The sequence below is a fragment of the Phycicoccus ginsengisoli genome (genome assembly GCF_054779295.1).
This window is the reverse complement of the sequence record NZ_BAAGYN010000006.1, coordinates 1-111,726: the sequence shown is the minus strand read 5'-3', so window position 1 is coordinate 111,726 and position 111,726 is coordinate 1. Positions and strand designations below refer to the sequence as shown.

The 111,726-nt window shown below is 72.3% G+C and carries 110 protein-coding genes and 1 tRNA gene (1 of these 111 only partly in view); 49 read left to right on the top strand and 62 right to left on the bottom strand.

Going from position 1 to position 111,726, the window contains the following annotated elements:
- The 6 genes in view from ACYVDO_RS11670 to ACYVDO_RS11645 are tightly spaced (at most 9 nt apart) and all read right to left on the bottom strand, a layout consistent with a single transcriptional unit that may run on beyond the window.
- Positions 1-203: the start of an HIT family protein gene (locus ACYVDO_RS11670; protein ID WP_460935999.1), read on the bottom strand. Its footprint begins 226 nt before the window's first position; the window shows 203 of its 429 coding nt (coding positions 1-203); the start codon lies at positions 201-203; the stop codon falls past the left edge of the window.
- A 9-nt stretch (positions 204-212) separates the two neighbouring features.
- The gene (locus ACYVDO_RS11665; RefSeq protein ID WP_460935997.1) at positions 213-1,091 is read right to left on the bottom strand and encodes a DUF1295 domain-containing protein; all 879 of its coding nucleotides are present in this window, start codon (positions 1,089-1,091) and stop codon (positions 213-215) included.
- A complete protein-coding gene (locus ACYVDO_RS11660; protein WP_460935995.1) occupies positions 1,088-2,422 on the bottom strand; it encodes a class I SAM-dependent methyltransferase in 1,335 nt (444 codons plus the stop codon). The genes ACYVDO_RS11665 and ACYVDO_RS11660 overlap by 4 nt, the downstream gene beginning before the upstream one ends.
- Complete coding sequence (locus tag ACYVDO_RS11655) at positions 2,419-3,753, bottom strand: class I SAM-dependent methyltransferase (RefSeq protein WP_460935993.1); 1,335 nt, start codon at positions 3,751-3,753, stop codon at positions 2,419-2,421. The genes ACYVDO_RS11660 and ACYVDO_RS11655 overlap by 4 nt, the downstream gene beginning before the upstream one ends.
- Positions 3,750-4,481, bottom strand: a complete 732-nt coding sequence (locus ACYVDO_RS11650) for a DUF1365 domain-containing protein (RefSeq protein WP_460935991.1) — start codon at positions 4,479-4,481, stop codon at positions 3,750-3,752. Before ACYVDO_RS11650 ends, ACYVDO_RS11655 begins: the two co-directional genes overlap by 4 nt.
- Entirely contained in the window at positions 4,478-5,830 is a 1,353-nt protein-coding gene (locus ACYVDO_RS11645; protein ID WP_460935989.1) for an NAD(P)/FAD-dependent oxidoreductase, read from the bottom strand. Before ACYVDO_RS11645 ends, ACYVDO_RS11650 begins: the two co-directional genes overlap by 4 nt.
- 459 nt (positions 5,831-6,289) lie before the next feature.
- Between ACYVDO_RS11645 and ACYVDO_RS11640 the strand changes: the two genes are divergently transcribed.
- The gene (locus ACYVDO_RS11640) at positions 6,290-7,207 is read left to right on the top strand and encodes a MerR family transcriptional regulator (protein WP_460935986.1); all 918 of its coding nucleotides are present in this window, start codon (positions 6,290-6,292) and stop codon (positions 7,205-7,207) included.
- 115 nt (positions 7,208-7,322) lie between these two features.
- Here the strand turns inward: ACYVDO_RS11640 and ACYVDO_RS11635 are convergent, their stop codons facing one another.
- Complete coding sequence (locus ACYVDO_RS11635; RefSeq protein WP_460935984.1) at positions 7,323-8,792, bottom strand: MFS transporter; 1,470 nt, start codon at positions 8,790-8,792, stop codon at positions 7,323-7,325.
- 169 nt (positions 8,793-8,961) lie between these two features.
- Here ACYVDO_RS11635 and ACYVDO_RS11630 point away from each other — a divergent pair, with 169 nt between their 5' ends.
- Complete coding sequence (locus ACYVDO_RS11630; protein ID WP_460935982.1) at positions 8,962-9,558, top strand: TetR/AcrR family transcriptional regulator; 597 nt, start codon at positions 8,962-8,964, stop codon at positions 9,556-9,558.
- Positions 9,559-9,569: 11 nt separating this feature from the next.
- Here the strand turns inward: ACYVDO_RS11630 and bla are convergent, their stop codons facing one another.
- Positions 9,570-10,403 (bottom strand): class A beta-lactamase, encoded by an 834-nt coding sequence (bla, locus tag ACYVDO_RS11625; protein WP_460935980.1) that lies wholly within the window; start codon positions 10,401-10,403, stop codon positions 9,570-9,572.
- Between the two features lie 109 nt (positions 10,404-10,512).
- Here bla and ACYVDO_RS11620 point away from each other — a divergent pair, with 109 nt between their 5' ends.
- From ACYVDO_RS11620 to ACYVDO_RS11610, 3 genes are read left to right on the top strand one after another with little or no spacing between them, the layout of a single operon-like run.
- Positions 10,513-10,971 carry a MarR family winged helix-turn-helix transcriptional regulator gene (locus tag ACYVDO_RS11620; RefSeq protein ID WP_460935978.1) on the top strand — a complete coding sequence of 153 codons (459 nt, stop codon included), beginning with the start codon at positions 10,513-10,515 and terminating at the stop codon, positions 10,969-10,971.
- Positions 10,972-10,997: 26 nt separating this feature from the next.
- Positions 10,998-12,401 (top strand): MFS transporter, encoded by a 1,404-nt coding sequence (locus ACYVDO_RS11615; RefSeq protein ID WP_460935976.1) that lies wholly within the window; start codon positions 10,998-11,000, stop codon positions 12,399-12,401.
- Positions 12,402-12,433: 32 nt separating this feature from the next.
- Positions 12,434-12,727, top strand: coding sequence for a DUF1330 domain-containing protein (locus ACYVDO_RS11610; protein WP_460935974.1), 294 nt, complete (start codon positions 12,434-12,436; stop codon positions 12,725-12,727).
- A 942-nt stretch (positions 12,728-13,669) separates the two neighbouring features.
- Here ACYVDO_RS11610 and ACYVDO_RS11605 read toward each other — a convergent pair.
- Positions 13,670-14,302, bottom strand: a complete 633-nt coding sequence (locus ACYVDO_RS11605; RefSeq protein ID WP_460935972.1) for a TetR/AcrR family transcriptional regulator — start codon at positions 14,300-14,302, stop codon at positions 13,670-13,672.
- Between the two features lie 271 nt (positions 14,303-14,573).
- Here ACYVDO_RS11605 and ACYVDO_RS11600 point away from each other — a divergent pair, with 271 nt between their 5' ends.
- From ACYVDO_RS11600 to msrA, 5 genes are all read left to right on the top strand, one after another.
- Positions 14,574-15,344, top strand: a complete 771-nt coding sequence (locus ACYVDO_RS11600; RefSeq protein WP_460935970.1) for an SDR family NAD(P)-dependent oxidoreductase — start codon at positions 14,574-14,576, stop codon at positions 15,342-15,344.
- Between the two features lie 166 nt (positions 15,345-15,510).
- Positions 15,511-16,644: a transaldolase gene (gene tal / locus ACYVDO_RS11595; protein ID WP_460935968.1), complete on the top strand. Its 1,134-nt coding sequence runs from the start codon at positions 15,511-15,513 to the stop codon at positions 16,642-16,644.
- Between the two features lie 79 nt (positions 16,645-16,723).
- Entirely contained in the window at positions 16,724-18,148 is a 1,425-nt protein-coding gene (locus ACYVDO_RS11590) for a dihydrolipoyl dehydrogenase family protein (protein ID WP_460935966.1), read from the top strand.
- A complete protein-coding gene (locus ACYVDO_RS11585) occupies positions 18,145-18,888 on the top strand; it encodes a hypothetical protein (protein WP_460935964.1) in 744 nt (247 codons plus the stop codon). Before ACYVDO_RS11590 ends, ACYVDO_RS11585 begins: the two co-directional genes overlap by 4 nt.
- 64 nt (positions 18,889-18,952) lie before the next feature.
- The gene (gene msrA, locus ACYVDO_RS11580) at positions 18,953-19,513 is read left to right on the top strand and encodes a peptide-methionine (S)-S-oxide reductase MsrA (RefSeq protein WP_460935962.1); all 561 of its coding nucleotides are present in this window, start codon (positions 18,953-18,955) and stop codon (positions 19,511-19,513) included.
- A 144-nt stretch (positions 19,514-19,657) separates the two neighbouring features.
- On the opposite strand, the gene ACYVDO_RS11575 is transcribed toward msrA, so the two are convergent.
- Both ACYVDO_RS11575 and ACYVDO_RS11570 read right to left on the bottom strand, forming a co-directional pair.
- Positions 19,658-20,158 (bottom strand): GTP cyclohydrolase I, encoded by a 501-nt coding sequence (locus tag ACYVDO_RS11575; protein ID WP_460935960.1) that lies wholly within the window; start codon positions 20,156-20,158, stop codon positions 19,658-19,660.
- A 324-nt stretch (positions 20,159-20,482) separates the two neighbouring features.
- Positions 20,483-20,863 (bottom strand): GNAT family N-acetyltransferase, encoded by a 381-nt coding sequence (locus ACYVDO_RS11570; protein WP_460935958.1) that lies wholly within the window; start codon positions 20,861-20,863, stop codon positions 20,483-20,485.
- 235 nt (positions 20,864-21,098) lie between these two features.
- Between ACYVDO_RS11570 and ACYVDO_RS11565 the strand changes: the two genes are divergently transcribed.
- From ACYVDO_RS11565 to ACYVDO_RS11545, 5 genes are all read left to right on the top strand, one after another.
- Positions 21,099-21,626 (top strand): Dps family protein, encoded by a 528-nt coding sequence (locus ACYVDO_RS11565; protein ID WP_460935956.1) that lies wholly within the window; start codon positions 21,099-21,101, stop codon positions 21,624-21,626.
- 20 nt (positions 21,627-21,646) lie between these two features.
- Positions 21,647-22,261 carry a sulfite oxidase-like oxidoreductase gene (locus ACYVDO_RS11560; RefSeq protein WP_460935954.1) on the top strand — a complete coding sequence of 205 codons (615 nt, stop codon included), beginning with the start codon at positions 21,647-21,649 and terminating at the stop codon, positions 22,259-22,261.
- 65 nt (positions 22,262-22,326) lie between these two features.
- Positions 22,327-22,983: an FAD-binding oxidoreductase gene (locus ACYVDO_RS11555; protein ID WP_460935952.1), complete on the top strand. Its 657-nt coding sequence runs from the start codon at positions 22,327-22,329 to the stop codon at positions 22,981-22,983.
- Positions 22,984-23,179: 196 nt separating this feature from the next.
- Entirely contained in the window at positions 23,180-24,061 is an 882-nt protein-coding gene (locus ACYVDO_RS11550) for an RNA polymerase sigma factor (protein ID WP_460935950.1), read from the top strand.
- 33 nt (positions 24,062-24,094) lie between these two features.
- Positions 24,095-24,475, top strand: coding sequence for a TraR/DksA family transcriptional regulator (locus tag ACYVDO_RS11545; RefSeq protein WP_460935948.1), 381 nt, complete (start codon positions 24,095-24,097; stop codon positions 24,473-24,475).
- Positions 24,476-24,694: 219 nt separating this feature from the next.
- Here the strand turns inward: ACYVDO_RS11545 and wrbA are convergent, their stop codons facing one another.
- Entirely contained in the window at positions 24,695-25,303 is a 609-nt protein-coding gene (wrbA, locus tag ACYVDO_RS11540; protein WP_460935946.1) for an NAD(P)H:quinone oxidoreductase, read from the bottom strand.
- Positions 25,304-25,611: 308 nt separating this feature from the next.
- Between wrbA and ACYVDO_RS11535 the strand changes: the two genes are divergently transcribed.
- Together ACYVDO_RS11535 and ACYVDO_RS11530 are read left to right on the top strand one after the other, a co-directional pair.
- Complete coding sequence (locus ACYVDO_RS11535) at positions 25,612-26,598, top strand: GNAT family N-acetyltransferase (protein ID WP_460935944.1); 987 nt, start codon at positions 25,612-25,614, stop codon at positions 26,596-26,598.
- Positions 26,599-26,699: 101 nt separating this feature from the next.
- A complete protein-coding gene (locus tag ACYVDO_RS11530) occupies positions 26,700-28,592 on the top strand; it encodes a Na+/H+ antiporter NhaA (protein WP_460935942.1) in 1,893 nt (630 codons plus the stop codon).
- Between the two features lie 52 nt (positions 28,593-28,644).
- Here ACYVDO_RS11530 and ACYVDO_RS11525 read toward each other — a convergent pair whose 3' ends face one another.
- Positions 28,645-28,983, bottom strand: coding sequence for a hypothetical protein (locus ACYVDO_RS11525; RefSeq protein WP_460935940.1), 339 nt, complete (start codon positions 28,981-28,983; stop codon positions 28,645-28,647).
- Positions 28,984-29,152: 169 nt separating this feature from the next.
- Here ACYVDO_RS11525 and ACYVDO_RS11520 point away from each other — a divergent pair, with 169 nt between their 5' ends.
- The 3 genes from ACYVDO_RS11520 (at position 29,153) to ACYVDO_RS11510 (ending at position 31,168) form a co-directional block, all read left to right on the top strand.
- On the top strand, positions 29,153-29,788 hold the full coding sequence (locus tag ACYVDO_RS11520; RefSeq protein WP_460935938.1) for a uracil-DNA glycosylase family protein: 636 nt from the start codon (positions 29,153-29,155) through the stop codon (positions 29,786-29,788).
- A gap of 301 nt (positions 29,789-30,089) precedes the next feature.
- Positions 30,090-30,482 carry a RidA family protein gene (locus ACYVDO_RS11515; protein ID WP_460935936.1) on the top strand — a complete coding sequence of 131 codons (393 nt, stop codon included), beginning with the start codon at positions 30,090-30,092 and terminating at the stop codon, positions 30,480-30,482.
- Positions 30,483-30,562: 80 nt separating this feature from the next.
- A complete protein-coding gene (locus ACYVDO_RS11510) occupies positions 30,563-31,168 on the top strand; it encodes a GNAT family N-acetyltransferase (RefSeq protein ID WP_460935934.1) in 606 nt (201 codons plus the stop codon).
- Between the two features lie 68 nt (positions 31,169-31,236).
- On the opposite strand, the gene ACYVDO_RS11505 is transcribed toward ACYVDO_RS11510, so the two are convergent.
- The 3 genes from ACYVDO_RS11505 to ACYVDO_RS11495 form a co-directional block, all read right to left on the bottom strand.
- Positions 31,237-32,046, bottom strand: coding sequence for an RNA polymerase sigma factor (locus ACYVDO_RS11505; RefSeq protein ID WP_460935932.1), 810 nt, complete (start codon positions 32,044-32,046; stop codon positions 31,237-31,239).
- A 157-nt stretch (positions 32,047-32,203) separates the two neighbouring features.
- On the bottom strand, positions 32,204-33,127 hold the full coding sequence (locus ACYVDO_RS11500; RefSeq protein WP_460935929.1) for a ketopantoate reductase family protein: 924 nt from the start codon (positions 33,125-33,127) through the stop codon (positions 32,204-32,206).
- 16 nt (positions 33,128-33,143) lie between these two features.
- Positions 33,144-33,452, bottom strand: coding sequence for a GNAT family N-acetyltransferase (locus ACYVDO_RS11495; protein WP_460935927.1), 309 nt, complete (start codon positions 33,450-33,452; stop codon positions 33,144-33,146).
- 351 nt (positions 33,453-33,803) lie between these two features.
- Here ACYVDO_RS11495 and ACYVDO_RS11490 point away from each other — a divergent pair, with 351 nt between their 5' ends.
- From ACYVDO_RS11490 to ACYVDO_RS11480, 3 genes are all read left to right on the top strand, one after another.
- Positions 33,804-34,289, top strand: a complete 486-nt coding sequence (locus tag ACYVDO_RS11490) for a peroxiredoxin family protein (protein WP_460935925.1) — start codon at positions 33,804-33,806, stop codon at positions 34,287-34,289.
- Between the two features lie 62 nt (positions 34,290-34,351).
- The gene (locus tag ACYVDO_RS11485) at positions 34,352-35,533 is read left to right on the top strand and encodes an MFS transporter (protein ID WP_460935923.1); all 1,182 of its coding nucleotides are present in this window, start codon (positions 34,352-34,354) and stop codon (positions 35,531-35,533) included.
- 149 nt (positions 35,534-35,682) lie between these two features.
- Positions 35,683-36,609 (top strand): NADP-dependent oxidoreductase, encoded by a 927-nt coding sequence (locus tag ACYVDO_RS11480; RefSeq protein WP_460935921.1) that lies wholly within the window; start codon positions 35,683-35,685, stop codon positions 36,607-36,609.
- Between the two features lie 115 nt (positions 36,610-36,724).
- Here ACYVDO_RS11480 and ACYVDO_RS11475 read toward each other — a convergent pair whose 3' ends face one another.
- Entirely contained in the window at positions 36,725-37,156 is a 432-nt protein-coding gene (locus tag ACYVDO_RS11475; protein ID WP_460935919.1) for a hypothetical protein, read from the bottom strand.
- A 161-nt stretch (positions 37,157-37,317) separates the two neighbouring features.
- Between ACYVDO_RS11475 and ACYVDO_RS11470 the strand changes: the two genes are divergently transcribed.
- Positions 37,318-38,076 carry an alpha/beta fold hydrolase gene (locus tag ACYVDO_RS11470; RefSeq protein ID WP_460935917.1) on the top strand — a complete coding sequence of 253 codons (759 nt, stop codon included), beginning with the start codon at positions 37,318-37,320 and terminating at the stop codon, positions 38,074-38,076.
- 120 nt (positions 38,077-38,196) lie between these two features.
- Positions 38,197-38,649, top strand: a complete 453-nt coding sequence (gene trxA, locus ACYVDO_RS11465) for a thioredoxin (protein WP_460935915.1) — start codon at positions 38,197-38,199, stop codon at positions 38,647-38,649.
- A gap of 244 nt (positions 38,650-38,893) precedes the next feature.
- Here trxA and ACYVDO_RS11460 read toward each other — a convergent pair whose 3' ends face one another.
- From ACYVDO_RS11460 to ctaD, 3 genes are all read right to left on the bottom strand, one after another.
- The gene (locus ACYVDO_RS11460; protein ID WP_460935913.1) at positions 38,894-39,454 is read right to left on the bottom strand and encodes a DinB family protein; all 561 of its coding nucleotides are present in this window, start codon (positions 39,452-39,454) and stop codon (positions 38,894-38,896) included.
- A gap of 358 nt (positions 39,455-39,812) precedes the next feature.
- Positions 39,813-40,127 (bottom strand): DF family (seleno)protein, encoded by a 315-nt coding sequence (locus ACYVDO_RS11455; RefSeq protein WP_460935911.1) that lies wholly within the window; start codon positions 40,125-40,127, stop codon positions 39,813-39,815.
- Between the two features lie 141 nt (positions 40,128-40,268).
- Positions 40,269-42,038 carry an aa3-type cytochrome oxidase subunit I gene (ctaD, locus tag ACYVDO_RS11450; RefSeq protein ID WP_460935909.1) on the bottom strand — a complete coding sequence of 590 codons (1,770 nt, stop codon included), beginning with the start codon at positions 42,036-42,038 and terminating at the stop codon, positions 40,269-40,271.
- Between the two features lie 594 nt (positions 42,039-42,632).
- On the opposite strand from ctaD, the gene ACYVDO_RS11445 reads away from it, so the two are divergent.
- From ACYVDO_RS11445 to ACYVDO_RS11435, 3 genes are read left to right on the top strand one after another with little or no spacing between them, the layout of a single operon-like run.
- Positions 42,633-43,442, top strand: a complete 810-nt coding sequence (locus ACYVDO_RS11445; RefSeq protein WP_460935907.1) for a MerR family transcriptional regulator — start codon at positions 42,633-42,635, stop codon at positions 43,440-43,442.
- Entirely contained in the window at positions 43,439-44,353 is a 915-nt protein-coding gene (locus ACYVDO_RS11440) for an ABC transporter ATP-binding protein (RefSeq protein WP_460935905.1), read from the top strand. Before ACYVDO_RS11445 ends, ACYVDO_RS11440 begins: the two co-directional genes overlap by 4 nt.
- On the top strand, positions 44,343-45,131 hold the full coding sequence (locus ACYVDO_RS11435) for an ABC transporter permease subunit (RefSeq protein WP_460935903.1): 789 nt from the start codon (positions 44,343-44,345) through the stop codon (positions 45,129-45,131). The genes ACYVDO_RS11440 and ACYVDO_RS11435 overlap by 11 nt, the downstream gene beginning before the upstream one ends.
- A 50-nt stretch (positions 45,132-45,181) precedes the next feature.
- On the opposite strand, the gene ACYVDO_RS11430 is transcribed toward ACYVDO_RS11435, so the two are convergent.
- The 4 genes from ACYVDO_RS11430 to ACYVDO_RS11415 all read right to left on the bottom strand — a co-directional run bounded on the left by ACYVDO_RS11430 (position 45,182) and on the right by ACYVDO_RS11415 (position 49,406).
- Positions 45,182-45,874, bottom strand: a complete 693-nt coding sequence (locus ACYVDO_RS11430; protein WP_460935901.1) for a DUF4396 domain-containing protein — start codon at positions 45,872-45,874, stop codon at positions 45,182-45,184.
- 60 nt (positions 45,875-45,934) lie between these two features.
- A complete protein-coding gene (locus ACYVDO_RS11425; protein WP_460935899.1) occupies positions 45,935-46,750 on the bottom strand; it encodes an SCO family protein in 816 nt (271 codons plus the stop codon).
- Positions 46,747-47,664 carry a cytochrome c oxidase assembly protein gene (locus ACYVDO_RS11420; RefSeq protein WP_460935897.1) on the bottom strand — a complete coding sequence of 306 codons (918 nt, stop codon included), beginning with the start codon at positions 47,662-47,664 and terminating at the stop codon, positions 46,747-46,749. The genes ACYVDO_RS11425 and ACYVDO_RS11420 overlap by 4 nt, the downstream gene beginning before the upstream one ends.
- A 65-nt stretch (positions 47,665-47,729) precedes the next feature.
- The gene (locus ACYVDO_RS11415) at positions 47,730-49,406 is read right to left on the bottom strand and encodes a chloride channel protein (RefSeq protein ID WP_460935895.1); all 1,677 of its coding nucleotides are present in this window, start codon (positions 49,404-49,406) and stop codon (positions 47,730-47,732) included.
- 462 nt (positions 49,407-49,868) lie between these two features.
- Here ACYVDO_RS11415 and ACYVDO_RS11410 point away from each other — a divergent pair, with 462 nt between their 5' ends.
- The gene (locus ACYVDO_RS11410) at positions 49,869-50,288 is read left to right on the top strand and encodes a MarR family winged helix-turn-helix transcriptional regulator (protein WP_460935893.1); all 420 of its coding nucleotides are present in this window, start codon (positions 49,869-49,871) and stop codon (positions 50,286-50,288) included.
- 315 nt (positions 50,289-50,603) lie between these two features.
- Here ACYVDO_RS11410 and ACYVDO_RS11405 read toward each other — a convergent pair.
- Both ACYVDO_RS11405 and ACYVDO_RS11400 read right to left on the bottom strand, forming a co-directional pair.
- Positions 50,604-50,677 (bottom strand) — tRNA-Met (locus tag ACYVDO_RS11405).
- 82 nt (positions 50,678-50,759) lie between these two features.
- Positions 50,760-53,690: a UPF0182 family membrane protein gene (locus ACYVDO_RS11400; RefSeq protein WP_460935890.1), complete on the bottom strand. Its 2,931-nt coding sequence runs from the start codon at positions 53,688-53,690 to the stop codon at positions 50,760-50,762.
- Positions 53,691-53,987: 297 nt separating this feature from the next.
- Here ACYVDO_RS11400 and ACYVDO_RS11395 point away from each other — a divergent pair, with 297 nt between their 5' ends.
- Positions 53,988-54,524, top strand: a complete 537-nt coding sequence (locus tag ACYVDO_RS11395; protein WP_460935888.1) for a PPA1309 family protein — start codon at positions 53,988-53,990, stop codon at positions 54,522-54,524.
- A gap of 14 nt (positions 54,525-54,538) precedes the next feature.
- On the opposite strand, the gene ACYVDO_RS11390 is transcribed toward ACYVDO_RS11395, so the two are convergent.
- Genes ACYVDO_RS11390 through ACYVDO_RS11380 form a run of 3 tightly spaced genes read right to left on the bottom strand, consistent with a single transcriptional unit; the run spans position 54,539 to position 57,365 of the window.
- Positions 54,539-55,720, bottom strand: coding sequence for a YlbL family protein (locus ACYVDO_RS11390; protein WP_460935886.1), 1,182 nt, complete (start codon positions 55,718-55,720; stop codon positions 54,539-54,541).
- On the bottom strand, positions 55,717-56,217 hold the full coding sequence (locus ACYVDO_RS11385) for a molybdenum cofactor biosynthesis protein MoaE (RefSeq protein ID WP_460935884.1): 501 nt from the start codon (positions 56,215-56,217) through the stop codon (positions 55,717-55,719). The genes ACYVDO_RS11390 and ACYVDO_RS11385 overlap by 4 nt, the downstream gene beginning before the upstream one ends.
- On the bottom strand, positions 56,214-57,365 hold the full coding sequence (locus tag ACYVDO_RS11380) for an NAD-dependent epimerase/dehydratase family protein (RefSeq protein ID WP_460935881.1): 1,152 nt from the start codon (positions 57,363-57,365) through the stop codon (positions 56,214-56,216). Before ACYVDO_RS11380 ends, ACYVDO_RS11385 begins: the two co-directional genes overlap by 4 nt.
- Positions 57,366-57,427: 62 nt before the next feature.
- On the opposite strand from ACYVDO_RS11380, the gene ACYVDO_RS11375 reads away from it, so the two are divergent.
- Positions 57,428-58,849 carry a zinc-dependent metalloprotease gene (locus ACYVDO_RS11375; protein ID WP_460935879.1) on the top strand — a complete coding sequence of 474 codons (1,422 nt, stop codon included), beginning with the start codon at positions 57,428-57,430 and terminating at the stop codon, positions 58,847-58,849.
- A complete protein-coding gene (locus ACYVDO_RS11370) occupies positions 58,846-59,451 on the top strand; it encodes an NUDIX hydrolase (protein WP_460935877.1) in 606 nt (201 codons plus the stop codon). The genes ACYVDO_RS11375 and ACYVDO_RS11370 overlap by 4 nt, the downstream gene beginning before the upstream one ends.
- Here ACYVDO_RS11370 and ACYVDO_RS11365 read toward each other — a convergent pair.
- A complete protein-coding gene (locus ACYVDO_RS11365) occupies positions 59,448-60,059 on the bottom strand; it encodes a M48 metallopeptidase family protein (RefSeq protein WP_460935875.1) in 612 nt (203 codons plus the stop codon). The genes ACYVDO_RS11370 and ACYVDO_RS11365 overlap by 4 nt on opposite strands.
- A 74-nt stretch (positions 60,060-60,133) precedes the next feature.
- Positions 60,134-60,958, bottom strand: coding sequence for an enoyl-CoA hydratase/isomerase family protein (locus ACYVDO_RS11360; protein ID WP_460935873.1), 825 nt, complete (start codon positions 60,956-60,958; stop codon positions 60,134-60,136).
- Between the two features lie 132 nt (positions 60,959-61,090).
- Between ACYVDO_RS11360 and ACYVDO_RS11355 the strand changes: the two genes are divergently transcribed.
- The 3 genes from ACYVDO_RS11355 to ACYVDO_RS11345 all read left to right on the top strand — a co-directional run bounded on the left by ACYVDO_RS11355 (position 61,091) and on the right by ACYVDO_RS11345 (position 63,902).
- On the top strand, positions 61,091-61,249 hold the full coding sequence (locus tag ACYVDO_RS11355) for a DUF5679 domain-containing protein (protein WP_091756008.1): 159 nt from the start codon (positions 61,091-61,093) through the stop codon (positions 61,247-61,249).
- Between the two features lie 212 nt (positions 61,250-61,461).
- Complete coding sequence (locus ACYVDO_RS11350) at positions 61,462-62,568, top strand: hypothetical protein (protein ID WP_460935871.1); 1,107 nt, start codon at positions 61,462-61,464, stop codon at positions 62,566-62,568.
- The gene (locus ACYVDO_RS11345; RefSeq protein WP_460935869.1) at positions 62,565-63,902 is read left to right on the top strand and encodes an ABC1 kinase family protein; all 1,338 of its coding nucleotides are present in this window, start codon (positions 62,565-62,567) and stop codon (positions 63,900-63,902) included. Before ACYVDO_RS11350 ends, ACYVDO_RS11345 begins: the two co-directional genes overlap by 4 nt.
- Positions 63,903-63,991: 89 nt before the next feature.
- Here ACYVDO_RS11345 and ACYVDO_RS11340 read toward each other — a convergent pair whose 3' ends face one another.
- From ACYVDO_RS11340 to ACYVDO_RS11300, 9 genes are all read right to left on the bottom strand, one after another.
- A complete protein-coding gene (locus ACYVDO_RS11340; protein ID WP_460935867.1) occupies positions 63,992-64,198 on the bottom strand; it encodes a hypothetical protein in 207 nt (68 codons plus the stop codon).
- Complete coding sequence (locus tag ACYVDO_RS11335) at positions 64,195-64,785, bottom strand: HhH-GPD-type base excision DNA repair protein (RefSeq protein WP_460935865.1); 591 nt, start codon at positions 64,783-64,785, stop codon at positions 64,195-64,197. The genes ACYVDO_RS11340 and ACYVDO_RS11335 overlap by 4 nt, the downstream gene beginning before the upstream one ends.
- Positions 64,786-64,794: 9 nt before the next feature.
- The gene (locus ACYVDO_RS11330; protein ID WP_460935863.1) at positions 64,795-65,052 is read right to left on the bottom strand and encodes a hypothetical protein; all 258 of its coding nucleotides are present in this window, start codon (positions 65,050-65,052) and stop codon (positions 64,795-64,797) included.
- A gap of 89 nt (positions 65,053-65,141) precedes the next feature.
- A complete protein-coding gene (locus tag ACYVDO_RS11325; RefSeq protein ID WP_460935861.1) occupies positions 65,142-66,701 on the bottom strand; it encodes an alkaline phosphatase family protein in 1,560 nt (519 codons plus the stop codon).
- 130 nt (positions 66,702-66,831) lie between these two features.
- Positions 66,832-67,686 (bottom strand): hypothetical protein, encoded by an 855-nt coding sequence (locus ACYVDO_RS11320; RefSeq protein ID WP_460935860.1) that lies wholly within the window; start codon positions 67,684-67,686, stop codon positions 66,832-66,834.
- 612 nt (positions 67,687-68,298) lie between these two features.
- Positions 68,299-68,430, bottom strand: coding sequence for a hypothetical protein (locus tag ACYVDO_RS11315; protein WP_460935858.1), 132 nt, complete (start codon positions 68,428-68,430; stop codon positions 68,299-68,301).
- A gap of 158 nt (positions 68,431-68,588) precedes the next feature.
- Positions 68,589-68,876, bottom strand: coding sequence for a WhiB family transcriptional regulator (locus ACYVDO_RS11310; protein ID WP_460935856.1), 288 nt, complete (start codon positions 68,874-68,876; stop codon positions 68,589-68,591).
- 249 nt (positions 68,877-69,125) lie between these two features.
- Positions 69,126-69,362, bottom strand: coding sequence for a hypothetical protein (locus ACYVDO_RS11305; protein WP_460935854.1), 237 nt, complete (start codon positions 69,360-69,362; stop codon positions 69,126-69,128).
- Positions 69,363-69,512: 150 nt separating this feature from the next.
- Positions 69,513-71,681, bottom strand: coding sequence for an ATP-dependent DNA helicase UvrD2 (locus ACYVDO_RS11300; RefSeq protein ID WP_460935852.1), 2,169 nt, complete (start codon positions 71,679-71,681; stop codon positions 69,513-69,515).
- 229 nt (positions 71,682-71,910) lie between these two features.
- Between ACYVDO_RS11300 and ACYVDO_RS11295 the strand changes: the two genes are divergently transcribed.
- Positions 71,911-72,174, top strand: a complete 264-nt coding sequence (locus ACYVDO_RS11295; RefSeq protein WP_460935850.1) for a mycoredoxin — start codon at positions 71,911-71,913, stop codon at positions 72,172-72,174.
- Positions 72,175-72,297: 123 nt separating this feature from the next.
- On the opposite strand, the gene nudC is transcribed toward ACYVDO_RS11295, so the two are convergent.
- Positions 72,298-73,317, bottom strand: a complete 1,020-nt coding sequence (gene nudC / locus ACYVDO_RS11290; protein ID WP_460935848.1) for an NAD(+) diphosphatase — start codon at positions 73,315-73,317, stop codon at positions 72,298-72,300.
- 41 nt (positions 73,318-73,358) lie between these two features.
- Here nudC and ACYVDO_RS11285 point away from each other — a divergent pair, with 41 nt between their 5' ends.
- On the top strand, positions 73,359-74,918 hold the full coding sequence (locus ACYVDO_RS11285; RefSeq protein ID WP_460935846.1) for a phosphotransferase: 1,560 nt from the start codon (positions 73,359-73,361) through the stop codon (positions 74,916-74,918).
- Positions 74,919-74,981: 63 nt separating this feature from the next.
- Here the strand turns inward: ACYVDO_RS11285 and ACYVDO_RS11280 are convergent, their stop codons facing one another.
- The 5 genes from ACYVDO_RS11280 to moeB form a co-directional block, all read right to left on the bottom strand.
- Complete coding sequence (locus ACYVDO_RS11280) at positions 74,982-75,446, bottom strand: hypothetical protein (RefSeq protein ID WP_460935844.1); 465 nt, start codon at positions 75,444-75,446, stop codon at positions 74,982-74,984.
- 218 nt (positions 75,447-75,664) lie between these two features.
- Positions 75,665-79,135, bottom strand: coding sequence for an ATP-dependent helicase (locus tag ACYVDO_RS11275; protein ID WP_460935842.1), 3,471 nt, complete (start codon positions 79,133-79,135; stop codon positions 75,665-75,667).
- Positions 79,132-82,269: an ATP-dependent helicase gene (locus ACYVDO_RS11270; protein ID WP_460935840.1), complete on the bottom strand. Its 3,138-nt coding sequence runs from the start codon at positions 82,267-82,269 to the stop codon at positions 79,132-79,134. The genes ACYVDO_RS11275 and ACYVDO_RS11270 overlap by 4 nt, the downstream gene beginning before the upstream one ends.
- A 172-nt stretch (positions 82,270-82,441) precedes the next feature.
- Entirely contained in the window at positions 82,442-82,774 is a 333-nt protein-coding gene (locus ACYVDO_RS11265) for an MGMT family protein (RefSeq protein WP_460935838.1), read from the bottom strand.
- Between the two features lie 68 nt (positions 82,775-82,842).
- A complete protein-coding gene (gene moeB / locus ACYVDO_RS11260; RefSeq protein ID WP_460935836.1) occupies positions 82,843-84,096 on the bottom strand; it encodes a molybdopterin-synthase adenylyltransferase MoeB in 1,254 nt (417 codons plus the stop codon).
- Positions 84,097-84,197: 101 nt separating this feature from the next.
- Here moeB and ACYVDO_RS11255 point away from each other — a divergent pair, with 101 nt between their 5' ends.
- The 3 genes from ACYVDO_RS11255 (at position 84,198) to ACYVDO_RS11245 (ending at position 85,687) form a co-directional block, all read left to right on the top strand.
- The gene (locus ACYVDO_RS11255) at positions 84,198-84,842 is read left to right on the top strand and encodes a TetR/AcrR family transcriptional regulator (protein WP_460935834.1); all 645 of its coding nucleotides are present in this window, start codon (positions 84,198-84,200) and stop codon (positions 84,840-84,842) included.
- Positions 84,843-85,020: 178 nt separating this feature from the next.
- Positions 85,021-85,245, top strand: a complete 225-nt coding sequence (locus ACYVDO_RS11250) for a DUF3107 domain-containing protein (protein WP_460935832.1) — start codon at positions 85,021-85,023, stop codon at positions 85,243-85,245.
- 178 nt (positions 85,246-85,423) lie between these two features.
- Positions 85,424-85,687 (top strand): GlsB/YeaQ/YmgE family stress response membrane protein, encoded by a 264-nt coding sequence (locus ACYVDO_RS11245; protein WP_460935830.1) that lies wholly within the window; start codon positions 85,424-85,426, stop codon positions 85,685-85,687.
- A 92-nt stretch (positions 85,688-85,779) separates the two neighbouring features.
- On the opposite strand, the gene ACYVDO_RS11240 is transcribed toward ACYVDO_RS11245, so the two are convergent.
- Positions 85,780-86,469, bottom strand: coding sequence for a ferritin-like fold-containing protein (locus tag ACYVDO_RS11240; protein ID WP_460935828.1), 690 nt, complete (start codon positions 86,467-86,469; stop codon positions 85,780-85,782).
- Positions 86,470-86,732: 263 nt separating this feature from the next.
- Here ACYVDO_RS11240 and ACYVDO_RS11235 point away from each other — a divergent pair, with 263 nt between their 5' ends.
- The gene (locus ACYVDO_RS11235) at positions 86,733-88,289 is read left to right on the top strand and encodes a DEAD/DEAH box helicase (protein WP_460935826.1); all 1,557 of its coding nucleotides are present in this window, start codon (positions 86,733-86,735) and stop codon (positions 88,287-88,289) included.
- 90 nt (positions 88,290-88,379) lie between these two features.
- On the opposite strand, the gene ACYVDO_RS11230 is transcribed toward ACYVDO_RS11235, so the two are convergent.
- The 6 genes from ACYVDO_RS11230 to ACYVDO_RS11205 all read right to left on the bottom strand — a co-directional run bounded on the left by ACYVDO_RS11230 (position 88,380) and on the right by ACYVDO_RS11205 (position 93,219).
- On the bottom strand, positions 88,380-89,435 hold the full coding sequence (locus ACYVDO_RS11230) for an NAD(P)-dependent alcohol dehydrogenase (protein WP_460935824.1): 1,056 nt from the start codon (positions 89,433-89,435) through the stop codon (positions 88,380-88,382).
- A gap of 140 nt (positions 89,436-89,575) precedes the next feature.
- Positions 89,576-90,355, bottom strand: coding sequence for a ParA family protein (locus ACYVDO_RS11225; protein WP_460935822.1), 780 nt, complete (start codon positions 90,353-90,355; stop codon positions 89,576-89,578).
- 52 nt (positions 90,356-90,407) lie between these two features.
- The gene (locus ACYVDO_RS11220) at positions 90,408-91,307 is read right to left on the bottom strand and encodes a RecB family exonuclease (RefSeq protein WP_460935820.1); all 900 of its coding nucleotides are present in this window, start codon (positions 91,305-91,307) and stop codon (positions 90,408-90,410) included.
- A gap of 10 nt (positions 91,308-91,317) precedes the next feature.
- Entirely contained in the window at positions 91,318-91,935 is a 618-nt protein-coding gene (locus ACYVDO_RS11215) for a MarC family protein (RefSeq protein ID WP_460935818.1), read from the bottom strand.
- Entirely contained in the window at positions 91,932-92,783 is an 852-nt protein-coding gene (locus ACYVDO_RS11210; protein ID WP_460935816.1) for a PHP domain-containing protein, read from the bottom strand. The genes ACYVDO_RS11215 and ACYVDO_RS11210 overlap by 4 nt, the downstream gene beginning before the upstream one ends.
- Before the next feature lie 61 nt (positions 92,784-92,844).
- Positions 92,845-93,219, bottom strand: coding sequence for a YciI family protein (locus ACYVDO_RS11205; protein ID WP_460935814.1), 375 nt, complete (start codon positions 93,217-93,219; stop codon positions 92,845-92,847).
- Between the two features lie 180 nt (positions 93,220-93,399).
- Here ACYVDO_RS11205 and ACYVDO_RS11200 point away from each other — a divergent pair, with 180 nt between their 5' ends.
- The 5 genes from ACYVDO_RS11200 to ACYVDO_RS11180 all read left to right on the top strand — a co-directional run bounded on the left by ACYVDO_RS11200 (position 93,400) and on the right by ACYVDO_RS11180 (position 99,932).
- Positions 93,400-93,918, top strand: coding sequence for a MaoC family dehydratase (locus ACYVDO_RS11200; protein ID WP_460935812.1), 519 nt, complete (start codon positions 93,400-93,402; stop codon positions 93,916-93,918).
- Positions 93,919-94,030: 112 nt separating this feature from the next.
- Entirely contained in the window at positions 94,031-95,569 is a 1,539-nt protein-coding gene (gene glpK, locus ACYVDO_RS11195; protein ID WP_460935810.1) for a glycerol kinase GlpK, read from the top strand.
- Between the two features lie 7 nt (positions 95,570-95,576).
- On the top strand, positions 95,577-97,280 hold the full coding sequence (locus ACYVDO_RS11190; RefSeq protein ID WP_460935808.1) for a glycerol-3-phosphate dehydrogenase/oxidase: 1,704 nt from the start codon (positions 95,577-95,579) through the stop codon (positions 97,278-97,280).
- Positions 97,281-97,325: 45 nt separating this feature from the next.
- Positions 97,326-98,327 carry a DNA topoisomerase IB gene (locus tag ACYVDO_RS11185; RefSeq protein WP_460935806.1) on the top strand — a complete coding sequence of 334 codons (1,002 nt, stop codon included), beginning with the start codon at positions 97,326-97,328 and terminating at the stop codon, positions 98,325-98,327.
- Positions 98,328-98,441: 114 nt separating this feature from the next.
- Positions 98,442-99,932, top strand: a complete 1,491-nt coding sequence (locus ACYVDO_RS11180; protein ID WP_460936416.1) for an aminopeptidase P family protein — start codon at positions 98,442-98,444, stop codon at positions 99,930-99,932.
- A gap of 25 nt (positions 99,933-99,957) precedes the next feature.
- Here ACYVDO_RS11180 and ACYVDO_RS11175 read toward each other — a convergent pair whose 3' ends face one another.
- Together ACYVDO_RS11175 and ACYVDO_RS11170 are read right to left on the bottom strand one after the other, a co-directional pair.
- Positions 99,958-100,710 carry a PIG-L deacetylase family protein gene (locus ACYVDO_RS11175; RefSeq protein WP_460935804.1) on the bottom strand — a complete coding sequence of 251 codons (753 nt, stop codon included), beginning with the start codon at positions 100,708-100,710 and terminating at the stop codon, positions 99,958-99,960.
- A 168-nt stretch (positions 100,711-100,878) separates the two neighbouring features.
- Positions 100,879-101,466, bottom strand: a complete 588-nt coding sequence (locus ACYVDO_RS11170) for a YflT domain-containing protein (RefSeq protein ID WP_460935802.1) — start codon at positions 101,464-101,466, stop codon at positions 100,879-100,881.
- A gap of 124 nt (positions 101,467-101,590) precedes the next feature.
- Here ACYVDO_RS11170 and ACYVDO_RS11165 point away from each other — a divergent pair, with 124 nt between their 5' ends.
- Positions 101,591-102,736, top strand: a complete 1,146-nt coding sequence (locus ACYVDO_RS11165) for a cation:proton antiporter (RefSeq protein ID WP_460935800.1) — start codon at positions 101,591-101,593, stop codon at positions 102,734-102,736.
- Positions 102,737-102,822: 86 nt separating this feature from the next.
- On the opposite strand, the gene ACYVDO_RS11160 is transcribed toward ACYVDO_RS11165, so the two are convergent.
- A complete protein-coding gene (locus ACYVDO_RS11160) occupies positions 102,823-104,034 on the bottom strand; it encodes an acyl-CoA dehydrogenase family protein (protein WP_460935798.1) in 1,212 nt (403 codons plus the stop codon).
- A 265-nt stretch (positions 104,035-104,299) separates the two neighbouring features.
- Here ACYVDO_RS11160 and ACYVDO_RS11155 point away from each other — a divergent pair, with 265 nt between their 5' ends.
- Positions 104,300-105,139 (top strand): serine protein kinase RIO, encoded by an 840-nt coding sequence (locus ACYVDO_RS11155; protein WP_460935796.1) that lies wholly within the window; start codon positions 104,300-104,302, stop codon positions 105,137-105,139.
- A 117-nt stretch (positions 105,140-105,256) separates the two neighbouring features.
- On the opposite strand, the gene ACYVDO_RS11150 is transcribed toward ACYVDO_RS11155, so the two are convergent.
- The 6 genes from ACYVDO_RS11150 to ACYVDO_RS11125 all read right to left on the bottom strand — a co-directional run bounded on the left by ACYVDO_RS11150 (position 105,257) and on the right by ACYVDO_RS11125 (position 111,012).
- A complete protein-coding gene (locus ACYVDO_RS11150) occupies positions 105,257-106,543 on the bottom strand; it encodes an RNA polymerase sigma factor (RefSeq protein ID WP_460935794.1) in 1,287 nt (428 codons plus the stop codon).
- Between the two features lie 63 nt (positions 106,544-106,606).
- Complete coding sequence (locus tag ACYVDO_RS11145; protein WP_460935792.1) at positions 106,607-106,984, bottom strand: YciI family protein; 378 nt, start codon at positions 106,982-106,984, stop codon at positions 106,607-106,609.
- Between the two features lie 106 nt (positions 106,985-107,090).
- On the bottom strand, positions 107,091-107,783 hold the full coding sequence (locus ACYVDO_RS11140) for a L,D-transpeptidase family protein (RefSeq protein WP_460935790.1): 693 nt from the start codon (positions 107,781-107,783) through the stop codon (positions 107,091-107,093).
- Between the two features lie 84 nt (positions 107,784-107,867).
- Positions 107,868-108,767, bottom strand: coding sequence for a L,D-transpeptidase family protein (locus ACYVDO_RS11135; RefSeq protein ID WP_460935788.1), 900 nt, complete (start codon positions 108,765-108,767; stop codon positions 107,868-107,870).
- 240 nt (positions 108,768-109,007) lie between these two features.
- A complete protein-coding gene (locus ACYVDO_RS11130) occupies positions 109,008-109,919 on the bottom strand; it encodes an HpcH/HpaI aldolase/citrate lyase family protein (protein WP_460935786.1) in 912 nt (303 codons plus the stop codon).
- Position 109,920: 1 nt separating this feature from the next.
- Positions 109,921-111,012 (bottom strand): HpcH/HpaI aldolase/citrate lyase family protein, encoded by a 1,092-nt coding sequence (locus tag ACYVDO_RS11125; RefSeq protein ID WP_460935784.1) that lies wholly within the window; start codon positions 111,010-111,012, stop codon positions 109,921-109,923.
- Positions 111,013-111,063: 51 nt separating this feature from the next.
- Between ACYVDO_RS11125 and ACYVDO_RS11120 the strand changes: the two genes are divergently transcribed.
- Positions 111,064-111,651 carry a hypothetical protein gene (locus ACYVDO_RS11120; RefSeq protein ID WP_460935782.1) on the top strand — a complete coding sequence of 196 codons (588 nt, stop codon included), beginning with the start codon at positions 111,064-111,066 and terminating at the stop codon, positions 111,649-111,651.
- Positions 111,652-111,726: the final 75 nt, after the last annotated feature.

The window sequence follows — 111,726 nt, the reverse complement described above, 5'->3', positions numbered from 1 at the left end:
CGCTGGACCGCCCCCATCAGCGTGGGCAGCAGCTCGCGAGGCAGGTCGGGCAGCGTGTCCACGTGGATCCGCGGCACGAGCAGGACGTGGCCCTTGAAGACCGGCCGCGTGTCGAGGAAGCCCAGCACCAGGGGCTCGTCGAGGACGGTGAACGACGGCACGGCGCCGTCGGCGATCCGGCAGAAGAGGCAGTCGTCGGGCACGGACGGACCCTATCCCCGCTCCGACCCCACGGCCCGGCGTGGCGGTCGAGGCAGGAAGTAGCTGGTCCGCTGCTGGTACTCCCGGTACCCCGGGCGCTCGGCCATGTGCCGCTCGAGGAGCCTGGCACCGGTGCCGTAGACGAGGAAGTAGGTCATGACGACGGGCGACAGCACGGTGAGCACACCCGGCCAGGCGCTGGCGGCGACGAGGAACAGGCCCCACCAGACGCTGGAGTCGCCGAAGTAGTTCGGGTGACGGGTCCACGACCACAGGCCGCGGTCCATGACCTTCCCCTTGTTCGACGCGTCGGCCTTGAACCGCGCGAGCTGGGCGTCGCCGACCGCCTCGAAGGTGACGCCGAGCAGCCAGAGCAGGGCCCCGACGACCGCGACCCACACCACCCCGTCGCCGGCTGCCGCGCTGACCTGCACCGGCAGGGAGACGAACCACAGGGCGGCACCCTGCACGGCGTAGACCTTGCGGATCGCCACGAGGGTCGGGTTGCCGCTCTCCTTCTCCAGCATCTCGACGTAGCGCGGGTCCTCCCCCTTGCCGGCGTTGCGGCGGGTGACGTGCCACGCCAGGCGCAGGCCCCACACGGCCACGAGCACCAGGACGAGCAGGCGGCGCCAGCCGGCGCCGTCACCGACGAGCGCGGACACCAGCGCGACGAGGACGAAGCCCAGGCCCCACGTGGTGTCGACGACGCTGACCCGCCCCTGGCGGTGGCCCACGACCGCCGTGACCGCCATGAGCAGGACGAGTGCGAGCAGCGACGCCCCGGTCACGGCCCAGAAGCTGCCGAGGTCGAACCCGGCGGTGGACGAGCCGGACGCGACGGTCGCGGTGGACAGGCCGGTCGCCACCAGGGCGACGGTCGCGCTCACGACCAGCCCACCGGCCGGACCGGCTCGACCGCCGACCGGCCACGGCCGTCCGGGCGGACGGACAGGATCTGGTCGACCCCCATGCGGCCGTCGCGGAAGGCCATCGAACCGCCCACGAGGTAGAGCCGCCAGACGCGCGCGACCTCCTCGCCGACGAGGTCGACGGCGCGGTCCCAGTTGGCCTCGAAGGTGTCGTGCCAGGCGTCGACCGTGCGCACGTAGTGCTCGCGCAGCGCGTGCACGTCCCGGACCTCCAGGCCCGAGCCCTCGATCAGGGCGACCGTGTCGCCGACCGGCCGCATGTGCATGTCGGGGGCGATGAACTGCTCGATGAAGGGGCCGCCACCGGGGTGCCGCCCACGCCGTGACATCTGCTGCACCAGCACCCGCCCGCCCGGGCGGACCGCGTCGTGCAGGACCTTGGCGTAGGTCGGGTAGTTGCGCTCGCCGACGTGCTCCCCCATCTCCAGCGACACGACCGCGTCGAAGCCGGTGTCGGGGACGGCGCGGTAGTCCTGCAGCCGGATCTCGACCCGGTCCTGCAGGCCCCGCTCACGGATGCGTTCGTCGATGAAGCGCTTCTGCTCGGCGGCGATGGTCACCCCGGTGACTCGCGCGCCGAAGTGCTCCGCGGCGTACAGGCTCATCGAGCCCCAGCCGCACCCGACGTCGAGCAGGCGCGATCCCTCACTCAGGCCGAGCTTGTGGCCGACCAGCTCGAACTTGTCGCGCTGGGCGTCCTCGACGGTGTAGCCGGGGTCGTCGGAGCGCCAGTAGCCGCACGAGTAGGCGAGGTGCGGGTCGAGGATGAGCTGGTAGAAGTCGTTCGACAGGTCGTAGTGGTGGGAGATCGCTGCCCGGTCGCGGCGCCGGCTGTGCAGGCGGCCCTTGACGACGGCCTGGCTGACGGGTGGGGGCAGCGGGCGGCCCAGCACGCCCGCGCTGCGCGCCAGGCGGACCACTCCCGCCACGACCGACGGCGTGGGGCGTATGCCGCTGAGCCCGCGCTGCCTCGCGACCGTCCACACGTGCGTGAGGGCGGCGTCGAGGTCGCCCTCGACGTCGAGCTCGCCCGTCACGTAGGCCTGCGCGGCTCCCAGCTCCCCCGGGTGCCGCAGCAGCCGTCGCAGCGCACGGGGCGAGCGCACGACGACGTGCGGGGCGTCGGCCGGGCCGGCGCTGCTGCCGTCCCAGAGCGTCAGCCGGACGGGGAGCTCGCCGCCGACGACGGGGGCGAGCGCCTCCGCGAGCTGGGGGGCCAGGCCAGGGCGTGCGGAACCCGTTGCGGCAGAGGCGGACTCGGACGCACGTGCGGTGTCGAGGGCGGTCATGCGGTCACCTCGCGGCGGAAGGCCAGCTGCTGGACGTCGAGGTAGCCGGAGCGGAAGCCGGCCTCGGAGTACTGCAGGTAGAAGTGCCACATCCGGTCGAAGACCTCGTCGAAGCCGAGCCGGTGGACCCGCTCGAGGGCGCCGAGGTAGCGCTCGTCCCACAGCCGCAGTGTCTCGGCGTAGTGGCGGCCGAACGACAGGCGCTCGGTGAGCCGGAGCCCGGTGTGCTCCCGGGTGACGTCGGCCAGGGCCTCGGTGGAGGGCAGGAACCCGCCGGGGAAGATGTACTTGTTGATCCACGTGTAGGTGTTGCGGGTCACCAGCATCCGGTCGTGCGGCATGGTGATCGCCTGGATCGCGACCGACCCGCCGGGGGCCAGGACCCGGTCGATCGTCTGGAAGTAGTCCTTCCAGTACTGGTGGCCGACCGCCTCGATCATCTCGACGGACACCACCGCGTCGAACTCACCCTGGACGGCGCGGTAGTCGAGCAGCTCGACGTCCACGCGGTCGGAGAAGCCGGCTGCCGCCACCCGCTCGCGGGCCAGCTCCTGCTGCTCGCTCGACAGGGTGACGGTCAGGACCGACGCGCCTCGCGCTGCCGCCCGGATGGCGAGCTCGCCCCAGCCGGAGCCGATCTCGAGCACCCGGGTGCCGTCGCCGACCCGGGCGGCGTCGAGGATGCGGTCGATCTTGCGCTCCTGGGCCACCCGGAGGTCCGGCCACGAGGGGGCGACCGGCGCCGGGCTGGTCAGGGCCGTCTCCCCCGAGACCGACGCGACCCGCTGCGCGGGGGCGTCGAACAGGGCGGAGGAGTACGACAGGGTGTCGTCGAGGAACGTCGCGAACAGGTCGTTGGACAGGTCGTAGTGCCGGGCGATGTTGCTGCGGGTGTTGCGGGTGGTGTTGCGCTCGGTGGACGGGTGCCGCGCGACGTAGAAGGCGCGCAGCCGCTGCAGCGGGGCCGGGATGAGGGTGGCCATCTGGGCGGCGAACACCTCGAGCAGGTCTGCCAGCTGCGGGGAGTCCCAGTCGCCGGCCATGTACGACTCGCCGAAGCCGATCAGCGCCTTGGAGCCGACCGCGGCATAGAACGCCTCGGGGCGCACGAGCCGCATGAGCGGAGCCGCAGGGTCGTTCGCGCCACCGCCGAACACCTCGCCGTCAGCCTCGACCCGCACGGCCAGACGCCGCACGGCGGAGCGGAAGAGCTGGCGGGCGATGGCCGACTCCACGCCGCGGCGCACGCGGTCCCGTGACGCCGCGAGGTCGGGCCAGCGGACCGGGTCGATCGTGGGACGGGACGCGAGAACGGGGTCAGCGGTGGTCACTGGACGGCCTCCTGGTGGTGCGGGGGTCGGGGTTGGACGGGCAGCCGGCGCAGCCAGAGCCAGATCCCGTGGACGCGGATCCGGGCCATGACCGCAAGCGGCTCGAGCGGTTGGGTGAGGGCGAGGCGCAGCACGCTGCGGGTGGTCACGGGCAGGGCCACGCCGGTCATGCCGGCGACGAAGGGCTCCTGGCCGTCGCGGTGGAGGACGACGCCCACGCGCAGCCGGTCGCCGGGCTCGGGCACCGTCAGGGTGTAGCGCCCGGAGACGTCGTTGAACGGGGACACGTAGAGCGCCTTGTCGACCTCGGCCCGACCCTTCTCGTCCGGCCGGACGAGGTAGGCGTGCCGGTCGCCGTAGGTGTTGTGCACCTCGACCACCGTGGCGACGAGACGGTCCTCGGCGTCGTGGCACCAGTGGACGCTGATCGGGTTGAACACCGCGCCCAGCACCCTGGGCATGGCGAGCATGAGGATGCGCCCGCCGCCCAGGTCGACACCCTGGGTGGCGAGGAACGCGTCGAGGTTCTGCCGGAGGGTCCGGGTGGGGTCGCCGAGGTGGTCCCGGGCGCAGAACCGGGCCAGCGGTGCGAGCGGGCCCAGGCGGGGCAGGTCGTCGAGGTCGACCAGCCACGTGTGGCTGCGGTGGGCGAACCGGTGCCGCAGCGGGGAGGTGCGGGCGTGGCGGATGCTCGTGCGGTAGATCCGGGTGCCCGAACCAGCCCTCACGAACCCACCGCCACCGGGACCGCATCGCCGTCGGGGTCGGCGTGGCGGTCGCGGCCGTCGAGGTCGGGGCGCGGCCCGGTGGCCCACTCGACCCCCAGCGCGCGGGCGGCCTGCACCCCCGAGCGGGCGCCGTCCTCGTGGAAGCCCCACCCGTGGTACGCGCCCGCGAAGGCGATGCGAGCGGAGTTGAGGAGAGGCAGCCTGCGTTGCGCCGCAACGGACTCCGGCGTGTAGAGGGGGTGCTCGTAGTGCATGGTGTCGATGACGAGCGCGGGGTCGACACGGTCCACGCCGTTCAGTGTGACGAGGAAGCGCCGGCCCGGCACGTCGATGCGCTGCAGCCGGGTGAGGTCGTACGTCACCAGCACGCCGGAGCCCTCCCCCGCAGGCCGGCGCCAGTAGTTCCACGAGGCCCGTGCCCCGGTCGTCCGCGGGAGCACCGACTCGTCGGTGTGGAGCTGGGCGACGTTGGAGGAGTAGTGGATGGCACCCAGGACCTCGCGCTGCAGGTCGGTCGCCTCGGGAAGCATCGACAGCGCCTGGTGCGGGTGGGTCGCGACGACCACCCGGTCGTACACCTCCCGGTCGCCGCGTGCGTCGTCGACGACGACGCCCTCCTCCCGCTCGACCACGGACACCACCGGCAGACCCACCCGGACGTCGTCGAGCCGTGCCGCGAGCGCCTCGACGTAGCGGGCGGAGCCGCCCACCACGGTGCGCCAGGTCGGCGAGCCGAACACCGAGAGCATCCCGTGGTGGTCGAGGAACTCGAAGAGGTACCGCGCCGGGTAGCGCAGGGACACGTCGGGGTCGCAGGACCACACCGCCGCGACGACGGGCTCGAGGAAGTGCCGCGCGAAGTAGTCGCTGAACCGCACCCGGGCGACGAACTGGCCCAGCGTCTCGTCGCGGTCGGCGTCGTCGTCGTCGCGGGCCAGCACCGCCCGGGCGGCGCGGTGGAACCGCTTCACCTCTCCCAGCATGCGCAGGTATGCCGGGTCGGCCAGGTTGCGGGGACGCGGGAACAGCCCGCGGGCGCCCTTGGCACCGGCGTACTCCAGCCCCGCCTCGTCGTCTCGGATGGACATGCTCATGTCCGAGTCCTGGGTCTGGACCCCGAGCTCGTCGAAGAGCCGCAGCAACGTCGGGTACGTGCGGTCGTTGTGCACGATGAAGCCGGTGTCGACACCGACGACGCGGTCCCCCACCGCGACCTCGTGCGTGTCCGCGTGACCGCCGAGCCGGCCGTCCGCCTCGTAGAGGGTCACCGGCCCGTCCTGTGCGAGGACGTGCGCGGCGGCCAGGCCGGCGATCCCGCTGCCGATCACCGCGCTGCGTGCTGCGGACATCACTGTGCCTCTCCTCGGGGACGTCGTGGGCCATTCGTCGTGCAGCGGCAGCCGGATTGGGCGCGCCCTCGGGGGGCAGCACTCGCCGTGCGGCCCCGGGCGGGTGTGGCTGTCCCCGGTGCGGCGGTGGTCACCGTGCGGCGGCGATCAGGCCGAGGCGTGTCCGGGGAGGAACGGACCACGCGGCCCGCGGCGGGCGACGGGGGCGCGGCCATGGGCGCCATCCTGTCAGCCGCGGGCCCCAACGGCAGGGCGACGGTGAAGGGCGACCGGGCGGCTACGGCCCGGCTCCAGGGACCCGTTGAGGGATGGACGGGACGGATCCCCGGAGCCGGACACGACCTTCGATGGTGCACGAACCCGGGCGTACAACCCCTGTCCGTGGTTCGCCTCTCGAGCATGCGCCTCCGATCGCTTGTTGTCCAGCCTTTGTCCAAGGATGAGGGGTAACCTCGCACCGTGCACACCATCGGCACCACAGCGGCCCTGACGGGGGTCCCCGTCGCGACCCTGCGCGCTTGGGAGCGCCGGTACGCCGTCGTGGCCCCGGCACGAACCGAGTCCGGGTACCGCCTCTACGACGACCGCGCGGTCCGGCTGCTGACCGCGATGGCGGCCCTGGTGGCCGCCGGGTGGTCGCCACGCGACGCCGCCGCGCACGTGGCGGAGAGCCACCCGGACGCCACCCCCGAGGAGCCGGAGCCCGCCGGCGCACCGGGCGCCGGGGGTCCTGCGACAGGGTCCGGGCTCGACCTGGGCGCGCTGTCCCGCGCGGCGGGGCGCCTGGACCCCCGGCTGGCCGAGGCGGCGCTCGACCAGGCCTTTGCGCTCACCGGGCCCGAGCAGGCCGTCGACGGGTGGCTCCTCCCGGCGCTGCGCGTGCTGGGGCGTGACTGGCGAGCGGGACGGGTCGACGTCGCGGGTGAGCACCTCGTGAGCAACGTGGTGCAGCGCCGGCTCGGGGCCGCCCTCGACGCCGCGGGCCCGGAGCCGAGCCACGGCCAGGTCCTGGTCGGCCTGCCGCGCGGGGTCCGGCACGAGCTGGGGGTCCTGGCCTTCGCCGTCCTGCTGCGGCGGGCGGGCACGGCCGTCGCCTACCTGGGTGCCGACGTACCTCCCGCCAGCTGGGCGGCCGCCGTGCGTGCCCACCTCCCGGCCGCGGTGGTCCTCGGCGTCCCGTCCCCCACCGACGTGGTCGCCACGCGGGAGGCCGTGGCCGTCCTGCGCACGAGCGCGTCGCCGCCGCGGGTCTACGTCGGCGGGTCCGCCCAGCACCAGGTCGGCCAGGGGACGACCGTCCTCGGACACCACCTGGGCACCGCCGTCGAGCGCCTGGTCCAGGACCTCCGGAAGCGCCACCCCGCCACGGGTGCCTGACCGGCAGCCGGCACGGCCGGGCCCACCCCTGCACGGCACGGCGGCCGCGGACGCGTGCGTGGCACGGCGGTGCCCCCACCGGCCGGTCGGCTGGTGGGGGCACCGTCACCGCGGGTCAGGCAGCCGGTTCGAGCACGACCTCCCGCACCGGTACCGCGACCGGCCGCGGGGTCCGGCCCCGACGACCGAGGACGAGCACCAGCACGACCGCGACGGCGACCAGGGCGGCTGCCACGGCGAACCCACGGTCGGCACCGAGGACGAAGAGCTCCTTGGCGGAGGCCGTGGCGTCCGGCCCGGACGCGGCGCCCCGCCCGGCGGACGCGAAGACCGTCACCAGCACCGCCAGCCCGACCGCGCCGCCGAGCTGCTGGGTGACGTTGACCAGGCCCGAGGCGACACCGGCCTCGTGCGGCGCGACGCGCACCATGCCGGCCTCGGTCAGCGGCACGAACGCCGTGCCGTTGCCGAGCGCGAAGACGACCATCGACACGACGAGCTGGGGGTAGGTGGTGTCGACGTCGACCCTGGTGAGCAGGACCAGGCCGAGGACCGACAGGGTCATGCCGACGAGCATGACGACGCGGGCGCCGTACCGCGGCACGAGGACCCGGGTGGCCAGCTGGGAGCTGACGAACACGGACACCGGGAACGGGACGAACGCCATACCCGTGCGCACGGCCGACCAGCCGAGGACCAGCTGGAAGTACTGGCTCAGGAAGAAGAACGCGCCCATGCTCCCCGCCACGAGCAGCAGCCGCGCCGTGTAGGCGGCGACGCGCTCGCGGTCGGCGAACAGGTGCAGGGGCACGATGGGCTGGGAGACCCGGCGCTCGACGACCACGAAGCCGCCGAGCAGCACGACCGAGGCGACGAACGAGGCGATCGCCGAGACACTGCCCCACCCGTCCGCGGCGGCAGAGATGAAGCCGTAGACCAACGCGGTCATGCCGGCCGTCGAGAGCAGGCTGCCCAGGACGTCGACGCGGCCGTGCCGGGCGCGGCTCGCCGGCAGTGCCCGGCGCGACAGCACGAGCACGACCAGGCCGATCGGCACGTTGACGAACATGACCCACCGCCAGGAGGCGAACGAGGTCAGGATGCCGCCGGCGATCAGGCCGATCGCCGCGCCGCTGGCCGAGACGATCGTGTAGTAGCCGATGGCGCGGGTGCGGTCGCGGGCCTGCGGGTACAGGCCCATGAGGATCGCTAGGGCGGACGGCGCGACCAGGGCGGCGCCGACGCCCTGCGCCGCCCGGGCGAGGAAGAGGTGGCTGCCGGCGCCGGCGAAGCCGCCGAGCAGGGAGGCTGCGGTGAACAGCGTCATGCCGACGGCGAAGACGGTGCGGCGGCCGAAGAGGTCACCGGCGCGGGCGCCGAGCAGCAGCAGGCCGCCGAAGGCCAGCGTGTAGGCGTTGACGACCCAGGACAGGTCCGCCGGGGCGATGTGCAGCGCCTGCTGCATGTCCGGCAGCGCGATGTTCACGATGGCCGAGTCCAGCACGATCATCATCTGGGTCGTCAGGACGACGGCGAGGGGTAGCCAGGTCCGGGTGGGCGTGGCCGGGGTGGAGGTGGAGCTCATGGGGTGGGAGGTCCTTCCCGACAGGGCGTATCATGGTGGTGAAGCGGAGGCCTCCTCCGCGTCGCTGCGAAGACGAGGTCGGTGGCGGAAGCGCCACGAAGCGGAGAGAACCTCCGCTTCCCAGAACTATACGGAGCCTTCCTCCGTTTATGCAAGGTGGGATTGCCTGATGGGTGCCGACGAGGCCAAGCCGCTGCGAGCCGACGCCGCCCGCAACCGCGCCCGGCTGCTCGACAGCGCGACCACCCTGTTCTCCGAGCGCGGCGTGGAGACCTCGCTCGACGACGTCGCCAAGGCAGCCGGCGTGGGCATCGGCACGCTCTACCGCCACTTCCCGACCCGGGACGACCTGGTGCTCGCCGTCTACGGCGCGCAGATCGACGGGCTCGACCAGCGGTCCCGCGAGCTGTCTACCGGCGAGGACCCGGGTGCGGCGCTGCGCGAGTGGATGCGGGGCTTCGTCGCCTTCTACGCGGTCAAGCAGGGCATGGTGACGCTGCTGCGCGCCATGATGAACGACGGGCGGTCCGAGCACTTCGAGCACACCCGCGAGACCCTCCGGCTGGCGGCCGAGCGGATGCTGGCCCCCGCGATCGAGGCCGGCGTCATCCGCGACGACGTGGCGGCGGCCGACCTGCTGCGGGCCCTGGGTGGCATCTGCCTGACCAGCGAGCCGCGCAGCGTCAGCCCGGAGTCGACGCTCGCCCTGGTCGACCTCGTGTACGACGGCCTGCGTTTCGGGGCCAAGGCTCCCGCCCCCGCCTGAGCGTCGGGCTCTCAGTCCTTGGGCACCAGGCCCGCGACCACGAGCTCAGCCGCCTCGGCGATCAACCCGTCGTCGTAGTCGGCCTCCTCCTCCTGGCGGCTGGAGAGCACCGCGAGCACGATCGGCGCTCGGCCCGGGGGCCGGATGACAGCGATGTCGTTGCGGGTGCCGTAGCCCCCGGAGCCGGTCTTGTCCCCGACGACCCAACCGTCCGGGACGCCGGCCCTGATCAGCTCGTCCCCCGTGGTGTTGTCGCGCAACCAGCCGTTGAGCAGGTCACGGTCGGCGGGATCGAGTGCGTCGTCGACGGCGTACGCGCGCAGGTCCTCGGCCAGGGCGCGAGGGGTGCTGGTGTCGCGGCTGTCCCCCGGTGTCGCCTGGTTCAACGAGGTCTCCCAGCGCGACGGCTCGGTGACCCGGTCGCCGAGCTCGCGGAGCTGCCCCTTGAGTCCCTGCGGTCCCCCCAGGCGGCGCAGCACCAGGTTGGCCGCGGAGTTGTCGCTGTACCGGACGGCCGCATCGCCTATCGCGCGCAGCGTCATCCCCTCGTCGACGTGCCGCTCGGTGATCGGGGAGTAGGTCACCAGGTCCTCTGCCGAGTACCGCACCACCTGGTCGAGCTCGGCGTCCGTGGTCTCGTCGAGCAGCGCTGCGGCAGCGAGCGCCTTGAACGTCGAGCAGTAGGCGAACCGCTCGTTCGCACGGTACGCCGCGGTCGCACCGGTTCCGGTGTCGACCGCGTAGACCCCGAGGCGGGCGTCGAACCTCTGCTCCAGCTGCCGGAACTTCTCCCGCTGGACTGTCGTGGCCGGCGCCGAGCTCGACGCGGTGGCCGGCGCCCACACCCCGCCGCGGCCACCAGCCCGGACGCCGCACTCCTCATGATCACTCCTTGTCGAGAGGTGACTCGGCAATTTCCATAAAGTATGAATATACAACTGTTATGCTTTCCCCATGCCAGCCCAGGACTCCGCACTCGACGCGTCCGCAGCCGTCGGTGCAGCCCTCTACGGGCTGGCCACCAGGGCCGCGAGACGCCTGCCCAGGGACCTGAGCCTGACGTCAGCCGCCACCCTCGCCACCTTGGACCGGACCGGCCCCCAGCGCATCACCGACCTGGCGGCGGTCGAGGGCGTCACCCAGCCCGCGATGACCACCCTGGTCCGGGTGCTGGCGGAGTCCGGGCTGGTCGAGCGGAGGGGCGACGCGTCCGACAAACGGATCACGCTGGTCTGCCTGACCCAGGCCGGGGCCTCCTACGTCCGGGCACGACGTCAGGCCGGCGTCCACGCGTTCGAGCGGTTGGTCGCCGAGCTCACCGATGGCGAGGTCGAGGCGCTGGTGGCGGCGCTTCCGGCGCTGCACCACCTGGCGGAGCTCGAGAGCCAGGACCGCGAACGGCCGAGGCAGTGACCCGGCTGCGGGTCCGTGGGGTCGCGGTGACTGCGTCCGCAGGGGCCGGTCCCGAGGCGCGGCTGTTGGTCCCCGCCCTGGTGTTCGTCGCCCTGGTCGTGGCCGCGGTCGCCAGCCTGGGGACGCCGCTCATCACCAGCGTGGCGACCGCGTTCCACGTCCCGCTCGGCAGCGCGCAGTGGACGCTGACCGTCGCGCTGCTCAGCGGTGCCGTCGCCACACCGGTCCTGGGTCGACTCGGAGCCGGCCCGCACCGGCGGGCCACGATCCTCACCACGCTGGCGGTCGTCGTCGCCGGCAGCGCGCTCACCGTGCTGCCGCTGCCGTTCGCGTGGCTGCTGGCCGGCAGGGCGGCCCAGGGCGTCGGGCTCGGGCTGACGGCGCTGATGATGGGGGTGGCGCGCGACCACCTCTCCGAGGAGCGCGGCGCGGCCGTGATCGCCCTGATCTCGGTGGTGTCGATCATCGGGGCCGGCGTCGGCTACCCGCTGGCCGCGCTGCTCGCCGAGCTCGGCGGGGTCCGGGCCGCGTACGGCCTCGGCCTCGTGGTCACCGCAGCCGCCCTCCTGACCGCCTGGCGCTCCGTGCCCGAAGCCCCCGAGGGCCGCTCCAGCCACGTGGACGTGACAGGAGCGTTCGTCCTCGCCGCCGCGCTGCTCCTGGTCCTGCTCCTCGCCGGCGAACGGACCCTCTGGAGCCAGCACCTCGCTGGGGCGTCGGCCCTCGCCGCCCTCGCGGTGGTGCTGCTCTGCGCCTGGGCCGTCATCGAGCTGCGCAGCACCACACCACTGGTCGACGTGCGGGCGGTACGGCACCCAGCCGTCGCCGGGGCGAACCTGGCGATGTTCGTCGGTGGGATCGGGATGTACCTCCTGCTCACGCTCATCACCCGGTACGCGCAGACGCCCCAGGGCGTCGGCTACGGCTTCGGGCTGACGACCTTCGTCGCGGGGCTGGTCCTCATCCCGTTCTCGGTGCTGGGCTTCGTGGCCGGCAAGCTCACGCCTCGGGTCCGGACGCGGCTCGCCGATCCCCTGCTCCTCGCCGGCAGCGCGGTCGTGGTCGGTGCCGGGTTCGCCCTGTTCGCCGCGGCCCGGTCGAACCTGGCCGAGCTGTTCGCAGCGATGGGCGTCCTCGGCTTCGGTGTCGGCGGCTTCTCGGCCGCGATGCCCGGCGTCATCCTGGCCGTCACCCCCAGGAGCGAGACGTCGAGCGCCATGAGCTTCAACTACGTCGTCCGCAGCGTGGGCTACTCCCTGGGCAGCGCCATCGGCGGCCTGGTCCTCGCCGCGGGCACCAGCCCCCACCACCTCTTCCCCGACGACGGCGCCTACACCACCGCGGCGCTCATCGGCGTCGGCGCCATGGCGATCACGACCCTGGCCAGCCTGGCCCTCGCCCGCCGACGCCCACCTCGGACCACCCCGTGAGAGATGCACCCACCCCGACAGTTGGAGGTTCCATGCCCAAGGGCTACTGGGTCAGCGCCTACCGCAGCATCTCGGACCCTGTGAAGCTGGCTGCCTACGACGAGCTGGCCCGTGCGGCCGTCTCGGCCGGAGGCGGTCGTGTCCTCTCCCGTGGCAGCCGCGTCGAGGCGCATGACGCCGGCATCGCCGAGCGCACCCTCCTCATCGAGTTCGACAGCTTCGAGCACGCCGTCGCGGCGCACCGGAGTGCGGCGTACCAGGAGGCGCTGGCCGCCCTCTCCGACACTGTCGAGCGCGACTTCCGCATCGTCGAGGGCGTCGACTGACCGAGGTCCGGCCGCAGCCGGGCGGCCGGAGCCGGGCGGCCGCGGACGTGTGGGCCGGGGCGTGTGGGCTCGGCGCCGGCCCGGTCGGCGTGGCGAGCGAAAGACGGGGCGGACGGCCCTGAGCCGGTCGGGGGATGCTGGAGGTCGGCGCGGTACGACGACGAAGGCCCGGACCGTGTGGTCCGGGCCTTCGTCTCGCCGATGCGTCCTCCAGCTACCGTCGCAGTGCCACAGGGTCACGCAGCTCCGTGAACGGGCTCTTCAGGGCCAGCGTGGTGATGCTGGAGAGGGTCGTCCCCCGCGGCGTCTGGCACATCGGCGAGGGCGTCGTCCAGTCAACGGAGGAGCTGCTCGAAGTTCGTTTCGGCGGGCGTCCATGAAGAACTCCAGGTGACGGCGTGGGTCGCCGGAGGGAGGCGCACGGAGGGTGCTGCTGTCGGGGCGGCCTTCGCCGCGGCGCCGTAGGAGTTCGGAGTGCAACAGGTGCTTGGCCCGGTCCGGTAGGCGTCCGGCGGCGGTGGTCACGGACCCAAGTTCGGGATGGCGCGCCCCCGGACCATGACTCGCCCCGCGTGGCCGTCGCCGTTCCTGGCAGAGCCGGGTTGTTACCTGAGTCGCCGCCGCACCGCGGCGCTCATCTGGTCGAGCGTGAACCCGAGGGGCTTCACCCGCCGGATGACCAAGATCTTCTCGACGTCAGTCTCGGTGTACTGACGGAACCCGATGTCCTGGTCGGTGGGTCGTGATGCGGGTGACCCGCCTGGCACGGAGATGCCGGCCAAGGTCACCTCGGGTGTGGCAGGACCCGCACTGGCCTGGTGGGTGGAGGTACCGAGCGATGCCGCTCCTCGCGTGAGCCTGTACCGAGCCTGCTGCGGCTCCTGCCCTGATTGCGCGAGAGAGGCGCGCGGCCGTACTGGCCGTGGATCCGACCTAGGCCCCTCAGGCGGCCTTCTCGGCGTAGGTGCTGATGTGTTCGAGCGCCATGTTCAGCGACGCCTCCATCGGTGCCGCACCGTGGGCGGCTTGGGAGAGCAGGTACCCGCCTTGCAGGGCGGCCATGAGCCCGGTGGCCAAGCGGTCGGTGTCTGCGTCCGGGCGAAGGGCGCCATTGGCTTGCATGCGGTCCAGGGCGCCCTTCATGAGCATCTCCCAGGTGTGGAAGTGCTCGGTCAAGGACGCCAACGCGCTCTCGTCCTGATCGGCGAGCTCGCTGAGTAGCGATCCGAGGGCGCACCCGTGTGCGCCGCGGCGCAGGTCGACACGGTTGACAGCCGCGTCTCGCCACCGTTGGAGGCCGCGCATCGAGTCGACCCGGCCCAGCAGGGCGGCCTCACGTTCGAGGATGCGCTCGGCACGTCGGGCGATGACCGCGGCGACGAGCGCTTCCTTGTCGGGGTAGTGGTGGTAGAGCTGGGACTTGCTGACGCCGGTGGCCGCCCTGACGTCGTCGAGGCGAGTGCGGTTGACCCCGTGAACGAGGATGAGCTCGTCGGCAGCCTGCAGGATTCGGGCGCGCGTAGCGGCTCCTCGAGCTGTCAGCCGTGGGGGTTGCTGACCCTGGTCACCGGGCACGGAAAAACCATATCTGTCGGACCGGACACCCGTATAGGGGCGGACCCGTTGGTCCACTAAACTTCGATCCTTTTGTGCCGCGACGTTGCTCATTCCTCCCCCGGCAGCGAGCGGGCCGCGACCTGCCATCAGGGGTGCCCGCCCGGCGGACAAATCCGGTCAGTGAGTAAGGAACAGCCCTGGCCTGGCACCTACCTCCACAGCTTCGCACCGACGGAGCGAGCCGCGTCCCGTTTTGGGGCGGCAACAATCGAACCTGGAGGTTCCCGCAATGTCAGATCGTTTCGCAGGCCGCAAGCTGGTCGTCACCGGAGGCAGCAGCGGCATGGGCCTGGCCACCGCCGCCACGGTCACCGCCGAGGGCGGCTTCGCCGTCCTACTCGGTCGCAACCAGTCCAAGCTGGACGAAGCGGTCCAGTACCTGGGTGGCAGCGCCCATGTCACGACGATCGCCGGTGACCTGAACGACCCGGAACAGGTCGCCACAATGGTCGACACCCTCGCACGCGACCACGCGGACGCCAGCATGCTCGTGAACTCCGCTGGGTTCTTCATCCCCAAGCCCTTCCTCGAGTACGAGGCCGCCGACTACGACTCCTACCTCGACATCAACCGCGGCACGTTCTTCCTCACCCAAGGGGTTGTCCGAGCGATGATCGCCCGCGGCGGCGGCTCCATCGTGAACATCGGCTCCATGTGGGCGCACCAGGCCCTCGCGGCCACCCCCTCGTCCGGGTACTCGATGGCCAAGGCCGGACTGCACGCGCTCACGCACAACCTTGCGATCGAGCTGGCCGGCGAGCACATCAGGGTGAACGCGGTCGCCCCTGCCGTGGTCGCCACCCCCTTGTACGAGGGGTTCCTGCCCAAGGAGGGACTCGAGGACACCCTCCACACGTTCGACGCCGTCCACCCCCTGGGACGCATTGGCACCGCGCAGGACATCGCCGCCGCCGTGGCCTACCTGCTGTCCGACGACGCGAGTTGGGTGACGGGAAGCATCGTCAACGTCGACGGCGGCATCATGGCCGGCCGCAACTGAGGCGACCGCGCCCACCGGGACCAGCGCACGGGCGAGGATCGACCCCCTTCCGCGTCTTCGACCCTTCGGCGCACTCATGGCAGCCCTACGGGAGTGACGTCCCACCTCCCGTAGGGCTGCCACCAAGCACCCACCCCACATGCACCCGAACCGGACGAGGACCGCGATGACCTGGACCGTGTACGACGACCTCACCCGTGCCGGGGTGTCGATCTGGCTCGACAACCTCAGCCGCGCCATCCTCGTCAACGGTGACCTTCGACGGCACGCCGAGCGCCGCAACGTCGTCGGGGTGACCAGCAACCCGACCATCTTCGAAGCGGCACTGGCCGACGGCAGCCACTACGACTCCCAGGTGGCGCAGCTGCGCGCCGCGGGCGTCGATGCCGCCGGTGCTGCGGAGGTCATCACGGTCCGCGACGTGCAGGAAGCATGCGACCAGCTCCTCGGTGTGTGGCGCGCCAGCACCGGCCGTGACGGGCGCGTCTCCCTGGAGGTGGACCCACGAGCGGCCGCCGACGCCGACGCCATGACGAGCCAGGCGATACGCCTGAGCCACCTGGTCGACCGGCCCAACCTCATGGTGAAGGTCCCCGCGACCGATGCGGGCCTGTCCGCGATCACCCGGGCCACCGGTGAAGGCATCAGCGTGAACGTCACGCTGATCTTCTCCGCCGACCGGTACGCCCAGGTGGCCCAGGCGTACATGGACGGTGTGGAGCTGGCCTTGGCGAACGGTCACCCCTCGGCGGGCATCCACTGCGTAGCGTCGTTCTTCGTCTCGCGCATCGACACCGAAGTCGACCGGCGCCTGGACGGGCTGCAGGCAGCGCCGGCGCACCTTCGCGGCAAGGCCGCCGTCGCCACGGCCATCACCGCCTACGAGCACTTCCAGAACAGTGTGCAGTCGCGTCGGTGGCTGCAGCTGCAGCGGCAGGGTGCGCAGGTGCAGCGACTGCTGTGGGCATCCACCGGCGTCAAGGACCCGGCCTACTCCACGACCAGGTACGTCACGCACCTGGTCGCCCCCCACACCGTGAGCACGATGCCGCCCGCCACGCTCGAGGCGGTATCCCAGATCGCCACCCCGATCGTCGACGCGGTCACACCCAACTTCGCGTGGGCGCGCTCCCTGCTGGACGAGGTCACCACGGCGGGGGTTGACCTGCGCGACGTGGCCGCCACGCTGGAACGCGAGGGCGTGGCCAAGTTCGTGACCGCCTGGGAGGCGCTCCTGGCCCGGCTGGAACGCCAGCTGCGCGACTGCAACCCAACCTCGTGTCCGGCCCAACGGCGGTAAGGCGGGGCCACCCGCGGGACACAAGCCCCTCACGGCGAGCACAACCGCGCTCGCCCCCATCGCAGTGGAAAGGCTGGCGGTGCAACGCAGCGAGTACGACGTGGTCGTCCTGGGGGCAGGCGCCGCCGGTGAGAATGCGGCGGAGGGTGTCGTCCGCGGCGGCCTGAGCGCCGTCCTGGTCGAGCAGGACCTCGTGGGCGGCGAGTGCTCGTACTGGGCCTGCATCCCATCGAAGGCGCTGCTGCGGCCAGGTTCGGCACTACATGCCGCCCGCGCCGTGGCCGGCTCCGCGCAGGCGGCGGCGGGCCAGCTGGACGTGGCCGCGGTTCTGCGGCGAAGGGACGAGTGGGTGAACCACTGGTCCGACAGCAGCCAGGTCGACTGGGCCAACGAGGCCGGCATCCCCGTGCTGCGCGGCACGGCGCGGCTCGCTGGTGCGAGGGAGGTTGTCGTCACGGGTACCGGCGGCGGGGATGAGGTCGTGCACGCCCGCCACGCAGTTGTGGTGGCGACCGGGTCGGAGGCGGCACTCCCCGCCATCGACGGGTTGCGTAGTGCCCGGCCCTGGACGTCGCGAGAAGCGACCAGCGTGCAGCGCGTTCCGGCGTCGTTGACCATCGTCGGTGGCGGCGTCGTCGCCGTGGAGATGGCCACCCTCTTCGCGTGCCTGGGCAGCACCGTCCACATGGTCGCCCGGTCGACGCTGTTGTCGTCGCTGGAGCCGTTCTGCGGCGACCTCATCGCCCGAGCCCTCGAGGAGCGTGGGGTCCGCGTTCACCTGCACACCGGCCTCACCGGCGTGATTCGCCGCGGCGAGCAGGTGGAGGTGACCACCACCGACGGTACGGTCCTGAGCAGCGACGAAGTGCTCATCGCGACCGGGCGCCAACCACGAACAGGTGACCTTGGCCTGGAGGCCGTCGGCCTCACCCCTGGGGCGTGGCTGGTCACGGACGACTCCATGCGCGTCGACGGCCACGACTGGCTGTACGCGGTCGGCGACGTCACCGGCCGCGCCCTGCTCACCCATCAGGGCAAGTACCAGGGCAGGGCCGCTGCTGCCGCCATCGTCGCCCGGGCCGGCAGCCGCGCAGCCCTGTTCACCGCATGGGGCGACGCGTCCGCAACGGCCGACGGGCGCGCCGTCCCCCAGGTCATCTTCACCGACCCCGAGATCGCGACCGTCGGCTTGACCACGCGGGACGCGGCCGAACGCGGCCTTCGCGTGGAGGTCGTCGACTACGACCTCGGCGCCGTCTCCGGTGCCGGGCTGCACGCGGACAACTACACCGGTCAAGCCCGGATGATCGTGAACCGGGACACCGGCGCAGTGCTCGGCGTCACGTTCGCCGGCCCCGACGTGGGCGAGCTCCTTCACGCCGCGACCGTCGCCATCGTCGGGCAGGTGCCGGTCGAACGGCTGTGGCACGCCGTTCCGGCATACCCGACCATCAGCGAGGTGTGGCTTCGGATGCTCGAGGCGCACCGGCGGCAAACCCGATGAGGCGCATTCCGGCACAGAACCGGGTGCTGCCCACCGGTCAGATCGTGTCCGTCCCGGCTCGCGGGGCGTGGATGGGCAACCGCGGCCAGCTCCACTACGACGACGGCATCCGGCAGGTGGCCCGCGCAAGCCATACCCGGACGTGGCTCATCTGCACACTGGACTTCAAGTCCCGGGTGTTGCCGCAGTGGGAGGCAGGCCACAACACCCAGCTCTTCTTCCATGACGAGGCCGTGGCCCTGGCAGCCGGGCACCGCCCGTGCGCCGAGTGCCGCCGGCCCCGGTTCAACCTGTACCGGGACCTGGCCTCACAAGCCCTCGCACGACAGCTGCGGGCGCCCGAGCTCGACCGCATCCTGCACACCCAGCGCCAGCCCGGCTCGCACGTCGACCCCGACCGGTACTGGTTCGCCCCGTGGGGTCTGCTTCCGACGGGGACCTTCGTCATCGGGGACGACGGCGCCCCCGAACTCGTGGTCGAGGGGAACCTCGTCACGTTCGATGCGGCGACCTACGCGTACGAGAACGCCCGCCCCCGTCCGAAAGCGGGAGCAGCGACCGTGCTCACGCCCGCGTTGACGGTGCAGGTGATGACCCTGGGCTACCGGCCGCACATCTCCGCCCAGGCCGCGTTCGCCAGGGCGAAACCGACCCCCTCAGTGTCGGGCGGCGAGCCGGACGCATCGACGACCTCGACACGGCGACCACTGCCGGATGACTCCGCAGGCGCCGACGACTGACAGATCCAACCACCCCGGCGCCCGAGCCTCGTGCGACGGCGCCGCCCAACGAAGGAGAAGATCCATGACCACCACGGACACGTCAGCTTCAGCCGGAGCAGCCCCCGAGGACTCGCACAGCGAGGTCGCCATCCTCGCCGGCGGCTGCTTCTGGGGCATGCAGGAGCTCATCCGCAAGCGGCCGGGAGTACTGCAGACGCGAGTCGGGTACACCGGGGGCGGCATCGCGAACCCGACGTACCGCAACCATGAAGGGCATGCGGAGGCGATCGAGATCCAGTTCGACCCGAGCGTGGTGTCGTTCCGGGAGCTGCTGGAGTTCTTCTTCCAGATCCACGACCCGTCCACGTTGAACCGGCAGGGCAACGACCGTGGCACCAGCTACCGGTCGGCCATCTTCTTCACCAGCCCCGCGCAGCAGGCGGAGGCGCTGGACACGATCGCGGACGTCGACGCGTCCGGGCTGTGGCCGGGCCCGGTCGTCACCGAGGTCACGCCCGCCTCCACGTTCTGGGAGGCCGAACCGGAGCACCAGGACTACCTGCAGCGGATCCCACACGGCTACACATGCCACTTCGCCCGACCCGGCTGGAAGCTTCCTCGGCGCATGCAGGCTCCCGCCTGACCCGACTGGCCGCCCCGGGTTCGCCTCGTCGGCGAGCTCTGCCTCACAACAACTGGCAGAGCTCGCCGATTTCGTGGCTCGGCACCGGCTGCTTGATGCCGGACACAGTCCAGAGCACCCTCGAGTGCGGCGCTCGGGGCCCGGTCAGCGGGTGCTGGTCAAGGACAGGAAGTGGGTACGCACCGAAGGCGTCTCCCGGAGCCGGCCCAGCAGAGTCGAGGACACGGTGACCCTCGGCTCGAACATGCCCAGGTCGCCATCGCAGGTGTGGTCAGCGTGGACGACAACACCGATGCCGCGCGGCTGCAGCTGACGGTCCAGCCAGTGCCCGACCTGGGACGCCAGCTGTTGCGGCGACTGCGGCTGGCGCGCGAAGTAGCTGACCACCCGGGTCGGCTCCGTCGCCGCCAGCAGGAAGTCGCCCGGGATGTACCCGATGTGGACCACACCCGACAGCGGCAGCATGTGCTCCTCGCACAGGGCGCGGAACCCGATGCTCTTGCTGACGATGAGCTCCTCGTAGTCAGCCCGGTTCGGGGAGACCTGGATGACGAGTTCCTGCCGGGTGACCATCTGCGTGAGCGCGTGGGCCATGTGCGTCGCCCTGGTCCCCAGCAGGTCGTCGATGTTCAGCGCAGTCAGCAAGGTCCTTGCGGCGGTCGTGACCTGCCCTGGGTCGATGCCAGATCTGGTGGCGGTTGGCGTTGCGGTATCAGTGCTGTCGTGAATCGGGGAGGGATTGCGCGGGCCTGCCGGTTCCGTGGCGCGCGGGCCCGGGTGGGTGCCGTCCGGTGGGGTGTTGCGACCGACCAGTGTCAGTCGCGGGCGACCGGGGTGAGTCTCTGTCACCGGTCCTGCCTTTCCGTGCCCTGCGCACTGCTTGGGGGTGCGTCGGACGAACCGACTACTGACCTGTTAGTGCGGCTGGCGGCGACGCCTTTACGCGCCAAGTCGTCGTCTGCCCTCAGGTCAGGTCCAGTTGCGGGTGTCGGCCAGGTCGGTCTTGCTGCGCCGCCACCGGCCTGGGTGGTCGGCGTCGATGACCGGCGCGTACTCGGGGTGGGCGTCCACGAACCGGCCGACGACCGGGCAGTAGTTCGTGACGGTGCCGCCGGCGGACCGGATGTCGTCCAGCGCGGTACGGACGAGCAGCGAGGCCAGGGACTGCCCTCGGTACTCCTCGTTGATGAACACGTGCGTGAGGACCCGGCGGCCTCCCTCCAGGCCGTAGACGAGCAGCCCGGCGGAGGCCCCGTCGACGAGGACCTCGTAGAACCCGCCGGCCTCGTCATGACGGACCGTGGCACGACCGGTGCCGGGCGTTGTCGGTGTGTTGGCTGGCTGGGTCATGGTGGGACTCCTTCAGGATCAGGGGGTGGTACCTGACGTGGGTGCCGCCCGGGGCTCGGATCTTCCATCGCCTTCCTTGGCTGCTGCGGCCCACGCGGGCGTCCGGAGCGACGCGACCTCTTCGAAGTGCACACCGGCGAGAGATCCGCCCGGATGGCGTCACTACCGATCAACCGCCACCGCGCCGCCGGCGCGCACGCCCATCCCAGACAACACCTGGACGTAGGCGGTCCCAATGAAGGAGAAGCCCGAGATGACCGCGCAGACCGCATCCTCCTCCTACAGCCCACCCGTGCCGGCCGGCGCCGAGGCTGCCGTGTGCCAGGCGCTGCAGGGCGCCGTCGTGCTGATGGTCGACCTGCAACTGCAGGGGAAGCAGGCCCACTGGAACGTCGTCGGGCGCAGCTTCCGCTCCCTGCACACCCACCTCGACGACATCGTCGACGTCGCCCGCGACGCGGCGGACACGTTCGCCGAGCGCATGCGAGCTCTCGGCGCCTACCCCGACGCCCGGCTCGGTGTGGTCGCGTCCACCTCCACCCTGCTCGCTGCCCCCGAAGGGCAGCGCTCCACCGAACAGGCCGCCCGCGCGGTCAGCACCCGGCTGCGCCTGGCCTCGGAGGCCCTGCGTCACGCACACTCCACCGTCGAGACGCTGGACCCTCCGACCGCGGACCTGATCAACCAGGTCGTGGTTGACGTGGAGAAGCACGCGTGGATGCTCGAGGCAGAGGTAGCCCCGCACGGCACGGACCCGTCCTGACCCACATCGACGAAAGGTAGGTGAGCAGCCCCATGGCCATCACCCGAGGTTTCACCCGGCGTGACCGCAGCGACCCCCGGCTCCCGCCCGGGCAGTACAACACCGGTGACGGCTGGCCCGTCCTGAGCTACGAACCCACCCCTCGGCTGGACACTGCCACGTGGACGTTCAGCATCGACGGCCTGGTCGAGCACCCGCAGACGTGGTCGTGGCCCGACCTGCACCACATGCCCCCCTCGACCTACGAGGGCGCCATCCACTGCGTGACCACGTGGTCGAAGTTCGACATGACCTGGGAAGGCGTGTCCGTCGACACCCTGCTCGACCTCGCCGGGCCACGACCGGACGCGGCGTTCGTCATGGCCCGCTCCCACACCGGGTACACCACCAATCTTCCGCTCAGAGACGTCACCGGCGGCAAGGCGTGGGTGGCTTGGACGGTCGACGGGAAACCGTTGCCGGTCGAGCACGGTGGACCGGCCCGCCTGCTCGTGCCGCACCTGTACTTCTGGAAGAGCGCGAAGTGGGTGTCCGGGCTGACCCTGATGGACCACGACGAGCCCGGACTGTGGGAACGCAGCGGCTACCACGATCGCGGCGACCCGTGGCTCGAGCAGCGCTACCAGGGCGACTGATGGACCGGCTCGTCACCACACCCGTCCCCCCGGTGCGGCCATGGCAAGCGGCGACGGTCGTTGGAGTGCGGCAGGAGACGCCGAACGCGAAGACGTTCCAGCTCCGGCTGGCCGGGCCGCACGACTTCGTCGCCGGGCAGCACTTCATCCTCCGGCTGACCGCCGACGACGGGTACCACGCCCAGCGCGCGTACTCGGCCGCGTCACCACCGGGCCAGGACCCGCTCGAAGTCACCGTCGAACGCCTCCCCGGCGGCGAGGTGTCATCGTTCCTGCACGACGGTGTCGACGTCGGCGACACACTGGACATCCGTGGCCCGATCGGCGGCCACTTCGTCTGGGACGTGACCGCCCCACTCCTCGGCGTCGCCGGCGGCAGCGGTATCGCCCCGCTGATGTCGATGCTGCGGGCCGCACGGGCAGCCGGCCGGCCCGAGTACATGACCCTCGTCGTGTCTGTGCGCTCCCCGCCCGACCTGTACTACGCCGACGAGCTCACCGGAGCTGGGGTGCGCGTCGTGTACACGCGGACGGCGCCCCCGGGTGATGCCCGAGGCGTGGGCCGGCTCACCGGCGACGACCTGCGCCCCGTGGTCACGGTCGGCCAGCCGGTGTTCGTCTGCGGCTCCCCAGCATTCTGCGACGCCGTCACCATGCTGCTGGACTCCCTCGGTGTGCCGGCCCACGACATCCGGGTGGAACGCTTCGGCCCCTCCGGGTGAGGCCGGGAATGGTGAGTGGCTTTCCGGGACCGGGAACGAGGAGGCCGGGCACGGGTCTTGCGAGCTCGTTGCGTGTGCGGCCACTGTCGGGCTCGTGCCGGCAAAGATCAACAGTGCCGTCGACACGAACCCTTGACGCGACCCACGGCCACGCCCACGGCCAGGTCAGACGATGAACTCATGGAGGAGTGGTCAGATGGACTGCGCACAGGTGGCCCCGTACGCGGGCCCGGCGACGAGTGGGTTCCTGCCCCCGGATGACCTGCAGGCGGTGGCGCGACATGTCCAGGACTGCCCGGAATGCGCCGAGCTCCTGTCCCAGACGGCAGCCTCGTCCGCGCTGATCGCACAACGGCTCAGGAACCCCACACCGTCGCTACAGCCCGTGGTCGACGCGCTGCCCGAACGGGACGGGGTGAGTGACGCGCACGGGGCGTTGACATCCCTGGCGCGCCAGCTCGACCCCGCCCACGCCGACGACCTCGTCCAGGACACCTGGGACCACTTCCTGGAGGGAGACCCGGGCCGGACGCCTCGACGCGAGGACCTGACCACATACCTGCTGCTGCACGCGGACCTGCATAGGCAGTCTGACGAAGGGAGCGAAGGCGAGTACGTCGAGACCGTCCTGGCGCATCACGTGCACTCGCCGGCGGACGCGGACGACCGCGACCTGCCAGCCGGGGTCGAGGCGTATGGGTCGCTGCGGGAACTGGCCGACCTGGACGCTCTGGACCCCGACGCCGACTCGGCCGAACTGCTCCTGCCTGAGCTGTACAGCGACGGCGACGACCGGGGCAGCTGGATCAGCCCACCCGCCGCGTGGCCGCACGCCACCCAGTTCCTCGGCCCAGCCGAAGACGTCCAGACCCAAGAGCTGTACACCGTCGTCGACACCGCCCTGGATGACCTGCCGCCAGCCGTGGCCAACGCCGTGTACCTCGTCGACGTCGAGGGCCTCTCCCTGCACGACGCAGCCACCACAATGGGAACAGATCTCAAGGAGCTGCAGCGTGCCCTGGCCCGCGGCCGCGAGCACGTGCGTGGCCGTGTCGACTCCTACGTGAAGAGCCAGTGACCCGCACAGGTGCGGACGACGAAGGGAAGAGCCATGGACCTGGACCGAGCCAAGCAGCTGCTGCTGGCCGAGCGCGAACGAATCAACGGCCTGCTGGCCTCCTCGGCCACAGCCCGGGCCGAGGACAACGACGCCGAGCGTGACGCTGGCGACGGCGACGCCGACGGTGCGCAGCCGTTGGAGCACGAGGCGCTCGACATCGCGATCTCGACCAGCCTGAAGGAACGGTTGGCCGCGGTGGACCGAGCAGAGGAGCGCCTGGCCAACGGGACGTACGGGCTCTCGGTCGAAAGCGGAGAACCCATCCCCGATGACCGCCTGGAGGCTGACCCGGCGGCAGAACTCACCGTCGCCGAGGCCGCAAAGCACCCGCACCGCCACCAGAAGCAGCCGCGCGGCGAGACCGGCTTCTGAGCCCCGCCTGCAGCCCGGTACGCACGGACAAACGCCCAGGCACGCGCGCAGTACTCGGCCCGCGGGTACCGCGAAGAACGTGCCTGGCTGTGCATAAGGTCGGGCGAGGGCATTCCCGGATGGTGACGGGGCAGTGTCGGACAGCGCTGTTGGCCGGGGCCCTTTCGAGCACCCGGCCAACAGCCGCGTCAGGGGGCGGCGCCCCCTTGGTGCCCGAGCTCAGGCACGGGCGAGCTTGCCGGCCGCGGTCACGACCCGGTGTGCAAGGTGGTCCAGTGCGGCGAAGTCGATGTCGGTGAACGGAGCGTCGTTGCCGGGCCCGGACACGTGCGACACCCCGTACGGGTTCCCGTCGACGAACTTGCTCGGGTCGGTGTATCCGGGGGCCACGACGATGCCGCCGAAGTGGTAGACGCTCTGGTACAGGGCCGTCAGCGTGGTCTCCTGGCCGCCGTGCAGCGTCTGGGACGACACGAACCCGGCGTACACCTTGTCAGCGAGGAGACCCTGCGCCCACTGCGGGCCGAGGGTGTCGAGGAACTGCTTGAGCTGGCTGGCTACGTTGCCGTACCGGGTGGGGGTGCCCAGCAGCACGGCGTCGGCCCACACGATGTCGTCGGCGGTTGCGCGCGGCTCGTCCTTGGTGTTGTCGAAGTGCTGGCTCCACGCCGCGTTGGAGGCGATGGCCTCCTGCGGCGCGAGCTCGGCGACCTGCCGCAGGCGCACCTCGGCTCCCATCGACTCGGCCTTCGTGGCCAACCGCTTCGCCATCGTGTGCAGCGCACCGGTGGCCGAGTAGTAGATCACCGACACCTTGGTTCCAGTCACTTCTGACTCCTTGTCTTGGGGTTGGCGCGCCACGCCCCCGGGCGCCCGGGCAGGCGGTGTGTGTCCGACACGGCGGCGGCACCAGAACGCGAAATGCGTTGGGACAGGTGGTGTCCCGTTCGCGGGCGGCCTTATCAGCCTGTTGTGGGCAACGGCTGGGATGTGGCGGCGCTAAGAGCGCCTCGGGTCGGGCCACTACCAGCCATGTGGGTGCATCGACACCACTGTCCCGACTGGAGGCATCGGACGCCTCGGCCGGTGCGTCGATGCTTCTACTGCGAAGCCCGGACCGCTCCAGGAGGCGACACATGTCGAGCGTGGCAACGTCCCACAACGACGACACCTCGAAGCTCGTGGTGATCGATAACCCCGTGAACCAGCAGTACGAAGCCGTGCGCGATGGCAAGGTCGTCGGGCTGCTCACGTACCAGTGGCCTTCCACCGGCCACGTCGCCCTGGACCACACCTACGTGGCACCCCGCGAACGCGGCCACCACGTCGGCGCCACCCTGGTCGAGCATGCTGTGGCTGTCGTGCGGGCGCAGGGTGCGACGCTGTCACCCGGGTGCTCCTTCGTCGCCGACCACATCGCGAACCACCCCGAGCACGCGAACCTGGTCGCACCGTCCCCGGCGCCGACGACACACCGCCGGCCTCACCGCCGCGGCCGGTTCGATGCCACCGCCCCAGAAGCATTCGTCCACGACCACCACGACGTGCAGCTGCAGCCGCTGGAGATCGTGACCTCCCGAGTGCTGCTGCGCCCGTGGGAGTCGGTCGACGTCGACGTCGCCTACGAGCTGTTCTCCCGCCCCGCGGTGACCACGTGGATGCGCCCGGTCGTCCCGCCCGTCCACGGGCGCGACGACGTCGCCAAGCTCCTCGACACGTGGGCGCACGAGTCCTACCAGGCGCCGGTCCCACAAGGCCGGTGGGCCATCGAGCGCCAGGACACCGGTGAGGTCATCGGCAGCATCTTCCTCACCACCCCAGCCCCCGGTTCGCCGCTACTCACGTTGTGGTGGATGGTGCGCCCGGACGCCACCGGGGAAGGGTTTGCGACCGAGGCGGCGCACGCGGCCGCGCACCACGCGTTCATCGTGGGTGGTGCCGAGCAGCTGTACGCGCTCGTCGAGCCCGCGAACGAGCGCGGCGCCGCTGTCGCCGGCCGGCTGGGCATGCGGTTGGAGGGCACGACGGACGAGTTCTTCGGTGCCACCCTGCGGCGGTACCGCCTGGACCGGGGGGACCTGGAGGAAGCTCAGGAACGACGCAGTCTGTCCCTGACGGACTAGCGGGTGCGTCCTGACCGAGACGGCCAGCCACTACTGTCGACTCCTGTGGAGACCGGGCGGACCCACGCAGTCCTTGGCCGGGCTGGGAACGAGTCGGCGCTGTGAAGAAGCGCGCTCGACGCGCCGCGCTGGGTGACGTCACCCAGTGGATGGCGCGCGAGGCCCTTCCCTCGGCGCGGGCCTACCTGCGCACCGAGTCCGGCAGCGCTGGCATCCTCGCCGCCGCCATCGTGGTCGCGGTCTGTTGGGCCAACCTCGGCGGAAGCTACGCGCGGGTGTGGGAGGCGCACCTGTCCGTTCAGCTGGCGCACCACGGCGTCGACCTGACCCTGCACGAATGGGTCAACAGCGGCCTGATGACCGCGTTCTTCGCCGTCGTCGGCCTGGAGACCCGCCGCGAGTTCGACCTGGGCGAGCTGCGCGACCGCAGCCGGCTCCTGCTCCCGGTGGCCGCCGGCACCGGCGGCGCGGCCGCGTCCGTGGGGCTCTACCTGCTGCTCAACCACGCCAGCGGCACCGCGCACGGTTGGGGTGTGGCCATGTCCACCGACACCGCCCTGGCGCTCGGCGTCCTCGCCGTGGCAGGCCGGTCAGCCCCGGAACGCACCCGCATCTTCCTGCTCACCCTGTTCGTCATCGACGACCTGCTGGCCCTGCTCGTCATCGCGGTCGTGTACAGCTCGAACGTGCGGCCGTGGCCGCTGGTCATCGCCGTGCTGGCGTACCTGGCGCTGCTCGGGGCAGTGAAGGCCGGCGCGAACGTCCTGGGCAGCTACCTGCTCTTCGGCACGGGCATGTGGCTGGCGACCTTGAGCAGTGGCATCGACCCACTGGTCACCGGCTTGGTGCTCGGTCTGACCGCCGCCGCGTACTCACCGGGCCGGTCCAGCCTGGAGGCGGCGTTCGGGTTGTTCCGCCGGTACCGGGAACAGCCGTCTTCGGACCTGGCCAAGGCCGCCGTCGCCGGTCTGGCGGCGACACTGTCGCCGAACGCGCGGCTGCAGAAGCTGCTGCACCCGTGGACCGGGTATGTCATCGTGCCGCTGTTCGCCCTCGCCAACGCCGGCGTGCAGCTGACCGGGCCGCAGGCCCGGACCGTGTTCACGTCCCCGTTCACGTGGAGCATCGTGGCGGCGTACCTGGTCGGCAAACCGGTCGGGGTCGTCCTGACCAGTGTCGCGGTCGCGGCGATCGGTCGAGCAAAGGTGACGGTGCCGGTCGGGTGGGCGTCCGTGACCGGCACCGGCACCGTTGCCGGGACCGCGTTCACCGTGTCGCTGCTCATCGCCAACCTCGCCTTCACCGGGGAACGGCTGGAGCAGGCGCGCGTCGCGGTTCTGCTCACCGTTCTCGGCTCGGCGCTGACCACGTTCATCGTGTTCTCGGCCACGCGCACCCTCGACCCCATGCGCCGAGCTCGGGCGTTGAACGGGGACGCGGAGATGCTGCTCGACCTGACCGCGCCCGTGGACCCGGGCAGAGACCACGTCCGAGGCCCGGACGACGCACTGGTCACCATCGTCGAGTACGGCGACTTCGAGTGCCCGAGCTGCGGCCGGGCGGAGAAGTCCTTGGCCGCCGGGCCGTTGGGCGGCGACGTGCGCCTGGTGTGGCGGCACCTGCCCATCCCAGAGGTGCACCCGCACGCCGCCCTGGCTGCGCAGGCAGCGGAGGCGGCCGCTGCGCAGGGCAAGTTCTGGGAGCTCCACGACGTCCTGCTCACCCACCAGGACCGGCTCCGCATCGAGGACCTGCGCCGGTACGCCCAGCAGCTCGGGATGGACCAGGTGCGGTTCCTGCGCGAGATCCGCACCGGCAAGTACGCGCACCGGGTCGCCCAGGACGTCGCCTCAGCGGACGCCAGCGACGTCTCCGGCACGCCGACGTTCTTCATCAACGGGCGACGCCACTACGGCCGGCACGACGCGAAGACCCTCACGGCGGCCGTGCAGGCGGCCGCGGTGCACGCCCGCATGACCGGCCAGGCCGGCTGAGGGTCGCCGCTCACTTCAGGGCGACGACCCCAGCCGACTTGGGACGGCCTGCTCACGCGCTGCCGTGGAACAGCCCGTCGAACCGGTCACCTGTTCGGGCGTCCTTGAAGCGCAGGCCAGTGACCTGACTGTCCGTGACGAGCCAAGTCACCTCGTACGTCGCCCGGTACGACGGTGGCCAGAACGAGGTGAAGCGGCCGTCGTCGTCGACCGACCACTGCCCCTCGGTGGGGTGCCCGTTCTCGAGGTATGTGGTCAGGCCCGAGGTGAGGAACCATTGCCGGGACCCGTCGGTGTACTGCAGCGGGGCGGCGGTCACCGCCGCGGGGAGGTCTTGGGCGGCGACAGGGTCCCCGTCCCGCACGTCGATTCCGGCTAGCGACTCCACCATGACACGCTTCCCTTCCTCGGATGTCTGCTGCGCTGTGAGTGTCTTCGCCGCCGGCTATCTGTCACGCCCGGACCAACGCAGTGGATTCGCCAGCCCTTCCGGCGTCAGATGAGTCTCGGAGTCGGCACAGACTGCAATGACCGACAGCAGTGCTCGAGAAGGGACGCCCATGCACGCGAGGACGCTGCGCAGTGTGCGGTCGGCCATCGCCCGCGACCCCGAGAATGCGTGGGCGACCGACCAGGGGTGGCAGCCGCTGTACGCGGCACATCCCGACGCCAGGCTGGTGATCGTCGGGCAGGCACCGGGCCGGCGTGCCCAGCTGTCCGGCATCCCGTGGGACGACCCGAGCGGCGTCACGCTTCGGCGGTGGCTTGGCCTGTCCACGGGGGCGTTCTACAACCCTCGCACCGTGGCTCTGCTGCCCATGGACTTCTACTACCCCGGCCGGGGCGACCACGGCGACCTCCCACCCCGGCACGGGTTTGCGTCCCGGTGGCACCCGCTGCTCCTTGAGCACATGCCCAAGGTCCAACTCACGATCCTGATCGGGCAGTACGCTCAACGGCACTACCTGGCGGGCCGGGTCAAGACCACGCTCACCGAAACCGTCCACGCCCACCGGGAGTACCTCCCGGGCCACTTCCCGCTCGTCCACCCCTCCCCGCTGAACTTCCGCTGGCAGGCGCGGAACCCGTGGTTCGAGCAGGAGGTGCTGCCCGAGCTGCGGCGCCGCGTTGAGGCGCTCACTGCTGTCGACCCGACTGCCCAGCCGGCGCCGCCGGAGACCCGGCCCGGACGCTAAGACGCCGACCCTCGCTGGCACCCACCTGAGCGCGGCCCTGGTGACACGACAGGTGGTGGGTGTGCCCAGGGCCGCGTCTCTCATGCCGTTCGCAGAAGGTAGTCCCAGCCGCAGTCGCTAAGACGTCCGCCGGTGCCGGCACAGACCACGAAAGCGGCCCCGACGCGCAACGTGCGGCGGCTGTTTCCGGGGCCGCGTGCGCCCGGCCATGTGCGGGACCTGACAGCGACCACGGAGGCAGCGAGTGAAGGGCAACGAACCGCCGGCACCGACCCAAGCTCGGGAGCTCACGCCGGCGAGCGTGCCGCAGGTGTTCTGCGTCGGTGCGTGCAACCGTGCCGGGGGCGGGGCCGACGCTGTGCGGCTGCCCGCCGGGACTGTGCAGGTCCTCACCTCAGGAATCGTTGGACTGACTCCCACGGGGGCGATTCCGGAGACGTTCGAGGCGGAGGCGCAGCAGGCGTGGGTCAACGTGCGCAAGGCCCTCCTGGCGGCCGGGGCGTGCCTGCGCGACGTCGTCAGCGTCCGGGCGTGGCTGACCGACCCGGCCGACATCCCCGCGTATGAGCGGGCGACCGCCTGGTTTCTCGAGCATGACGTTGCCACGTCGCTCGTGGTGGTGGCCCAGCTGCGCCGCCCTGGCCTGCGCGTGCAGGTCGATGTGGTCGCTGCCCCTCCCGCCGTCGATCCCTAAGCCCCGACCGGCGGCCACCGTGGTGGTCGCGGCCCGAGCACGGTTCGTCAGCGCACGAGTGAGGGAGTTGCGGGGATCCGATGATTGACTTCTGCCAGATCGAGGGTCGTGTCATTAGCACCAGCAGGGTGGTGCTTCGGCCGTGGACGCAAGCGGATGCGGCCGCTGCGCTGAGCATCTACGGCAGCCCGGCGGTGGCGCACTGGCTCGAGCCGGAGATGCCTCGGGTCCCGGACGCCGACTCCATGGCCCGGATTCTGCGGTCCTGGGTCGAGGACGACCAGCTGGCTCTGCCCCCGGTGGGACGGTGGGCGGTCACCCTGCCCTGTACGCCGCAGGGCCCGGAGGTCGTGGGCGGGGCGTCGCTGCTGCCGTTCGGGCCGGGCTGGGAGGACGTGCAGATGGCGTGGCAGCTCAAACCCACCCGGTGGGGCAGGGGGTTGGCGACCGAGGCCGGGCACGCGCTGGCCCACTACGCCTTCGCTCTCGGCGTCGCGGAGGTGTTCGCCGTGGTGCGACCGCGCAACCGTCGGGCGGCAGCGCTGGCGGAACGGGTTGGGATGGAGTGGGTCGGGGAGACCGACAAGTACTACGCGCGCGAGCTCCAGGTGTACCGGCTGCTGCGCGCTGACCTGGACGCCCCGCCCGGCGGGGTGCGCGTCAACCCCATTCCTGGGGCGAGCTGACGAAGGACTCCGGCTGCGTCAATCATCGGGGGCCGGGGTCGTCACGAGCCGGAACGGCCCCCGAGGTGCTACAGGCTGGGGAGCTCGTGAACGAACCCTCGCTCGGCAAGGTAGCCGCGAAGGTTGCGCCGCGCGTGGAACATCAGTTGGTAGACGGCGTTGCGGTTGGACCCAAGCTGGGTCGCGAGCTGCTCGATGCTGGCGCCGTGGACGACCACCCCGAGGAACACGAGCCGCTGCCGCTCGGTCAAAGAGGCGTCCATGGCTGCGAGAACCGCCTGCTTGAGCTCCCCGGCCTCCGCCTCGGCCTCCGGGGCGCTGCCGCGAGGCGCTGGCATCCGGTCCCATTCCTCGGCGGTGAGGCCGTGGGCGAGGCTGCGACGGTGGTGCTGGCGGATCTTCACCCGAACCTCGAACGTGACGAAGCTGCGTGCCCAGGTGGTGAACATGCTGTCGCCGCGGAAGTCGGGGATGCGCCTGATGATGGACACCAGCGCGTCGGCCGCCGCCTGGTGGGCCAGGTCGTCGCGCTCGGCCCCCGATAGGCGCGAGGTGTCCGAGCGGCGGCTGATCTCGCTGCGGGCGGCCCGCAACAGGTAGGTGTACAGGGCGTCGGCGGCGCGTTCCCGGACCGCCCCCGGTTGGGTGAGAGCTGCGGTCCAGCGCGCGTTCTCCTCATCCCGCTCGGGGTCGACGACTGTGCGTGGGCGGTCCTTCTGGGACGGGGCCGGCGCCGGTGCTGCCTGGTTGTCGGCTGGGCCGGACGGCGGTTTCGGCGCGGAGACAACTGGTCGATTCAGTCCACTCTTCGTGGGCGGGCCGCCTGCGTAGAAGCGCTCAACCAGACTGCTCGGTGGTGCCTCAGGAAAGGACTGCATGGTCCAAAAGTACAGCCGTTCCGTGCGGTGTCAACGCGCGGGTGTGCCTTTGTCGGCAGCTCGCCATGCAAGTGGCGCAGCCTGTCGGATTCCGACAGCTTTGGACCCGATGGTCCCGTGTGCGGGGGCGGCGGTAGGGCCGTTTGCGGTCCGCGGCCTACGAGGTCGGCCCGTTCACGAACGGGGACAGGGCCGCCGTGATCACGCGGTTCGCGGGTGCGGGGAGTTCGAACCGGTCGGACGTTGCGGCGACGTACCCGCTGAGCCAGTCCAGCTCGAGCCGGCGTCCGTGGGCCAGGTCGTTGGCCATGGAGGAGGTCATGTCGTAGGGCAGTGCGTCGCAGAACTGCAGCCGGTTGGCCGGCAGGTCGCCGTCCAGGCGGACGCCGAGGCGCTGGCCGAGGGTGGTCACCTCGGTCATGAGCTCCAGGAGGAGGGCGCGGGACAGCGGGTTGGTGCGCACCACACCGATCGGCGCGCGGGTGATGGAGGTGGTGGCCGACAGCCCGACGAGGAACGTGAACTTCTCCCACAGGACGACGTTGATGTCGTCTGCGACGAGGCTGTCGATGCCGGCCCGCCGCAGGGTGTCGTCCAGTTGGCGCACCCGGGGTGTGTGCGTGCGGTCGAACTCGCCGAAGACGATGCGTTGGAGCTCGCCGTGGTGGGTGATCGTGCCCGGCCCGGTGATGAAGGCGGAGATGTAGGCCGCTCCACCGAGCAGCTGCCTGTCTGGGATGTGGCGGCCCAGGACGTCGCGAGCCAGCACGCCGTTCTGCAACGACAGGACGGTGGTCTCCGGTGAGGCTGCCGAGCCGAGCCGGCGGGCGACGTCTTCGGTGTCCCAGGACTTCACGGTCACGAGCACCAGGTCGGGGTCGTGGAGGTCGGCGAAGTCGTCGGTGGCGGTCACGACCGGAAGGTGGTGGGTCTGCCCGTTGCTGATCAGGTTGAGCCCGTCGGCTTGGAGGGCGCGCAGGTGCGCGCCGCGAGCGATGAACTGCACCTCGTTGCCGGCCAGTTGCAGCTTGGCGCCGAAGTACCCGCCGACACCACCGGCGCCCACGACGGCGATCCGCATGCCGTAGACCCCGTGCTCAGTCGGTGACGTGGCTGGGGGCAGCCCCGTACACCAGGTCCCGGTAGTCGTGGTGCTTGCCCAGCCAGCTGCGCACGAACGGGCACACGGCCAGCACCTGGTGCTGGCCCTTGGCCCTGATGTCGTCGAGCATCCCCTGCACCAGTGCGCTGCCGACCCCCTGGCCCTCGTAGGCCGGGTCCACCTCGGTGTGCTCGATAACCATGATCGAGGCCGTGGCCTGGTACACGCTGTAGCCGGCCACGGTCGGGCCGGTGCGGGCCTCGTACCGCTTCTTCTCCTGGTTGTTCACTACCGTCAGATCCATTGGTCCTCCTTCGACCTGTCGACCATCATCGCCGTGAAGGCGCGGACTCGCGCAGCGGTCCGGCGCTCCCGGACCGCGCAGGTGGTCAGACGCAACGCACCTCAGCATCTTCGTGTTCGGCGGCGGGTTGGTCTTTCCTCGGGTGCGGCGCGTCTTCGCGCTCTGCTGCGGTGACCGGGCCCGGTAAGACGCCCGGCGTGCCGGGCACCAACCCGGGTCAGCCCAGACCCATTCACGACCGCGGCCCGACAGCGGAAGGACTCGCAGCTCGCAGGAGCGCTCGGCCAACCAGCACCGGCGGCTCGGTCACCCCATGGCGAACGGGACAGGACCCACCACTGGAGGAACCCGATGTTGCCCAACGGTTCGCCGTTCCCACACCTCTCACTACCCACCACCGGCGGCGAGGAGCTGGTGCTCCCGCAGGCGACGCAGGGACGCTACGGCGTCGTGCTGGTGTACCGCGGCGCCTGGTGCCCGTACTGCGTGGGCCAGCTGCGGTCCTTCGCCACCCGGCACGACCAGATGCAGGCCGAGGGCATCGTCACCGTTGCCCTGTCCGCGGACTCCCGGGCCACCGCAGGACAGACCGTCGCCGACCTGCACATCCCGTTCCCGGTGGGGTGCGAAGCCGACGTCGCCCAGGTCTCCAAGGCGCTGGAGTGCTACACCGACCCGGACTCGACGTTCTTCCAGTCCACCGGTTTCGTGCTCGACCCCGGCGGCAACGTCCTGCTCGCCCTGTACTCCTCGGGACCCATCGGCCGGCTGGGGCCTTCCGACGTGCTGGGCTTCGTCGGCCGGCACCGTGACAGGAACCCGGGCCGCGCATCATGAGCGTCGCCCAGTCCGACGGGACGGGACGGGTGCGCCTCTCGACACCGTCCGTTCCCGCACCCATGTCGAGGAAGGGTCGCCGGCTGGCGTTCGCGTCGGCGGTGGCGGCGTTGGTGTTCTCGTTCGCGGCCAACGCTGCCCCGGTGCCGCTGTACAACGTCTACCGCCGGCAGGACGGGCTGACGAACGCCGGGGTGTCCCTGGCGATCGTCGCGTACTCGTTCGGCACCATCGCCGCCCTGCTGCTGCTCGGGCGCCTGTCGAACCACTGGGGCAGGCGGCTCACTGCCACCGCGAGCCTGGCCCTGGTCGTGCTCGGTTGCCTGATGCTGCTGCACGTCCACAGCACGGGCACACTCGTGACGGCGCGCCTGCTGATGGGTGTCGGTTCCGGCATCGCCAGCAGCAGCCTCACCGCGTACATCGTCGACACCGCACCGGCCCGGCCGGGCTGGCTGGCGTCGGTCGCGTCCAGCCAGGGGCCAATGTTCGGCCTGGCGGTCGGTGCGGTCGGTTCGGGCGCACTGGTCGAGTTCGGTCCCTGGCCGCGGGAGCTGGTGTTCGTCGTCGCGGTGGTCCTGCTGGTCGGGACGGCCGCGGCTATCGCGGTCAGCCCCGAGACGATGCCGCCGCGGGGCGGCGCGTGGCGGTCGCTCCTGCCCCAGGTGAGCCTGCCCGCCCGGGTCAGGCACCGGGTCCCGGTCGCGGCGGCCGTGTTCCTGGCCACGTGGGCGACCGGGTCGTTCTACCAGGCGCTCGTGCCGGCCCTGGTGCAGGACCAGCTGCACAGCAAGAGCCCCCTGACGATCGGCCTGGTGTTCGCCGCGTACATGGCGTTCAGCGCGTTCGGGGCACCGATCGGCGGCCGGTTCACCCCCGCAACGGCCCAGCGCGTCGGCATGCTGGCATTCCTGACGGCGATGGCTGGCATCATCACCGCGGTCAGCTTCGGCAGCCTGCCGCTGTTCATGGCTGCGACCGTCCTGGCCGGCGCCAGCCAAGGTGTCGCGATCAGCGCCACCGTGCGCGGGCTGCTCTTCGGCTCCACGCTCGCGGACCGGGCGCCCATCTTCACCGTCATCTACCTGCTGTCCTACAGCGGCGCCGCGTTCCCCAGCCTGGTCGCCGGCGCGCTCACCGGCTCGGTGTCGCTGCCGACGATCGCCCTCGGGTACGGCGCCCTCACCCTGGCCGCGACCGCCTTCACGGTGCTCGCGGCGCGCGAGCCCAGCAACGCCGAGTAGCAGCCGTGCTCGCCCCGGTCGCCGGTCCGGGGCTGTGGACAGCCGGGCTGGCGCGAGGAGACTGACGAGAACCACCGCCTGGGTTCTCGTAAGGCGCCGACCTCCGGCCGGCACCAACCCATCAGCAACCAGACACCTACCCCAAGGAGATGAGTTCCATGAAGGCGATCGTGGTGAACGACCAGGCCGCCGGTCTGGCCGGCATGACCCTGTCGGACCGACCCGAGCCGTCACCGGCCATCAACGACGTCACCGTCCAGGTCCACGCGGCCGGGTTCGTCGGGACCGAGATGGAGTGGCCCTCCACCTGGGTCGACCGTGCCGAGCGCGACCGGGCACCGTCCATCCCCGGACACGAGATGGCCGGAGTGGTCACCGCCCTCGGGTACGGCACCACCGGGCTGACGGTGGGCCAGCGCGTGTTCGGCATCACCGACTGGCACCGCGACGGCACCCTCGCCGAGTACGTCACCGTCGAGTCCCGCAACCTGGCCCCCTTGCCCGGCGACATCGACTTCACCGTCGGCGCCAGCCTCCCCATCTCCGGGCTGACCGCGTGGCAGGGGCTGTTCGACCACGGGCACCTCCAGGCCGGACAGACCGTCCTGGCCCACGGGGCCGCCGGGGCCGTCGGCACGATGATCACCCAGCTCGCCCGCGAGTTCGGCGCCCACGTCATCGGCACCGGCCGCGCTGGAGACCGGGAGAAGGCCCTGGAGTACGGCGCGCACGAGTTCGTCGACCTGCAGAACGACAGCCTCGAGGACGTCGGCCCGGTTGACCTCGTCTTCGACACCATCGGTGGCGACGTGCAGAAGAAGTCCGCAGCTATCACCCGCCCCGGCGGGGCACTGGTATCGGTCATCGGGCCGGTCGAGTTCCGCCCGGCCGACGCGCGCGTCGTCGACTTCGTGGTCGAGTCCGTACCGGCCCAGCTGCGTGAGATCGCCCAGCGCGTCCGGGACGGGCGGATCCGCACGAACATCGGGCAGGTCGTGCCGCTGGCCGAGGCCGTGACGGCGCTGAACTCGACCGAACGCCGCAAGGGCAAGCCCGTCATCACCATCACCAGCTGACGCTCGAGCCGAACCCTGTCTACGGCTGCCCTGCAGCCGCGCTGGTCCGCCGCCCACCCTGGGCGGCGGACCAGTGCGTTGACAGGGGGACCCGGGCCCGATGGTCCACCGGTGGTCAGCTGCGCGTGACGCCCTCGATCTGTGACAGGGCCATGTCCATAGCTGCCCGCAACGGGCACGCATCGCCGGACGCCTGCCCCAGCAGCAGGCCCCCGTACAGCAGGGCAGCGAACGCCGACCCCAACGTGGTCGTGTCCGCCCCGCACGACAGCCCGCCGCCCGCTTGCAGGCGCGACAACGCCCGAGAGAGCGCCAGCTCCCACTCGCGCAGCCCAAACACACCATCACCGCCTGCCGCTGCCTGTCCCGGCCGGGCCGCAACGGCCGCGTCACGGTCGCCGCGTGGCTGCGCCGCCAGCACACCGGTCGCCCTTTCGATGACGGCATCAGCCCAGGCACGAAGATGCTCGGGCGTCCGTACCTGCTCAAGCGGCGGCTCTACCTGCACCAGGGTCTGACTCAGGCGGTCGATTGCGCGGGGTTCCAAGGCTGTCCCTTCCGTGTTGGGGTCCGTCCTCTTGGAGTGCGCTCTGGTTGCGGCATCTCACGTCACCGCGCTGGACAAACACGCCACACGGTTGGGAGTGCACACATCTGCGCGTAGTGGCTCCCCGCTAAGAGCCCGGTTGGATGCGGTCACGAACCTCCATGACCGTTCACGGCCTCGCGGCGTCACCAGTGGCCCGTGCCGAGTCCTGTAGCGGCTGCGTGGTGGGTCGGCTCGAGGCCACGGTGCACATCCACGAGCGCACCGTGTGGGGGCAGCGGATGCTGTACCGGGAGGCCGGCTCGCCCGGCAACCCAACGGTGCTCCTCCTGCACGGGATGACCATGACAGCGTGGAACATCACGCACCTGCTGCACGCGCTTGCCCCAAACTTCCACGTCATCGCACCTGACCACGTCGGAGCGGGCCTGCTCCCGGCGCCCGCACCCGGCACGGCCGAGAACGCCATCGCGACCATGAGCGCCCACCTGGACGCCCTCATTCGACTGCTCGGCATCACACGGATGGCGGTGGTCGCCCAGGACATCGCCGCCTGCATCGCCGGAGAGGTCCTCGCCGCCGGCCGTCCGCGGCGCGCGGTCTGGGCTGTGGCCTTGGAGGAGCTGCCGGCCGGAACGCAGGTGCAAGCCCCGGCTGACAGGTCACCCTTCACTCCCGCGGCCCATGCTGCGCTGGCCGCCGGCGGCCTTGCGGCCATGTCGGCCACGCCCGCCTTTCTCAACCACGGTCTGCCCCTCGCCACCTTTCAGGCGCGGCCAGCCGACGTTGAACGCGACGACGCGGTAGCGCATTCGTACCGGACTGACCGCGAGGGCGCGCCTGTGGGGCACGAGCTGTGCAGGCTCGGACGGTGGCTGAGGCACTTCCTCCTGCGGCACGCCCCCGACCCAGGGCTGTGAGAGTCGCACGGGCCGCCTGCCCGCGAGGAAAGTTTCGCCCTGCGCAGGGCACCAACATGACGACAGGGCGGCCGTGCGCACACCACGCCGGCTGCCGGCGCTCAAGCAAGGGAGACGTTCATGGCGACGCAGACACTCACCGCTGACACGTTCGAGCAGGTGGTGACCAGCAACGGCATGGTGCTGGTCGACTTCTGGGCCACGTGGTGCGGCCCGTGCCGCAGCTTCGGGCCCATTTTCGAGGCGGCGTCGGACAAGCATCCGGACATCGTGTTCGCCAAGGTCGACATCGACGAGAACTCGTCGTTGGCGGCTGGTGCCGGCATCAGCTCGGTGCCGACGCTCATGGCGTTCAAGGAGGGTGCCCTGGTGTACAGCCAGCCCGGCGCGCTGCCCAGCGCGGCGCTCGAGGACGTCATCAGCCAGCTTCGGGCACTGGACATGGAACACGTCCGCTCCCACCAGAAGCACGACGAGCACCAAGCGGAACCGACCCCGCACGGCGCCAACCATGAGGGCGAGTGGCACCACCACGACGGGGCGCCCGAGCCGCAGCACCAGAAGGGGCGCTGAGGCCCGGGCACCCGACGCCCGCAACGCCCCGCACCCTTTCCGCAAGGGGCCGCTTGGCTCTCAGTCTGGGTTCACGGTGCGCAAATGGCGCATCGAAGCGCGTCCTCGGTTGCTCGAGCCGGGGGCGCGCTTCTTCGCGCGAGCCGCCTGCGGACGGTCCCGGTCTGCCCTGCTGGGGCGCGTCGGGTTCGTGGCCGGACGCGCGCGGCGTGTCGGATTGCTCGCGTCGTGGGCCTTGGTGAGTTCAGGTTCCGAGGGTGAGCTGCTTACGGTGGTGTGCGTAGTGCAGTGCCGGGTAGGCGTACACGGCGGCCACAGTCATGTGCGGTTCGAAGTTGGGGTCCCAGCTGGTCGGGAAGGGCATCCCGCGACCCAACGCCTGCTCGGGGGTCCGCTGGAGGCTGGTGACGAGGTGGTCGATGGTGTGGTCGCACAGGCGTCCCATGCGGGCGTGGTTGAACACCAAGGCACCGCCGCAGGACCCGGTGTAGTTCACCCAGTGGAACGGGACCCGTCCTGCATCGAGCAGCCCGGCGAAGCTTCTACCGAGCCAGCTCGGCAGGGTGGACATGACCCTTACGAGTGGGAGCAGGCGGCGCACGATGAGGAACCCGAAGACCATGTGGAAGAGCAGCTGTTCGTTCGTCCATCTGGTGCCGTTGCTGGGTGCCCGCAGCTCAGGCGGCGTGGCCGCAGCCAACAGGGCGTGTAGGTCGTCGCGGCACTCGTTCAGGCTGGCGGCGATGGCGGCACGGTCGACCGGATGGGCGGTCTGGCGCTGCGGGCCCGCCCCGCTGTCTGGCATCAGGGCAGGTGCTTGTCTAGGCGGCGCAGCAGGGGCCCAAGGACGGGCCAGACCTGCAGCCCGGCTCGCATCACTCGCCCGCGCGCGGCGCCCATGGTTCGGCGCAGAACGGCCCCAGGTGTGCGGGCACCGGTGTCGGCGCGGGAGCGGGCTCGCCGGTGCAGCCAGTGCGCGCACCCGGCGCACACGCCGACTTCGGGGTGGGACCCGAGACGGGACAGGTCCCGCTCGTCGAACGAGTTCCCGCAGCACCAGCAGGTGGGGCGCTCCACCTGGCCGTGCTCAACTGCCGCAGCTGCCGCCATGTGCCCATCGTCACCCGGGACCACGCTGCTGACCAGAGACCGGACGTACCGGCTCACGCGGAGCGCCGGGTGAGGGCGTCGGCGAGCTGGTCGACGGTTGGCGAACCGGCCAAACCGTCTGCGGTGGCGTACACCCGGCAGGCCAGGGCGGGGATCTCGCTCGGCTGGGCGAACGGGTCGGTTCCGTCGAGCAGGATGGTGGGCGAGCCGGTGAACCCGAGGCGGTGCGCTTCCTCGGTGGACTCCACTGCCTGCGTGCTGACCTGAACGGCCACCCCAGTCAAAGCCGCGGCGGCGTGCACCCGCTCGATGACTGTCTGCCAGCTCGGGCAACCGCCGAAGTACAGCACCGTCACGTCCACGCTCACGACCCCATCATCGTCCCCGTCGGCGCGACGGCCGATAGGGACGGCCAGAACGCACCCAGACCAACACCGAAAGCCGGACGCCCGCAAGGGTGCAAGGCGTTGCCGTGTCAGCCGGGCTGGGCTCGGATAGCCCCGTGCTTGTCAGGTCTGGCCCGGACCGTCCTTGGACTGTTCCGTGGCCGTGTGAGGAGTCCCGTTCGGGGCGCCTGCGATGACGCTCGCCATTGCGCTGGGCGCGGGCGGCACGACGCGGGGGGCGGCTTCGGGGTGGTGCAGGTCGAACGCAGGACGCTCGGAACGGATCCTGGGGATGAAGTCGAAGTTGTGCCGCGGAGGCGGGCACGACGTCGCCCATTCCAAGGAAGCGCCGTACCCCCACGGGTCGTCGGCCCCGACCAGCGGTGCGGTGCGCCAGGTCTTCCACACGTTGTAAAGGAACGGCAGCGTCGAGGCGCCGAGGATGAACGACCCGACCGTCGACAGCTGGTTCATCCACAGGAACCCGTCTTCGGGCAGGTAGTCGGCGTACCGCCGCGGCATGCCTTCTGCGCCCAGGACGTGCTGGATGAGGAACGTGGTGTGGAACCCGACGAACAGCAGCCAGAAGTGCACCTTGCCGAGGGTTTCGTTGAGCATGCGACCGGTGAACTTGGGCCACCAGAAGTAGAACCCGGCGAACATCGCGAACACGACGGTGCCGAACACGACGTAGTGGATGTGCGCGACGACGAAGTAGCTGTCGGTGATCTGGAAGTCCAGGGCGGGGCTGGACATGATGATGCCGGTCAGGCCGCCGAACAGGAACGTCACTAGGAACCCGATCGACCACAGCATCGGGGTCTCGAACGACAGCTTCCCGCCCCACATGGTGCCGATCCAGTTGAAGAACTTCACCCCGGTCGGGACGGCGATGAGCATGGTCATGACGGAGAAGAACGGCAGCAGCACCTGCCCGGTCGCGTACATGTGGTGCGCCCACACGGTCACCGACAGGGCCGCGATGGCGATGGTGGCGAAGACGAGGGTCTTGTACCCGAAGATCGGCTTGCGGGAGAAGACCGGCAGGACCTCGCTGATGATGCCGAAGAACGGCAGCGCGATGATGTACACCTCCGGGTGCCCGAAGAACCAGAACAGGTGCTGCCACAAGATCGGGCCGCCGTTCTGCGGGTCGAAGATGTGCGCACCGAAGCGCCGGTCGGCGCCCAGGGCGAGGAACGCCGAGGCAATCACCGGGAACGCCATCAGGACCAGGATGCTGGTCACCAGCACCGTCCAGGTGAAGACCGGCATGCGGAACATCGTCATGCCCGGTGCGCGCAAGCACACGATCGTGGTGATGAAGTTGACCGCACCGAGGATGGTGCCGAACCCGCCCAGCGCCAGCCCGAAGACCCACAGGTCGCCTCCGACACCCGGGCTGTTCGCCGCGTCGGACAGTGGCGCGTAGCTCGTCCAGCCGGCAGCAGCTGGGCCGCCGGGGGTGAAGAACCCGCCGACGACGATGAGGGCGCCGAACACGTACAGCCAGTACGCGAACATGTTCAGCCGCGGGAACGCCACGTCAGGGGCGCCGATCTGCAGCGGCATGACCGCGTTGGCGAAGCCCGCGAACAAAGGTGTCGCGAACAGCAGCAGCATGATGGTGCCGTGCATGGTGAAAAGCTGGTTGAACTGCAGGGGGTTGTCCACCACCTGCAGTCCGGGCTTGAACAGCTCGGCGCGGATGAGCAGGGCCAGCACGCCGGCGAGGAGGAAGAAGCCGAACGAGGTGACCAGGTACAGGTTGCCGATGACCTTGTGGTCGGTGGAGGTCAACCAGTGCACGGCGCGCTGCCTCGGGCGGACCGGTTCGAAGTGTGGGTGCGGCACGGGTGGTGAGGTCAGCTCGTCCGTGGGGTGAGTCATCATGGTCTCCGGAGAGTGCGAAACGGTGTGGCGTGCTGGACGGGTTGTCCGCGGGCAGGGCCCCAGAAGGTTCCGCTCGTGCGCGTGTGGTCCATGGCGGGTGAGCACGCGTTGGAACCTTGAGGGCGCACCCCACCGCGCGAGCAACGGGTTCCCAAGCGCCTGCAGGTCACCCGCCCGGGCAGGCCCACCCGGTCGCCTCGGGGAGGGTTCCGGGTGGGCTCTGTGTCCACTGGTGTCGAGGACCGCGGATACGGTCGTGGCAGTTGGTGGACTGGTAGTGCGCCGTCTTATATGCGGGGGCCGGCCCGTTGCGGGCTCCTGCACGTGTGCGCTGCTCCGCGCTGTCACCCTCGGCTCGCTGCCGGTTCGGGGCGGCAGGACGCCTGAAGTGGGATGCGGCCGGGCGCGGAGGGCGCCGCGACGCGGCGCGCGTGGCGGTGCCTGCACTGCGACGCTCCATGGCTTTGCGGAGCTGAACACTCGGGGCCGGCAGGGCAGCGAGGTGGCCTCAAAGGTCACGGCGTTGGCGCCCGACGACAGCGGTGGCGAAGTCAGGGTTGACTGTGACGTTGCGTCGTACCTGACGATGAAGGCATGCAGGTCAAGGATCTCGCCGCGCTGGCCGGGACGAGCGTGCGCACCATCCGGTACTACCACCAGCTCGGGCTGCTAGCGGTGCCGGAGTCAGGGTCAACGTGGCGGTCCTACGGTTTCGCCCATCTGACTCGGCTCATGCGAATCCGGTGGCTGGTCGATGCGGGGGTGCCGCTGGCTGAGGTGCCTCACATGCTGCGGCCGCCGGACGGGGCGGATGAGCGAGCGGTCGTCATCGAGGACCTGAACGCGGTTCTCGCCTCGATCGACGCCAAGCGGCAAGTCCTGGACGCCCAGCACGCACGGGTCATGACCCTGCGGGACCGGGTTGTCGCCCAGGGACGACTCTCGCCGCTGCCTGAGGCGGTTGTCCGGTTGTATGCCGCGTTGTTGGAGCGCCAGCTGCCGCCGGGCATGCAGGAAGCGGTCCTGCGCGAACGAGAGTTGCTGGAGATGGCGTGCTACGCCGGTCCCATCCCGGCCGACGTGCTGATGTTGGTGGAGGCGTTGAGCGACTCCGACATCGACGAGGTGTGCCTGCTGTGGCGGCGGTGCCACGACCTCGACCAGGCGTCCGACAGCAAGGCCCTCACCGCGGACCAGATTGTTCTCGCCGACGACATCGTGCTCCAGATCGCTGCCTTGGCGGAGCGTGTTGCGCCGCAGGCCGCGCAACGACTTCTCGAGGGCGCCGCCACCCTGGACAGACCGCAGGTACGTGCAGCGGTGAACCTGGCCTACCCGTCGGCCACCTACCGGCAGGTGTTCGCCAGCCTCGTGCGGTACGCCAAGGACAGGAGCCAGCCGTGACTGAGACACCGGTGGTCGTCGAACGGCTCACCAAGACCTTCGCGGGGCGCCGCGCGGTCAGCGACGTCAGCTTCCAAGTTCACGTCGGGCAGATCTTTGGCTTCCTCGGACCGAATGGAGCGGGCAAGTCCACCACGATCCGATGCCTGCTCGGGCTGTACCGGCCCAGCAGCGGCCGGGCGCAGGTCCTGGGCCGCGACCCTGCGACCGGCGACGCGTCGTTCCTTGCCGAGGTCGGCTACCTGCCCGGTGAGCTGCACCTGCCCGACGGTCTCACCGGGGGTGAGCTGCTGGCCCGGTTCACCGCAGCGCGCCGGCTGTGGGACACGACTTTCAGGGACGAGCTCGTCGAGCGCCTGGGCGTTGAACTGGGGCGGCCCTTGCGGACCCTGTCCAAGGGCAACAAGCAGAAGCTCGGCATCGTGCTGGCCTTCATGCACCGTCCACGACTGCTCGTCCTGGACGAGCCCACGTCGGGACTGGACCCGCTCGTACAAGACGAGTTCGCGACCCTGCTGCGCGAGACCGCTGCGGACGGTCGCACCGTCCTGCTGTCCTCGCACGACCTGGACGAGGTGCAACGCCTCGTTCAACGCCTGGTCATCATCCGGGAAGGCCGCATCGTCATCGACGACACCGTCGACCGGCTCCGCGCCAGTGCACCCCGCACCGTCGACCTGACCTTCGACCATGACGTGGACCCTACGGTTGTGGCTGGGCTTGCTGGCGTCACGGTCACCGCCGCCACGAGCCGTCACGTTCGCCTGACCCACACCGGCCCGGCCACGCCGCTGCTCAAGGTCATCACACCCATGGCACCTGACACCATCACCTCCCGACCAGCCGATCTTGACGAGCTCTTCCTCCAGCTCTACGAAGATCCGGCCCAAGGAGCCACTCATGCGCACTGACCTGCTGCGCCTCGACGTGCGGCTTCGACGCAGGATGCTGACCGCGACCGGGCTCGCCGCAGCCGTCTATGTGCTCCTCGTCGTCGCGGCCTACCCTGCGTTCAAGCACGACTCCAGCCTCGACGCGATGGTGTCCGCGAACCCCGGCGCCGCAGCGGCGTTCGGCATCACCGGAAGCATCACCTCGACGGCGGGCTGGCTGAACGCGAACATGTACGCCAACGTGGCACCCTTGCTCGCCCTGCTCCTGAGCGTCGGGTACGGCGCGACTGCCATCGCCGGGCAGAACGCGGACGGCACGCTCGGACTACTCGCCACCCTGCCGCTGACCCGCACTCACGCCATGGCCCAGAAGGTGGCCGCGCTCTTGCTCGTCTCCGCCGTGGTCCCGGCCGCGGCCCTGCTCGCATGCCTGGCCGGTCCGCATTTCGACCTGACGCCGAACTGGGGCGACCTGATGGGTGTGAGCGTGGCCCTGACTCTCCTGGCCTTCGACATGGGGGCCGTCGCCGTGCTCGTGGGCGCCACCACCGACAGCCGCGGAGCGGCGCTCGGTGCCGCCAGCGCGGTGGCCGGCGCCGCGTACCTGCTCAACGCCCTCGCCCCCGTTGTGCGCGCCGTCCACGGCCTGCGGTGGCTGTCCCCGTTCTCGTGGGCACTGGGCACCGACAACCTTCAGACGGGGGTCCAGACCTCTGGCCTGGTCGCGCTGACAGCGCTGGGAGCTGTGCTGGGGCTGGCCGCCCTCGCGCGTTTCCGCCGCCTCGACATCCACTGAGCCTGACCCTTGCAGTGCGCCGGCACGGTCGCCCCTGGCGGGGCCACCGGCTACATGGCCTCCTTGATGCCGCGGCGGATGAGCCAGACGTTGGCCGGCCACGCAGTGAAGAACCCGATAACCATGCCGACCTGCATGAGGAACCAGTACGTGACCTGGTTTGGGTGAAGGTGCGGCCCGGGGAAGAACACGAACGCCATCAGGAGCATCCACCCGAACAGTCCGACTTCGAACGCGGTCAGACTCAGGATGTCCGCCTTGATTGCGGCCCTGAGTCCCTCGCGCAGCCCGAACCCGCGCATCGGTGCGATGGCGAAGTACTGGAAGGCCACTCCGAGCAGCACGGCCAGGATGTAGTCGCCGACCATCTCAGCGAAGACCGCGTGCGAGGCGATGGTGATGCCAGCGGCGAAGATGGTGAACTCGGCGACGATGTCGCCGAGGGTGCACCCGGCGCCGCAGTGGCTGACGCCGACAGCGGTCGTGGCCCACCCTGGGTTCTGGGGTGGGTTGTCCACGTCGTGCTCGACCTGCCACCGCTTCGACATCGGTCGGCCGAACCGGCGGTAGGCCCATGACGCGAGTGGGCCGAAGTACAGGGCGGTGACGGGCCAGACCGCCTCCATTACGGGCATTCGTTGGCGGTACCCGCGCACCCACAGGTCGACAGCAATGTCGATCGCGCAGAGCACGGCGACGACGATGGACACCCACGCGAGCGCGTGCAGCCATGGGGGAATCATGTTTGCCTCTCTGTTCGACCGCAGAGGTTGGCGCTGTGGCCGGTGACGGGGGTAAGGAGCTCATGGAAGAGTCAGCCCTGACACGTAGGTGACGGCTTGTTCTACGTCGTGGACGGTCCAACTCGGGTCTTGTGGGGCGGTGAGGTTGTGCTGGCCCTCGTTGTTGAGGAAGCGCAGCATGGGGCCGGCCGGTCGCTTGCCCAAGGTGTTCGGTGTGCCGTCGTCGAGCCAGCGGGCGTGACCGCGTGCGTCGATGACGTAGACGACGTCCTGGTGGTGCACGTCGTACGTGAGGGCGTTCCCCGTCCACCAGTCCCGCGGTGCGGGGGACACGTCCTCCCCGGCCTTCTGGTGGTACACGCCGAGATATGCCCACAGTGCGTCGAGGGGGCGTTGCCCACCCGTGGCCAGGGTCCAGTCCTGCTGCGCTCCGAAGAGCTTCTCGTATGCCGCGAGCCTGGCCGGGGTGTCCCTGTGCGGGTCGACGGTCGCTTCCACGACCTCGACCTCGTCGGACCGGCCGTCGCGATGGGCCGCCTTGGCGACGTCGCGGAGGTTGACGCTGGTCATGGGGCAGACCTCCTGGCACAGGGTCAGGAAGTCGCCGAGCACGACCGTCTTGCCGCGCAGGGAGGCGAGGGTGAAGTGCCGACCGTGCTGGTCGACCAGCGGGAGGTTCGCGATCCGGGCAGGTAGCGGTTCGTCGAGCACCGTTCCCGAGGTCGGCGTGGGTGGTGTCCGCTGTGGGACGGGGTCGCCGCGGCTGCAGCCTGCGAGCATCAGCGCGGCGGCCACGAGGCCCAGCGCCGGCGCGAGTCGGCCTCGCGCGCCGGTCCTCCGGCTGCCGCCACCACTGCCCGCCGTGCCCGTGGTCACCGCACTCCCCGTCCGCGTGGAGGGGTGCTGCCCTCTCGTGCCAGCCGGCCCAGCCAGGCGTTGTAGGCGTCCAGCGCGTCGTCGTGCCGGTCTGCCGCCCGGTCGGACCTCCGTGACTCGCGGTCACTGGCGCGGGCCCACTGCACGAAGAGCACCGCCACCACCAGCAGCGTGGGGATCTCGCTGAATGCCCACGCGATCCCTCCACCGAGCTGCTGGTCGCTCACGGGAACAACGCCCCATCCTGCCGGCGTTGTCCTGAAGGTCCGGACGAGGAGCGTCGTGCTGGTCATCACGATGACGCCGAAGAAGGCGTGGAACGGCATCGCCACGAACAGCTCGAGCATCCGCAGGACCGGACTCGTGGCCCGTGGGCTGGGGTCGATGGCCATGATCGGCCAGAACAGCAGCAGGCCGACGACCAGGAAGTGCACGAGCATCAGGTCGTGTCCCCACCAGGTCCGCATCGCGGCGTCGAACACCGGGGTGAAGTAGAGCCCGTAGAGGCTGACGATGAACAGCGGCAACGTGACCGCAGGCTTCGTGACCACTGACAGGACCCGGCTGTGCAGGCACCGGACGACGGCGCGCCTGAGGAACGAACCGGCGCCCCGAGACGGTGTTGCCCGCAGGCACAGCATGACCGGAGCGCCCATGAGCAGCAGGAGCGGTGAGACCATGCTCAGCACCATGTGCTGGACCATGTGGACGCTGAAGAGCCGCATGGCATACCCGTTGAGGGCGGTGCCCGTGACGGCGACGACGGTGACGAGGCCGCCGGTGAAGCTGATCCACCTGCCGACGGGCCAGGTGTGGCCGCGCCGGTGCAGGCGCAGGACGCCCCAGCTGTAGGCGATGAATGCCGCCAGGCACAGGGCCGGGAGCAGCGGAAGGGGCTGCGGGTGCCAAGCCACCAGGTTCCGCAGCACTGGTGGGTGCAATGGCATCCACATCAGGGCAGCGGTGGTGGGTCCCACGGTCACACCTGCTCTGGAGTGGCCGACTCGTTCGTCGTCGGTGACTCCGCGGCGGCGGTGCGTCGGGCGGTGAACAGGGCGCGGTAGTCGAGCCAGCCGATGACGGTGTCGTCGTCGTCGACGACGGGCAGGGCGCTGGTGTCGTCGCGCGACAGGGCCTCGGCGGCGGTGTCGAGGCTGTCGTTGCCCCGGATGACGGTGGGGACCTCGGTGGCCATCGACGCGGCTGCTGCGTCGTGTCGTCCGTCGGCGAGGGCGGCGGAGACGCCGCGGGCGGTGACCACCCCGAGGTAGTCGCCACTCGCGGCAAGGACGGGCAGGATGCCGAACCGGCTGCCGGCGAGGGCGGTCGCGACGTCGGCGAGGGTGGCGTCCTCGGAGACCGGCTGGGGTACCGAGGTCATGACCTCGCGCACCTGGACGGGTCCGTGGTGGACTGGCAGGGTCTCGGGGCGGGCCAGGGCGACTCCGCGGCGCCGCAGCTTCAACGTGTAGATGGTGTCCGGTGAGAGGCGGTGGCTGATGCCGGTGGCCAGCACGATCGCGGCCATGAGCGGGAGGATGATCGTGTACTCGCCGGTCAGCTCGAAGAGGATGATCACGGCTGTGATGGGTGCGCGCGCCGCACCCGCGAACACCGCGCCCATGCCGATGAGGCCGTAGGCGCCGACCGGCCCTGCGATGCCGGGCGCGAGCGTGTGGGCTGCTTCGCCGAACCCGGCGCCGAGCATGGCGCCGATGAACAGGCTGGGGGCGAAGACGCCGCCGGAGCCCCCGATGCCGATCGTGAGGCTGGTCGCCACCATCTTGCCGAGCAGGAGCAGCAGGAGGAAGGCGACCGTGTAGCGGCCGTCCACGGCGTTGCCCAGGACGGGGTAGCCGACGCCGTACATCTGGGGGAGCACGAGCAGGAGCAGCCCGAGCACGATGCCGCCGACTGCCGGGCGCAGCCACTCGGGGCCGCGCCACACGGTGTCGCACAGGTCCTCGATCGCGTAGAGCACCTTGGTGAACACCACGCCCACCCCGCCCGCGAGCAGGCCGAGCAGGGCGAAGAGGAGGTACTCGGAGGGGTGCTGGACCGTGAAGGAGGGCAGGCGCAGGAAGGGCGTGTCGCCCAGCACTGCGCGCCCGATGACGCTGGCGGCGACTGAGGAGAGCACGACCATGCCGAACGCCTGGGCGGTGAAGTCGGCGAGGATCAGCTCCATCGCGAAGAACACCCCGGCCAGGGGTGCGTTGAAGGTTGCCGCGATCCCCGCCGCTGCCCCACAGGCGACGAGGACGCGCAGCCGCACCTCAGGGACGCGCAGTGCGCGGCCGAGGGTGGAGCCCAGTGCGGAGCCGATCTGCACGATCGGGCCCTCGCGTCCCACGGACCCGCCGCCACCGATGCACAGTGCCGACGCCAGGGCCTTGACCGCTGCCACCTGGGGTGCGATCCGGCCGCCACGGTGGGAGACGGCATACATGACCTCCGGCACGCCGTGCCCGCGTGCCTCCCGGGCGAAGAAGTGCACCAGAGGGCCGTAGAGCAGGCCGGCCACGACCGGTGCGCCGATGACGAACCAGCGACCCAGGGCGGGTAGCGACGGGTGGGCGGCGCCGGCAGCGCCGGCATAGTCCGCGTGTCCCGAGAACAGCAGCGTGAACGTCCGGATCAGCCACCGGAAAAGCACCGCGAAAGCCGCGGCGGCACCCCCTACAGCGAGCGACAGCCCCAGCAGACCGGCATTCGAGGTCCGCGCCTCCGCGCGGAGTCGGCCACCCGCAGTCCCGGCGAGCCGGCGCCGGCCCCCCGCCGCAATGGTCACGGGTAGGGAAGCGGCAGAGGCGTCGGACATGAGTTGCATAGTGCAATACTTGTCCCGATCAACACAAGCTGAGGCGGGAGGGCGGACCCCTTCGGCCGCTGGGGCGGACCTCGGAACGTAGGAGCGCGGAGGGCGCCTCAGCAGGGCCCGACGGGCGGCAGGGCCCGGCTGGAGCTTCCCACCCAATGAGTTGCACTGTGCAAGAATCTTCTGTCCCGCACACGGATGCCTCGCGACCTGGCGAGGCCAACCACCTTCGGAGTGCCCATGCCCGCAGATGAGCGTGACGTCGACGACCTGGTGACGGCACTCCTGACAGCCTCACGCGTGCTCGTCGGGGTGTCTGCTCGCTCGCTGGCCCACTTGGACGGGTCCGTCACGGTCACCCAGTTCCGGGTGTTGGTCGTCCTGCGCGGACACGGGGAGACTCGGCTGAACCTGCTTGCTGAACGCTTGGGGGTGAGCCCGTCGACTGCCCTGCGTTCCGTTGACAGGCTCATCGCCGCCGACCTGGTCACTCGCCGGGAGAACGACCTCGATCGCCGTGAGGTCGTCATCGACCTGACCGCCAAGGGGCGGCAGGTGGTGGACGAGGTGACGGCGCTGCGACGGTCGGCGATACGCACGATCGCCGAGACCATGCCGCGAGTCGAGGCAAGGCAGCTCGTCCAGGCGTTGACCGCTTTCGCCGTCGCGGCGGACGAGCCCACGGCGGTCCTGGACGCGGCGACGGTGTGGGGCTGGTGACTCCCCCACGCACGGGCACAGTCACACCACGGGCACGCTCGGTTTGGTCGCCGTCCGTGAGGGCCTTCCCGGCCCCCCAGGGCGAGGAAGACCCTGAACCTGCTTGGTCAGCTGCCGGTCCCGCTGGCCCTGGGATCCGGGCAGTTGTGGGGACATCGCGGGTTCTCCGTGGTGCGGCGGCCCGGTTGGCCGCGTATGCACCGAACCGGTCAGAAGTCGCTACGGGAGAGGGCACATGGGTGCCCGAGAACGCGATCAGCCCCCCAGGCGGCCTGGGGGGCTGATCGTCAACACTTGGAGCGAAGTGTTGATTTGTAGCGGGGGCAGGATTTGAACCTGCGACCTCCGGGTTATGAGCCCGGCGAGCTACCGAGCTGCTCCACCCCGCGTCGGTAGTCCCCACCATACGGGACTCCCTGCGAGCGGACCAAATCGGGTGCCCGCACCGCCCTCCGCCACTCCCTCCCCGGCCTACTTCGACGTCGTCGCGCTGGGCGACGGCGTCGTGGCGGTGCCGGAGGGGGTCGGCGTCACCGTGGCGGTGCCGCCCTTGGGCGAGGCGGCCACCGCACGCTTGATCGCGTCGTCCAGCTTCTTCTGCGCCTCGCCGTAGGCCGCGAAGTCCCCCGCCTTGAGCGCCTTCTGGCCGTCGTCGTACGCCGCCTGGATGTCGGCGAGCGCCTGGGCCAGTGCGGCGTTCCCCGTCGAGGGCGTCGTCGGGGTGGTGGGGGTGGTCGGCGTCGAGCCCGAACCGGACCCGGTGCCGGTGCCGGTGCCGGAGTCGCCGGCCGTCGCCCCGGACCGGCCGCCGAACAGCCCGTCGAGGGCGCCGTCGAGGGTGTCCGACCACGCCAGCTTGTTGCCGAACGCCACGACCGTCGCCCGCGATAGCGGGAACGAGGACGTGCTGTTGGCGCTGACGTAGATCGGCTGCACGTAGAGCAGGCCACCACCGACAGGCAGGGTGAGCAGGTTGCCGAGCGTGACCCGGGAGCCCTGCTGGCGCGCGTTGTTGAGGAACTGGCTCAGCGTCAGGCTGAACGCCGGCGAGGTCTGGTTGGAGGAGTTGATGTCGTTCTGCACCTGACCGGGCCCGCGGACCTGGCTGTCCTTGGGCAGCTCGAGCAGCCGCAGCTTGCCGTAGTCGGCGCTCGGCTTGCCGCTGGTGGAGCCGGCGTCCGCGTCGACCGCGAGGAAGCCCGACAGCACCTGCCGGTCACCGACCGGCTTGAAGGTCGTCGTCAGGGAGAACTTCGCGCTGTCCTGGTCGGGCATCTTCAGGGTCAGGTAGTACGGCGGCTGGACGACGTTGCGCGCCTCCTGCGCCGGGTCCTCGGGGACCTCCCAGTAGTCCTGGCCGCCGTAGAACGAGGCGGCGTCGGTGACGTGGTAGCGGGTCAGCACCTGCCGCTGCACCTTGAACAGGTCCTCCGGGTAGCGCAGGTGCGCCATGAGGTCTCCGCTGATCTGCGACATCGGCAGCACGGTGCCGCCGAACGCGTTGCCCCAGGCCTTGAGCAGGGGGTCCTGCTCGTCCCACGAGTAGAGCTTGACCGCCCCGCTCTCGGCGTCGACCGTCGCCTTGACCGAGTTGCGGATGTAGTTGACCTGCCCGCTGCCGATCGGCCGCACCGCCGACGAGGTGGCGGTCGTGGAGTCGGACGTGGCGTTGTCGATCTCCTGCAGGCGCGAGTAGGGGTAGTCCGCCGTGGTGGTGTACCCGTCGACGATCCACTGCACGCGCCCGTCGACGACGGCGGGGTAGGGGTTGCCGTCGAGGGTCAGCCACGGGGCGACGCGCTCGACGCGCTCCAGCGGCGTGCGGTGGTCGAGGATGCGGCTCTGGTTCGTCACCGCGTCGGAGAGCAGGAAGTTGAGCTCGCGGTACTTCAGCGCGTAGGCCACCTTGCGGGGGAACGAGCTGAGCTTGACGCCTCCCCCGCCGTCGTACGTCGTGTTCTTCTGCCCGGCCGTGCTGTTGTCCGGGTAGTCGAACTCACGCGGAGCCGCGCCGGCCGGGCCTCCGACGATGGAGTAGTCGGGCGACTGCTCACCGAAGTAGATCCGCGGCTGGAAGTCGCCGAGGGGGCCGGTCTGCGGGATGTTCTGCTCGTAGAAGACGGGCTCCCCGTCGGCCGTGCGCTGGTTGCCGTACGCGGCGACGACCCCGAAGCCGTGGGTGTAGACCGTGTGGTCGTTGAGCCAGTTGCGCTGGTTCTGCGGGACGCCGCTGAGGTCGAGCTCGCGGACGGCCACGACGGTGTCGCGCACCTTGCCGTCGATCTTGTAGCGGTCGACGTCGAGGGCGTCGGGGAAGGCGTAGTAGGACTTGACCGACTGCAGCTGCTTGAACGTGGGCGAGACCACGATCGGGTCCACGAGCCGGATGCCCGGGATCGTCTCCGCGTCGTCGCGCAGCTGGTCCGGCTTGGCCTCCGTGGTGGCGGTGTACGGGGTGCTGTCCACCCCGTCGATCGAGAACGCCGCCCGGGTGGCATCGATGCTGCGCTGGATGTACTTCTGCTCCAGCGACTTCTCCGAGGGCTTGACCTGGAACCGTTGGACGAGGGCGGGGTAGATGCTGCCCACGACGATGGAGGTCACGACGAGGAGGCCGACCCCGACCGCCGGGAGCCGCCACGACCGGGTCCAGATGGACGCGATGAAGAGGGCGGCCGTCATGACGGCGGCCACCGCGAGGATGACCTTGGTCGGGAGGACGGCGTTGGCGTCGGTGTACCCGATGCCAGTCAGCAGCCGGTTCTCCTTGGTGGCCAGGCCGTACCGGTCGAACCAGTAGCTGGCCGCTCGCACGAGGACCAGCGCGGCGAGCAGGACGGCGAGGTGGGTGCGGGCCGCGCGCGTGGTCCGCTCCCCGCGGCCCTGGATCTGCAGGCCGCCGTAGACGTAGTGGGTGAAGGCGGCGGCCACGAGGGCCATGACGAGCGCCATCGTGAGGAAGCCCAGCAGGAACCGGATCCAGGGCAGGGTGAAGACGAAGAACGACAGGTCGAGGTGGAACTGCGCGTCCGTCCTCCCGAAGGAGACACGGTTGCGCCACAGCAGGTAGGTCTTCCACTGCCCGGCCGCACCCGTGCCGGCGAGCAGGCCGAGGACGCCCGGGATGACGACCATCGCGACCTTGCGCAGCGGCTCGATCGCCTCGCGGTACTGGTCGAGGTTCTGCTGCTGGGGAGTGACGGGGGCGTAGATGGGTCGCGTCCGCCAGCCGATGACCAGGCTGGACGCGACGAGGGCCGCGGTGAGCACGAAGCCGAGGACGAAGAGCACGACCTTGGTGCCGAGCTCGGTGACGAGGACCGAGCGGTAGCCGACGGAGTCGAACCAGAGCACCTCGGTCCACAGCGAGGCCGCGACCGAGACCACGATCCCGAGGGCCACGACGATCGCGATCGTCGGGCCGAGCGGTCCCCGGCGGCGGGAGAAGTTCAGGGTCGGCGGCCGCCTGCCGCCCGAACCACCGCGTGGACCGCCACCCGGTCGCCCGCCCTCGCCTGGGGACTCGCCCGGCCCGAACCACTCCGAAGAACTCACACCACGCCCGATCTGCCTCGCGAGCAGCCACCCCGGCCACCTGCTGGTAGTGGGACCAACTTACCGATCCCCCCTGGGGTTCCCGGGAGGCGGTGGGCCCGACCGCGCGCCGGGCGCCGCCGCGGCATACGGCACGATGAGCGGGTGAGCCACAGCAGCCGTCCCGTCGCGGACCCGTTGTCCATCGCCGCGCTCGACACCGAGCGCCACGTCGCCGCGTCCGGCTGGGACCAGAACCCGCGGCTGTTCGCCCTCGTCCCCACCGCCGACCTGCTCGAGCGCGAGCCGCACCTGCGGGCCGGCATGCACGGCTCGGACCTCGCCGAGGGCGCCCTCAGCGCGATCGAGCAGGAGGACCTGCCCCCCACCTCGAACCTCGAGTCGCTGCTCGGCGGCATCGCCTGGCCCGCGACCGTCGTGGGGGCGGCCCTGGCGGTCGAGCGGATCGTCGTGCCGCCGGAGGCCGAGCGGGACCTGCCGGTGGACGCCCAGTCCGCGGTCGACGCCCTCGCGGCGCACCCCTCCCGGCAGGACGTGCGGCTGCTCGTCGCCGTGACGCGGGACGGGCAGAGCCGCTGCCTGCTGCGCCAGCGGGCCCACGACAGCGACGACCAGGTCGCGCTCGGCGACGACATCGCCCCCGGGCTGGTCCACGCCCTGCGGGCCACGCTCCAGGGCTGAGGAGCCCGCGCCGGCTACTTCGTGCAGGTCGGCAGGGTGTCCCCGCGCTTGGCCGCGATCGCCTCGACCGCCGACCTCGCCTGGTCGAACGTGGCGATCCGGACCACCCGCAGCCCGTCCGGCACGTGCCCGACGACCTCTGAGCAGTTGTCGGCCGGGGCGAGGAACCACTGCGCCCCGCCGTCGTGGGCGCCGACGAGCTTCTGCCGGATGCCGCCGATCGGGCCGACGGCGCCGGTGTGGTCGATCGTGCCCGTCCCGGCGATCCTGGCTCCGCCGGTCAACGCCCCCGGCGTCAGGGTGTCGTAGAGGCCGAGGGCGAACATCGTGCCGGCGGAGGGACCGCCGACGTTGCCCGCGTCGATCTTCACCGAGAACGGGAAGTCGAAGCGCACCCCGAGGAACACCCCGATGGTCGTGCGCCCACCTGCGTCGCGCGTCTTCGCCTCGACCTCCACCTGCTTGCCGCCGCGCACCAGCCCCAGGCGCACCGGCTCCCCCACCTTGTGCCTGCCGATGGCGGTCCGGATGGCGTCGGAGCCGTCCACGGGCGCGCCGTCGACGCTCACGATCTCGTCACCCCGGCGCAGCACCGCCCGGTTCGGGCTGTCGGAGGTCACCTGCGCGATGACGACGTGCTGCACGACCTTCTGCCCCAGGGCCTTCAGGGCCACCGCGATCGCCTCCTGCTGCGAGTCCGCCATCTCGGCGGCGCCCTCCTCCTCGACCTGCTTGTCGGTGATGCCCTTGGGGAAGTAGGCCTCCTCGGGGTCGATCTCCTCGTCGGGGTTGAGGCCGGCCTCGACCAGGTCCCAGACCGTGACACGGAACCCTGGCCCGCCGGCCACCCGCACGGTGGTGAAGTCGAGGGCGCCCTCGGTCGGGTACGTCCTGGCCCCGGAGACCGTGATCAGGGGCGTCTTGCCGTCCGCGATGATGTTGGTGACCGGGCCCGGCTTGAGGATGACGTAGGGCAGCCCGATCATCGTCGACAGCGCCCCGAGGGCGATGACGAGGAAGCCGCCCACGAGGACGACCACTGACCGGCGGCCGAGCCGGTGGGGGTCCTGGCCGAGGCTGTCGGCGCCCTGCGGCCCCTGCGGGCCGGACGGACCGCTCGGCCCGGTCGGCCCGGTCGGCCCGGTCGGCCCGTCGGGCCCGGTCGGCGGGGGCGACGAGGTGGACGGGACCGTCACGGCAGGCCCACCCACTCGTCGGTGCCGTCGGCGAAGCGCTGGTGCTTCCAGATCGGGACGGTCGACTTGAGGGTGTCGATGAGGTCGCGGCAGGCCTCCATCGCCGCACCGCGGTGCGGGGCCGACACGGCGACGACGACGGCCAGGTCACCGACCTCGAGGTGGCCGGAGCGGTGGACGGCCGCCACCCGCGCGACACCGTGGCGTGCCGCGACCTGGGCACAGACCCGTTCCAGCTCGTCTGCGGCCGTCGGGTGGCTCGAGTAGTCGAGGGCGGCCACGGACTCACCGTGGTCGTGGTCGCGCACGACGCCCACGAACAGCGACACGGCCCCGCAGCGGGGGTGCCGCACGGCGTCGAGCACCTCGTCGACGCCGAGGGGCTCGTCGCGGACGAGGGCGAGGACGACCTCGGCGTCCTGCGTGGCCTCGCCGGTGGTCTCGGTGGTGGTCTCGCCCGTGGTCTCGGTGGTGGTCTCGGTGGTGCGGTCGGTCATGACCCGCCCTTCCTGCGGCGACGCCGCATGATGGCCGCGGTGCCCACGAGGGCGACCGCGGCGCTGGCCGCCCCCAGGGCGGCGTCCTTGCGGTCGAGGCGTCGTGCCGCGACCGCGTGCGAACCCCGGATGGCGTCGAGGAGCACGCCGAGGCAGGTCTCGTTGTCGTGGACCGGCACCCACCCGTGGTCCAGCAGACGCTGTGCCGACACCGCCCAGGGGAAGGCGACGAAGGCGAGATCACTGGCAGGTGCCGGCAAGACGCCAACGCGGTGCAGGCGGTCCGCGGTTCCCATGGCGGCCCCCAGGCTCAGCTCGACCGGACGCATACCCGTGAGCCGCTCGAGGTCGCGCTGGGCCAGGTGACCCGGTGCGCCGACCGAGACCGCGCCGTCGATCCCCTGCGCCACGACGAGCGCCACGGCCGAGCCGAGGTCGTCGACGTGGCAGAACTGCCAGGCGGGGTCGGTGCCCCGGACCGTCAGCAGCCGGGGCGCCTCGAAGTGCCGGGTGAGCACCGTGTCGACGCCGTCCCCGACGAGGGTCGCCGGGCGGACCGCGGTGATCCGCAGCCCCGGGTGCACGTCGCGAGCGACCCCGACGAGCTGCTCGACGTCCATGAGGTCGCCCACCTGGCCCTCGTCGCTCGGCGCCCGCAGCGGCGAGTCGTCCCCCAGCGGCACCGGGTTGTCGGGGTGGGCGCCGTAGACCTGGGCGCCGGTCACGACGACGAGGTGGCGCACGCCCGCCGCGGCGGCAGCCGTGATGACGGTCTGCGCGCGGCGCAGGTTCCGCTCACGCCGGACCCGGGTGCCCAGGGCCAGGTCGGCGTCGAGGTCGGTGCTCGTCGCGACGTAGGCCGCGGCCTGCACGCCACGCAGCGCCTCCGCGAGGGTGGGGTGGGCGGGGTCGCACTGCCGGAACTCGACGCCGCCCACCGGGGGGCGCTCCACGTCGACGGCCAGGACGGTCCCGATCCGCGCCTGCGGACCCCGGGCCCCGGCCACGGCGGTCCCACGGGCGGCCGTCGTCACCAGGGCGCGCAGCAGGGCCTGGCCGGCGGCGCCGGTGGTGCCGACGACCGCGACGTCGACGGCGCTACGCCTCGAGCGAACTGCACCCCCCTGGGCGCCCGCTGGGGAACTCACCGTGGCCTCCGCGTGGTTGTCTTGGACGAAGCCCATCCTCTCAGGACTCCCGAGGAGCCGTTGTGCCCGACCACCCCGACCTGCCCGACCGTCCGGGCGACGACGACTCCGGGCTGTCCCCCGAGCTCGAGCAGGTGCTGCGCCGGCTCACCGGCGGGGCCGCCCTCGACCCGCAGATGGTGCAGGCACTCAAGGACATGGGCGTCGACCGGGTCGACCCCGCCATGCTGGAGATGATGGCCGGGCAGGTCCAGGCGATGTTCAGCGGCGCGGGAGCCGGCACCGACGAGGCCTTCAACGTGAGCCTCGCGACCGACACGGCACGCGCCACCGTCTCGGCCGAGGGCGACACCGTCGTGTCGCAGGCCGCGCGCCGCCAGATCGACCAGGCCGTCCAGGTCGCCGAGCTGTGGCTCGACCAGGTGACGGCATTCGAGGCCCCCGGGATCAGCACGCACGCGTGGAGCAGGGCCGAGTGGGTCGAGGCCACGATGCCGACCTGGCGCGACCTCGTCGGCCCGGTGGCCGAGGGAGTCGGGCGCGCCGTGAGCGACGCCATGCGCGCGCAGATCGCCGAGATGGGCGAGCACGGCATCCCCGAGGGGATGCTGCCCGAGGGCCTGCTGCCGCCCGGTGTCGACCCGGCCGCGATGCTCGGGCAGATGGAGCCGGTGCTGTCCCGGATGAGCGGCTCGATGTTCGGGCTGCAGGTGGGGCAGGCTGTCGGCGCCCTCGCCTCCGAGACGGTCAGCGGCACCGAGGTCGGCCTGCCGCTGGTGCCGGACCGGTCGGTCGCGCTGCTGCCGGCCAACGTCGAGGCGTTCGCCGAGGGCCTCGAGGTCGACCTCGACCAGGTGCGCCTCTACCTCGCGGTCCGCGAGGCGGCCCGGGTCCGGCTGTTCGCCCAAGTCCCGTGGATCGGGCCCCAGCTGCTGGCCGCCGTCCGCGACTACGCCCGCGACATCACGATCGACACCGACCGGATCGAGTCGGCCCTGCAGTCGGTCGACCCGAGCGACGCCACCGCCCTGCAGTCGGCCCTGCAGGACCAGCTGTTCCGGCCCGAGCCCAGCGCCTCCCAGCGGGCCGCGCTGAGCCGTCTGGAGACCTACCTCGCGCTGGTCGAGGGGTGGGTCGACGTCGTCGCCGAGCGCGCCACCCGCGACCACCTCCCGCAGGCCGCCTCCCTCGCCGAGGCCATCCGCCGCAGGCGGGCCACGGGCGGTCCGGCGGAGAAGGTGTTCTCCGGGCTCGTCGGCCTCGAGCTGCGGCCCCGCCGTCTGCGCGACGCCGCGAACCTCTGGGCCGCGCTGGAGTCACGGCACGGGCAGGAGGGCCGGGACGCGGCCTGGGGTCACCCCGACGTGGCCCCGACCGCTGCCGACCTCGACGACCCGCTCGGCTACGTGGACCGGGTCGGCACCAGCCAGGACAGCGACCTCGACTCGGCCCTGGACCAGATCCTGCGCGAGGGCGAGCAGTGACCGGACGCGACGCGGGCACCGCCACCGACGTGCCCGCGGCATACCTCGCCCTGCGCGACGACGCCGTCGCGGCGCTGGAGGCGTGGCAGGCACCGGACGCCGGCCAGGAGCAGTGGCGCCGGGAGTTCCTCGAGCTGTGCGCGGCCCACCCCGACGCGCTGTGGAAGCAGGGGCCGCCGCAGCACCTGACGACGGGTGCGATCGTGCTCAACCCCTCCCTCGACCGGGTGCTGCTCACCCACCACCGCAAGGCCGGGATGTGGCTGCAGTTCGGCGGCCACTTCGAGCCGCAGGACGCCTCCGTGCACGCGGCCGCCACCCGCGAGGCGCGCGAGGAGAGCGGGCTGCCCGACCTCGTGCTCGACCCGCGGATCGTCGAGCTGCACCGGCACGAGCTCGTCGCCGCAGCGTTCGGCCGGTGCGCCGAGCACCTCGACATCAGGTATGCCGGGGTGGTGCCGGACGACGCCGGGTACGCCGTGAGCGAGGAGTCCCTCGACGTGCGCTGGTGGTCGGCCGACGAGCTGCCGGCCGAGAGCGCGCACGAGATCGGCCCGATGGTGCAGGCCGCGCGCCGGCTGCTCGGCCAGTCCCCCGGCTAGTCCTCGGTCGGGGCGAACTCCAGGGCCGCCTGCCCCGGAGCCCCGTCGGGCTCGTCGACGTCGTCGAGCTCGTCGACCAGCGGCTCGGCGGCTGCGTCGCCGTCGGACAGCTCCAGGCCGGCAGCGGCCGCGACGCCCTCGAGGTACCCCCGCGCGCGCTCGAGCCGGGGATAGCCCGACAGCAGCGCCCAGAACTCGGGTCCGTGGCCGGGGGCGAGCAGGTGCGCGAGCTCGTGCAGCACGACGTAGTCGAGGACGTAGCCCGGCATGCCCTTGACCCGCGAGGAGATGCGGATCGTGCCGTCGGAGGGGGTGCACGACCCCCACCGGGACTGCTGGTTGCCGACCCAGCGGATCGAGGTGGGCTTGGCCAGGCCGCCGAGGTAGCGGGTGGACAGCTCGGCCGCCCGCGCGCGCAGCTGGGCGTCGCTCGGCCGACGCCGGCGGTCACCCCGCTCGAGCCGCTCCACCATCGTGGCCACCCACTGGCGCTCCTCGGCCTTGGTGAACCGGGCGGGGATGAGCACGATCGTGCGGCCGCCCTCGCGGTAGGCGCTGACGGTACGGCGCCGCCGCCGGCTGCGCCTGACCTCGATGTCGGTGCTCACGCTCCCACGATAGGCGAGGGGTGGGACATTTCCCCTGTTCCGGCACGCCCGGGCACCCCCGGCGGTCGCTCCCGTCAGCGGCCGTGGAACTCCGGCCGGCGCCGTGCGGCTGCTGCGGCGATGCCCTCGTGGACGTCCTCCGTGGCCAAAGTGGTCGCCTGGGCGAGCGCCTCCCACTGCAGGGCGGTGCCGAACGAGTCGTGCCCTCCCCCGCGCAGCGCCTCGAGCGTGAGCCGGGTGGCGACGGGGGCGGCTGCGGCGACCCGGTCGGCCGCCGCCAGCGCCTGCTCAAGGACCTCCCCGGCGCCGAAAGCCGCGGAGACGAGGCCGAGCCCGACCGCCTCGCTGCCCGTGACCACGCGCCCGGTGAGCAGCAGGTCCCGGGCCACGGCCGTCCCCGCCACGTCGGGCAGCGTCCACGTGGTCGCCATCCCGGGGTGCAGCCCCAGGGACGTGAACGGCACCCCTAGCCTGGCGTCCGCGGCGGCATACCGGATGTCGCAGGCGAGGGCGAGCGCGAACCCCGCGCCGATCGCGGCCCCGTTCACCGCCGCGATGGTCGGCACCGGCAGGTCCCGCACGGTCAGCCACGAGCGGTAGAAGGCGAGCATCCGCGAACGCAGGTCGGGCACGGAGGCCTCCGGCTCGGAGACGATCCACGACAGGTCGCCACCCGCGCAGAACGCCGGAGCGGCGCCGGTGACCACCACCGCCGCGAGCTGCTCGTCGGCCGCCAGCCGCCCCATCAGCTCCACCCAGGAGCGGGTCATCGCCGCCGACATCGAGTTGCGGCGCTTGGGCAGGTCGAGGGTGATCACGGCCACCCGGCGCCCGGAGGCCTCGCGGAGGTGGACCGACAGGTCCTCCAGGTCGGTCTCCCACCAGGTCAGGGCGCTCATGGGGGCGAAGACTAGGGGGTCCGCTGAGCACGACGCCACCGCCCCCCTTGCGGGATTTTGTGCTCAGCATGGTCTAGGTTGGCCGAAGTCCGACACCGCACCGTGCGGTGTGATCGACAAGGAGACATCGCGATGGCAGACGAGACCTACAAGGGCGAGTTCTACTGTGTCAAGTGCAAGGAGAAGCGCGAGGCCGAGGGGAAGGTCGTCGAGACGAACGGCCGCCGCATGGCCAAGGGTGTGTGCCCGGTCTGCGGCACCAACCTCAACCGCATTCTCGGCAAGGCCTGATACAGGGCTTTCCCATCGCGAGGGGCGGACCCGACCAGCCGGTCGGGTCCGCCCCTCGCTGCGTCCCCGTCGCCTCGGCGCCGTCCCCGGTGAGGCTGTGGCTGATGGGCAGTGCCTGAGGGGTTATGGCTGAGGGGCTGTGGCTGAGGGCAGTGCCTGATGGGCTGTGGATGACCCCCGCACCCCGCGGACGCTGTGCCAGATTGGCTGGCATGACCGACCGCCAGCTCCCCAAGCTCCTCGGGCCGCTGCTGCACCGGGGCCCGGGACAGGTGCAGGTCGGCGTCGACCCGGCTCGTGCGGTGGTGCTGGACGGCCTGCTCGAGGACGAGGTGGGGGCGCTGCAGGCGCTCGACGGCACGCACCCGGTCCCGGGTCCGCTGGCCACCCCCGACGGCGCGCGCGTGCTCGCCCTGCTGGCGGACTGCGGGCTGCTCGTCGACGCGTCCGGGCCACGCTCGCTGCCGCCGGCCGAGCGCGCGCTGCTCGACGACGACGTGCAGGCGCTGCTGCGTCTCACCACCCCCTCCCAGGACGGGTATGCCGTGGCCGGCGCCAGGCGCGCCTCCTGCGTCCTCGTGGCGGGGCGGGGATCCGTCCCCGATGCGGTCTCTGGCACCCTGCGCCGCGCCGGGGTGGGCACCGTGCACACCGGCCGGGTGGCCGCCGACGCGTGGGAGCAGGACGACCTCGACCGGGCCCGCGAGCCCGGTCGGCCCGCGTCCGGTCCACCCGCGTCCGGTCCACCCGCGTCCGGTCCGCCGGCGTCCGGTCGGGCCGCCCCCGGTGCCGGGCTGCCGGCCCCCGGCCTCGTCGTGCTCACCGCCAGCCACGCCCTCGACCCCCGGGCGGCGCAGCCCTGGCTCAGGCGGGACGTCCCGGTGCTGCCCGTCGTGGTGGGGGCGACCGAGGCGGTGGTGGGTCCCGTCGTCGACCCGCGCGTGCCGGACGGGCCGTGCCTCGCCTGCCTCGACCTGTCGCGCACCGACCTCGACCCCGCCTGGCCGCGGCTGCTCGAGCAGCTGACGCGCCCGACCGTGGGCGCCGACCCCGAGATCGGCGGCGAGGCGAGCCTGGTGGCCATGGCGGCCGCGATGACGGCGATGGTGGGGCTCGGCGTCCTCGACGGCCGGACCCTGCCGACGGGCCGCTCGCTCGAGGTCGGGCTGCCCTGGCCGGGCGTGCGCCAGCGGTACTGGTCGGCCCACCCGAGGTGCACCGGGGCGCACGGTCCGGCCGTCTCCCGACAGGCCGCTGACGACACGGTGGCGAGCCCTGCCGACGGTCAGGATGCTCCACAGGTGAGAATGGCCGGGTGAACGAGCTACCCCGGCGCGCGGTCAGCCGCACGGCCCGACTGGCCAGCCTGCCCCTCGGCTTCGCGGGACGCACCGCGGTGGGACTGGGCAAGCGGGTCGGCGGGAAGCCCGCAGAGCTCGTCGCCGCGGAGCTGCAGGCCCGCACGGCCGAGCAGCTGTTCCGCGTGCTCGGTGAGCTCAAGGGAGGTGCGCTGAAGTTCGGGCAGGCCATGTCCATCATGGAGGCGGCCATGCCCGAGGAGCTCGCCGGCCCGTACCGGAGCACGCTGACCAGGCTCCAGGAAGCGGCGCCTCCGCTGCCTGCCTCCACCGTGCACAAGGTGCTCGCCGAGGAGCTCGGCCCGCGCTGGCGGACCTCCAAGTTCGCCTCGTTCGACGACACCCCGGCCGCGGCCGCCTCGATCGGCCAGGTCCACCGCGCCGTGTGGCGCGACGGGCGGCCGGTGGCGGTCAAGATCCAGTACCCGGGGGCCGGGCCGGCCCTGCTCTCCGACCTCAACCAGCTCGCGCGCGTGGCCCGCCTCGCCGGCGGCTGGATCCCCGGGATGGACATCAAGCCCATCACCGACGAGCTCAAGTCCCGGATGACGGAGGAGCTCGACTACAACCTCGAGGCGGGCAACCAGCGCAAGTTCGCCCGCACGTTCCGGGACGACCCGCACTTCGCCGTCCCCGACGTGCTCGTCAACAGCGAGCACGTCATCGTCTCGGAGTGGATGGACGGCACGCCGCTGTCACGGATCGTCGACTCCGGCACGAAGGAGGAGCGCGACGCCGCGAGCGCGAGGTACATGGAGTTCCTCCTCGTCGGCCCCGCCCGGGCGGGACTGCTGCACGCCGACCCGCACCCGGGCAACTTCCGCCTCCTGCCCGACGGCCGGCTGGGTGTCATCGACTACGGCGCGGTCAACCGCCTCCCCCAGGGCCTCCCGCAGGAGATGGGCCGACTGGTCTCCGCGGCCCTGTCGGGCCAGGCCGACCAGCTCGAGGCCGGCCTTCGCTCCGAGGGCTTCATCAAGCCCTCGATGAGCATCGACGCCGAGGCCCTGCTGGAGTACCTCGACCCCTTCATCGAGCCGCTGCGGCACGAGACCTTCACGTTCAGCCGGCCGTGGCTGCGCTCGGTCGCGGCCCACGTCAACGACGTCCGGAGGCCGGAGTTCCTCGTCGGCATGAAGCTCAACCTGCCGCCGTCCTACCTCCTCATCCACCGCGTCTGGCTGGGTGGCATCGGGGTCCTGTGCCAGCTCGGGGGGACGGTGCCGGCGCGCCAGATCGTCATCGACCACATGCCGGGTATGCGGCTGCGGCACCTGCCGCCGCCCGTCGACTGACCCGCGGCGTCACCTCACGCCGGGCCGGCTCCACGGCCCTGCAGTCCTGCGTCCTGCGGCACGTCGGCCGGCCGGGCGGGCGCCGCTCCTCACCACCAGGCGGAGTCGAGCTTGCCCTCGATGCTGCGCAGGTGGCGGCGGCTGCACCGGTCGCAGGTCCAGACGTCGCGGCCGTTCTCGGTCCCGCGCGACCAGGTGAGACGGGCGAGTCCGTCGTCCTGCGCCGCCGTCCCGCAGGTGGCGCACACGACCGGGTCGCCGTCGGCGGGCCCGGGTCCGCCCGGTGACGTGGTCACGACCCCGCCGCCGCCTTCGCCGCCTTGGCCTCGGCCTTGGCGGCCTGCTTGAACTCACGCACCTTCTGCAGCGACTGCGCGTCGACGACGTCCGCCACCGAGCGGTAGGAGCCGTCCTCGGCATACGGCCCGATGGCCTCCTGCCAGCCCGCGGGACGCACGCCGAGCTGCTTGCCGACCAGCGCCGCGAAGATCCGCGCCTTCTGGTCGCCGAAGCCGGGCAGCGCCCGCAGTCGCGCGAGCAGGTCCTCGGCGTCGGCCGCCTCGGCCCAGATCCGGCGGGCGTCGCCGCCGTACTCGTCGCGGACGACGGCCGCCAGCTGCTGGACACGCCCGGCCATGGAGCGGCCGTAGCGGTGGATGGCGGGCGGGGTCGAGCAGAGGTCGGCGAACGCCTCCGGCTCGGCCGCCGCGATGGCCGCGGGGTCGAGCGTGCCGAAGCGGCTGCTGATCTTCCACGGTCCCCGGAACGCGTGCTCCATCGGGTACTGCTGGTCCAGCAGCATGCCGACGAGCAGGGCGAACGGGTCCTCGCTCAGCACCTGGTCGGCGGCGTCGTCCTGGGCGATGCGGATCTGGGTGGCCATGCGGGCAGACTAGCCACCCGCGGGACCGCCACGGTAGGCGTCGTACGGCGGCCTCGCGGTCGCCCGACGGCGACGTCTGCGGCGGTACGCGAATCCAGTCAGGCTCAAGGCCATCCACAGCGGCACCCACCACAGCATGAACCCCGCCTCGTTCTCGGGGAACCAGCCCAGCCATCCCCAGAGCGCCAGCATCACGCAGGTGGTCACCACGGTCTCGAGCACCGCGCCACGCCAGGTCGAGGGCTCCCAGCCGGTGATGGCCCACACGCGTCGCAGCCACGTCCGGACCCCTGGCTCCCCCCGTCATGGAGGAAGCATGCCGTGGCCGCGATCCACGTGCCAGAGCCGGCCGCGGGTCAGAGCAGGTAGACGAAGCCCGGGCCCTCGTCGCGGTACGGGATCCCGAGCGCGTCGAGGGCCGGGCGCCACGACCCGGTGACGGACGGGTCGGAGGCCTCGAAGCCGTGGTCGGCCGTGAGCAGGAAGGCCACCTCGTCGAGGACGCCGAGGCCCTCGAGGTGGTCGAGGAACGTCACGAGCCGGGCGTCGGACTGCTCGAGGGCGTGACGGGCCATGTCCGACCTCGGCCCGCCGCCGTGGTGGCCGGCATCGGTGACGGTGTTGGCCCACCAGGTGAGGGTGGGGGCGCTGTCGGCGTCGCCCCAGAGCTCCATGACCTGCTGCAGGCCGAGGTCGTCGACCTGCACCGCCCATCGGAAGTAGTCGTCGGCGAGGTGCGAGGGGTCGCGCAGGTAGGCCGACTCGGCCGGCTCGGGCAGCGCGCCCTCGCCGGCCCTCGTGGCCGCCTCGAACCCCCCGACGGCGCGCAGCAGGGCCATGGTGCCGTAGTCGGCGCCGCGGTCGATCGCCTCGTCGACGCTCGCCGTACGCGGCGAGTCTCCCTGGGGCCCATGGTCGTTCACCATCTCGAAGACCGTCCTGACACCCGGTCGGAGCCACTCGGCCGAACGGTGCCAGGTCTCCGGGTCGTTCGGCACGACCTGCTGCCCGGTGGCCCGGTCGTAGTAGACGTTGCCCAGCACCCCGTGCCGCCCGGGCCCGACGCCGGTGAGGATAGAGGTGTGGTTGGTCAGCGTCACGCTCGGGAACTCCGCCACGGCACCACCGCGCAGGGCGAGCCCCCGCTCGACGAGCCGGGCCACGCCCGGCAGCCGACCGGCCTCCGCCATCGCCAGCAGCTCGCCGCAGTGGGCCCCGTCCCAGAGGATGCCCACGACCCGGCGCCGCCGGGCGCTCCCCTCGCCGCGACGGGGGCGGACCGGCTCCGCGCCGGGGCCGACCGGCTCCGCGCCGGGGCCGACCGGCTCCGCGCCTGCGAGGGGCTCGAGGTGCTCCAGCAGTGGCCGGCCGTCGAGAGGCTTCCCGTCGGCATCGCGCAGGTCCTCCTCCGGCACGCCGGCCAGGACGGCGAGGGTCGGCGCCACGTCGACGAGCCGGGCGTGGTCGTCGACGTACCCGAGCCGCCGGACGCCCGCCCCCGACAGCACCAGGGGAGCACGGGACTGCACGACGTCGAGCGACCCGTGCTCGCCGACGTGCCCACCCTCGTCCGGGAAGAAGTGCCTGGGCGTGTGCAGGACGGCGACGTCGGGCGAGCGCTCCGCGTCGGCGAACAGCGACCGGATCCGCTGCGCGGCATACGGGTAGGAGTTGTCCGTGGAGACGGCGGGACTGGGGCAGCGCAGCTCGCGCTCGTAGGGCAGGAAGGCCATCGGGTCCTCGCTGGCCACCGGGTCGGTTCCGCGCACGACCTCGTGGCGGCCGTCCTCGTGCAGGCGGACGGCGCCGACGGCGTTGGCGGCGTGGGCCACCCCGTCCTCGACCCAGAGCACCAGGTCGACCACCGTGGCCAGCTCGGGCACGCACAGGGCTCGGACGACGGCGTCACGCGACATGTCGCGACCCTAGGACAGTCGAGGAGTCAGGACATGCCGAGCGGCGGCCACCGGCCTCGGCATGTCCTGACTCCTCGACACGCCAGCAGGCGACCCAGAGCGTCTCGGTAGGAATCCGGGCTGGTCTCGGTCAGCCCCGGGGACCGCGGGCGAGACCGGGACTCTGCGGGCCCGGGAGGCTCTGCGCGTAGAAGCGGAGCACGTCATCAGGGGCCGGCACGGGCCCGAAGCTCAGCCCGTCCCACGTGACGTGGTCGCCGAAGTCCCAGATGGCAGTGCCGAGGTAGCGCGGGTCGGTCTGGGCGCCGCTCGCGGCGACCGCGTTCGTCGCGGCCTTGGCGTACTCGAGCATCGGGTAGCCGGTGGCACCCGTCGCGTCCGGGACGCACGACCCGGGTGCGGTGGCCGATTCCGCGCAGGTCGTGAACTCGTGGGCCGACGCCGAGGCGGGGAGGCCGAACCCGTACCGGAGGTGCAGCCGGTTGGCCCAGCGCTTGGTGTCCGCCGCCTCGCGGACGGCTGCCTGCCGGTAGGCCTCGATGCCGTTGAGGGTGCCGGCGGGTGCGCTGCTCAGGTCGTAGAGCGAGTCCATGAAGTAGCCGTTGCCGTAGCCGTTCAGGATGTCCTGCACGTTGGCGGCCGACTCCGTGCCGGGCCGGATCGAGGCCGCGAAGGTGAACACCGAGAAGAACCGGCCGCGCGGGTGGGCTGCATCGACGCAACCGAACGGGTCGGCCGCCTCCCCCACCCCGTGCCGGCCGGCGAAGTCCTTCGCGATCTGCAGGTAGAAGTGGTACTGCCCGTTGCGGCTGGTCACGTCGAAGGGCTCGAGGTCGAACTGGATGCCGTCCGCATAGGGGTCGGCGCAGACCTGGGCGGCCACCTTGTCGGCGTAACCCGTGGCCAGCTCGGGGCTGAGCTCGTTGAACCCCTGGAGGTACCCCGCGGCGTCGGTGCGACCGTCGATGATCGGGGAGACCACCACAGACGAGCGCCCACCGGAGCTGAAGGCGTCGTGGTAGGCCTTCGTGCGGGCCCGGCCCTCGCCCCCGGCGCGTAGAAGGCGTAGAGGTCTCCCGCCGTGCACTTCCTGCCGTCGTTGTCCGGGCAGTACATCTCGAGGTCGGTGCCGTAGCTGTAGACCTCGTTGAGCTGCCGACCCGGCAGTGCCTCGCTGTTGTAGGCCTTGATCGCGTCGGCCCACTGTCCGAGGGCGGTGGCGTCGTACACCCACGCCGAGTTCGCCTTGGGCGGGAAGGCAGCCGCCGCCTGCCCGCTCGCGTCCGGTGCAGCACCGCTGCCGGCGGACCCGGCCCCGAGGCCACCGGCCGTGGCAGCCGGGGCCGCCACGAGCGCGGCCGCCAGGGAGAGTGCCGCCAGCCCGACGGCGGCCCGAGCCCGCGGCCGGCCTCTGCGGCGCTCCCCGCGAGCCCGGAGCTCGCCATGGTCACGGCTGGGGGTGCCGACGGTCAGGAAGGGGTGCGCCCGGTTCATCCGACTTGTCTAGACCACTTGGCCCAGGCGGTCAATGGGTAGGGCGGCTCTGACGTGCGACAGCCCCGGAGGACTGGTCCTCCGGGGCTGTCGGATCGGGGGGTCACCGGGCCAGCATCCGAGGCAGCGCGAGCAGCATCTCCTGCTGCGCGCGGGCCTCGAGCCGGCGCTGGTACTCCCGCTCCCGGCGCGTGCGATGAGCACGAGCGAGGTCGGCGTACAAGGCCTGGAACATGGCTGTTCTCCTGTGTTCGACAAACGGGTGGTGGTGGTGCGGGGAGCCTGACGGCTGCCCCGCGGGGTCGGCGCCCCCCGGCACCGACCCCGCGGGCGCCCCCTCCGGCACCCCCGCGTACGGGGTCACGTCGACCTGACGGTGCTGCTGGACGAGCGTCATGCGGCGACCGGGTTCTTCCTCGGGCGACCGCGCGGACGCTTGCGGGCGACGACGGCTCCCTGGACGAAGAGCTCACCGCCCCACACGCCCCACGGCTCGGACCGGTCGAGCGCGCCGGCGAGGCACGCGGTGACCGCCGGGCACGTCCGGCACAGCGACTTGGCGAACTCGACGTCGGCCGGGCTCTCGGCGAACCACATCTCGGCGTCGTTCTCTCGACACGGGATGCCGGAGCCGGTCGTCGCGGCCTGCTCGTTCAGGTCGTGAAGTGCGCTCAGATGCATCGGGTGTCACCTCCCCTTCTCGTCCCCGCCACGGTGGTGGCGGCATCTTCGGTGATCGTCCTGGCCGGCTGGTCCCCGGTGGAGGGCCGACCCGTTCTGTTCGGAGTCATGGTCTTCGCTGTCGTGCAGTTCAACTGGTGGTACTTCTTCCTGACTGGTCGAGCGGAAGAAATCTGTCGGGCAAACAGAAAGGCCGCGGATCCCGGGTTCGGGTTCCGCGGCCTTGGAAGAGACCTGGTGGCGATATGCCTAGACAGGTGGCTCTCCGAAGGGGCGGAACACGAAGTCCTTGCGGGCGATGCCGGCACCGAGACCGTCGACGTAGAACGTCGGGGCCGGGGCATCCGTGAGCACGACGGACGCGGACACAGCAGTCCCCTGGACCCAGCCCTGGGCGCCTGCGAGGACGACTCGGCCGGCCTCGGGGCACACGGAACGGACGCGGGACATGTCGGTCGCGTCGATCGTCATCGTGGTGTTCTCCATGGGGCCTGCCCTCCTTCGTCCGTTCCGTCGGTCCCCAGCCCGTCGGGTGCGACGGCTGGGCTGTGCGTCCCACAAGAGTAGGGGACTGCTCCGGAGAGCGGCAACGCATTTTCCGGGATTTCCGGAACTTTCCTGCAAGTTTTCCGAATGTTAGTCGGATTCCGTTGCGGCAGAACGCATTTCGAGCACGGCGTCGACGTCTGCGCCGCCCATGAGGGCGAGGACCTGCGCGCCGTACATCCCGAGCTTGCGGGCACCCACGCCGGAGATCTGCGCCAGCTCCCCCTCGGAGCCGGGCTCGCGCTCGGCGATCGCGGTGAGCGTCGCGTCGGTGAAGACGACGTAGGCCGGCACGCTCGCCTCCTTGGCGACCGCCAGGCGCCAGGCGCGCAGCTTCTCGAAGGTGCCCTCCGCATAGGTGGGCGGGCAGTCGTCGCATCGCCCCGTGGTGCGCTGGGCAGCGGTGGTGAGCTCGGTCCCGCACGAGCGGCAGTGCACCGGCAGCGCGGGCCGGGACGGCTTGCCCGACCGGCGACCGCCGACGGAGGCCTTCGACTTCGGCTGCGAGCGCGCACCCTCGCCGAGGACCGCCGCCGCCCCGTCGAGGAACCGGGAGGGGCGCCGGCTGGCCCGGGCGCCGGGGGTGCGGGCACCGGACCAGGAGATGCGCAGCTCGCGCCGGGCACGAGTGACGCCGACGTAGAGCAGCCGGCGCTCCTCCTCGATCGCCTCGGGCGTCTCGGCCATCGTGATGGGCAGGTAGCCGTCGGAGCACCCGACGAGGAACACGACGTCCCACTCCAGGCCCTTGGCCGCGTGCAGCGACGCGAGCGTCACGCCCTGCACGGCGGGTGCGTGCTGGGCGGCGGCCCGCTCGTCGAGCTCGCGGACGAAGTCGGGCAGCCGGGCCTCGGCCGTCACGGCGACGAGGTCGTCGGCGAGCGTCGCCAGGGCGGCCAGCGACTCCCACCGCTCGCGCTGGGCACCTCCCGAGGTGGGGGCCTCCCGGGTCCACCCGGCGCCCAGGAGGACGTCGCGGACGAGGTCGGGCAGCGGGATCGAGCCGTCGTCCGAGCGCGCCGCCCCCCGCATGAGCAGCACCGCGTCGCGCACCTCGCGGCGGGCGAAGAACCGCTCGCCGCCCCGGACGAGGTAGGGGACGCCCTGCTCGGCCAGCGCGGACTCGAAGGCCTCGGACTGGCCGTTGGTGCGGAAGAGGACGGCGATCTGCGACGCCGGCACGCCCGCCCCGATGCGCTGCGCGATCTCGGCGGCGACGGCGGCGGCCTCGGCGGGGTCGTCGGGGTGGGCGGTGAGTGACGGCGGGGGACCTGCCGGCGACTGGGCCTGGAGCGTGACTGCGTTGCTGCGCATGGCACCGGACGGGCCCCGCACGACGAGGTTCGCGAGCTCGACCACCTGGGGGGTGGAGCGGTAGTTGCGCACCAGCCGCACGACGGTCGCCTGGGGGTGCGTCACCGGGAACCCGAGCAGGTGGCGCGGGCTGGCGCCGGTGAAGGAGTAGATGGTCTGGGCCGGGTCGCCGACCACGCACAGGTCCGTGCGCTCCCCCACCCACAGGTCGAGCAGCCGCTGCTGGAGGGCGTTGACGTCCTGGTACTCGTCGACGACGAAGTGGCGGTACTGCTGGCGCACCGTGCGCGCGATGTCGTCGCGCTCGTCGAGGATGCCGACCGTGAGGAGCAGAACGTCCTCGAAGTCGATCACGCCGCGCGCGGTCTTGACCTGCTCGTACGCCTCGAGCACGCGCGCCATCGCCGTCGCGTCCAGGCCGGGTGGCTCGCGACGGGCGGCCCGCGCCCCCGCGGCATACGTCTCCGGGGTCAGCATCGACACCTTGGCCCACTCGATCTCGGCGGCGAGGTCGCGCACGGCGGTGCGGTCGCGCGCGAGGTCGAGGCGCAGCGAGGCGGCCGCCTGCGCCACCGCCGCGGCCTTCTGGCTCATCACCTCGGGGGCGGCGCCGCCGATGGCCTGCGGCCAGAAGTAGTGCAGCTGGCGCAGGGCCGCCGCGTGGAAGGTACGGGCCTGCACCCCGCCCACCCCGAGGTCGCGCAGCCGCGTGCGCATCTCCCCGGCAGCGCGGGCGGTGAAGGTGACGGCCAGGACGCGCTGGGGCTGGTAGGCACCCGAGTGCGCGCCGTAGGCGATGCGGTGGGTGATGGCGCGGGTCTTGCCCGTGCCCGCACCGGCCAGGACACACATCGGCCCCAGGGGGTTCGCGGCCACCTCGCGCTGCTCGGGGTCGAGCGCGGCGAGCACCTCGTCAGGGGTCGGGGGTGTCAGCGGGCTGGGCATCGGCCCGATCCTAGGGGCGGCCTCCGACCGCCCGGTCAGCCGTCCCCACGCGAGGCGCGCCGGGGTCGCCGGGCCAGCCGCGTCGCAGCGAGACCCGGGTCGCCGACGTCACACCTCGTGACGGAACAACCTGCCGGCTCGTTGGGTTGGCAGACGTGGAGTCTCTCCGCGAGACGTGCAGCCCCCTGCCAGACGTGAAGCCCCCCGCACCGAAGGAAACGACACGACGATGAGCACCCCCAAGGCCCCGGCCGCAGGTTCCGTGACCATGTTCAGCACCTCCTGGTGCGGCTACTGCAACCGCCTCAAGGCGCAGATGGGCCGCGAGGGCATCCCGTTCACCGAGGTGAACATCGAGGAGGAGCCCGAGGCGGTCGCGTTCGTCATGGACGTCAACAACGGGAACCAGACGGTCCCGACGCTGCTGTTCCCGGACGGTTCGGCGGCGACCAACCCGAGCATCAACGAGGTCAAGAAGCGCCTCGCCTCCTGAGGCTCGAGCGCTGCGGCACGACGGCCGGTCCCTCCCCGGGGCCGGCCGTCGTCGCGCTCGGGCGGCCGGGTCCGGCTCGGCGGGTCAGCGGCCCGGCGGGTCAGCGGCAAGCTGGCCAGCGGCTCAGCGGACGCCGACGATCTCGTGCCCGAGCCAGTGCTCGACCAGCCGGCGCGCGATCGACAGCCGGGCGGAGACCCCGAGGGTGCCGGCCGCCACCCCGGCGCGCACCTCCTCCCGGGTGAACCAGCGGGCGTCGGCGATCTCGCTCTCCTGCAGCCGTAGCGCACCGCTGTCGGCCCGGGCGGTGAAGCCCACCATGAGCGAGGTGGGGAACGGCCAGGGCTGGTCGCCGAGGTACTGCACGTCGAACACCTCGATCCCCACCTCCTCGCGCACCTCGCGGGCCACGGCCTGGGCCAGGCTCTCCCCCGGCTCCAGGAAGCCCGCGAGGACGGAGTAGCGCCCGGTCCCCCAGCCGTTCCCCTGCGCCATGAGCAGGCGGTCCTGCTCGTCGACGACCGACATGATGACGGCGACGTCCGTGCGTGGGTAGTGCTCGCTGCCCTCGACCGTGCAGCGCCGCACCCACCCGGACTGCTGCGGTTCGGTGGGGGCCCCGCACCGGGCGCAGAACCCGTGCGCGCGGTGCCAGTTCGCCAGGGCCAGGACGGTGGCGAACATGCCCGCCTCGACGTCCTCGAGGTCGGCCGCGACGTGGCGCAGGGTGACGAGCCCCTCGGGATCGGCGGGCGCGTCCCCGCCCCCGCCCCTGCCCGGGTCGGGGGCGTGCGCCACGGGGTCGCCCACGACGCCCACGTACAGGCGCTCCTTCGCGTCGGCACCGAGGAAGACGGCCAGCCGGTCGTGGTCGGTCGCGACCGGGGACCGGAACCGCAGTCGCGCACCCGCTCCCCCGGCAGCCCGGTCCCCCGCCCCGGTGCCCGCTCCTGCGGGCGCCCGGTCGCCCGCAGCCCCGTCCTCGTCCACCGCGACCCGGTCACCGCGCAGCTCCAGGACCCGGGTGCCGGGGTCGGACAGCAGCCTGGTCAGCAGGCCGCGGTCGCTGCGCAGCTCGGCCCGCCGGTCGAGGCCGGAACCGGCAAGGGTGAGATCGGCAAGAGTTTCAGCAGGTCGGCCCACGCCTCCACCCTAGGCGTGCCACCACGGCATACGGTGACGGTGTGGACCGCAGCCCCCTGTTCCTCGCTGCGCTCGCCAGCGCGGCCGTGCCCGGCCTCGACCCCGCCAGCGTCGAGGCCGTGCCCGGTGTGCCCGACCAGCAGTACGACGTCGCGTTCGTCCAGGACACCCAGCACCGGCGCTGGGTCGTGCGGGTCCCGCGCAGCCAGGCGGCCGCGGCGCAGATGGAGTCCACGTTCGGGCTGCTCGCGCTGCTCGCGCGCCGACTGCCGTTCGGGGTGCCGACGCCGAAGGGCTTCGCCGCCCTCAAGGAGGGCGGTCGCGCCGCCATCTACCCCTACCTGCCGGGACGGCCCGTCGACTTCGCGTCGCTGCCACCCGGCCCGGGGCTCACCGCCGACCTGGGCCGGTCGATCGCGGCCCTGCACAACGCCGACCACGAGCTCTTCGAGGAGGCCGGGCTGCCGGCGTACGACGCCGACACCTACCGCACCCGCCGGCTCAGCGAGCTCGACCGGGCCGCGGGCACCGGGCACGTGCCGACGGCGCTGCTCTCGCGCTGGGAACGGCAGCTCGAGGACGTCGCATGGTGGCGATTCGCACCGACGCCCACCCACGGGGACCTCACCGGAGACCAGGTCCTCGTGGTGTTCGACGACGAGGACGACGCCGCCAGCGGCCGGGTGAAGGCGTTCACCGGTTGGGAGGACGCCAAGGTCGCCGATCCCGCGGACGACTTCGCCGCCCTCGTCACGACGGCGAGCCCCGCGGCGCTGGACTCGCTGCTGGAGGCGTACGCGCACGCCCGGGTGGAGCGCCCGGACCCCCACCTCGTGGAGCGGGCGCGCCTCTCGGGCGAGATGCGGGTGCTGAGCGACCTCATGGCGGCGGTCTCCGCCGGAGACCGCCTGCTCGTCGAGCGGTATGCCGCGTCGCTGCGCCGGCTCGAGGACCGCCTGCGCGCCGAGGATGAGGCGGCCAACGACTACCGCCGTTCCGGCCTCCGGCCGGCCCACTCGACCCGCCCCGTGCTCGTGCCACCGACGGTCCCCGACGCGGACGACGAGGACCTCGAGGACGACGTCGAGACCATGTTCGGAGACCGCGCGCCCGCCGGCGCGGTCCACGCGGAGCAGGACGAGGACGTCGAGACCATGCTCGGCGAACCCGGGGAACCCGGCGAGCCCCAGGCCGTCCACCGCGAGCAGGACGACGACGTCGAGACCATGCTCGGTGAACCTGCCGAGCCCGAGGCGGTCCACCGCGAGCAGGACGAGGACATCGAGGCGATGCTCGGCGAAGGGCCCGAGGCCGACGAGCAGCTCCGGCGGCAGGGCGACGACACAAGCCGGACGCCGGGCGGGGCCTTCCCCGCGCCCGGTGCGACGCGGGCGGACGAGTTCGGGATCGAGGACGAGCCCGAGCCGGAGCCCGAGCCCGAGCCCGAGCCCGAGCCAGCCGGGGCCGAGGTCCCGCCCCAGGGCTCCGGCGGGGCCGAGGAGACGGCCGAGATCGACGTCAGCCCGCTGCGGCGGCCGCAGCCCATCGAGGGCGACGACCCGGGACCGGACTTCGAGCCCGGCTACGACCCGCGCGTCTGAGCGCAGCCGTCGACCGCCCGGTCCAGCCGTGGACGCCGACCACCAGCCAGGCCGGGACCGGCTTCAGCGACGGCGCAGCGGACCGTCCGGCGACTCGATCCGCGTCGCCAGCCGCTCGAACCCGCGCCGGATCATCACGGCGTAGGGGTCCTCGCCGAGCGTGTCGAGCACCGACGTGCCGGCCTCGAGGTGGTGGCGAGCGCGGTCTACGTCGCCGCGGCGCAGGTGCCCGTCCCCGAGGTTGAGGTGCAGCGAGGGGGCGAAGCCGGCCGCCGAGGCCAGCCCGAGGCCGGCGACGTCGTCGTCCCGCACGTGCGGCAGCGCCTCGAGCGCCCGCTCGTCCCAGCGGATCTCGTCGTCGAGGTCGTCCTGCAGGTCGGCGAGGTAGTGCGCGACGACACACCGGACGGCGTGGTCGTCACCCGCCCCGTCCCAGCAGCGCTGCAGGGCGGCACGGGCACCCTCGGCGTCGCCGCGCTGCGCGGCTTCGACCGCCTCCGTCACCGGGGCCCAGTCGGGCACTGCCACCACATCCTCGTCGTCGAGAGACCCTTGCGGGGGGCGACGCTAGCGCTCCGGCGCCGCCACCAGGTGCAGGCGGGGACGGCGAGTCATGCCCCTCGGACGGCGGGGTTCCGCCAACTGGGCGGCGGGTTCCGGAGGCTGGGCGCCGGGTCCGCCGGCTGGGACGGCGAGTCCCCGCCGCCGGAGCGGCGAGTCCCCGCTGCCGGAGCGGTGAGTCTGACCTAGTCAGGGACCGACGCGAGCAGCGCGAGGAGCTCGGCCTCGTCGGGCAGCTCGGGCCACACCGTCTCGCCCGTCCCGGCGTAGTAGAAGGCCGCGTCGACGTCGTCCACGTCGAGTCCGCGCAGCCGCGCGTAGGCGACGCGGTAGGCCGCGAGCTGCAGCGCCCGGATGCGCGCCACCTCACCGGAGGGCTTGCGCCCGGTCTTCCAGTCCACGACCGTGAACCCGCCACCGGGGCGGGGGAAGACGGCGTCGATCCGACCGCGGACGGCGATCCCGTCGAGCACCGTCTCGACCGCGATCTCGATCTCGACCGGGGCGCGCTGTGCCCACTCGCTGGCGAGGAAGCGTTCCTTCATGGCCGGCAGCTCCGCGTCGTCGGCCGGGTCCTCGTCGGCGCTCCCGGGCAGCTCGAGCAGGTCGACCATCGCCGCCCTGGCGTAGTGCTGCTCGATCCAGGCGTGGAACGCCGTCCCGCGCCGGGCCGCGAGCGCCGGCGCCTCGGGCATCGGGCGGCGCAGCGACGCGGCGAACCGCTCGGGGTCGGTGGCCAGCGCGACCACGGCCGAGGCCGACAGGTGGCGCGGCAGCAGGACCGTGATGTCACGACGTTCGGACAGCCGACGCCGCTCGGCGAGCAGGAGGTCGACCTCCTCCAGCACGGGGACGCGCTCACCGGGCAACGGCAGCACCCGCTGGGCCGGCGCCTCCGGGTCCGGTGGCGTGCCATCGGCATACGCCTCGATGGCCTCGCGCACCGCCCCGGCCGCCCGCTCCACCGCCGCCCGGCGCTCCGCGAGCAGGTCGGCCGGCCACTGCACGACCCGCTGCTCGGCCTCGAGCGGGTTGACCACGGCGGCGGGGTCGTCGGTGGGCGGCAGAGCCACCCACGCGAGCCGCCGCACCTCGGGGAGGTCCTCGCCGTCCGGGCCGTCGACCACGTCGAGCAGGAAGCGGGACGTGACCCGTGGAGACTTGGGCTCGCCCCAGACGTGCGCGCTGAGCAGCATCGCCCGCTTGGCGCGGGTGAACGCGACGTACGCGAGCCGCCGCTCCTCGCCCATGGCGTGCTCGCCGCCGCGCAGGACGAACTGCTCGATCCGCGTCTCCAGGTCCTTGGTGTCGGTGGCGCCGGCCCAGTCCAGCACCGGCAGGCCGGCGCTGTCGCCGCGCAGCGCGTACGGGATGCCGCCACCGGACAGGCCGCCCGTCCAGCCCCTGTTCTTGGGGGTGCTGCAGGCCCACTCGCCGTTCTTCACCGAGCTCACGGTGTACGACAGGTCCGGGAAGGTGCCCTCCACCAGGCCCGGGACGGCCACGGCGTCCCACTCCAGCCCCTTGGCCGCGTGGACGGTGAGCACCTGGACGGCGCCCTCCTTCGGCTCGACGTAGCCCTTGTCCAGGCCGCGCTCCTCGTCGAGCGCTGCCCTCAGCCACGCCAGGAACCCACCAAGGTTGGGCCGGTCGGCGCTGACCGAGAAGGTGGCCGCCACGTCGGCGAACGCGTCGAGGTGGGCGCGCGCGACGCTGGGGGTGTACCCGGGCCGGGCGAGCACCTCGATGTCGAGGCCGAGGGCGCGCTCGGCCTCGCCGACGAGGTCGGCGAGCGGCAGGGCGGTGAGCCCGCGCATCCGGCGGATCGTCTGCTGCAGCCCGTGGAGCCGGGCGAGCGCCGTGTCGCTGATCCGCCTGCCGTCCCAGCTCTGCCAGCCCGGGCGGGGCAGGTCGTCGACGGCCTCGACGATGCTCGCCGTGTCGGAGCTGTCGGGCGACTGGTCGCGCACCCCGCTCGACCCCACCACCTCCGCGTCCCCGTCACCGAGCTCGGGGGCCTCGCCGCCCGCGGCGTCGGCGTCGGCCGCCTCCTGCTCGGGCCGGCCGTGGCCGAGCCGGACCTCCTGCTGGTGGCGGGCCCAGGCCATGAGCCCGTCGAGGTCGGCCGCCCCGAGCCGGCACAGCGGGCCGGTGAGCAGCCGCACCAGCTGGTCGCCCCGGGTCGGGTCGTGGACGACGTGCAGCAGGGCGGTGATGTCCTCGACCTCGGGGGTCAGCAGCAGGCCGCCGAGACCCACCACCTCGTACGGCAGCTCGGCCCGCTCCAGAGCGTCGATGACCGGTGCGAAGAGCGACCGCTTGCGGCACAGGACGGCGAAGGACTTCGCCCCCGTGCGGCGCTGCTCGCCGAGCCACTGGGCGACGAGGGCCGCCTCGTCCCGGACGGTCTCCACGCGGGCCACGTCGACCCGCCCGGGCCCGGCGCCGGGGCGCGCGTCCAGCGCCTCGACCTGCACGCTCGAGGTGTCGCGCAGCGGGCCCGCCACGCGGTTGGCGACGTCGAGCACGAGCCGGTCGTTGCGCCAGCTGGTGGTGAGCGGCACCCTCGGCACCGGCTCGCCCCCGGTGCTGAACGCCTGGCGGAACGCCGACAGGGTGGTCGCGCTGGCCCCGCGCCAGCCGTAGATCGACTGGTTGGGGTCGCCCACCGCCGTGACGCGCACAGGCTCGCCGGGCGCCGCGAACAGCGCCCGCAGGAGCTGGAGCTGGGCGTCGGAGGTGTCCTGGAACTCGTCGAGCAGCACCACCCGGAACCGCTGCCGCTCGATCGCGCCGATGTCGTCGAACGTGCGGGCCAGCGTGGCCGCGAGCGCCATCTGGTCGGCGAAGTCCATGGCGTCGCGCGACTTCTTCAGCGCGAGGTACCGCTCGACGATGGGCAGCACGCCGGCGCGGGCGCGCAGGTTGGCCACCAGGTCCCGACCGTGCTTCAGCAGGCCCGGGGACCGGCTCGACCCCGAGGGCAGGGCGGCGAGGGCCTCCTCGATGCGCGCGATGTATGCCGCGACCTCACCGGGGGTGCGCAGGTGCTCGGCGAGCTCGCCGGCCAGGTCGACGACGGCGCCCACGACCGTGGCCTCCGCACCGGTGACGTCGTCCATGGGACCGTCGTAGGCGGCGACGACCTCGGCGGCGTACTGCCAGGCGGCCGCCTCGGACAGCAGCCGGGACTCGCTCTCGTACCCCAGCCGCAGCGCGTGCTCGCGCACGAGCCGGCCGGCGTAGGAGTGGTAGGTGGAGACGGTCGGGGTGCCGCCGAGCACCTCGGCGCCGGTCTCGTCGTCGGTGTCGGCGGGGGTCCAGACGCCCTTGGCCTCGAGCTGGCGCAGCCGCAGGCCGATCCGCTCGGCGAGCTCGGTCGCCGCCTTGCGGGTGAAGGTGAGCCCGAGGACCTGGTCGGGGTCGACGTACCCGTTGGCCACGAGGTAGACGACGCGGCTCGTCATCGTCTCGGTCTTGCCCGAGCCGGCACCGGCGACCACGAGCAGGGGCTGGTCGGGGTCGGCCTCGATCACAGCGGCCTGCTGGCGGGTCGGCCGGGGCAGCTCCAGCGCGTCGGCCAGCGACACCGCGGTGTGCCGGGGCGTGCGGTCCGCCGGGGAGACGTCGCCCGCGAGCGTCACCTGCTCGGTCACAGCACCCTCCCCTCGGGCTGGGCGGGGCACGACGCCTTGACCGCGCAGAGCTTGCAGTGGTCGCCGACCTGCGCCAGGAAGCCCGCGCCGGACATGCCCTCGGCCGTCTCGGCCACCAGCCGGCCGGCCCAGTCCGGGTCGTCCGCCTCCGCGAGCGCGCCCTGCGGCTGCACCTGGTGCTTCTTGCCCGCGGCCTTGCCGATCTGGAGGAGCGCGGCACCGGCCGAGCGCTCGCCCTCGCCGAACGCGCCCCGCTCCACGGCCAGCTGGTAGACCCCGAGCTGCGGGTGGGTGTCGAGGTCGTCGGCCTTCGGCTTGCTGCTGCCGGTCTTGTAGTCGACCACCCGGAGCCCCTCGGCTCCGCGCTCGAGCCGGTCCACGCGGCCGCTCACGACGGCCCGGCCGAGGGTGACCTTCATCGCCACCTCGGCGCCGACCTTGGTCCAGCCCTTGCCCTGCGCCTCGGCGAAGTAGCCCCCGAGCCGCGTGACCATCTCGTGCGCCTCGGCGCGCTTGCGGTCCGACACCCAGCCCTGCGGCATCCCCAGCCGGGCCCAGCGGGCATCCACCTCGGCGGCCATCGTCGCGGCGTCGACGTCGCCGAGGTCGGCGGCGATGTCGTGGACGAGGGTGCCGATGTCGGCCGCGCCCACCCGGGGGCCGTCGCCGCCCACCGAGCTGAGCAGCCAGCGCAGGCCGCACTGACCGAAGGACTCGACCTTGCTCGGCGAGACCCGGACCTCCTGGTCCGCCTCCCTCAGCGGGCGGTCGTCGCTGAGCGACCGCAGGACCCACCACTGCGACGGGTCTGCACCCGGGACGCGCGCGTCGGCGAGCCGGGCCAGCGCCGCCACGGCGGTGGCGCGCTCGGGGGCTCGCCCGTCGACGAGCTGGCGCCGGAGCTCGCCGACGAGGGTGGGCAGCGTCATCGTGCGCGAGACGTCGGTGAAGGGGCGGTCGCCGAGGCGCTCGACCGTGCCCGGGTCGACGACGTCGAGGTAGACCGAGGGCTGGTCCTCCTCGCTGCGCACGGCCGTCACGACGACCCGCTCACTGGCCCGGGTGAGCGCCACGAGGAACAGCCGGGTCTCGTCGTACCGGACGGCCGCCTGGGCCGCCCGGAACCCCGGGTCGCGGCCCGACACGACGTCGACGAGCTGCTCGGAGCCCAGCAGCGACCCCCGCAGGCGCAGGTCGGGCCAGACCCCTTCCTGCACCCCGGCGACGACGACGAGGCGCCACTCGTTGCCGGCCGCTGCCTGCGGGGTGGTCACGACGACGGACTCGTCGGCGGGCGACCTCGCCACGAGGGTGTCCCCGGGGATGTCCTGGCTCTCGACGTGGGTGAGGAACTCGCCCGGGCCGGACAGGGGCAGCCGGTCGGTGAACCGGGCGGCGGCGTCGAAGAGACCCACGACGGCATCGAGGTCGCGGTCGGCGCGGGCCGCGCCCGGCCCGTTGCCGAGCGCCGCGGCCCGCCACTCCTGGCCGAGGCGCACGGAGGACCACATGCTCCAGAGGACGGTCTCGGCGGTGACCCCCTGCTCCCAGCGCCGGCCCGGCTCGGCACTCGGCCTGGCCGCCTCGAGCCCCGCGCGCAGCATCGTCGCGACCCGGCGGGCCGGGTTGGCCTCGACGCCGAGCTCCTGCATCGACCCCGGCGTCACGAGGGCCTGGGCGAGCAGCTCGTCGCTCGTCCGGCTGCCGCCGGCGGCGAGCTCCTCGCGGCGCAGGGCGCGCCGCAGGCGGCGCAGGCTCACGGCGTCGGCGCCGCCGAGCGGGGACGTGAGCAGGTCGACGGCCACCTGCGGCGACACGACGTCAGCCTCGCCCTGGGCCAGCTCGAGGACCACGCGCAGCAGGGCGAGCAGGGGACGCACCGCCACCTCGTCCCGCACCGGCAGGTCGGTGGCGCTGCCCGCCACGGGCACGCCGGCCGCCATCAGCACCCGGCGCAACGTGGCCGTGCGGCCCTGGCCGCGCACGACCACCGCCATCTGCGACCACGGCACCCCGTCGCGCAGGTGGGCCTGCCGCAGCTCGCCCGCCACGAGACTCGCCTCCTGGCTCACCGCCCGCACCAGGTGGACGTCGACGGCGCCGCCGGGGCGCCCGGGCCGCGTCTGGCGCTGGGCGCCACCCCCCAGGGCCCCGATCTTGGGGGCCACCCGGGCCGCAGCGGCGTGCACGGCCGCCGGGAGGCGGTGTGCCGTGGGCAGCACGAGCGTGGGCCCGTCGCCCAGCCCGTGCCAGCGGTCGGCGAGGAAGCGCGGGTCCGCCCCCCGGAAGGTCTGCACCGCCGTGTCGGTGTCGCCGAGCAGGACGAGGTCGATGCCGGGGGCGAGGACCGTGCGCAGCAGCCGGACGGCCGCAGCGGTCAGCTCCTGGGCGTCGTCGACGACGACGAGCCGCAGCCCGTCGCGGACGCGGGCCATCGCCTCGGGGTCCTCCTCGAGCAGGTCGGCGGCCGAGCCGAGGATCCAGGCCGGGTCGTAGGCACCCGGGGCGGACAGGGCCGTCACCTCGTCGTACTCCGCGAGCACGTCGGCGGCGGCGACCCACTCGGGCCGGTCGTGCTGCTCCCCCAGCCGGCGCAGGTCCGCGGGCTCCAGGTCGTGCTCCACCGCCCGCATGAGCAGGTCGCGCAGCTCGCCGCGGAAACCCTTGGTGGACAGGGCCTCCCGCACCCGCTCGGGCCACCTCGGTCCCCGGGTCTCGCCCGAGGCGTGGCCGGCGAGGAGCTCACGCAGGGTGACGTCCTGCTCGGGACCGCTGAGCAGCCGCGGCGCGGGGTCACCGCGCAACGCCGCGGCCTGGCGCAGGATGCCGAACCCGAACGCCTGGTGGGTCCGGGCCAGCGGCTCCGTCGACGTGCGGCCGAGGCGGGCCGTGACGCGCTGGCGCAGGTCGCCGGCGGCCACGCGCGAGGACGTGAGCAGCAGGCACTGGTCGGGCGCGAGGCCGTCGCGCTCGACCCGGTCGACGACGACCTCCACGGCCGTCGTCGTCTTGCCGGTGCCCGGGCCGCCGAGCACGCGCAGCACGCTGCCCCGGTGGTCGACGACCGCCTGCTGCACCTCGTCGAGGGCAGGCGGGTCGACCACGAGCCCGGGGGCGCGTCGCAGCGTCAGCACACCCTCATCCCACCATCTCGCGCCGACACCGCCCGCACCCGACGCGCCTCGCCCCTCGTGACGCTCGTCTGTGCGCAGACGAGCGTCGCGCCGCGCACGGATCTGCTCTGCGCGCAGTGGGACGCAGGTGTGTGAGCAGACGTGCGTGCTCCGGGCTCGGGTCCCGCGCCGGTCACGACCCCGGGCCCTCCCAGCGGCCGCGCGCCATGTCCACCCTCCGGCCGAGCGGGCCGCCGACCAGCGGGGTCGACTCCTCGCGCCACCGGGCGACCGCCTCGTCCTCCAGCCCCTGCGGCGGGTACCCGCCGGACCGGATCACACGCCACCACGGCACGTCCGAGCCGTACCGCGCCATCACCGACCCGACCCCACGGGCACCCCCGCGACCCAGGATCTCGGCCAGGTCGCCGTACGTCGCGACCTTGCCCTCGGGGATCCGGTCGACGAGGTCGAGCACGTCGTCGGCGAACTCGCTCGGCAGCCCGAAGTCCCTCTCCTGCGTCACCACGGCGTCTCCCGTGTCACCACGGCGTCTCCCGTGTCACCACGGCGTCTCCTGCGTCCCCACGGCGGTCAGTAGACCGGCAGGCTCGGGTCGACGTCATGCACCCACGCCAGGACCCCGCCGCTGAGGTTGGCGACGTCGCCACGGCCGGTCGCAGCGAGCAGCCCGGCCGCCTCGGCCGACCGCACACCGGACTTGCACATCACGACCACCGGCACGCCCTCGGGCAGCTCACCGGCCGCCTCCCCGTCGCGGAACCGGTCCAGGTGCAGTGCCCTGGCGCCCGGGATCGCCACGACCTCGCGCTCGCCCGGCTCGCGCACGTCGACGAGCTCGAACTCCCGTTCACCCCGCCCGCGCTCCTCCAGCATCCGGGCCAGGTCGGTCGCCGAGACCTCCTCGTATGCCGCGGGGGCGGCCTCCGAGCCCGCGTCGCCGCCGGCCGCAGCGCCGGCGGGCCCGGCGCCCCCGGCATACGCACCGGCACCGGGGCCACGCACCGCGCAGAACTGCTCGTAGTCCACGAGCGCCGTCACCGTGGGGTCCTCGCCGCAGACGGGGCAGCGCGGGTCGGGCCGCACCGTCAGGGTGTCCCAGGTCTGGCGCAGGGAGTCGTGCACGAGCAGGCGTCCCACGAGCGGCTCACCCTCGCCGGTGATCAGCTTGACCGCCTCGGCGACCTGGACCGACCCGATCGACGCGCACAGCACCCCCAGGACCCCGCCCGTCGCGCACGAGGGCACGGCGTCGGGCGGCGGCGGGTCGGGGAAGACGCAGCGGTAGCACGGCCCCACCCCGGCGAACCACACCGACACCTGGCCGTCGAACCGGTAGATCGAGCCCCACACGTGGGGCAGCCCGAGCAGGACGCAGGCGTCGTTGACGAGGTAGCGCGTCGGGAAGTTGTCGGCGCCGTCGAGCACGACGTCATAGTCGGCGAGGATCTCCAGCGCGTTGGAGGAGTCGAGCCGCACGTCGTGGCGCACGACCTCGACGAGCGGGTTCACCGACGCCACGGTCTCGGCCGCCGACTCGGTCTTGGGCCGGCCCACGTCGGCGACGCCGTGCACCACCTGGCGCTGGAGGTTCGAGGCGTCCACCACGTCGTCGTCGACGACGCCGATCGTCCCGACCCCGGCCGCCGCGAGGTAGAGCAGGGCCGGAGAGCCGAGCCCCCCGGCGCCGACCACGAGCACGCGGGCGTTCGCGAGCCGGCGCTGGCCCTCGAGACCGATCTGCGGGAGCAGGATGTGCCGGGCGTACCGGGCCTTCTGCTCCGCGGTCAGCTCCGGGCCCGGCGACACGAGCGGGGGGATGCCCATGCCTCGCACAGTACCCGCGCCCGGCGACGGTGCGGTTACCCGTGCGTACGATGTGCACGACCCCGCAGCCCGGCTGCGACACCTCGATCGGAGACACCCGAATGTCGCTCAGCGCAGAGCAGCGCACCGGCACCCGCCAGCCCGGCCAGCGCATGCCCCGTTCCGCCCGTCGCGCACAGCTGCTCGAGGCCGCGCAGGCGGCGTTCGTCGAGTCCGGCTACCACGCGGCGGCCATGGACGACATCGCCGAGCGCGCCGGTGTCTCCAAGCCGGTCCTCTACCAGCACTTCCCCGGCAAGCTCGAGCTCTACCTCGCCCTGCTCGACAAGCACTCCGAGGCCCTCGAGCAGCTCGTGCGACAGGCGCTGGCGTCGACCCACGACAACAAGGAGCGGGTCTACGCCTCGATCGCGGCCTACTTCGACTTCGTGTCGCGCGACGGAGCAGCCTTCCGGCTCATCTTCGAGTCCGACCTGACCAACGAGTCCGCCGTCCGCAACCGGCTCGACGCCGTCGGCCTGGTCTGCGCCGAGGCCGTCGCCGAGGTCATCGCCGAGGACACCGGGCTGAACGAGGAGGACGCCTCCCTGCTCGGCATGGCGCTCACCGGCCTGGCCCAGGTGTCCGCCCGCCACTGGCTCGCCCAGGGCAACGACGTCCCCAAGGACGAGGCCGCCCGCCTGGTCGGCTCGCTCGCGTGGCGCGGCCTCGGCTCGTTCCCGAAGGTCGACGCCGAGACGACCTGAGCCGGGCGCACGGCCCACCGCTCAGCCACCGCTCCGCCCATCGCGACGCCCTGAGCGAACACGAGCGCCCCGGCGCCCGGCCGGGGAAGGTTCGGCCCGTGGCGGCCGTTAGGTTGGGCAGCAGCACGCACGCGCGCAGGTATGCCGGGTGCCCCCGTTTCGAGAGAGAGGACCTCACGTGGAGGTCAAGATCGGCGTCCAGAACGTCGCCCGCGAGATCACCTTCGAGACCGACGCCAGCCCCGACGAGGTGGTCAAGGCCGTCACCGCCGCCATCGAGAACGGCTCGCCCCTCACCCTCACCGGTGAGAAGGGCCGCCAGGTCCTGGTTCCGGCCGGCGTCCTCGGCTACGTCCAGATCGGCGAGTCCGAGCGGCGCGGAGTCGGCTTCGGCAACATCTGAGGTCGTCCGCACGCGTCCGGCCCCTGACCGCCTCGACCGCGCTGACCTGCAGCTTTCCTCCCTCATCGTCACCACTGCGTGACGCCGCCACCGGGCGCGGTGGCGTGCGAACCCGGCCCATCCGTGGTCGAGTAGGGGCGGACGGGCCTCAGCGGCCCCTGGAGAGAGGAACAGTGGGATGGAGATCATCGGTCTGATCATCGCGGGAGCCATCATCGGGGCTCTGGCGCGGCTGTTCATGCCAGGCCGTCAGCCGGTCGGCGTGCTCATCACGGTCATCCTCGGCATCGTCGGGGTCCTGATCGGCTACTGGCTGGCAGGGTTGCTCGGGGTCGAGTCGACCAGCGGCATCGACTGGTTGCGCTGGATCATCAGCATCATCGTCGCGGCGGTGCTCATCGCCATCTACGTCGCCATGACCGGGCGGCGCAGGACGGTCTGACCCGAGACGCACACGAAGGGCCCGGTCCGCGTGGACCGGGCCCTTCGTCATGTCCAGGGGTCCGGGACGCGCGAGGCCCGCTCCGGGGGACGTCAGGCGGCGAGGCCGAGGCGTCCCATCCGGCGGGTGTGCTCGTCGGTGAGCCGCGCGAACATGCGGCCCAGCTCGGCGAGGTCGGCGCTGGGTCGGTCGGACCCCACGCCGCCGACGAGCAGCGACGCCAGCGCGTCCCGCTCGACTGCGACCTGCTGGGCCTGCGACAGTGCCTCGCCGACGAGCCTGCGGCCCCACAGCGCGAGCCGGCCCGCCACCTTCGGGTCGTCCTTGATCGCCTCGCGGACCACCTTGACCACGAAGTCCGCCTGCCCGACGTCCGCCATGGCGGAGTGCACCAGCTCCTGCGTGGACGGGTCCACGTACGCGGCGATCTCCCGGTAGAAGTCGGTCGCGATCCCGTCCCCGACGTACGCCTTGACCAGGCCCTCGAGCCACGTGCTCGGCCGCGTGCGCTCGTGGAAGGCGTCGATCGGCGCGATGAACGGCGCCATCGACTGCTCCGAGTCGATGCCCATGTCGGCCATCCGGGAGACGAGCATCTCGTAGTGACGGAACTCCGCCACCGCCAGCGAGGCCACCGAGGCCTTGAGCGGCTGTGTCGGGGACATCTCCGCGTCCCCGGCGAGCCGCACGAACGCGGTGAGCTCGCCGTACGCCAGGACACCGAGCAGGTCGGCCACGGCGTCGCGGTAGAGCGGGTCGGCGAGCCAGTCCTGCTGCGTCATGGCGCTCACCCTACAAGCGGGTCGGCCCGTCACCGGCGCCCTTCCCCCCTGCGGTCGTTCGGGCCCCCCTGCTGCAGCCCCCACGTCCCCCGGTGCGGCCCGGCGATTGGGGTGCCGCACCCTGCCCCGGTACAGTGAAGGGGTCAAACGGTGCCCGGTCGGCACGAATCTGCCGCGGATCGACGTCCGCGCCCCCACTGAAGACCTCCGATCGGCCCACAGCGCGCGCCACCGACGCGGCGGCGCCCGATCGAGAGAACTCCATGACCGAGACCCCCACGAGCACCCCTGTGCCCGCCGAGCTCAGCTTCGCCGACTTCGACGTGCACCCCGACATCGTCGCCTCGCTCGCCGACGCGGGCATCATGAGCCCGTTCCCCATCCAGGCGATGACCCTGCCGGTCGCCCTGGCGGGCCACGACATCATCGGCCAGGCCAAGACCGGCACCGGCAAGACGCTCGGCTTCGGCGTCCCGATGCTGAACCGCACCATCGCCCGCGGCGACGCCGGCTGGGACGACTACGCGTACGCCGGCAAGCCCCAGGCCCTGGCCGTGGCGCCGACCCGCGAGCTCGCCGTGCAGGTGGCGGGCGACCTGGAGAAGGCCGGCAGGCGCCGCGGCATCCGGGTCCTCACCGTCTACGGCGGCCGCGCCTACGAGCCGCAGATCGACGCCCTGACCAAGGGCGTCGAGATCGTCGTCGGCACCCCCGGGCGGCTCATCGACCTGGCCAAGCAGGGCCACCTCGACCTGTCGCACGTGAAGTCCGTCGTCCTCGACGAGGCCGACGAGATGCTCGACCTGGGCTTCCTGCCCGACGTCGAGAAGCTGCTCGCGATGACCCCCGGGTCGCGCCAGACCATGTTGTTCTCGGCCACCATGCCGGGTGCCGTCGTGGCCCTGGCCCGGCGCTACATGAGCCAGCCGACGCACATCCGCGCCATGGGTGACGACCAGGAGAACGCCCACACGGTCAAGGCCGTCGAGCAGTTCGTCTACCGCGCCCACGCCATGGACAAGGTCGAGATGCTCGCCCGCATGCTCCAGGCCGAGGGCCGCGGGCTCACGATCATCTTCAGCCGCACCAAGCGCACGGCGGCCAAGGTCGCCGACGAGCTGGTCGACCGCGGGTTCGCCGCCGCCGCCATCCACGGCGACCTCGGGCAGGGCGCCCGCGAGCAGGCGCTGCGCGCCTTCCGCAACGGCAAGGTCGACATCCTCGTCGCCACCGACGTCGCCGCCCGCGGCATCGACGTCGACAACGTCACGCACGTCATCAACTACCAGTGCCCCGAGGACGAGAAGACCTACCTGCACCGGATCGGCCGCACCGCGCGGGCCGGCAACACCGGCATCGCGGTCACCTTCGTCGACTGGGACGACATGCCCCGTTGGGGACTCATCAACAAGACCCTCGACCTCGGCATCCCCGAGCCCGAGGAGACGTACTCGTCCTCGGACCACCTCTTCGAGCAGCTCAACATCCCGCGCGGGGCCAAGGGCAGGCTGCCCCGGGCCCAGCAGACCCGGGCCGGGCTCGGGGCCGAGGTCCTCGAGGACCTCGGTGAGACCGGCAAGTCCGGCGGCCGGCGGCCGCAGGGCGGCGGCCGTGACGGAGGCCGCCCGCAGGGCGGCAGCCGCGACGGAGCTCGCGGTCGTGGTCAGGCCGGGGGTCGGGACGGCGGCCGCGACGGCGGTCGTGGCGGCTCCGAGCAGCGCGCCGAGGGCGACGACGCGGCCTCGGCTCGTCCGCGCCGCAACCGCAACCGCCGGCGCACCCAGGGCGGCAAGCCCGCGGGCGAGACCACCCAGGGCTGAGGGGTCCCCATCGGGTGCACCACCCGGGTACAGCAAGGAGGGCCGGCGTCGACGACGCCGGCCCTCCTTGCTGTCTGCGCTGCCCCGGGGTCAGGCCCCGATGGTCGCGGTGTCGATGACGAAGCGGTACCGCACGTCGGACTTCACGACCCGGTCGTAGGCCTCGTCGACCTGGTCCGCACCGATCGTCTCGATCTCGGCGGCGATGCCGTGCTCGGCGCAGAAGTCGAGCATCTCCTGGGTGAGCGCGATGCCGCCGATGTTCGAGCCGGCGACGGTCTTGTCACCGTTGATCAGCGCGCCGAAGGGCAGCTGCTGCGGGCTCGGCGGCAGGCCGACGGTGACGAACGTGCCGAACGGCTTGAGCAGCGAGAGGTACTGCGGCAGGTCGAGGTCGGCGCTGATCGTCGAGATGATCACGTCGAACGCCCCCGCGAGGTCCTCGAAGGTCTTGGCGTCGCTCGTCGCGCGGTAGTCGCGGGCACCGAAGCGCCGGCCGTCCTCCTGCTTGGACAGGCCCTGGCTCAGCACGGTGACGTCGGCCCCCATCGCGGAGGCGATCTTGACGCCCATGTGGCCGAGGCCGCCCATGCCCACGATCGCGACCTTGGCGTCGGGGCCGGCGTGGTCGAGCCAGCGCTTGAGCGGGGTGTAGAGGGTGATGCCCGCGCACAGCAGCGGGGCGGCCTTGTCGAGGTCGAGGCCGTCGGGGATGCGCACGACGAAGCGCTCGGTCACCACGACCTGCTGGCTGTAGCCGCCCTGGGTCGTGGTGCCGTCGACGTCGGTGTCGCCGTAGGTGAAGACGGTCTTCTTCGCGCAGAAGTTCTCGTGGCCGGCCTTGCACTGGGCGCACTCGCCGCACGAGTCGACCATGCAGCCGACGCCGACGCGGTCGCCGACCTTGAAGCTGGTCACCTCGGGCCCGACCTCGCTCACGACACCGGCGATCTCGTGGCCGGGGGTGAGCGGGTAGGTCGTGTCGCCCCACTCGCCGCGGACGGTGTGGATGTCGCTGTGGCAGATACCGGCGAACTTGATGTCGATGCGGACGTCGTCGGCACGCAGGTCACGCCGCTCCACCGTCGTCGTCTCGAACCGGCCGTCGGCGGACGGCATGGCCAGGGCAGGGGTGGTGGTCGTCATGTCACTCCTCGGGTCGGGAAGGTGCCCGGTCGGGGGAAGGGGCACCATCTGGTGACAAGGACGCGACAGGTGCCGCTATTCCGCAACCGCGGCCGCCGTGGCCGGCGCCACAGCGCGGTCACGGCTGGGTGACCGCCGGGTCAGAGCTGCTTCGCGAGGGCTGCGGCGACCTCGCGGTAGGCGTTCGCGCCCTTGGAGGTACGGGACGTCGCGAGGATCGAGCGGCCGACCGCGGGCGCCTCGGCGAACCGCACGGTCTTCGGGATCGGCGGGTCGAGCACGGGCAGGTCGTAGCGCTCCCCCACGTCGGCGAGCACCTCGCGGGCGTGGTTGCTCCGGCCGTCGAAGAGCGTGGGCAGGATCCCGAGCACGCGCAGGTCCTTGTTGAGGATCTTCTGCACGTCGGCGACGGTGTCGAGCAGCTGACCGACACCGCGGTGGCTCAGCATCTCGCACGGCATCGGGATGACGAGGCCCTGGGAGGCCGTCAGGGCGTTGAGCGTGAGTACGCCGAGGCTCGGCGAGCAGTCGAGCAGGATCACGTCGTACTCGGCGCGGACGTCCTCGAGCACGCCGCGCAGGATGTACTCGCGCCCCGGGCGGGGCAGCAGCTGCGCCTCCGCCCCCGCGAGGTCGATGACGCTCGGCACGAGGTCGACGCCGTCCTCGCACGCGATCCGCACGTCGGCGATCCCCGCCGTGCCGAGCAGGACCTCGTTGACCGACCCCTCCACCTCGTCGGGGTCGACCCCGAGGCTGAAGGTGAGGCAGGCCTGGGCGTCGAGGTCCACGAGCAGCACCCGCTTGCCCTGTTCCGCGAACGCCGCGCCCAACGAGGCGACCGAGGTCGTCTTGGCGACCCCGCCCTTCTGGTTGGCCACGGAGACGACCGTGGCCGGCCTGGTGCGCTTGCTCGCCACGTGCTGGCCTTTCGTGCGGGACGGTCGGTATGCCGGCTCGCGGCCCAGTCTGTCAGGTCGCGGGGACCGGGTCCTCCAGGGCCGCCCAGTCGGACTTCTCCGGGCCGAAAGCCTGGCCGGCCGGGCAGTGCCGCCGGAAGTCGCACCACTGGCACAGCGGCCCGACCCGCGCCGGGAACCGCCCGGAGTCGACGCCGAACTGGGCGTAGTCGTCCTCGGCGCGGCGGGCGTCGGCCGCGATCGACTCGGCCTCGGCGAGCTTGCGCTGGAGGGACTCGGGCGTGTGCTCGTGGCTCGCGACGGTGCCCGAGGGCACGTGGTGCAGCTCGACCCGGACGCAGCGACGGCGGAACATCTTCCAGGCCGCGGCGGCGTAGAGGGCGAGCGGCAGGGAGGTGCGGGCGTCGTCGTCGGTCGGGGCGACCCGGCTCGTCTTGTAGTCGACGACCGCCAGCCCGTCGCCGCGGTCGTCGAGCCGGTCGATGCGACCGGACAGGGCAAGCTGCTCCGTCTTGAACGAGACGGTGCGCTCGATGCCCAGCGGCTGGGTGGCGGGGTCGACGTCGCCGAGGTAGTCGGTCACGTGGCCCTGCGAGCGCTCGCGCCACTGCCGGGAGTGGTCGGCGTCGCGGAAGCCCATGTCGATCCACGACGTGCCGACCAGCTCGGCACCGGCGGCCGGCGTGCGTCGCTCGCCGGGCAGGTCCCACCAGTCGCGCAGGGCGTTGTGCACGGCGACGCCCAGCGAGGTGTGGGCGCGCTGCGGCCGGGGCGGCGGGGCGGGGCGGTCGAGGTACTGCATGCGGTACCGGCGGGGGCAGTCCACCCACGCCAGCAGCTTGCTGGGGCTGGCGCGGAAGAGGCGCCGCGGCATACCGGCGAGCTCGCCCTGCTCGAACGCGCCGGTCACGACTGGTGCACCGGCTGCCCTGCCGGCCCCTGCTGCTCCCACGCCGCCCAACCTAGGACGTACCGCTGACAAAGGCGCGGATGCTGTCGGCCACCATCTGCACCGCGATGGCCGACAGGAGCAGACCGGCGATGCGGGTCAGCAGCACGGTGCCGCTGTCCTTGAGCACCCGGTGGATCTGGCCGGCGAAGCGCAGGAACAGCCACACGACGACGAGCACGGCGACCAGCGCGGCGCCCACCGCGATGTACTCCCCCGGCCGGGTGGAGCCCTGCACGGCGAGCATGGTCGCGACGATGGCCCCCGGTCCGGCGAGCAGCGGGGTGCCCAGCGGGACGAGGGCGACGTTGACCCCGGCGTCGGCGTGCTGCTCCTGCTCGGAGCCGGTCAGCAGCTGCAGCGCGACGAGCAGCAGCAGGAGCCCGCCCGCGCCCTGCAGCGCGGGCAGCGAGATGTGCAGGTAGTTGAGGATCTGCTGGCCGAACACCGCGAACGCTGCGATGACGCCGAGCGCGACCAGGCTGGCGCGCCGCGCCGCGGCCACCTTCTGGCGCTGGGTCAGGGAGCCGGTGAGGGCCAGGAAGATCGGCAGCGCGCCGGGCGGGTCCATGATGACCAGCAGGGTCACGAACACCGAGCCGAACACCTGGGGGTCGAGCAGGGTGCTCACGCCCGCACCACCGCCACGCCGCTCGTGGCCTGTCGCTCGATCTCGGCGAGCACCTCCTGGCTGGTGGTGTTCTCGCCGAGCCGGTTGCGCTTGCCCGCGCCGTGGTAGTCGCTGGCGCCGGTGGTGAACAGCCCCAGCTCCACCGCAAGCGCCCGGGCGTGGTCGCGCTGCGCGTCGGTGTGGTCGCGGTGCTCCGCCTCGAGCCCGGCCAGGCCGGCGTGCGCCATCGCGGCGATGACGTCGTCGTCGACGGTCCAGCCTCGCGCGGAGGCGAACGGGTGCGCCATGACGGGCACGCCACCGGCCGCTCGGACGAGCTCCACCGCGAGCACCGGGCTGGGCGCGTAGTGCGAGACGTAGTAGGGGCTGCCGTTGCGCAGGACGTCGGTGAAGGCCGCGTCGCGGGTGGGCACGTAGCCGACCGCGACGAGCGCGTCGGCGATGTGTGGCCGCCCGAGCGTGGTGCCCTCCTGCGCCTGGGCCCGGACCGCCTCCATCGTGACCGGTATGCCGTCGGCGGCCATCCGCGCCACCATCCGCTCCGCGCGCCGCACCCTCGACTCGCGGGCCTTGTCGAGCTCGGCGGCCAGCGGTGCGAACTGCGGGTCCACGAGGTAGCCGAGCAGGTGGACGCTGATCCCTCGGTGCGAGCAGGAGACCTCGACACCGGGCACGAACCCGACGCCCAGCTCGCGGGCCGCGGCCTGCGCGGCCGGCCACCCGGCATACGTGTCGTGGTCGGTCAGCGCCACCACGTCGAGCCCGGTCCGCGCCGCCTGTGCGACGACGACCTCGGCCGGCTCGGTGCCGTCACTCGCGGAGGAGTGGGTGTGGAGGTCGATGCGCACGGGCCCAAGCGTAGGGGTGGCGCCGGGGCGGCCCGGGTCACCCCACCGTGGCGCCCACGCGTCAGCCGTGGAGCGGGCGCAGCTCCACCGTCTCCCCCGGCCCGGAGAACTGCGCGGCGACCTCCTCGGCCCGCTCCTGGCTCGCGACGTCGAGCAGGAAGAAGCCCGCGAAGTGCTCGACGGTCTCGGCGTACGGGCCGTCCATGACCTTGCGGCGCCCGCCCTCCCAGCGGAAGAGCCGGGCGTCGTGCGGGCTGCCCAGCGCTTGGCCGCCCACGAGCTCGCCACTGGCCGACAGGTCCTGCAGCAGGGCGTCGAAGTCGTCGTTCTGCTGTCGGCGCTCGGCCTCCGACAGGTGCTGGTACTCGGGGAGATGGTCGCTCGTCGGGTGGCCCCAGGGCTGGGGGTTGCTGTGGATGAGGATGACGTACTTCATGATGGTTCCCTCTCAGGCTGGTGCGGGTTCTGCCGCCGGGGCCACGGCGGCCTCGACACCCCCATGACGCGGACCGCACGGTGGTCTCGACAAAGTCAGGAGCAGTCTTTCGAAGGCTGTGAGCCAACGCACGCGGCATACCGGTGTCGTCGCCCAACCCGACCCGGCACGATGGGGCGCATGCAGTTCGGACGCAGCTACGAGGAGTTCGAGGTCGGCGCGGTGTACAAGCACTGGCCGGGCAAGACGGTGACCGAGTACGACGACCACCTGTTCTGCCTGCTGACCATGAACCACCACCCGCTCCACCTCGACGCCAACTACGCGGAGAACACCACCCAGTTCCGGAAGAACGTGGTCGTGGGCAACTACGTCTACTCGTTGCTGCTGGGCATGTCGGTGCCGGACGTCTCGGGCAAGGCCATCGCGAACCTCGAGGTCGAGAGCCTGCGCCACGTCGCGCCGACCTTCCACGGCGACACGATCTACGGCCAGACCGAGGTCCTCGACAAGTGGGAGTCGACGAGCAAGGACGACCGGGGTGTCGTCCACGTCGAGACCAAGGGCTACAACCAGGACGGCGCACTCGTCTGCGTCTTCCGGCGCAAGGTCATGGTGCCGAAGCAGAGCTACCTCGACGCCCGCGGTGGCGAGCAGCCCGGCCGCCCCGACCTCGTCGAGCCCGCCCCCCAGGCCTGATCCGGCGCCCCTCGCCGGGTCGAGAGGGCAGGACATGCTGGCGGAGCCCGAGTTCCATCAGCATGTCCTGCCCTCTCGACGCGCCCGAGGCCGCCCTGAGTAGGGTCCCTCCATGGCCGATTTCGTTGGCGCGGTGGACCAGGGCACGACGAGCACGCGGTTCATGGTGTTCGACCACGACGGCGCCGAGGTCGGCCGCCGCCAGCTCGAGCACGAGCAGGTCCTGCCGCGGTCCGGCTGGGTCGAGCACAGCCCGCTGGAGATCTGGGAGCGCACGCAGACGGTCATCGCCTCGACCCTGGCCCGGCTCGACCTCCAGCCGCAGGACCTCGCCGCCATCGGCATCACCAACCAGCGCGAGACGACGGTCGTCTGGAACCGCCACACCGGCCGCCCGGTCCACAACGCGATCGTCTGGCAGGACACCCGGACCGACCGGATCGCCCGGGCCCTGGACCAGGACGGGCGCGGCGAGGTCATCCGGGAGCGCACCGGCCTGCCCCCCGCCGCCTACTTCGCCGGCGGGAAGGTCCAGTGGATCCTCGAGAACGTCGACGGGGCGCGCCGGGCCGCCGAGGACGGCGACCTGCTGTTCGGCACCATCGACACGTGGCTGCTCTGGAACCTCACCGGGGGCACCGACGGTGGCGTGCACGTCACGGACGTGACCAACGCGAGCCGCACCATGCTCATGGACCTGCGCACGCTCGACTGGGACGACGAGCTCCTCGGCTTCTTCGGCATCCCCCGGTCGATGCTCCCCACGATCCGGCCCAGCTCCGACCCCGCGCTCTACGGCACCACGCGCCCCGGCGGCCCCCTCGGGGGCGAGGTGGCGCTCGCGGGCGCGCTCGGCGACCAGCACGCCGCGACGGTCGGGCAGGTCTGCTTCCGCCCGGGCGAGGCCAAGAACACCTACGGCACCGGCAACTTCATGGTCCTCAACACCGGCGAGCAGATCGTGCGCAGCGAGTCCGGGCTGCTCACGACGGTCGCCTACCAGCTCGGTGACGCCAAGCCGGTCTACGCCCTCGAAGGCTCGATCGCCGTGACCGGGTCGGCGGTCCAGTGGCTGCGCGACCAGCTCGGCATCATCTCCGGGGCGGGGGACGTCGAGCGCCTGGCCGGCCAGGTGCAGGACAGCGGCGGCCTGTACTTCGTGCCCGCCTTCTCCGGGCTGTTCGCCCCCTACTGGCGCCCCGACGCCCGCGGGGCCATCGTCGGGATGAGCCGCTTCAACACCAACGCCCACCTGGCCCGCGCCACCCTCGAGGCCATCTGCTACCAGACCCGCGACGTCGCGGACGCCATGACCGCCGACACCGATGCGGCGGGCGTCCCGATGGAGCTCTCGGTCCTCAAGGTCGACGGCGGCGTGACCGCCAACAAGCTCTGCATGCAGCTGCAAGCGGACATTCTGGGCGTCCCCGTCTCACGGCCGGTGGTCGCCGAGACGACCGCGCTGGGGGCCGCCTACGCTGCAGGTCTGGCCACCGGCTTCTGGCAGGACACCGAGGAGCTGCGCGCCAACTGGCAGGAGTCGCAGCGCTGGGAGCCGACGTGGACCGAGGAACAGCGCGAGACCGGGTACGCCGGGTGGCGCAAGGCGGTCGAACGCACGCTGGACTGGGTCGACGTCGACGAGGAGTAGGACCGACATGAGCAGCGGACTGTCACCGCAGGACCGTCAGGCAGCCATCGACACCCTCGCCTCCGGCAAGGAGCTCGACCTCCTCGTCATCGGCGGTGGTGTGGTCGGCAGCGGCACGGCGCTCGACGCGGTGACGCGCGGGCTGTCCACCGGCCTGGTCGAGCAGCGCGACTTCGCCAGCGGCACGTCCTCGCGCTCGAGCAAGCTCATCCACGGGGGCCTGCGCTACCTCGAGATGCTCGACTTCGGCCTGGTCCGCGAGGCCCTGCGCGAGCGCGGGCTGCTCCTCACCCGGCTCGCGCCACACCTGGTCCGGCCGGTGCCCTTCCTCTACCCCCTCACCCACCACGTGTGGGAGCGCGGCTACGTGGGGTCCGGCATCGCCCTCTACGACGCCATGGCCATGGGTTCGGGCACCGGCGCCGGCCTGCCCCACCACCGGCACCTCACCCGGCGCCAGGCCCTGCGCCTCATGCCGAGCCTGCGCAGCACCGCCCTCACCGGGGCCGTCCAGTACTACGACGCCCAGGTCGACGACGCGCGCCACACCATGGAGATCGCCCGCACGGCCGCCCACTACGGCGCGCACGTCGCGAACCGGGTCGCCGCCATCGGGTTCCTGCGCCAGGGCGAGCGCGTCACCGGCATCCGCGCCGTCGACAAGCTCACCGACCGCGAGTTCGAGGTGCACGCCCGGCAGATCGTCAACGCGACCGGCGTCTGGACCGACGACACCCAGGCCATGGTCGGCGAGCGCGGGCAGTTCCACGTGCGGGCCAGCAAGGGCGTCCACCTGGTCGTGCCGCGCGACCGGATCCACTCCTCCACCGGCCTGATCCTGCGGACCGAGAAGTCGGTGCTCTTCGTCATCCCGTGGGGCCGGCACTGGATCCTCGGCACCACCGACACCGACTGGAACCTCGACAAGGCGCACCCCGCCGCCACCCGGGCCGACATCGACTACATCCTCGACCACGTCAACCGCGTCCTCGCGACGCCGCTGACGCACGAGGACGTCGAGGGTGTGTATGCCGGGCTGCGGCCCCTGCTCGCGGGCGAGTCCGAGTCGACCTCGAAGCTGTCCCGCGAGCACGTCGTCGCGCACAGCGCGCCGGGACTCGTGGTCGTCGCGGGCGGCAAGTACACGACCTACCGGGTCATGGCCAAGGACGCGGTGGACGAGGCGGTGCAGGGCCTCGAGGGCCGCTTCGCCGCCTCGACGACCGAGAACATCCCGCTCGTCGGCGCGGTGGGCTTCCAGGCCGCCTGGAACCAGCGGCACGCCCTGGCCGCCAAGGCGGGGCTCCACGTCGCCCGGGTCGAGCACCTGCTGCGGCGGTACGGCGCGCTCACCCAGGAGGTGCTCGACCTCGTCGCCGAGCGCCCCGAGCTCGGCGAGCCGCTCGACGGGGCCGAGGACCACCTCAAGGCCGAGGTCGTCTACGCCGCCTCGCACGAGGGCGCCCTGCACCTCACCGACATCCTCACCCGCCGCACCCGCATCTCGATCGAGGCCTGGGACCGTGGCGTCTCCGCCGCGGCCGCCGCCGCGGCGCTCGTCGCGCCGGTGCTCGGCTGGGACGAGGCGCGGCAGAAGACCGAGGTCGAGATCTACCTCGGCCGGGTCGAGGCCGAGCGGGTCAGCCAGACCATGCCCGACGACCTCACGGCGGACGAGGCCCGGCGCAGCGGGCCGGACGGGCGCATCTGACCCGCTCGACCGGCCTGACCTGCGACTTTGTCCTAGGGTCTGAGCATGGCTCGGTTGCGCACGGTGTCCCCCGGATCGCGCGGGTGGACCCGGCGCCGCAGCGGCAAGGGGTTCGTCTACCTCGACGAGCACGGCGCGCGCCTCCCCGCCGAGGAGGTCGAGCGCATCAGGGCCCTCGCCATCCCACCCGCGTGGACCGACGTGTGGATCTGTCCGCACCCCCGCGGCCACATCCAGGCGGTCGGCACCGACGGCGCGGGCCGCCGGCAGTACCTCTACCACCCGGACTGGCGGCTCAAGCGGGACCGGATGAAGTTCGACCGGGTGCTCGCGGCAGCCCGTCACCTGCCGGCCGCGCGGCGCCGCGTCATCGCCGACCTCGGCCTCGCCGACATGCCCCGTGAGCGCGCGGCCGCCACGGCCGTCCGCCTGCTCGACCACGGCTACTTCCGGATCGGCAGCGACGCGTACACCGACACCAACGGGTCGTTCGGGCTCACGACCCTGGAGCGCCAGCACGTGCGCCGTCGGGGGGACGTCATCGTCTTCACCTTCGTCGGCAAGTCCGGCATCGAGCACAGCATCGAGATCGACGACGAGCTGGCCATGGCCGCCATCGACCGGCTGCGCAAGCGCAAGTCGGCCAGCCGGCGGCTGCTCGCCTACCAGCAGCAGCGGCGCTGGTCCGACCTCGACGCCACCACCGTCAACGCCTACCTCGCCGAGCTGCTGCACGGGGAGATGACCGCCAAGGACTTCCGCACCTGGCACGCCACCGTGCTCGCGGCCCTGGCCCTGGCCACGACCGACGAGAAGGGCGACACGAAGTCCTCCCGCCGGCGGGCGGTCAAGGCCGCCGTCGAGGAGGTCGCCGGCTACCTCGGCAACACCCCGACGATCGCGAAGAACTCCTACATCGACCCGCGGGTGCTCGACCTCTACGAGTCGGGGACGACGATCCAGGTGGATCCGGGCCGCTACCGCAGCCCGGAGCGCCGCCAGGCCGCGGTCGAGCAGGCCGTCCTCGCGCTGCTCGCCACGGACTGAGGTTCGCCCCCGCCGGGGGCGCGCCACCCGACCCCGCCCCGGCGGGAGCGGAGACTGGCACCCGGCTCACCCGGCATACGTCCTCGGCCGTCGTGGCACCATGGCCTCGTGACCGTGAGCGAAGAGCAGAAGAAGCAGGAGAACCGGGCCCGCCCCACCACCGACGAGCTGCGGGCCTTCATCGCCGAGGACTGGGCGCCGAGGGCGCCGGGCGCGACCGGCCTGAGCGAGGCCGCGCGGTATGCCGCGCAGCGTCGGGCCGCGGTCAGCGAGGCCTTCCCGGGTGACCGGCTCGTCATCCCGGCGGGCGGCCTGAAGGTGCGCAGCAACGACACCGACTACGTCTTCCGGCCGCACAGCGCCTTCGCCCACCTCACCGGGCTCGGTGGCGACCGCGAGCCGGACGCGGTGCTCGTGCTCGAGCCGCGCGACGACGGCACCCACGAGGCCGTCCTGTACTTCCGCCCGCTGGCCGGTCGCGACACCGACGAGTTCTTCGCCGACACCCGCTACGGCGAGTTCTGGGTCGGTGCCCGCCCCTCGATCGAGGACATCGAGCTCGAGCTCGGGGTCACCGGCCGGCACATCGACGAGTTCGCCGACGCCGCGGTCAAGGACTCGGGCGAGGTCACCGTCCGCCTCGTGCGCGACGCCGACCGCGACCTGACCCGCCGGCTCGACGAGGCGCGGACGTCCGAGTCGGTCGAGGCCGAGGACCTCACCGAGGCCGACGACGAGCTCGCGCACTTCCTGTCCACCCTCCGCCTGGTCAAGGACGAGTGGGAGCTCGAGGAGATGCGCAAGGCCGTCGCCGCGACGCAGCAGGGCTTCGAGGCGGTCATCGCCGACCTGCCGGAGGCCGTGGCGAAGGGCCGTGGCGAGCGCTGGGTCGAGGGCGTCTTCGGCCTCGTGGCGCGGCACCAGGGCAACGGCATCGGGTACGACTCGATCGCCGCCGCCGGCGACCACGCCACCACGCTGCACTGGATCAAGAACACCGGCGAGCTGCGCGACGGCGACCTGCTGCTGCTCGACGCGGGCGTGGAGATGGACTCGCTCTTCACCGCCGACGTCACCCGCACCCTCCCGGCGAACGGCACCTTCACCGACGCCCAGCGCGAGATCTACGACGCGGTGTACGAGGCCCAGGAGGCCGGCCTCGCCGCGGTGAAGCCGGGCAACAGGTTCAGCGACATCCACGCCGCCGCCATCCGCGTCATCGCCGAGAAGCTGCACGGGTGGGGCCTGCTGCCCGAGGGCGTCGACGTCGAGGCGACGCTCGACAAGGAGCACGGCCAGTACCACCGCCGCTGGATGGTGCACGGCACCAGCCACCACCTCGGCATCGACGTCCACGACTGCGCCCTCGCCACCCGCGAGGAGTACATGGACGCCGTGCTCGAGCCGGGCATGGTGCTCACCGTCGAGCCCGGCCTCTACTTCAAGGCCGACGACCTCAAGGCGCCCGAGCGGTTCCGCGGGATCGGCGTGCGCATCGAGGACGACGTCGTCGTCACCGCCGACGGCCACGAGAACCTCTCCGGCGCCATGCCCCGCACGTCCACCGACGTCGAGGCGTGGATCCGCGAGGTCCAGTCCCGCTGACCCCGGTGTGGTCGGCCGGCGCGGCTCAGCGCCGGTCGACCACGTCCAGCACGAGCGCCTTGTCGACCCCTGCCGCCTGGCCGCCCCAGCCCAGGACCATGCCGAGCAGCTCGGCCGGCTCGGGGAACTGCTCGGGCAGGGCGGCGTTGTAGGCCCGGTGCGCCTCGAGCGAGGCCACGGCCCGCTCGAACTGGTCCGCGACGTCGACGTAGTGCGTCGCCGACGGCGAGCCGCCGAAGCACAGCCGCCCGACGTCCCACGGCTCGAGGCCGTCCTGCTCGAGCAGCTCGGGGAAGATCCAGCGGTTGCCTGCGTCGGCGACCGCGTCGACGCAGGCGAGTCCCACCGCACGGTGGTCGGCCTGGTTGAGCCTGCCCTGCACGAAGCGGTCGCCGTAGTGCCCGGTCACGACGACGTCGGGCCGGCGACGGCGGATCTCGCGCGCGATGTCACGGCGCAGGGCCAGTCCGTACTCGACGACGCCGTCCCGGTGGGTGCCGAAGTCGACCTCCGTGACGCCGACGACGGCGGCTCCGTCGCGCTCCTCCTGCTCGCGGACGCGCGCCGCCTCCTCGGGGTGCATGGTGTCGATCCCGGCCTCGCCGCGGGTCAGCAGGAAGTAGGTGACCCGCTTGCCCGCGTCGGTCCACTTCGCCACGGCTGCTGCCGTGCCGTACTCGATGTCGTCGGGGTGCGCCACGACGCACAGCACCGACTCGAAGTCGTCGTCGAGCTCCTGCAGCGCAGGGCGCTCCCCGTTCCCCGTGGGTTGGCTCATGGGCGGCAGCGTAGGCCGGTCCTCCCAGCACGGCCTCCCCTCGCCGGCGGAGGGCCCGCGGGAGCAGGCTCGCCAGCGGAGGGCCCGCGGGAGCAGGCCCGCCGGCGGAGGGCCCGCGGGAGGCAGGCTCGTGGGCGCGGGCTCGTGGACGGGCGAGGCAGCCGCTCGTCAGGCGGGCGGGGCCGGCGGAACCGGTGGCTGGCCGGCGTCACGCAGCCGCTCGGCCTCGCGGGCTGCCGCGACCTGGGCCTGCGCCGCCGCCATTGGGTCCATCTGCGTGAGCATCTCGCGAGCCTGGGCGGCGTACTTGTGCTCCACGAGCACCTCGTACTGCGTCGCCACGACCTGGGTCACCGAGGTGAAGTCGCGCGGGCCCCGCGTCAGCTGGAAGCCGATCAGGCTCCAGACCAGGCCGAAGAGCGCGCCGAAGCCCATCGTCGCGAGGATGCTCGAGAAGCCTGCCGTGCTCGAGGTGTCGAGCAGCGAGAAGATCAACCCGACGAACAGCCCCAGCCAGGCCCCCGAGACCAGGCCGCCTACCGCGGCGCGCCCGCGGGTCAGCCGGCCCGTCACGCGCTCGAGCTGCTTGAGGTCCGTGCCGACGATGAGGACGTTCTGCACGGGGAACTCGTGGTCCGAGAGGTAGTCCACCGCCTTCTGGGCGGCGTCGTACGTGTCGTACCGCCCCAGCGACATGGGGTACTCCAGCGTCAGGACTGCGCGGGACCGCGACAAGGCGTTCGGCTGCGTGCTCATGGCACCAGTGTGTCAAAAGCCGCTGGGGCTTGTCTGGGCGCCGCCCGGGAGCCGGCTGACGGGTCGGCCGTGGAGCGGTAGAACACTCCCATGGCACCGTCTGCGACCCGGGCGCCGGGCTGACGTGGGCTTCGCCCAGCTGGCCCTCATCTGCGCCGTGGCCCTGCTGGGGCCCCTGCTCTCGGTGCCCCGCGCGCTGCGCCTGCCGGTGGTCGTCGGCGAGCTGGCGGTCGGAGTCGTGCTGGGCACCACCGGGCTGCGCGTGCTGTCCGCGGACGACCCCACCTTCCGGTTCCTCGCCGAGTGCGGCTTCGCGCTCGTCATGTTCGTCGCCGGTTCCCATGTGCCGGTGCGGGATCCCCTGCTGCTCAAGGGAGTTCGCAAGGGTCTGGCGCGGGCGCTGTTGGTCGCGCTCGCCGCCGTGGCCGTGGGCGCCCTGGTCGCGCACGTCGCCGGCACCCCCCACTCGCTGCTGTATGCCGTGCTGCTCGCCTCCTCGTCGGCGAGCGTCGTCATGCCGGTCCTCGGGCCCGGCCCGTTCACCACGCGGTCACTGGTGGAGGTGCTCCCCCAGGTCGCCGTGGCCGATGCCGCCTGCATCGTGCTGCTCCCGCTGGCCCTGGACCCGCGGCACGCCGTCCGTGCCGCCGTCGGTGCCGTCGTGGTCGGCGCGGCGGCGGCCGCCGCCTGGTGGCTGCTGCGGTGGGCCCACACGACGGGCCGGCAGCGTGCGGTGCACCGGCTCTCCGAGGAACGCGAGCTGGCGATCGAGCTCCGGCTGCTGCTCGCCGTCCTGTTCGGGCTGGCCGGCCTCGCCGTGGCCCTGCACGTGTCGGTGCTGCTGGCCGGTTTCGGCCTCGGCCTCGCCGTCGCCGCCGTGGGAGAGCCGCGCCGCGTCGCCAAGCAGCTGTTCGCCGTCACCGAGGGACTCTTCGCCCCGATCTTCTTCGTCTGGCTCGGCGCCTCGCTCGACCTGCGCGACCTGGCCCGCCACCCGAGCGGGGTGGTCCTGGGGCTCGCGCTCGGGGTCCTCGCAGTCGCCGTGCACGGCGCCATGGTCCTCACCGGCCAGCCCTGGCCCCTCGCCGTGGCGACCTCGGCCCAGCTCGGCGTCCCGGTGGCCGCTGCGACGCTCGGCACGTCGCAGGGACTGCTGCGTCCCGGGGAGGACGCGGCGATCCTGCTGGGCGCCCTGGTCACGATCGCGGCGACGGCCCTGGTCAGTACCCGGCTGGGCGCGCCGGGGCTGGACCGTCGGCCACACTCCTGACGCGGGTGTTGTCGTTCCTGACAGCGCTGCCAATCCGTGTCGGCGGTGCCACACCGTGACGGCGCTGCCACTTCTCGACAGCGCTGCTACTTCTTGAGAGCGAAGTCCTCCAGCAGGCGCCGGCCGATGATCATCTTCTGGATCTCGGCGGTGCCCTCGCCGATGAGCAGCATGGGGGCCTCGCGGTAGAGCCGCTCGATCTCGTACTCCTTGGAGTAGCCGTAGCCGCCGTGGATGCGGAAGCTCTGCTCCACCACGTCGGCGCAGTTCTCCGCGGCGAGGTACTTGGCCATGCCGGCCTCGAGGTCGTTGCGGGCCCCGGCGTCCTTGAGCCGCGCCGCCTTGACCATCATCTGGTGGCTCGCCTCGACCTTGGTGGCCATGTCGGCGAGCCGGAAGAGGATCCCCTGGTGCTCGGCGATCTTCTTGCCGAACGTCTCGCGCTGCTGCGCGTAGGCGATCCCCAGCTCGAAGGCGCGCATCGACACCCCGCACGCCCGTGCCGCGACGTTGACGCGGCCCACCTCGACGCCGTCCATCATCTGGTAGAAGCCCTTGCCCGGCTCCCCGCCGAGGATCTGCGCGGACGTCGTGCGGTGCCCCTCGAGGACCAGCTCGGTGGTGTCGACGCCCTTGTAGCCCATCTTGTCGATCTTGCCCGGCACGGTGACGCCCTGCGCGGTCTCGCCGAAGCCGGGCTCCTTCTCGACGAGGAACGTCGTCATGTTGCGGTAGACCGAGTCCGCGCCGAGGTCGGTCTTCACCAGCACCGCAACGAGGTTCGAGCTGCCGCCGTTGGTGAGCCACATCTTCTGGCCGGTGAGCGTCCACTCGGTGTCCGCGCCTTCACCAGCCCCCTTGACCGCCTTGGACCGGATCGCCGCGACGTCCGAGCCCAGCCCAGGCTCGCTCATCGAGAACGCGCCGCGCACCTCACCCGTGGCCATCCGCGGCAGGTACCGCTGCTTCTGCTCCTCGGTGCCGTGCTGCAGCAGCATGTACGCCACGATGAAGTGCGTGTTGATGATGCCGCTCACCGACATCCAGCCGCGCGCGATCTCCTCGACCACGAGCGCGTAGGTCAGCAGCGACTCCCCCAGGCCGCCGTACTCCTCGGGGATCATCAGCCCGAAGATCCCCATCTCCTTCATGCCCTCGACGATCTCGGTGGGGTACTCGTCGGCGTGCTCGAGCTGCTGCGCCACCGGGATGATCTGCTCGTCGACGAACTCCCTGACCAGCTTCACCAGCTCGGTCTGCTCCTCGGTGAGGCCGTCGGTGCTCTGAAGTCGGGACATGCTGGCGAGTATGCCGAGTGCCTCCGGCAGGGGGTACCGGGCGGCCGTGTGAGCCTGCCCACCCGAGGCCAGCGCGGACGGCAGTGCCGCGGGGGCGTGGAAATCCGGTGGCGGACGTCACGTCGCCCCTGTCACCATGGCTGCGCACGCCGACGGCACCGGCCGCGGCACGACTCCCGAACACTTGGGGATTGGAGGGGCGACATGTCCACGACTGTCCTGGGCTGCCCTCGCGCCCACACCCCTTCTTCGATGGAGTCTTCCGTTGCACGCTTTTCAGGAGAACCCGCAGTTCTCGTTCGACAGCCTTCCTGACGCGCCGCCCGAGGGCGAGCGCTGGTCGAGCTGGGACGGTGCCACGCACGGTCCGAAACCCCGGCCCGACTGGGTCATCACCGCCCTCGCCGCCGTCGAGGCCGACCTCGGCATCCTCAAGACGGGCAAGGAGGCGGACGTCCACGTCGTCCGCCGCTGGGTGCCCGACGGCACCGACCACCCCGCGCTCGACACGTGGATGGCGGCCAAGCGCTACCGCACCAGCGAGCACCGCATGTTCCACCGCGACGCCGGGTACCAAGAGGGCCGCCGGGTCCGCCGCAGCCGGGAGATGCGCGCCATGGCCCGGCGCACCGAGTTCGGCCGCGAACTGCTGTCCGGGCAGTGGGCGGCCGCGGAGTTCGAGGCGCTCGGTCGCCTCTGGGAGCTCGACCTGCCGGTCCCCTACCCGGTGCAGCTCAGCGACCGGGAGATGCTCATGGAGTTCATCGGCTCCGGCGGCGAGGCGGCCCCCCGGCTGGCGCAGACCCGGCCGGCGCCGGACCTGCTGGCCGACCTCTTCGAGCAGCTGCGCTCGACCATGACGGTGCTCGCCGAGCACGGCTGGGCGCACGGCGACCTGTCGCCGTACAACGTCCTGCTCGACGGTGAGCGGCTCGTGGTCATCGACTGGCCTCAGGTCGTCGACGTCATCGGCAACCCGCGCGGCTTCGAGTTCCTCGAGCGCGACGTCACGAACATGTGCCGGTGGTTCACGGCGCGTGGGCTGGCGGCCGACGAGTCCGCGCTCATGGGCGACCTCGTCGCGGCGGCCACGTCGCGCTGGTAGCCGGGCGCCCGGCATACCCAGGCTCGGGCCATGTCCACGGTCCCCCGGCGCGCGCTGCTCGGCGGCGCCGCCGGGGCGCTCGCGCTGGGCGTCGCCGACCCCGGTGCCGTGGCCGGGTCAGCCCGATGTCGACCGGTGTGCCCGGTTCTCGCCGGCTCGCCGTTCGAGCACGGCACGCTCGGCCGCGTTCCGGCTGCGGGAGGCGGCCTCGGCGAAGGCGTCGGCGGCCTCGGCGTGGCGGCCGGCCCGTTCCAGCAGGTCGCCCCGCACACTGGGCAGCAACGGCGAGTCCCCGAGGTCGTCACCGTGCAGGGCGTCGAGCACGGCAAGCCCCGCCGCCGGGCCGTGGGCGCGCCCGTGCGCCACGGCGCGGTTGACCTCGACGACCGGCCCCGGCGCCGCCGAGGCGAGGACGTCGTACAGGCGGGCGATCTGGGGCCAGTCGGTGTCGTCTGCGTGCGGTGCACGCGCGTGGTGGGCGGCGATCGACGCCTGCAGGAAGTACTTCCCGACCGGCTTGCCGCGACCGGCGAGCACCCGTGCGTCCCGCAACGCCGCCAGGCCACGCCGGACGAGCTCCTGGTCCCACAGGCTCCGGTCCTGCGCCTCCAGCAGGACCGCTGCGCCGTCCTCGTCCACCCGCGCCGGCAGGCGGGACGCCTGGATCTCCAGCAGCGCCCGGAGTCCGAGGACCTCGGGCTCGTGGGGGGTGAGCTCGGCCAGCATCCGTGACAGGCGAACGGCTTCGGTCGCCAGGTCCGGCCGCAGCCAGTCCTCCCCCACCGCTGCGGAGTAGCCCTCGTTGAAGATCAGGTAGATCACGGCCATGACGTCGTCGAGGCGGGCGTCGCGCTCCGGTCCGGTGGGCACCTCGAAGTCCGCGCGGACCTCGGACAGGGACTTCTTGGCCCGGGAGATCCGCTGCCCCATGGCGGACTCGGTGGACAGGAACCCCCGCGCGATCTCGGCGGTGGTCAGCCCGGCCACGAGGCGCAGGGTCAGCGCCGCCCTCGACTCGGGAGTCAGGGAGGGGTGGCAGGTCAGGAAGACCAGCCGCAGCACGTCGTCCTCGACGTGGTCGACCTGGTCGTCGAGGTCGGGCACCTGCCCCTCCTCCGCACCGATTCGAGCGAGTGCGAGTCCCTCGACCTTGCGCCGCAGGGTCTCGGCTCGCCGGAAGTGGTCGACCCCGCGACGCTTGGCGGTGGTCATCAGCCACGCGGCCGGGTTGACGGGCACGCCGGTCACCGGCCACTGCTCGAGTGCCGCGACCAGGGCGTCCTGCGCGAGGTCCTCGGCCAGCTGGACGTCACGGGTCATCCGGGTGAGCGCCCCGACCAGTCGCGCGGACTCAGCGCGCCACACGGTGGTGATCGCACCGGCGGTCGAGGCCTCGGATGACACGCTGTCAGCCTAGGAGACGGACGCCGCCGGCCGGCGGCGTCCGTCTCGACCCAATGGCGCCCGTCAGGCGCCGGCGGCCTCCGGCGGGGCCTCGGAGATCTGGCGCAACGTGGCGACCATGCTGCACTCGGGCCAGTACTTCGCGTGCAGGTCGGCGAACTCCTGCTGGCCGGCGATCGCCGCCTCGAGCGAGTCGTACTGCATGATCGCGAACCCGCCGACGACCTCCTTGGCCTCGGCGTAGGGGCCGTCGACGCGCGACGCCTCCCCCTGGCGGACGACGAAGTTCACCGCGTCCTCGGTGCCGTACAAGCCGCCTCCGTCCAGGAAGACCCCCTCTGCGGCCTGCTTCCCGATGTAGGTGTCCATCGCCTCCATCAGCGCCTGCGGGGGCGGCCCGGAGCCTTCTTCCATCCTCACGAATCCCATGAAGCGGGGCATGTCACTCGATCCTTCCGTTGTGGACACGTGCACTGTCGCACGTACGTCGAACGGCGACCCCGGCCTTCGACATCGGCCCCGAGAGCTTTTCTGGACCGGCTTGCGGTCAGTAGACGGTGACGCGCCGGCCGAGCGGCACCCGGCCGGTCGCCCACAGCATGTCCATCGCGGCGATGCTGACCCGGACGCAGCCGTGCGACGCCGGGTACGGCGGGACGGACCCGTAGCCGTGCAGCGCGATGCCGCCGTTGAAGTACGCCGGCCGCCACAGCGACCCCAGCGGCCCGGTGTCCCAGCCGTTCACCTTCCGGTAGACGCGGAACGACCCGGTCGGGGTGTACGCCACGTGCCAGGCACCGCGGCTCCAGTACCGCTGCCCCGAGCCGGTGCTCGTGTTGAGCGTCAGCACGAGCCGGCCGTCCACGGCATACACGAACAGCTGGCGGGCCTTGTCGATCTCGACCCACGTGCCCGTCCGGGTGCGCACCCGGGGGCGGACGCCCGAGGCGACCCTGCTCCACGTGACCGGCCCGACGATGCCGTCACGGGTGATGCCGGCGGCCTTCTGCAGCGCCCAGACCGCCCGCTGGGTCAGAGGCCCGAAGACCCCGTCGACGGTGCCGCACCAGTAGCGCAGCGCGGTGAGCCGGTTCTGCAGGGTCCGCACGGCCGCTCCGGTGCTGCCCAGCCGCAGGATCGGGTATGCCGCCTGGGCGCCACCAGCGCCCACCAGCGTGAGTGCCCCCGCACCTGCCGTGACCCCTGCCGCCCGGAGAAGGGCGCGCCTCGTGACGTCCATGGCCCCACCTCCGCCGGCACCAGCACAACGCGTGGCGGCCGGCAGCACCCGGGGAGAAGGTCCCCCCGTCGGGCGGAGGAACGGTCAGTAGACGGTGACGCTGCTGCCGACCGGCATGAGGTTGTTCGCCCAGATCATGTCCATGGCGGGGTTGCTGACCCGCGCGCACCCGTGGGAGGCCGCGTAGCCGGGCACGACGCTCGCGCCGTGGACCGCGATGCCACCGTTGAAGTAGCGGGGACGCCACAGGTCCCCGAGGGGCCCCTTGTCGAGGTGGTCGACCGTGCGGAAGACGCGGAAGGACCCCGACGGCGTGAGGGCCACGTGGTCGGCGCCCTGGGAGAAGTAGTGCTGGCCGCTGCCCGTGCTGGTGTTGAGGATCATCGTGACCCGCCCACCCCTGACGACGAGCAGCAGCTGGCGCGCCTTGTCGATCTCGACGCCGGTGCCGCCGGTGCGCGACTGCGGTCGCACACCGTTCTGCAGCGCCCGCCGGGTCGCCGGCCCGAAGACGCCGTCGCGTCCGAGACCGGCGGCCTTCTGCAGGGCCATGACGGCCTGGGTGGTGAGGAAGCCGTAAGTGCCGTCGGCGCCACCGTTCCAGTAGCCGAGCTCGGTGAGCCGTTGCTGGACCTGCTTGACGTAGGCGCCGGAGTCGCCGGGCTGGAGGGTGTCGCCCTCCTTCTTCTGCGTCGGCGTCGGCTTGGGCGTGGGCTTCGGGGTGGCCTTGGTCGTCGGGGAGCTCGAGGGGGTGGTCGCCGACGTGGTGGGGGTCTGGCCGGGCGCCGTGGTCGTGGGCTCGGGACTGCTCGTCGTGGGGGCGGCCTCGCTCGAGCGGGGGCTCGGGGTCCCGGTGGTGGCGGCCGGGCCGGTGCTCGTCTGGGCGGTCCGGCCACCGAACGTCACGCCGCCACATCCCCCGAGGATGAGGGCAGCCGCGACTGCCCCTGCCAGGGCTGTCGAGGTGGTGCGTGCTCGGTTCATGGTGTCCCCTTCCGGTGCCGGTGCCCGGCCCACGAACATCGAGCCTGCAGTCATGGTGACGCACGAGGCGGCCGTCAGGTTGTCTCCGACCGCGTGTCGCGGTCGACCGTGACCGGAACGAGGCCGCACACACTGGTGCGGCCGCCCTCCCCCCGAGGACGACCGCACCCTCCTAGACGCGTACCACCCGTGGAAGGTTGCCCGACCGCGGCAGTTTCTTGTTCAACGACCTGAGCCGCGTCAGCCGTCGCCGGCGTCGAGCGCCGTGACTGCCTCGTGCACGGCCAGGACCCGCTGCGCGGTCTCGACGTGCAGGGCCTCGACCATCCGGCCGTTCAGCGTCACCACGCCCGTGCCCGCCCCCGGCTCCCAGGCGGCCAGGACGGCGCGTGCGTCCTCGACGGCGGCCTCGTCGGGGGCGAAGGCCGCGTTGCAGGTCTCGACCTGTCCGGGGTGCACGAGGGTCTTGCCGTCGAAGCCCATCTGCCGCCCCTGCCGGCACTCGGCCGCGAACCCCTCGGCGTCCGACACGTCGTTGAAGACCCCGTCGAGGATCACCGTGCCCGTCGCGCGCGCGGCGAGAAGGCACAGCGACAGCCCGGTCAGCAGCGGCTGTCGTCCCGGGACGTGCTCGGCGTGCAGCTCCTTGGCCAGGTCGTTGGTGCCCATGACGAGCACCTCCAGGCGGTCCGAGGCACCGGCGATCTCCTCGCAGTGGAGCATCGCGGCGGGGGTCTCCACCATGGCCCACAGGCGGGTGCGGTCGGGGGCACCGGCGGCCTCCATGCTGGCCACCAGGGTGCGGACCTCGTCGGCGGAGCCGACCTTCGGCACGACGATGCCGTCGGGGCCGGCTGCGCAGGCCGCGGCGAGGTCGTCCTCGTGCCAGCGGGTGCCGAGGCCGTTGACCCGGATCGTCACCTCGCGACGGCCGTACTCCCCGGATCGCGCTGCGGCACAGGCGTTCTCGCGCGCCTGCTCCTTGGCGTCGGGGGCGACGGCGTCCTCGAGGTCGAGGATGAGCGCGTCGACCGGGAGGGTCTTGGCCTTCTCGAGCGCGCGCTGGTTGGACGCCGGCATGTAGAGGACCGAGCGGCGCGGTCGGTAGGCCGCGGCGCCGCCCAGCGGGCCGCCCGTCGTGGGGGCGCCCACGTCAGGCACCGTCACCGTCGCGCGCACCGGGCTGCGCGGCATACAGCTCCGCGAGCTCGGGGTCCGTGGCGGCGAGCCGCTCGGCGAGCTCGAGCATCACCCGGCACTGCTTGACCGAGGCGTCGTCCTCCATCTTGCCGTCGAGCATCACGGCGCCGGTGCCGTCGCCCATCGCCTCGACGACGCGGCGGGCGTGCGCGACGTCCTCGGCGGAGGGGCTGAACACCCTCTTGGCGATGCCGATCTGCACCGGGTGCAGCGACCACGTGCCGACACAGCCGAGGAGGAACGCGTTGCGGAACTGGTCCTCGCAGGCGACCACGTCGGCGATGTCCCCGAACGGCCCGTAGTACGGGAAGATCCCGTGCATCGCGCAGGCGTCGACCATGCGGGCGATGGTGTAGTGCCACAGGTCCTGCTGGAACGTCTGCCGTGGTGCGTTGACGGCGTCCTCGACACCGGCGGGCGGGTCCTGGCGGACGAGGTAGCCGGGGTGGCCACCGCCGACCCGGGTCGTCTTCATCCGGCGGTCCGCCGCAAGGTCCGCCGGGCCGAGCGACAGGCCCTGCATGCGCGGGCTGGCGCCGGCGATGGCCTCCACGTTCGCGACGCCGCGCGCCGTCTCGAGGATGGCGTGCACGAGGATCGGCCGGGTCAGGCCGGCCCTCGCCTCGAGCTGGGCCAGCAGCCGGTCGACGTAGTGGATGTCCTCGGGGCCCTGGACCTTGGGCACCATGACGACGTCGAGCTTGTCCCCGATCTCGGCGACGAGCGTCGTGAGGTCGTCGAGCACCCACGGGCTGTCGAGCGCGTTGACGCGGGTCCACAGCTGCGTGCTGTCGCCGAAGTCGGTCGCCTTCGCGATCGCGACGAGCCCGGCGCGGGCGGCCTCCTTGCGGTCGGCCTTGACCGCGTCCTCGAGGTTGCCGAGGAGGACGTCGACAGTGCCGACCATGGCCGGCACCTTGGCCGCCATCTTCTCGTTGCCCGGGTCGAAGAAGTGGATGACACGGGAGGGCCGCGCGGGCACCTCGGTCAGGGGCGCCGGGGCGCCGACCGCGAGCGGGGCGAAGAAGTCCTTGGGGCTGCGCACGCGGCGAAACTAGCAGCGCGGTTCGCGGGGCGGTTATGACACAGTTCACGTGTGACCGAGACCGCGCCGCGCACCGCCGACGAGCCGTCCCCGGCCGAGGCGGCGGGCACCGGCGAGGCCCCGGCCGTGAACATCACGGCACTGTTCGCCGAGGCGGCCACCAAGTCGGGGCTGCTGTGGGTCCAGCCGCCGGACGACCGCGCCTGGCCGTTCTGGCACGCGTGGGCGGACGACACCGTGTATGCCGTGTCGGGCCCCGGCGAGCAGACGCTGCCGTGGCTGCCAAGCGAGGTGGTGCTGCTGCTGCGCAGCAAGGACACCGGCGGCCGGCTGCTCACGGTCCACGCGACGTGCGAGGAGGTCACCCCCGACGACGAGCGGTGGGCCGCGGCGACGGCCGCCCTGGTCGCGGCCCGGCTCAACGCGACGGACGACCTCCTCGACCGCTGGGCACGCGAGTGCACGGTGCGCGCCTTCAAGCCCTTCGGGCCGCCGCTGGAGGCACCCGGCAGCTTCGGCTCCGCCTCCGGCGCGGCACCCGTCCCGCCCAGCACCGCGACCACGACGCACTGGCGGCCGTGGCACCTGCGCGGCCGCCCCCGACGGCGCCGGGGCAGCCCACGCCACGACGCCGGGTGAGCCTGCCGGCCGCGCACGCAGCCGGCGCCCCGCCGGCCCCCCCCCCCCCCCCCCCCCCCCCCCCCCCCCCCCCCC

Excerpts from the sequence above, each read along its gene's own strand:
- ACYVDO_RS11660 (WP_460935995.1), bottom strand. The coding sequence starts at position 2,422 with ATGACCGCCCTCGACACCGCACGTGCGTCCGAGTCCGCCTCTGCCGCA.
- ACYVDO_RS11645 (WP_460935989.1), bottom strand. The coding sequence starts at position 5,830 with ATGTCCGCAGCACGCAGCGCGGTGATCGGCAGCGGGATCGCCGGCCTG.
- ACYVDO_RS11635 (WP_460935984.1), bottom strand. The coding sequence starts at position 8,792 with ATGAGCTCCACCTCCACCCCGGCCACGCCCACCCGGACCTGGCTACCC.
- ACYVDO_RS11630 (WP_460935982.1), top strand. The coding sequence starts at position 8,962 with ATGGGTGCCGACGAGGCCAAGCCGCTGCGAGCCGACGCCGCCCGCAAC.
- ACYVDO_RS11620 (WP_460935978.1), top strand. The coding sequence starts at position 10,513 with ATGCCAGCCCAGGACTCCGCACTCGACGCGTCCGCAGCCGTCGGTGCA.
- ACYVDO_RS11610 (WP_460935974.1), top strand. The coding sequence starts at position 12,434 with ATGCCCAAGGGCTACTGGGTCAGCGCCTACCGCAGCATCTCGGACCCT.
- ACYVDO_RS11600 (WP_460935970.1), top strand. The coding sequence starts at position 14,574 with ATGTCAGATCGTTTCGCAGGCCGCAAGCTGGTCGTCACCGGAGGCAGC.
- tal (WP_460935968.1), top strand. The coding sequence starts at position 15,511 with ATGACCTGGACCGTGTACGACGACCTCACCCGTGCCGGGGTGTCGATC.
- ACYVDO_RS11585 (WP_460935964.1), top strand. The coding sequence starts at position 18,145 with ATGAGGCGCATTCCGGCACAGAACCGGGTGCTGCCCACCGGTCAGATC.
- msrA (WP_460935962.1), top strand. The coding sequence starts at position 18,953 with ATGACCACCACGGACACGTCAGCTTCAGCCGGAGCAGCCCCCGAGGAC.
- ACYVDO_RS11570 (WP_460935958.1), bottom strand. The coding sequence starts at position 20,863 with ATGACCCAGCCAGCCAACACACCGACAACGCCCGGCACCGGTCGTGCC.
- ACYVDO_RS11565 (WP_460935956.1), top strand. The coding sequence starts at position 21,099 with ATGAAGGAGAAGCCCGAGATGACCGCGCAGACCGCATCCTCCTCCTAC.
- ACYVDO_RS11550 (WP_460935950.1), top strand. The coding sequence starts at position 23,180 with ATGGACTGCGCACAGGTGGCCCCGTACGCGGGCCCGGCGACGAGTGGG.
- ACYVDO_RS11545 (WP_460935948.1), top strand. The coding sequence starts at position 24,095 with ATGGACCTGGACCGAGCCAAGCAGCTGCTGCTGGCCGAGCGCGAACGA.
- ACYVDO_RS11535 (WP_460935944.1), top strand. The coding sequence starts at position 25,612 with ATGTCGAGCGTGGCAACGTCCCACAACGACGACACCTCGAAGCTCGTG.
- ACYVDO_RS11525 (WP_460935940.1), bottom strand. The coding sequence starts at position 28,983 with ATGGTGGAGTCGCTAGCCGGAATCGACGTGCGGGACGGGGACCCTGTC.
- ACYVDO_RS11520 (WP_460935938.1), top strand. The coding sequence starts at position 29,153 with ATGCACGCGAGGACGCTGCGCAGTGTGCGGTCGGCCATCGCCCGCGAC.
- ACYVDO_RS11510 (WP_460935934.1), top strand. The coding sequence starts at position 30,563 with ATGATTGACTTCTGCCAGATCGAGGGTCGTGTCATTAGCACCAGCAGG.
- ACYVDO_RS11505 (WP_460935932.1), bottom strand. The coding sequence starts at position 32,046 with ATGCAGTCCTTTCCTGAGGCACCACCGAGCAGTCTGGTTGAGCGCTTC.
- ACYVDO_RS11500 (WP_460935929.1), bottom strand. The coding sequence starts at position 33,127 with ATGCGGATCGCCGTCGTGGGCGCCGGTGGTGTCGGCGGGTACTTCGGC.
- ACYVDO_RS11495 (WP_460935927.1), bottom strand. The coding sequence starts at position 33,452 with ATGGATCTGACGGTAGTGAACAACCAGGAGAAGAAGCGGTACGAGGCC.
- ACYVDO_RS11490 (WP_460935925.1), top strand. The coding sequence starts at position 33,804 with ATGTTGCCCAACGGTTCGCCGTTCCCACACCTCTCACTACCCACCACC.
- ACYVDO_RS11485 (WP_460935923.1), top strand. The coding sequence starts at position 34,352 with ATGTCGAGGAAGGGTCGCCGGCTGGCGTTCGCGTCGGCGGTGGCGGCG.
- ACYVDO_RS11480 (WP_460935921.1), top strand. The coding sequence starts at position 35,683 with ATGAGTTCCATGAAGGCGATCGTGGTGAACGACCAGGCCGCCGGTCTG.
- ACYVDO_RS11470 (WP_460935917.1), top strand. The coding sequence starts at position 37,318 with ATGACCGTTCACGGCCTCGCGGCGTCACCAGTGGCCCGTGCCGAGTCC.
- trxA (WP_460935915.1), top strand. The coding sequence starts at position 38,197 with ATGGCGACGCAGACACTCACCGCTGACACGTTCGAGCAGGTGGTGACC.
- ACYVDO_RS11460 (WP_460935913.1), bottom strand. The coding sequence starts at position 39,454 with ATGCCAGACAGCGGGGCGGGCCCGCAGCGCCAGACCGCCCATCCGGTC.
- ctaD (WP_460935909.1), bottom strand. The coding sequence starts at position 42,038 with ATGATGACTCACCCCACGGACGAGCTGACCTCACCACCCGTGCCGCAC.
- ACYVDO_RS11445 (WP_460935907.1), top strand. The coding sequence starts at position 42,633 with ATGCAGGTCAAGGATCTCGCCGCGCTGGCCGGGACGAGCGTGCGCACC.
- ACYVDO_RS11435 (WP_460935903.1), top strand. The coding sequence starts at position 44,343 with ATGCGCACTGACCTGCTGCGCCTCGACGTGCGGCTTCGACGCAGGATG.
- ACYVDO_RS11430 (WP_460935901.1), bottom strand. The coding sequence starts at position 45,874 with ATGATTCCCCCATGGCTGCACGCGCTCGCGTGGGTGTCCATCGTCGTC.
- ACYVDO_RS11385 (WP_460935884.1), bottom strand. The coding sequence starts at position 56,217 with ATGACCGACCGCACCACCGAGACCACCACCGAGACCACGGGCGAGACC.
- ACYVDO_RS11360 (WP_460935873.1), bottom strand. The coding sequence starts at position 60,958 with ATGAGCGCCCTGACCTGGTGGGAGACCGACCTGGAGGACCTGTCGGTC.
- ACYVDO_RS11355 (WP_091756008.1), top strand. The coding sequence starts at position 61,091 with ATGGCAGACGAGACCTACAAGGGCGAGTTCTACTGTGTCAAGTGCAAG.
- ACYVDO_RS11350 (WP_460935871.1), top strand. The coding sequence starts at position 61,462 with ATGACCGACCGCCAGCTCCCCAAGCTCCTCGGGCCGCTGCTGCACCGG.
- ACYVDO_RS11335 (WP_460935865.1), bottom strand. The coding sequence starts at position 64,785 with ATGGCCACCCAGATCCGCATCGCCCAGGACGACGCCGCCGACCAGGTG.
- ACYVDO_RS11325 (WP_460935861.1), bottom strand. The coding sequence starts at position 66,701 with ATGTCGCGTGACGCCGTCGTCCGAGCCCTGTGCGTGCCCGAGCTGGCC.
- ACYVDO_RS11315 (WP_460935858.1), bottom strand. The coding sequence starts at position 68,430 with ATGTTCCAGGCCTTGTACGCCGACCTCGCTCGTGCTCATCGCACGCGC.
- ACYVDO_RS11310 (WP_460935856.1), bottom strand. The coding sequence starts at position 68,876 with ATGCATCTGAGCGCACTTCACGACCTGAACGAGCAGGCCGCGACGACC.
- ACYVDO_RS11305 (WP_460935854.1), bottom strand. The coding sequence starts at position 69,362 with ATGGAGAACACCACGATGACGATCGACGCGACCGACATGTCCCGCGTC.
- ACYVDO_RS11300 (WP_460935852.1), bottom strand. The coding sequence starts at position 71,681 with ATGCCCAGCCCGCTGACACCCCCGACCCCTGACGAGGTGCTCGCCGCG.
- ACYVDO_RS11295 (WP_460935850.1), top strand. The coding sequence starts at position 71,911 with ATGAGCACCCCCAAGGCCCCGGCCGCAGGTTCCGTGACCATGTTCAGC.
- moeB (WP_460935836.1), bottom strand. The coding sequence starts at position 84,096 with ATGGGCATCCCCCCGCTCGTGTCGCCGGGCCCGGAGCTGACCGCGGAG.
- ACYVDO_RS11255 (WP_460935834.1), top strand. The coding sequence starts at position 84,198 with ATGTCGCTCAGCGCAGAGCAGCGCACCGGCACCCGCCAGCCCGGCCAG.
- ACYVDO_RS11245 (WP_460935830.1), top strand. The coding sequence starts at position 85,424 with ATGGAGATCATCGGTCTGATCATCGCGGGAGCCATCATCGGGGCTCTG.
- ACYVDO_RS11240 (WP_460935828.1), bottom strand. The coding sequence starts at position 86,469 with ATGACGCAGCAGGACTGGCTCGCCGACCCGCTCTACCGCGACGCCGTG.
- ACYVDO_RS11235 (WP_460935826.1), top strand. The coding sequence starts at position 86,733 with ATGACCGAGACCCCCACGAGCACCCCTGTGCCCGCCGAGCTCAGCTTC.
- ACYVDO_RS11230 (WP_460935824.1), bottom strand. The coding sequence starts at position 89,435 with ATGACGACCACCACCCCTGCCCTGGCCATGCCGTCCGCCGACGGCCGG.
- ACYVDO_RS11205 (WP_460935814.1), bottom strand. The coding sequence starts at position 93,219 with ATGAAGTACGTCATCCTCATCCACAGCAACCCCCAGCCCTGGGGCCAC.
- ACYVDO_RS11200 (WP_460935812.1), top strand. The coding sequence starts at position 93,400 with ATGCAGTTCGGACGCAGCTACGAGGAGTTCGAGGTCGGCGCGGTGTAC.
- glpK (WP_460935810.1), top strand. The coding sequence starts at position 94,031 with ATGGCCGATTTCGTTGGCGCGGTGGACCAGGGCACGACGAGCACGCGG.
- ACYVDO_RS11190 (WP_460935808.1), top strand. The coding sequence starts at position 95,577 with ATGAGCAGCGGACTGTCACCGCAGGACCGTCAGGCAGCCATCGACACC.
- ACYVDO_RS11185 (WP_460935806.1), top strand. The coding sequence starts at position 97,326 with ATGGCTCGGTTGCGCACGGTGTCCCCCGGATCGCGCGGGTGGACCCGG.
- ACYVDO_RS11175 (WP_460935804.1), bottom strand. The coding sequence starts at position 100,710 with ATGAGCCAACCCACGGGGAACGGGGAGCGCCCTGCGCTGCAGGAGCTC.
- ACYVDO_RS11170 (WP_460935802.1), bottom strand. The coding sequence starts at position 101,466 with ATGAGCACGCAGCCGAACGCCTTGTCGCGGTCCCGCGCAGTCCTGACG.
- ACYVDO_RS11160 (WP_460935798.1), bottom strand. The coding sequence starts at position 104,034 with ATGTCCCGACTTCAGAGCACCGACGGCCTCACCGAGGAGCAGACCGAG.
- ACYVDO_RS11145 (WP_460935792.1), bottom strand. The coding sequence starts at position 106,984 with ATGCCCCGCTTCATGGGATTCGTGAGGATGGAAGAAGGCTCCGGGCCG.
- ACYVDO_RS11140 (WP_460935790.1), bottom strand. The coding sequence starts at position 107,783 with ATGGACGTCACGAGGCGCGCCCTTCTCCGGGCGGCAGGGGTCACGGCA.
- ACYVDO_RS11135 (WP_460935788.1), bottom strand. The coding sequence starts at position 108,767 with ATGAACCGAGCACGCACCACCTCGACAGCCCTGGCAGGGGCAGTCGCG.